At 54.5% G+C, this 115,343-nt stretch carries 102 protein-coding genes and 2 pseudogenes (2 of these 104 running past the window's edge); 69 read left to right on the top strand and 35 right to left on the bottom strand.

The window, feature by feature from the left end; genetic code table 11:
* On the bottom strand, window positions 1-605 hold the 5' portion of the coding sequence (locus tag H650_RS13015; RefSeq protein ID WP_044489752.1) for a LysR family transcriptional regulator. 298 nt of this gene lie to the left of the window's left edge; only the first 605 of its 903 coding nucleotides appear in the window; the start codon lies at window positions 603-605; the stop codon falls past the left edge of the window.
* Window positions 606-724: 119 nt separating this feature from the next.
* Here H650_RS13015 and H650_RS13010 point away from each other — a divergent pair, with 119 nt between their 5' ends.
* Window positions 725-1,483 carry an SDR family NAD(P)-dependent oxidoreductase gene (locus H650_RS13010; RefSeq protein WP_020455656.1) on the top strand — a complete coding sequence of 253 codons (759 nt, stop codon included), beginning with the start codon at window positions 725-727 and terminating at the stop codon, window positions 1,481-1,483.
* A gap of 73 nt (window positions 1,484-1,556) precedes the next feature.
* On the opposite strand, the gene H650_RS13005 is transcribed toward H650_RS13010, so the two are convergent.
* The gene (locus tag H650_RS13005; protein ID WP_020455655.1) at window positions 1,557-1,955 is read right to left on the bottom strand and encodes a YdeI family stress tolerance OB fold protein; all 399 of its coding nucleotides are present in this window, start codon (window positions 1,953-1,955) and stop codon (window positions 1,557-1,559) included.
* Window positions 1,956-2,023: 68 nt separating this feature from the next.
* On the bottom strand, window positions 2,024-2,554 hold the full coding sequence (locus H650_RS13000; RefSeq protein ID WP_370447823.1) for a GNAT family N-acetyltransferase: 531 nt from the start codon (window positions 2,552-2,554) through the stop codon (window positions 2,024-2,026).
* Window positions 2,555-2,717: 163 nt separating this feature from the next.
* On the opposite strand from H650_RS13000, the gene H650_RS12995 reads away from it, so the two are divergent.
* On the top strand, window positions 2,718-4,307 hold the full coding sequence (locus H650_RS12995; protein WP_020455653.1) for an STY4199 family HEPN domain-containing protein: 1,590 nt from the start codon (window positions 2,718-2,720) through the stop codon (window positions 4,305-4,307).
* 125 nt (window positions 4,308-4,432) lie between these two features.
* Here the strand turns inward: H650_RS12995 and H650_RS12990 are convergent, their stop codons facing one another.
* Window positions 4,433-6,082 (bottom strand): alpha,alpha-trehalase, encoded by a 1,650-nt coding sequence (locus H650_RS12990; RefSeq protein WP_020455652.1) that lies wholly within the window; start codon window positions 6,080-6,082, stop codon window positions 4,433-4,435.
* A 307-nt stretch (window positions 6,083-6,389) separates the two neighbouring features.
* Here H650_RS12990 and H650_RS12985 point away from each other — a divergent pair, with 307 nt between their 5' ends.
* Window positions 6,390-6,797 (top strand): GNAT family N-acetyltransferase, encoded by a 408-nt coding sequence (locus tag H650_RS12985; protein ID WP_020455651.1) that lies wholly within the window; start codon window positions 6,390-6,392, stop codon window positions 6,795-6,797.
* Window positions 6,798-6,828: 31 nt separating this feature from the next.
* On the opposite strand, the gene aguA is transcribed toward H650_RS12985, so the two are convergent.
* Window positions 6,829-7,911: an agmatine deiminase gene (gene aguA, locus H650_RS12980; protein WP_020455650.1), complete on the bottom strand. Its 1,083-nt coding sequence runs from the start codon at window positions 7,909-7,911 to the stop codon at window positions 6,829-6,831.
* Window positions 7,912-7,914: 3 nt separating this feature from the next.
* Window positions 7,915-8,799: an N-carbamoylputrescine amidase gene (gene aguB, locus H650_RS12975; protein ID WP_020455649.1), complete on the bottom strand. Its 885-nt coding sequence runs from the start codon at window positions 8,797-8,799 to the stop codon at window positions 7,915-7,917.
* A 133-nt stretch (window positions 8,800-8,932) separates the two neighbouring features.
* Between aguB and H650_RS12970 the strand changes: the two genes are divergently transcribed.
* The 4 genes from H650_RS12970 to H650_RS12955 all read left to right on the top strand — a co-directional run bounded on the left by H650_RS12970 (window position 8,933) and on the right by H650_RS12955 (window position 11,863).
* Entirely contained in the window at window positions 8,933-9,826 is an 894-nt protein-coding gene (locus tag H650_RS12970; protein ID WP_110093685.1) for a LysR family transcriptional regulator, read from the top strand.
* A gap of 280 nt (window positions 9,827-10,106) precedes the next feature.
* Complete coding sequence (locus H650_RS12965) at window positions 10,107-10,640, top strand: type VI secretion protein (protein WP_071925240.1); 534 nt, start codon at window positions 10,107-10,109, stop codon at window positions 10,638-10,640.
* 2 nt (window positions 10,641-10,642) lie between these two features.
* Window positions 10,643-11,077 (top strand): putative T6SS immunity periplasmic lipoprotein, encoded by a 435-nt coding sequence (locus H650_RS24175; RefSeq protein ID WP_048887062.1) that lies wholly within the window; start codon window positions 10,643-10,645, stop codon window positions 11,075-11,077.
* A gap of 177 nt (window positions 11,078-11,254) precedes the next feature.
* Window positions 11,255-11,863, top strand: coding sequence for a histidine phosphatase family protein (locus H650_RS12955; protein ID WP_020455645.1), 609 nt, complete (start codon window positions 11,255-11,257; stop codon window positions 11,861-11,863).
* A 16-nt stretch (window positions 11,864-11,879) separates the two neighbouring features.
* Here H650_RS12955 and H650_RS12950 read toward each other — a convergent pair whose 3' ends face one another.
* From H650_RS12950 to H650_RS12940, 3 genes are all read right to left on the bottom strand, one after another.
* A complete protein-coding gene (locus H650_RS12950; RefSeq protein ID WP_020455644.1) occupies window positions 11,880-12,260 on the bottom strand; it encodes a hypothetical protein in 381 nt (126 codons plus the stop codon).
* A gap of 134 nt (window positions 12,261-12,394) precedes the next feature.
* Window positions 12,395-13,747, bottom strand: a complete 1,353-nt coding sequence (gene gorA, locus H650_RS12945; protein ID WP_020455643.1) for a glutathione-disulfide reductase — start codon at window positions 13,745-13,747, stop codon at window positions 12,395-12,397.
* 82 nt (window positions 13,748-13,829) lie between these two features.
* The gene (locus H650_RS12940) at window positions 13,830-14,672 is read right to left on the bottom strand and encodes a 23S rRNA (adenine(2030)-N(6))-methyltransferase RlmJ (protein ID WP_020455642.1); all 843 of its coding nucleotides are present in this window, start codon (window positions 14,670-14,672) and stop codon (window positions 13,830-13,832) included.
* A 184-nt stretch (window positions 14,673-14,856) separates the two neighbouring features.
* Here H650_RS12940 and H650_RS12935 point away from each other — a divergent pair, with 184 nt between their 5' ends.
* The 3 genes from H650_RS12935 (at window position 14,857) to rsmJ (ending at window position 20,727) form a co-directional block, all read left to right on the top strand.
* The gene (locus tag H650_RS12935; RefSeq protein WP_020455641.1) at window positions 14,857-17,706 is read left to right on the top strand and encodes an RHS repeat domain-containing protein; all 2,850 of its coding nucleotides are present in this window, start codon (window positions 14,857-14,859) and stop codon (window positions 17,704-17,706) included.
* A gap of 221 nt (window positions 17,707-17,927) precedes the next feature.
* A complete protein-coding gene (gene prlC, locus H650_RS12930; RefSeq protein WP_020455640.1) occupies window positions 17,928-19,970 on the top strand; it encodes an oligopeptidase A in 2,043 nt (680 codons plus the stop codon).
* Between the two features lie 4 nt (window positions 19,971-19,974).
* Window positions 19,975-20,727 carry a 16S rRNA (guanine(1516)-N(2))-methyltransferase RsmJ gene (gene rsmJ, locus H650_RS12925; protein WP_020455639.1) on the top strand — a complete coding sequence of 251 codons (753 nt, stop codon included), beginning with the start codon at window positions 19,975-19,977 and terminating at the stop codon, window positions 20,725-20,727.
* Between the two features lie 189 nt (window positions 20,728-20,916).
* On the opposite strand, the gene uspA is transcribed toward rsmJ, so the two are convergent.
* Window positions 20,917-21,354, bottom strand: a complete 438-nt coding sequence (gene uspA, locus H650_RS12920) for a universal stress protein UspA (protein ID WP_007369617.1) — start codon at window positions 21,352-21,354, stop codon at window positions 20,917-20,919.
* Between the two features lie 26 nt (window positions 21,355-21,380).
* Between uspA and H650_RS12915 the strand changes: the two genes are divergently transcribed.
* Both H650_RS12915 and uspB read left to right on the top strand, forming a co-directional pair.
* Complete coding sequence (locus H650_RS12915; protein WP_020455638.1) at window positions 21,381-21,596, top strand: hypothetical protein; 216 nt, start codon at window positions 21,381-21,383, stop codon at window positions 21,594-21,596.
* Between the two features lie 207 nt (window positions 21,597-21,803).
* Window positions 21,804-22,142: a universal stress protein UspB gene (gene uspB / locus H650_RS12910; RefSeq protein ID WP_020455637.1), complete on the top strand. Its 339-nt coding sequence runs from the start codon at window positions 21,804-21,806 to the stop codon at window positions 22,140-22,142.
* A gap of 61 nt (window positions 22,143-22,203) precedes the next feature.
* Here uspB and pitA read toward each other — a convergent pair whose 3' ends face one another.
* The gene (pitA, locus tag H650_RS12905; protein WP_020455636.1) at window positions 22,204-23,700 is read right to left on the bottom strand and encodes an inorganic phosphate transporter PitA; all 1,497 of its coding nucleotides are present in this window, start codon (window positions 23,698-23,700) and stop codon (window positions 22,204-22,206) included.
* 229 nt (window positions 23,701-23,929) lie between these two features.
* On the opposite strand from pitA, the gene H650_RS12900 reads away from it, so the two are divergent.
* Window positions 23,930-25,132 (top strand): BaiN/RdsA family NAD(P)/FAD-dependent oxidoreductase, encoded by a 1,203-nt coding sequence (locus tag H650_RS12900; protein ID WP_020455635.1) that lies wholly within the window; start codon window positions 23,930-23,932, stop codon window positions 25,130-25,132.
* 73 nt (window positions 25,133-25,205) lie between these two features.
* On the opposite strand, the gene H650_RS12895 is transcribed toward H650_RS12900, so the two are convergent.
* Window positions 25,206-26,042 carry a DUF1796 family putative cysteine peptidase gene (locus tag H650_RS12895; RefSeq protein WP_020455634.1) on the bottom strand — a complete coding sequence of 279 codons (837 nt, stop codon included), beginning with the start codon at window positions 26,040-26,042 and terminating at the stop codon, window positions 25,206-25,208.
* A 673-nt stretch (window positions 26,043-26,715) separates the two neighbouring features.
* On the opposite strand from H650_RS12895, the gene H650_RS12890 reads away from it, so the two are divergent.
* Window positions 26,716-28,137: a hypothetical protein gene (locus H650_RS12890; RefSeq protein ID WP_020455633.1), complete on the top strand. Its 1,422-nt coding sequence runs from the start codon at window positions 26,716-26,718 to the stop codon at window positions 28,135-28,137.
* Window positions 28,138-28,287: 150 nt separating this feature from the next.
* On the opposite strand, the gene H650_RS12885 is transcribed toward H650_RS12890, so the two are convergent.
* On the bottom strand, window positions 28,288-28,992 hold the full coding sequence (locus H650_RS12885) for a GNAT family N-acetyltransferase (RefSeq protein WP_020455632.1): 705 nt from the start codon (window positions 28,990-28,992) through the stop codon (window positions 28,288-28,290).
* A 532-nt stretch (window positions 28,993-29,524) separates the two neighbouring features.
* On the opposite strand from H650_RS12885, the gene H650_RS12880 reads away from it, so the two are divergent.
* The 7 genes and pseudogenes from H650_RS12880 (at window position 29,525) to H650_RS12850 (ending at window position 38,860) form a co-directional block, all read left to right on the top strand.
* Entirely contained in the window at window positions 29,525-31,450 is a 1,926-nt protein-coding gene (locus H650_RS12880) for a type VI secretion system Vgr family protein (RefSeq protein WP_020455631.1), read from the top strand.
* Window positions 31,450-31,869, top strand: a complete 420-nt coding sequence (locus H650_RS12875; protein WP_017458296.1) for a DcrB-related protein — start codon at window positions 31,450-31,452, stop codon at window positions 31,867-31,869. Before H650_RS12880 ends, H650_RS12875 begins: the two co-directional genes overlap by 1 nt.
* A gap of 2 nt (window positions 31,870-31,871) precedes the next feature.
* On the top strand, window positions 31,872-36,356 hold the full coding sequence (locus H650_RS12870; protein ID WP_020455630.1) for an RHS repeat-associated core domain-containing protein: 4,485 nt from the start codon (window positions 31,872-31,874) through the stop codon (window positions 36,354-36,356).
* Window positions 36,357-36,377: 21 nt separating this feature from the next.
* Window positions 36,378-36,797: a hypothetical protein gene (locus H650_RS12865; RefSeq protein WP_020455629.1), complete on the top strand. Its 420-nt coding sequence runs from the start codon at window positions 36,378-36,380 to the stop codon at window positions 36,795-36,797.
* Window positions 36,798-37,080: 283 nt separating this feature from the next.
* Window positions 37,081-37,530: a hypothetical protein gene (locus tag H650_RS12860; RefSeq protein WP_189660064.1), complete on the top strand. Its 450-nt coding sequence runs from the start codon at window positions 37,081-37,083 to the stop codon at window positions 37,528-37,530.
* A gap of 55 nt (window positions 37,531-37,585) precedes the next feature.
* Window positions 37,586-37,996, top strand: a pseudogene (locus H650_RS26225) (RHS repeat-associated core domain-containing protein); the annotation flags it as partial.
* Between the two features lie 345 nt (window positions 37,997-38,341).
* Entirely contained in the window at window positions 38,342-38,860 is a 519-nt protein-coding gene (locus tag H650_RS12850) for a DUF4303 domain-containing protein (RefSeq protein WP_020455625.1), read from the top strand.
* A 291-nt stretch (window positions 38,861-39,151) separates the two neighbouring features.
* On the opposite strand, the gene H650_RS12845 is transcribed toward H650_RS12850, so the two are convergent.
* A complete protein-coding gene (locus H650_RS12845) occupies window positions 39,152-39,739 on the bottom strand; it encodes a DUF4291 domain-containing protein (protein ID WP_020455624.1) in 588 nt (195 codons plus the stop codon).
* Between the two features lie 611 nt (window positions 39,740-40,350).
* On the opposite strand from H650_RS12845, the gene H650_RS12840 reads away from it, so the two are divergent.
* Both H650_RS12840 and H650_RS12835 read left to right on the top strand, forming a co-directional pair.
* The gene (locus H650_RS12840; RefSeq protein ID WP_110093625.1) at window positions 40,351-40,824 is read left to right on the top strand and encodes a hypothetical protein; all 474 of its coding nucleotides are present in this window, start codon (window positions 40,351-40,353) and stop codon (window positions 40,822-40,824) included.
* Window positions 40,825-41,161: 337 nt separating this feature from the next.
* Window positions 41,162-42,139 carry an AEC family transporter gene (locus H650_RS12835; RefSeq protein WP_020455622.1) on the top strand — a complete coding sequence of 326 codons (978 nt, stop codon included), beginning with the start codon at window positions 41,162-41,164 and terminating at the stop codon, window positions 42,137-42,139.
* Window positions 42,140-42,156: 17 nt separating this feature from the next.
* On the opposite strand, the gene H650_RS12830 is transcribed toward H650_RS12835, so the two are convergent.
* The 8 genes from H650_RS12830 to H650_RS12795 form a co-directional block, all read right to left on the bottom strand.
* A complete protein-coding gene (locus tag H650_RS12830) occupies window positions 42,157-42,951 on the bottom strand; it encodes an SDR family NAD(P)-dependent oxidoreductase (protein WP_020455621.1) in 795 nt (264 codons plus the stop codon).
* A gap of 132 nt (window positions 42,952-43,083) precedes the next feature.
* Window positions 43,084-43,485 (bottom strand): nickel-responsive transcriptional regulator NikR, encoded by a 402-nt coding sequence (gene nikR / locus H650_RS12825; RefSeq protein ID WP_020455620.1) that lies wholly within the window; start codon window positions 43,483-43,485, stop codon window positions 43,084-43,086.
* Entirely contained in the window at window positions 43,473-44,258 is a 786-nt protein-coding gene (nikE, locus tag H650_RS12820; RefSeq protein WP_020455619.1) for a nickel import ATP-binding protein NikE, read from the bottom strand. The genes nikR and nikE overlap by 13 nt, the downstream gene beginning before the upstream one ends.
* Window positions 44,255-45,019: a nickel import ATP-binding protein NikD gene (gene nikD / locus H650_RS12815; protein ID WP_020455618.1), complete on the bottom strand. Its 765-nt coding sequence runs from the start codon at window positions 45,017-45,019 to the stop codon at window positions 44,255-44,257. Before nikD ends, nikE begins: the two co-directional genes overlap by 4 nt.
* A complete protein-coding gene (gene nikC, locus H650_RS12810; RefSeq protein WP_020455617.1) occupies window positions 45,019-45,852 on the bottom strand; it encodes a nickel ABC transporter permease subunit NikC in 834 nt (277 codons plus the stop codon). The genes nikD and nikC overlap by 1 nt, the downstream gene beginning before the upstream one ends.
* Window positions 45,852-46,793: a nickel ABC transporter permease subunit NikB gene (gene nikB / locus H650_RS12805; protein ID WP_020455616.1), complete on the bottom strand. Its 942-nt coding sequence runs from the start codon at window positions 46,791-46,793 to the stop codon at window positions 45,852-45,854. The genes nikC and nikB overlap by 1 nt, the downstream gene beginning before the upstream one ends.
* Window positions 46,790-48,361: a nickel ABC transporter substrate-binding protein gene (nikA, locus tag H650_RS12800; RefSeq protein WP_020455615.1), complete on the bottom strand. Its 1,572-nt coding sequence runs from the start codon at window positions 48,359-48,361 to the stop codon at window positions 46,790-46,792. Before nikA ends, nikB begins: the two co-directional genes overlap by 4 nt.
* A gap of 269 nt (window positions 48,362-48,630) precedes the next feature.
* Entirely contained in the window at window positions 48,631-49,488 is an 858-nt protein-coding gene (locus H650_RS12795) for a LysR family transcriptional regulator (RefSeq protein WP_020455614.1), read from the bottom strand.
* Between the two features lie 98 nt (window positions 49,489-49,586).
* Here H650_RS12795 and H650_RS12790 point away from each other — a divergent pair, with 98 nt between their 5' ends.
* The 8 genes from H650_RS12790 (at window position 49,587) to arnF (ending at window position 57,914) form a co-directional block, all read left to right on the top strand.
* A complete protein-coding gene (locus H650_RS12790) occupies window positions 49,587-50,093 on the top strand; it encodes a phenolic acid decarboxylase (protein WP_020455613.1) in 507 nt (168 codons plus the stop codon).
* 428 nt (window positions 50,094-50,521) lie between these two features.
* Window positions 50,522-51,658 (top strand): UDP-4-amino-4-deoxy-L-arabinose aminotransferase, encoded by a 1,137-nt coding sequence (gene arnB, locus H650_RS12785; RefSeq protein WP_020455612.1) that lies wholly within the window; start codon window positions 50,522-50,524, stop codon window positions 51,656-51,658.
* 1 nt (window position 51,659) lies between these two features.
* Complete coding sequence (gene arnC, locus H650_RS12780) at window positions 51,660-52,643, top strand: undecaprenyl-phosphate 4-deoxy-4-formamido-L-arabinose transferase (RefSeq protein WP_020455611.1); 984 nt, start codon at window positions 51,660-51,662, stop codon at window positions 52,641-52,643.
* Window positions 52,640-54,619 carry a bifunctional UDP-4-amino-4-deoxy-L-arabinose formyltransferase/UDP-glucuronic acid oxidase ArnA gene (gene arnA / locus H650_RS12775; RefSeq protein WP_020455610.1) on the top strand — a complete coding sequence of 660 codons (1,980 nt, stop codon included), beginning with the start codon at window positions 52,640-52,642 and terminating at the stop codon, window positions 54,617-54,619. The genes arnC and arnA overlap by 4 nt, the downstream gene beginning before the upstream one ends.
* 2 nt (window positions 54,620-54,621) lie before the next feature.
* Window positions 54,622-55,524 carry a 4-deoxy-4-formamido-L-arabinose-phosphoundecaprenol deformylase gene (arnD, locus tag H650_RS12770; RefSeq protein WP_020455609.1) on the top strand — a complete coding sequence of 301 codons (903 nt, stop codon included), beginning with the start codon at window positions 54,622-54,624 and terminating at the stop codon, window positions 55,522-55,524.
* Entirely contained in the window at window positions 55,521-57,179 is a 1,659-nt protein-coding gene (gene arnT / locus H650_RS12765) for a lipid IV(A) 4-amino-4-deoxy-L-arabinosyltransferase (RefSeq protein WP_020455608.1), read from the top strand. The genes arnD and arnT overlap by 4 nt, the downstream gene beginning before the upstream one ends.
* A gap of 13 nt (window positions 57,180-57,192) precedes the next feature.
* Window positions 57,193-57,531 (top strand): 4-amino-4-deoxy-L-arabinose-phosphoundecaprenol flippase subunit ArnE, encoded by a 339-nt coding sequence (gene arnE, locus H650_RS12760; protein WP_020455607.1) that lies wholly within the window; start codon window positions 57,193-57,195, stop codon window positions 57,529-57,531.
* Window positions 57,528-57,914, top strand: coding sequence for a 4-amino-4-deoxy-L-arabinose-phosphoundecaprenol flippase subunit ArnF (arnF, locus tag H650_RS12755; RefSeq protein ID WP_020455606.1), 387 nt, complete (start codon window positions 57,528-57,530; stop codon window positions 57,912-57,914). The genes arnE and arnF overlap by 4 nt, the downstream gene beginning before the upstream one ends.
* 3 nt (window positions 57,915-57,917) lie before the next feature.
* Here arnF and H650_RS12750 read toward each other — a convergent pair whose 3' ends face one another.
* A complete protein-coding gene (locus H650_RS12750; protein ID WP_020455605.1) occupies window positions 57,918-58,967 on the bottom strand; it encodes an AI-2E family transporter in 1,050 nt (349 codons plus the stop codon).
* Window positions 58,968-59,112: 145 nt separating this feature from the next.
* Here H650_RS12750 and H650_RS12745 point away from each other — a divergent pair, with 145 nt between their 5' ends.
* Window positions 59,113-60,312 carry an MFS transporter gene (locus H650_RS12745; protein ID WP_020455604.1) on the top strand — a complete coding sequence of 400 codons (1,200 nt, stop codon included), beginning with the start codon at window positions 59,113-59,115 and terminating at the stop codon, window positions 60,310-60,312.
* Between the two features lie 44 nt (window positions 60,313-60,356).
* On the opposite strand, the gene H650_RS12740 is transcribed toward H650_RS12745, so the two are convergent.
* The gene (locus H650_RS12740; protein ID WP_020455603.1) at window positions 60,357-60,914 is read right to left on the bottom strand and encodes a DcrB family lipoprotein; all 558 of its coding nucleotides are present in this window, start codon (window positions 60,912-60,914) and stop codon (window positions 60,357-60,359) included.
* Between the two features lie 72 nt (window positions 60,915-60,986).
* Entirely contained in the window at window positions 60,987-61,652 is a 666-nt protein-coding gene (locus tag H650_RS12735; RefSeq protein WP_020455602.1) for a 7-cyano-7-deazaguanine/7-aminomethyl-7-deazaguanine transporter, read from the bottom strand.
* Window positions 61,653-61,839: 187 nt separating this feature from the next.
* Here H650_RS12735 and tusA point away from each other — a divergent pair, with 187 nt between their 5' ends.
* Window positions 61,840-62,085, top strand: a complete 246-nt coding sequence (gene tusA, locus H650_RS12730) for a sulfurtransferase TusA (protein WP_025263810.1) — start codon at window positions 61,840-61,842, stop codon at window positions 62,083-62,085.
* On the opposite strand, the gene zntA is transcribed toward tusA, so the two are convergent.
* Both zntA and H650_RS12720 read right to left on the bottom strand, forming a co-directional pair.
* On the bottom strand, window positions 62,082-64,298 hold the full coding sequence (zntA, locus tag H650_RS12725) for a Zn(II)/Cd(II)/Pb(II) translocating P-type ATPase ZntA (protein ID WP_020455601.1): 2,217 nt from the start codon (window positions 64,296-64,298) through the stop codon (window positions 62,082-62,084). The genes tusA and zntA overlap by 4 nt on opposite strands.
* Window positions 64,299-64,373: 75 nt before the next feature.
* Window positions 64,374-65,000 (bottom strand): lysoplasmalogenase, encoded by a 627-nt coding sequence (locus H650_RS12720; RefSeq protein WP_020455600.1) that lies wholly within the window; start codon window positions 64,998-65,000, stop codon window positions 64,374-64,376.
* Window positions 65,001-65,129: 129 nt separating this feature from the next.
* Here H650_RS12720 and H650_RS12715 point away from each other — a divergent pair, with 129 nt between their 5' ends.
* A complete protein-coding gene (locus H650_RS12715; protein WP_020455599.1) occupies window positions 65,130-65,495 on the top strand; it encodes a DUF2500 domain-containing protein in 366 nt (121 codons plus the stop codon).
* Between the two features lie 24 nt (window positions 65,496-65,519).
* On the opposite strand, the gene H650_RS12710 is transcribed toward H650_RS12715, so the two are convergent.
* On the bottom strand, window positions 65,520-65,789 hold the full coding sequence (locus tag H650_RS12710) for a DUF1145 family protein (protein WP_025263811.1): 270 nt from the start codon (window positions 65,787-65,789) through the stop codon (window positions 65,520-65,522).
* A complete protein-coding gene (gene rsmD / locus H650_RS12705; protein ID WP_110093684.1) occupies window positions 65,779-66,381 on the bottom strand; it encodes a 16S rRNA (guanine(966)-N(2))-methyltransferase in 603 nt (200 codons plus the stop codon). Before rsmD ends, H650_RS12710 begins: the two co-directional genes overlap by 11 nt.
* A 189-nt stretch (window positions 66,382-66,570) precedes the next feature.
* Between rsmD and ftsY the strand changes: the two genes are divergently transcribed.
* The 6 genes from ftsY to H650_RS12675 all read left to right on the top strand — a co-directional run bounded on the left by ftsY (window position 66,571) and on the right by H650_RS12675 (window position 73,635).
* Entirely contained in the window at window positions 66,571-67,941 is a 1,371-nt protein-coding gene (gene ftsY / locus H650_RS12700) for a signal recognition particle-docking protein FtsY (protein ID WP_020455597.1), read from the top strand.
* Window positions 67,942-67,943: 2 nt separating this feature from the next.
* Window positions 67,944-68,612, top strand: coding sequence for a cell division ATP-binding protein FtsE (gene ftsE / locus H650_RS12695; RefSeq protein ID WP_017459577.1), 669 nt, complete (start codon window positions 67,944-67,946; stop codon window positions 68,610-68,612).
* Complete coding sequence (ftsX, locus tag H650_RS12690) at window positions 68,605-69,663, top strand: permease-like cell division protein FtsX (protein ID WP_020455596.1); 1,059 nt, start codon at window positions 68,605-68,607, stop codon at window positions 69,661-69,663. Before ftsE ends, ftsX begins: the two co-directional genes overlap by 8 nt.
* Before the next feature lie 267 nt (window positions 69,664-69,930).
* Window positions 69,931-70,788, top strand: a complete 858-nt coding sequence (rpoH, locus tag H650_RS12685; protein ID WP_020455595.1) for an RNA polymerase sigma factor RpoH — start codon at window positions 69,931-69,933, stop codon at window positions 70,786-70,788.
* A 236-nt stretch (window positions 70,789-71,024) separates the two neighbouring features.
* Window positions 71,025-72,290 carry a 4-aminobutyrate--2-oxoglutarate transaminase gene (locus tag H650_RS12680; protein ID WP_020455594.1) on the top strand — a complete coding sequence of 422 codons (1,266 nt, stop codon included), beginning with the start codon at window positions 71,025-71,027 and terminating at the stop codon, window positions 72,288-72,290.
* A gap of 241 nt (window positions 72,291-72,531) precedes the next feature.
* Window positions 72,532-73,635, top strand: coding sequence for a branched-chain amino acid ABC transporter substrate-binding protein (locus H650_RS12675; RefSeq protein ID WP_141402823.1), 1,104 nt, complete (start codon window positions 72,532-72,534; stop codon window positions 73,633-73,635).
* 231 nt (window positions 73,636-73,866) lie between these two features.
* On the opposite strand, the gene panM is transcribed toward H650_RS12675, so the two are convergent.
* Window positions 73,867-74,250 (bottom strand): aspartate 1-decarboxylase autocleavage activator PanM, encoded by a 384-nt coding sequence (gene panM, locus H650_RS12670; RefSeq protein ID WP_044489748.1) that lies wholly within the window; start codon window positions 74,248-74,250, stop codon window positions 73,867-73,869.
* A 487-nt stretch (window positions 74,251-74,737) separates the two neighbouring features.
* Between panM and livK the strand changes: the two genes are divergently transcribed.
* The 12 genes and pseudogenes from livK (at window position 74,738) to ugpQ (ending at window position 85,537) form a co-directional block, all read left to right on the top strand.
* A complete protein-coding gene (gene livK / locus H650_RS12665; RefSeq protein ID WP_044489516.1) occupies window positions 74,738-75,847 on the top strand; it encodes a high-affinity branched-chain amino acid ABC transporter substrate-binding protein LivK in 1,110 nt (369 codons plus the stop codon).
* 54 nt (window positions 75,848-75,901) lie between these two features.
* Entirely contained in the window at window positions 75,902-76,828 is a 927-nt protein-coding gene (gene livH, locus H650_RS12660) for a high-affinity branched-chain amino acid ABC transporter permease LivH (protein ID WP_020455590.1), read from the top strand.
* A complete protein-coding gene (locus H650_RS12655; RefSeq protein WP_020455589.1) occupies window positions 76,825-78,102 on the top strand; it encodes a high-affinity branched-chain amino acid ABC transporter permease LivM in 1,278 nt (425 codons plus the stop codon). The genes livH and H650_RS12655 overlap by 4 nt, the downstream gene beginning before the upstream one ends.
* Window positions 78,099-78,866, top strand: coding sequence for a high-affinity branched-chain amino acid ABC transporter ATP-binding protein LivG (gene livG / locus H650_RS12650; RefSeq protein ID WP_020455588.1), 768 nt, complete (start codon window positions 78,099-78,101; stop codon window positions 78,864-78,866). The genes H650_RS12655 and livG overlap by 4 nt, the downstream gene beginning before the upstream one ends.
* A 1-nt stretch (window position 78,867) precedes the next feature.
* On the top strand, window positions 78,868-79,581 hold the full coding sequence (gene livF / locus H650_RS12645) for a high-affinity branched-chain amino acid ABC transporter ATP-binding protein LivF (RefSeq protein ID WP_044489515.1): 714 nt from the start codon (window positions 78,868-78,870) through the stop codon (window positions 79,579-79,581).
* A 288-nt stretch (window positions 79,582-79,869) separates the two neighbouring features.
* A pseudogene (locus tag H650_RS25970) lies at window positions 79,870-79,938 on the top strand (DUF5431 family protein); the annotation flags it as partial.
* On the top strand, window positions 79,907-80,005 hold the full coding sequence (locus H650_RS25965) for a Hok/Gef family protein (RefSeq protein ID WP_231943034.1): 99 nt from the start codon (window positions 79,907-79,909) through the stop codon (window positions 80,003-80,005). The pseudogene H650_RS25970 and the gene H650_RS25965, both read left to right, overlap by 32 nt.
* A 306-nt stretch (window positions 80,006-80,311) precedes the next feature.
* Window positions 80,312-81,628 carry a sn-glycerol-3-phosphate ABC transporter substrate-binding protein UgpB gene (gene ugpB, locus H650_RS12635; protein ID WP_017459565.1) on the top strand — a complete coding sequence of 439 codons (1,317 nt, stop codon included), beginning with the start codon at window positions 80,312-80,314 and terminating at the stop codon, window positions 81,626-81,628.
* Between the two features lie 99 nt (window positions 81,629-81,727).
* Window positions 81,728-82,615, top strand: coding sequence for a sn-glycerol-3-phosphate ABC transporter permease UgpA (gene ugpA, locus H650_RS12630; RefSeq protein ID WP_020455584.1), 888 nt, complete (start codon window positions 81,728-81,730; stop codon window positions 82,613-82,615).
* Window positions 82,612-83,457 (top strand): sn-glycerol-3-phosphate ABC transporter permease UgpE, encoded by an 846-nt coding sequence (ugpE, locus tag H650_RS12625; protein WP_020455583.1) that lies wholly within the window; start codon window positions 82,612-82,614, stop codon window positions 83,455-83,457. The genes ugpA and ugpE overlap by 4 nt, the downstream gene beginning before the upstream one ends.
* 269 nt (window positions 83,458-83,726) lie before the next feature.
* Window positions 83,727-84,800, top strand: coding sequence for a sn-glycerol-3-phosphate import ATP-binding protein UgpC (locus H650_RS12620; protein ID WP_017459562.1), 1,074 nt, complete (start codon window positions 83,727-83,729; stop codon window positions 84,798-84,800).
* Window positions 84,797-85,537 (top strand): glycerophosphodiester phosphodiesterase, encoded by a 741-nt coding sequence (gene ugpQ, locus H650_RS12615; RefSeq protein WP_020455581.1) that lies wholly within the window; start codon window positions 84,797-84,799, stop codon window positions 85,535-85,537. The genes H650_RS12620 and ugpQ overlap by 4 nt, the downstream gene beginning before the upstream one ends.
* Before the next feature lie 38 nt (window positions 85,538-85,575).
* Here ugpQ and H650_RS12610 read toward each other — a convergent pair whose 3' ends face one another.
* The gene (locus H650_RS12610) at window positions 85,576-85,989 is read right to left on the bottom strand and encodes a DUF2756 family protein (protein WP_020455580.1); all 414 of its coding nucleotides are present in this window, start codon (window positions 85,987-85,989) and stop codon (window positions 85,576-85,578) included.
* A 120-nt stretch (window positions 85,990-86,109) separates the two neighbouring features.
* Between H650_RS12610 and ggt the strand changes: the two genes are divergently transcribed.
* Complete coding sequence (gene ggt / locus H650_RS12605) at window positions 86,110-87,870, top strand: gamma-glutamyltransferase (RefSeq protein WP_020455579.1); 1,761 nt, start codon at window positions 86,110-86,112, stop codon at window positions 87,868-87,870.
* A gap of 34 nt (window positions 87,871-87,904) precedes the next feature.
* Here the strand turns inward: ggt and yhhY are convergent, their stop codons facing one another.
* On the bottom strand, window positions 87,905-88,396 hold the full coding sequence (yhhY, locus tag H650_RS12600) for an N-acetyltransferase (RefSeq protein WP_020455578.1): 492 nt from the start codon (window positions 88,394-88,396) through the stop codon (window positions 87,905-87,907).
* 320 nt (window positions 88,397-88,716) lie between these two features.
* Here yhhY and H650_RS12595 point away from each other — a divergent pair, with 320 nt between their 5' ends.
* From H650_RS12595 to gntU, 5 genes are all read left to right on the top strand, one after another.
* Window positions 88,717-89,754, top strand: a complete 1,038-nt coding sequence (locus H650_RS12595; RefSeq protein ID WP_020455577.1) for an oxidoreductase — start codon at window positions 88,717-88,719, stop codon at window positions 89,752-89,754.
* A gap of 123 nt (window positions 89,755-89,877) precedes the next feature.
* The gene (locus H650_RS12590) at window positions 89,878-90,573 is read left to right on the top strand and encodes a pirin family protein (protein WP_020455576.1); all 696 of its coding nucleotides are present in this window, start codon (window positions 89,878-89,880) and stop codon (window positions 90,571-90,573) included.
* A 102-nt stretch (window positions 90,574-90,675) separates the two neighbouring features.
* Window positions 90,676-91,671, top strand: a complete 996-nt coding sequence (gene gntR / locus H650_RS12585; protein WP_020455575.1) for a gluconate operon transcriptional repressor GntR — start codon at window positions 90,676-90,678, stop codon at window positions 91,669-91,671.
* Window positions 91,672-91,807: 136 nt separating this feature from the next.
* Window positions 91,808-92,341, top strand: a complete 534-nt coding sequence (gene gntK / locus H650_RS12580) for a gluconokinase (RefSeq protein ID WP_044489513.1) — start codon at window positions 91,808-91,810, stop codon at window positions 92,339-92,341.
* A complete protein-coding gene (gene gntU / locus H650_RS12575; RefSeq protein ID WP_020455573.1) occupies window positions 92,338-93,678 on the top strand; it encodes a gluconate transporter in 1,341 nt (446 codons plus the stop codon). Before gntK ends, gntU begins: the two co-directional genes overlap by 4 nt.
* Before the next feature lie 36 nt (window positions 93,679-93,714).
* On the opposite strand, the gene H650_RS12570 is transcribed toward gntU, so the two are convergent.
* Entirely contained in the window at window positions 93,715-94,308 is a 594-nt protein-coding gene (locus H650_RS12570; protein ID WP_017459552.1) for a YhgN family NAAT transporter, read from the bottom strand.
* Between the two features lie 172 nt (window positions 94,309-94,480).
* Between H650_RS12570 and asd the strand changes: the two genes are divergently transcribed.
* The 6 genes from asd to glgP all read left to right on the top strand — a co-directional run bounded on the left by asd (window position 94,481) and on the right by glgP (window position 105,296).
* Window positions 94,481-95,587 (top strand): aspartate-semialdehyde dehydrogenase, encoded by a 1,107-nt coding sequence (gene asd / locus H650_RS12565; RefSeq protein ID WP_020455572.1) that lies wholly within the window; start codon window positions 94,481-94,483, stop codon window positions 95,585-95,587.
* A gap of 259 nt (window positions 95,588-95,846) precedes the next feature.
* Window positions 95,847-98,033, top strand: a complete 2,187-nt coding sequence (glgB, locus tag H650_RS12560; RefSeq protein WP_020455571.1) for a 1,4-alpha-glucan branching enzyme — start codon at window positions 95,847-95,849, stop codon at window positions 98,031-98,033.
* Window positions 98,030-100,006, top strand: coding sequence for a glycogen debranching protein GlgX (gene glgX, locus H650_RS12555; protein ID WP_020455570.1), 1,977 nt, complete (start codon window positions 98,030-98,032; stop codon window positions 100,004-100,006). Before glgB ends, glgX begins: the two co-directional genes overlap by 4 nt.
* 14 nt (window positions 100,007-100,020) lie before the next feature.
* Window positions 100,021-101,313: a glucose-1-phosphate adenylyltransferase gene (gene glgC / locus H650_RS12550; protein WP_020455569.1), complete on the top strand. Its 1,293-nt coding sequence runs from the start codon at window positions 100,021-100,023 to the stop codon at window positions 101,311-101,313.
* Between the two features lie 82 nt (window positions 101,314-101,395).
* Window positions 101,396-102,829: a glycogen synthase GlgA gene (gene glgA, locus H650_RS12545; protein ID WP_017459547.1), complete on the top strand. Its 1,434-nt coding sequence runs from the start codon at window positions 101,396-101,398 to the stop codon at window positions 102,827-102,829.
* A gap of 19 nt (window positions 102,830-102,848) precedes the next feature.
* Window positions 102,849-105,296 carry a glycogen phosphorylase gene (gene glgP, locus H650_RS12540; protein ID WP_020455568.1) on the top strand — a complete coding sequence of 816 codons (2,448 nt, stop codon included), beginning with the start codon at window positions 102,849-102,851 and terminating at the stop codon, window positions 105,294-105,296.
* 114 nt (window positions 105,297-105,410) lie between these two features.
* Here glgP and glpD read toward each other — a convergent pair whose 3' ends face one another.
* Window positions 105,411-106,916 carry a glycerol-3-phosphate dehydrogenase gene (gene glpD, locus H650_RS12535; protein ID WP_020455567.1) on the bottom strand — a complete coding sequence of 502 codons (1,506 nt, stop codon included), beginning with the start codon at window positions 106,914-106,916 and terminating at the stop codon, window positions 105,411-105,413.
* Between the two features lie 189 nt (window positions 106,917-107,105).
* On the opposite strand from glpD, the gene glpE reads away from it, so the two are divergent.
* From glpE to H650_RS12520, 3 genes are read left to right on the top strand one after another with little or no spacing between them, the layout of a single operon-like run.
* Window positions 107,106-107,435, top strand: coding sequence for a thiosulfate sulfurtransferase GlpE (gene glpE / locus H650_RS12530; RefSeq protein WP_020455566.1), 330 nt, complete (start codon window positions 107,106-107,108; stop codon window positions 107,433-107,435).
* A gap of 58 nt (window positions 107,436-107,493) precedes the next feature.
* Complete coding sequence (gene glpG / locus H650_RS12525) at window positions 107,494-108,324, top strand: rhomboid family intramembrane serine protease GlpG (RefSeq protein WP_020455565.1); 831 nt, start codon at window positions 107,494-107,496, stop codon at window positions 108,322-108,324.
* A gap of 17 nt (window positions 108,325-108,341) precedes the next feature.
* Window positions 108,342-109,100: a DeoR/GlpR family transcriptional regulator gene (locus tag H650_RS12520; protein WP_017459542.1), complete on the top strand. Its 759-nt coding sequence runs from the start codon at window positions 108,342-108,344 to the stop codon at window positions 109,098-109,100.
* Window positions 109,101-109,118: 18 nt separating this feature from the next.
* Here the strand turns inward: H650_RS12520 and malT are convergent, their stop codons facing one another.
* Window positions 109,119-111,824: an HTH-type transcriptional regulator MalT gene (malT, locus tag H650_RS12515; protein WP_020455564.1), complete on the bottom strand. Its 2,706-nt coding sequence runs from the start codon at window positions 111,822-111,824 to the stop codon at window positions 109,119-109,121.
* Window positions 111,825-112,429: 605 nt separating this feature from the next.
* Between malT and malP the strand changes: the two genes are divergently transcribed.
* Together malP and malQ are read left to right on the top strand one after the other, a co-directional pair.
* Window positions 112,430-114,823 (top strand): maltodextrin phosphorylase, encoded by a 2,394-nt coding sequence (gene malP, locus H650_RS12510; RefSeq protein WP_020455562.1) that lies wholly within the window; start codon window positions 112,430-112,432, stop codon window positions 114,821-114,823.
* A 9-nt stretch (window positions 114,824-114,832) separates the two neighbouring features.
* Window positions 114,833-115,343, top strand: the beginning of a protein-coding gene (malQ, locus tag H650_RS12505) for a 4-alpha-glucanotransferase (protein ID WP_020455561.1). It continues 1,580 nt past the right edge of the window; 511 of the gene's 2,091 nt are visible here — the first part of the coding sequence; the start codon lies at window positions 114,833-114,835; its stop codon lies off the right edge, out of view.

Here is a 115,343-nt window from a genome sequence, read left to right as displayed (position 1 = left end):
CCTGGCGGACGCGTTCCAAGGTTAACGGCGTAATGCACCAGCGCGTGGGAGGATAAATCGTCGAGCGTTTCCGGGTAGCCAAAACGCGCCAGATAATCGGGGCTGGCGCAGTTAATGACCGACAGCCGCCCGAGCTGGCGGGCGATCAGACCGGAATCTTTGAGCGTGCCAACGCGCACGACGCAGTCGAACCCTTCGCGAATAATATCCACCAACCTGTCGCTGCTGCTGAGCTCCAGTTCAATGCCGGGGTATTGTTGCAGGAAAGCGGGCAGGCGCGGGATCAGCAGATTTTTCGCCACCCCGACCGGCATATCGACGCGCAAACGCCCGCTGATGCTTGATGGATCATGCAGGAACATACCGTCGAGCTCATCCATATTTGCCAGCAGATCTTTCGCCCGCTCGTAGTAAACCATGCCGTCCTGCGTGAGCTGGACGCGGCGTGTGGTGCGGTGCAACAACTGGGTGCCGAGGTGCGTCTCCAGCGCCTGGATCTGGCGCGATACGCTACCCTTAGGAAGCCCCATCGAGTCCGCCGCGCGGGAAAAACTCTCCAGTTCCGCCACGCGGATAAACAGTTGCATTGCGTAAATTTTATCCATCATCACGCTCGATTGTTGCCTGTAATGAAACGGTGAAGCGTAATTTAGCACCTTTATTGTTTATTCGTCAGCTAATAAGCTCTTTTCACGGTCTCACATCAGCGAAAACGAGGTTTCTTATGACACAACATATTGCTTTAGTGACAGGTGGCAGCCGCGGTTTGGGTAAAAACGCGGCGCTGAAGCTGGCAGCGAAAGGAACGGGCATTATCCTGACCTACAACAATAACGCCGAAGAAGCGCAGAATGTGGTGCGTGAAATTGAGAAAAAAGGCGTGAAAGCGGTGGCATTGCAGCTTAACGTCGGTGATATCACCGGATTTGATGCTTTTGCGCGCAACGTGCAGGAACAATTGAAATCGGTATGGCAGCGCGAAACGTTTGATTATTTATTGAACAATGCTGGCATCGGTATCAGCGCAACTTTCGCCGAAACCAGCGTTGAGCAATTTGATCAACTGGTGAATATCCATTTCAAAGGCCCGTTCTTCCTGACGCAAAGCCTGCTGCCGCTGCTGAAAAATGGCGGGCGCATCCTTAATGTTTCCAGTGGCCTGGCGCGTTTTTGCCAGCCGGGCTATGCGGCGTATGCGTCAATGAAAGGGGCAATGGAAGTGCTGACCCGTTACCAGGCGAAGGAGCTTGGCGCGCGGGGCATTTCGGTGAATATCATTGCACCGGGGGCGATTGAAACCGATTTTGGCGGCGGGGTAGTGCGTGATAATGAGCAGGTTAATCAACACATTGCTGCGCAAACTGCGTTGGGTCGTGTCGGCCTGCCGGATGATATTGGCGATGCGATTGCCGCACTGCTGAGCGACGAGCTGGCATGGATGAATGCGCAACGCGTGGAAGTGTCGGGTGGGATGTTCCTGTAAGACCGTAAGACCGTAAGACCGTAAGACCGTAAGACCGTCACGCCCGGCAGGGTTCGCTGCCGGGCGTGCAGCTTTACTGTTTCTGAAAATGCGTTACCCGGATACGCACCGGTTGCTGTTTTTTATCCAGCGAGCCGCTGATGCCGACCAGTTCATCCGGCGACACGGATTTACCATCAAATATCGCCGCTGGAATATAGACCTGAACCTGATCGGTTTTGTCGCGGAACAGGTAAAGATCACCGCTCTCCTTCTCAACCAGGTTACCGCGCAGCGAGACGGACGCGCCATCATGCAGGGCTTTTGCCTGTTTGACGGTCATGGTGCGCGCATCTTCCATGCCGCGATAGCCGTCATCCATTTTATGCGGCGGTGGCGGCGCTTTGTCCGCTTTCAGACCGGGTGCATCTTCTGCGAATGCCGTCATGGAGAACAGCGCCACCAGACTGGCGGCAAGCACAATTTTCTTCATAACCTCTCCTGAATATTGCCGGAACACGTCCTTAAGCCTGGCAGAGCATAGCGAACTATGCTGACGAATTATCGTTTTTCGTCATATTCGTGGCGCAGTAAGCCAAACAGCCAGTCGTTATGCCAGCGTCCTGCCAGCCAGTAGGACTCGCGCAATTCGCCTTCGAGAATAAAGCCGGTTTTTTCCAGCAAGTGTCGGGACGCGTGGTTTCCCGCCGTTACGGTAGCGGTGAGCTTACGAATGCCGCCTTCGCTGAAGGCGTAATCACACAGCGCTTTTAGCGACTCCTGGCCATAGCCTTTGCCCTGTGCGGCAGACGCGAACAGAAAGCCGACTTCGGCGCAGTCATCCTCGCGGTGAATATAACCGGTGACGCCCAGCGGTTCGTTTGTCGCCGTGTCGCGTACCAGCAGGCAGAGCCAGTGTCGGCTGCCGGGGGACCAGGGGGCTAGCCGGGCGTCGAATGCTTCACGGATCTCATGTTCACTGCGAGCATCGGCAACGTAGCGCATTACCTGCGGATCTTGTTGCAGTGAAAGAAAGAATGGCCATGCTGCTTCTGTTATTGGCGAACAGGTCAGTCTTGGGGTAAAAAGCATTAACACAGTGAATATCTCCTGCTGTTTTTTTTTCGGCTTGAAACCACTATCACTGATAATAATCGTCAACTGAGCTATCTTTTACTTATTCATAAATAAAGAAAAAATTAAGCGCTCAGGTTGGCCAGTTAATTGTTTCTTCAGTTGTACTTAAAGGAAAATAATGACTCTTTCTGCCCCATTGAATACGGGTGAACAGTTTGAAAAATGCATTGCTATTATTCGCGAGGCGTCTGTTGAAATCTTATTGCTGCTGAATGTGCATTTTGATGAAGGTAAAGACCCTCGCTGGTTTTTGGAACAACTGGATGTTGCGCGCCTGAGTTTGGGGGGCTGGGGCGCGGTGGCTAAACGACTAAAACTCAACGATGCGGAATTAACACAGTTCACTTTACAGCTTCGTCACTTGCAGCAGCTCGTTCCGCGTTATGAGAACGGGCAGAATGTGACGGAAAATCAGCTTATTGCGGCGCTGCGATTTATCAGCGCGCTGGAAAACCTGCGTAATAAGCAGAAGTTGCTGAGCTACAACACCGCCTTGCCGTCGGATGATGCGCAGCAGCGGCAAGGGCTACAGCAGCTACGCGCCATGGAAACGATGATTAAATCGCTGGTGATGCAGGTGTGGCCGGATAGCGAAAAGCTGCGTAATCACCTGAAAACACAGTTTGGTGCCGATCGTGTGCGGCGCTGGCTACGGCTTGGCGATCACAACGATGTCCTGAGCGGCATGCGGTTTAGCGAGCTGGCGCTGTTGCTGATAGATAAAAAAGAGTTTAGCCAGCGTTATGCCCGGCTGTTTAATGACGCCTCGGAACTGAACCTGCTACTGGAACCGCGCAAAACGTTGCAAACCTTTCTGGATGACATTCGCCAGATGCGTGCAAGCGTGGTGTCAGGACAGCCGCTCACCTCTAATCAGCTGCTCTTATTGAACAGCTATTATCCGCAAATTACCGGACCGGTTCAGCGCGCGTTCGACGAGGGGCGCACGCAAACCAATCCCGCTGAAATACTGCGTGAGGCCGGCGGGGATTTAGACGCTTACTGGGAGCAGACGCGGAAAAAAGACCGCGCTGCCGGAGGTGATGCGATGCCGATGCGTGACAGTATTGATAAACCTGCAAAACGATCGGTGCGCAGCCGCGAAGAGCGCGACCAGATGCTCTCCGGCGTGCTGTGGAGTGCGGTCGGTGTGATGGTGTTGCTGATGGCGATTGGCGCCTTCTGGATGTTTACCAGCGGGATGTCTGGACCGGTGGCGCGTCAGGCCCGGGTTACCGTGCCGATTGCCGAGGATCGCGAACGCCCCTCACCGAAAGAGGAACTCAGCCGTCTGGGGCTGCCGCGCGACGAAAATAACTTCCGCGCGGCGATTGATCGCAACGATACGCGCGTGGTGTCGCTGTTTTTACGCACCGGGATGAACTGGAAGCTCTCCTGGACGGAAAACGCGGTGATAGCGGATTACAACGATGTGCTGGATCTGCTGCTGCGATATCGCCTGCAAATGGATGAAAACCGCCCTTGTCGCCGTTTTATCGCGACGCTGACCCATGAAATGGCGGTGAACAACAAAAAGCTGACCTCGATTACGCGCGACTATCTACGCGCGTTTTGTACCGTCAAGCCGGTGGTAGATCGCCAGCGGTATGAGATGGAGCAAGCGCAGTTACGTTTCGAAGCCGATCCGTCGGATGAAAACCGCAAGTGGTCGGATATTCAGACCTCGATTTATGAGGTAATTGATTAATTTTCGCAGGCGCATACTTTCGCGTTACGCACAGCACCTTGGCACACCCTGGCACTTACAAGCGTAAGCGACCAGGATGCGCCAGCATAGCCAATGACGTGATAGCGCGCCGCTGAAGCGGCAGCTTACGGTTCGCCGTACAAACCGATAAGGCGGCGCACCACACCGTTCGTCCAGCCGAAACCATCCTGCAACGGGTATTCACCCCCGCCACCTTCTCGCGGCGTACTGCTGGCGATGTGGTACTTCTCAATCAGCTTGTGGTGCTGCTGATAGTAGTGATTCACCGTCTGCAACCAGCTATGGGCGATCTCATTGCCCAGCGAGTCGTTACCGTACATTTTGAAGCCCTGAATCGCCATCCATTGCAGCGGTGCCCAGCCGTTGGGTTTATCCCACTGTTCGCTGGTTTCGTACTCTGTTGCCAGAATACCGCCAGGCGTCAGCAGGCGTGCTTTTACGGCGTCCGCCAGCCGCTCTGCCTGCTCATGGGTTGCCATGCCAACATACAGCGGGACAATACTGGCCGCAGAAAACAGCGCCATCTGCTCACGACGCCAGTCATAGTCGCGATAACAGCCATTCTCGTCATCCCACAGATAGCGGTTTACCGCCGCGCGGCGATCGCTCGCTTTCTGGCGGAACAGCGCTTCGCGTTCTCTGTCGCCTTTCAGCCCGGAAATATTGGCAATAGCGCTTTCCAGTTTGAACAGAAACGCGTTCAAATCAATCGGGATGAACTGCGTGGTGCGAATGCTCGCCAGCCGTTGCGCATCGCGCAGCCAGCGTGAGGAGTAGTCCCAGCCGGAAGCCGCACCCGCGCGCAAATCGCGATAGACTTCACTTGCCGGTCGCCCGGAATGACGCGCCGTTTCAACGTCCTCAAGCCAGGATTCATCACGCGGCGTGTCGCGGTCGTCCCAGTAACGGTTGAGCAACGAACCGTCCGGCATACGCACCGCGTGGCGGTACGCCTGGTTCAGTGCCAGCGATTCGGCGCCATCCATCCAGAACGCGTACTCCATTAACAGATGATCAAGGTAGCGTCGCGCACCGCGTACGCCGTCCTCTTCAAACAGCTCAACCATCAGCGCGAAAACGGGTGGCTGCGAGCGGCTCAGGTAATAGGTGCGGTTGCCGTTCGGAATATGACCGTAACGCTCAATCATCCACGCGAAGTTATCCGCCATACAGCGCAGCAAATCATCGCGCCCGCTCTCTGCAAGGCCAAGCATGGTGAAGTAGGAATCCCAGTAGTAGGTCTCGCGGAATCGCCCGCCGGGCACAATGTAAGCCTGCGGCAGCGGCAGCAGGGAAGACCACGGAATGTGATCCTGTGGCTCGCGGGTGAGGATCGGCCACAACTGGTCGATATGCTCTTTTAACGAGTTCTCCGGATTGGAGACGTACGCTTTGGAGTAGTCCTCCGGCATCCAGAAATGCGCTTTCACGAATTGGCGCAGATCGAACTCCGGTTTGCGTTTGATTTTGCGGTAACGAATCAGAATATCGAGCGGATCCATTTTCGGCGCGCAGTCGGGAAAGGTTTTGCTGTCGGCAAAAATACGCGACGACTGCACGTGTTCAAACAGTTCAAGATAACGATCGGCAGGGGTTAGCGCGTCGGACGCCGGTAACCCTTCGATCATTTCCGGCTCCGGCTCCGCCTCGATCATTTCATCCAGTTTTAACTCGCACGGATCGGTTTCGTAGACGATCTCTTCCTCAATCACGAACTCGACGGATTCTGCGCTTTGTAGTTTCTGGTTGAACATAAGGATTATGGCCTCCGGATGTCGTCGTAAAAAATTACGGGTGTTGCCCGGCTATCTATTAAGCGTAGACATTCGCTTCGATCCGTGAAGGACGAAGTGTGCGGTTGATCACATTTTAGCGTGGTAAGAAATAAACGCTAAAACCCACAACCTACTGATTAATAGTGTATAAAACGTACTGAAGCTCATTTAACGCCGCGGCGAAATTAGGAGCATTCGTTTTGCAACGATTTGTGAACAATCGCCCGCAGAACCTAATCATGGGGTGTAGCCGGTCCGTACCCCCGCAATGACTGAGGAAAAGCCTTTGCAGCTCGTCTCTATTACGTTAGAGCAATGTCTCGATATCCGCCATACGGTACTGTGGCCGCATCTTGCCCGCAATGCTTCACGCGTAGAAGGCGATGAAGACGCCTGGCATTTTGGTGTGGCTGAAGACGGGAAAATTGTCAGTTGTTTATCGGTTTTTATGCTTGATGAACGACGGTGTCAAATCCGTAAATTCGCCACCTTACAAGCGCATCAGCAGCAAGGTTATGGCCGTTTTCTGTTGCAGAGCGTGCTGGAAAAGTTAGTCCGGGCCGGCGCTGATTTTGTGCAACTGGATGCCAGAACGTCGGCGGCGGCATTTTACGCGCGCTTTGGCTTTATGCCGCAAGGGGAGCCGTTTTATAAACAAGAAGTGCAGTACATTCGTATGTCACGCACGTTGTAAAACCCGGCGACGAACGCCGCCGGGGTAAGGATTACCGCGGGATTTGCTGCGTAATGCAGTGGATGTTGCCACCGCCGAGCAAAATCTCACGCGCTGGAACGCCGGTGATGACGAAATCCGGGAACATCTCTTCGAACAGCGCCTGCGCTGCGCCATCGGTGGCCGGATCCAGCAGCGGGTAAATAATCTGCTGGTTACTGACCAGATAGTTAACGTAGGAACCCGCCAGGCGGTTGCCTTCGTGGCGCTCAATCGCCGTGCCTTTTTCGACATCACAGGTCTCTTCAGCACTGGCGAACAGCGGCAGCGGCGACGGCACTTTCCACACTTTCAGCGTGCGCCCTTGCGCATCTTTGGTGTTTTCCAGCACCTCAAGTGCGGCAACGGAGCGCGCGTACTGCGGGTCGTTCTGGTCATCTGTCCAGTGCAGGGCCACTTCGCCAGGACGGACGAAACAGCACATGTTGTCGATATGACCGTCGGTTTCGTCATTGAACACGCCTTCCGGCAACCAGATAATCTGCGTCACGCCCAAATAATCGCGCAGTTGCTGTTCGATCTGCGCTTTGCTCAGATGCGGGTTGCGGTTCGGGTTCAGCAAACACTCTGCGGTGGTCAACAATGTGCCTTCGCCATCGACATGAATGGAGCCGCCCTCCAGCACCAAATCGGTCTGATAGCACGGCATCTGGTGATAAGCCGCAACCTGCCCGGCCACCAACTGATCGCGATCCCAGCTTGCATACAAACCGCCATTCAGCCCGCCCCAGGCGTTAAATGTCCAGCTAATACCACGTTTTTCACCCGCGTTATTTATTACCACGGTTGGGCCGGTATCGCGCATCCAGGCGTCATCGCTTTCCATCTCCACCAGCGTCACGTCCGCAGGCATGGTGGCGCGCGCTTTGGCCATTTCGGCGGCAGGTACGCCCATGATCACCGGCGTGTTGCGTGAAATCGCTTTGGCGACAGCGGCAAACGCCTGCTGCGCCGGCGCGGCGTCAGCACGCCAGTTATCGGTGCGGTAAGGCCAAATCATCCATACCGCCTGATGCGGCGCCCACTCCGCCGGCATGGCGAATCCATCTTTTGTCGGCGTGGTTAGCTGTGACATCGCTTAGCTCCTTACGCTGCCATCGGAGGTGGCAATCGCGCTGTACATATTCGGGCGGCGATCGCGGAACAGCCCCCATGCGGCGCGCTGCGCGGCAATGGCGTCGAGATCGAAGGTATGCACCAGCACCGCTTCGTCGGTTTTGTTTGCCTGTTCAACCAGCGCACCGGTTTGATCGGCGATGAAGGAGGAGCCGTAGAAGGTCATTTCCAGGCCTTCGATGTATTTGCTGGTTTCGGTGCCAATACGGTTAGACGCAATCACCGGAATGACGTTCGCGGCGGCGTGGCCCTGCTGCACGCGCGTCCAGTGCGGCTGGCTGTCGATATCCGGGTAAGCGGGTTCAGAGCCGATCGCGGTCGGGTAGAAAATAATTTCCGCGCCCTGCAAGGCGAGAACGCGTGCGGTTTCCGGGAACCACTGATCCCAGCAGATGCCGACGCCGATTTTCGCATAGCGGGTGTTCCACACTTTGAAACCGGTGTCGCCAGGGATAAAGAACTGTTTTTCCTGGTACGCCGGGCCATTCGGAATATGGGTTTTACGGTAGGTGTCGAGCACGCTGCCGTCGGCGTCAATCATCACCAGCGAGTTGTAATAGGCGTTGTTGCACTTTTCAAACAGGCTCAGCGGCAGCACCACTTCCAGCTCTTTAGCCAATGCGGAGAAGTGCTTGATCAGGGGGCTATTCGCTACTTCCTGCGCCAGTGCGTAGTGTTCCGGGCTTTGATCGATACAGAAGTAAGGGGCGGCGAACAGCTCCTGAATCAGGATCACCTGCGCGCCTTTGCTGTGCGCTTCACGCACCAGACGTTCAGCGTTTTGAATGTTCTTATCCAGATCCCAGCTACACGCCATTTGCGTTGCGGCGACGGTTACATTTCTCATAAAAAACTCTCCCGTTGTTCTCGGTTCAGGCAGTGCAAATCGACAGCACTTATTTTGCTGCAAACTATAGCAACGAAATACGTTATGCATAAAATGTATTGTTATCATGAAAACATGAACAGGATGCATAGTGGTGATCGACCTGAATTTGCTGCGGCTGGTGCCGATTCTGGCGAAAGAGAAGAGCGTGACTCGTGCGGCGCTGAAAGCGAATCTGTCGCAATCCGCCTTTAGCCATGCCCTGAATCGCCTGCGTGAACAGCTCAACGATGAGATGTTTATCCGCACGCGCAACGGCATGGAACCGACGCCCTACGCCGCGATGATGATCCCGGTGATTGAGAGCGCGCTCAGCAAGCTGGATACTGCCACGCGCGGGCCAAGCCATTTCGACCCGCTGCGCGACGCACACACGTTTTATATTGGCGCGGTGGACTATTTCGAGTTCATGTTTATGCCGGTGCTGACCGCGCGCTTTAAAACCATTGCGCCGAATGTGCGGCTTTCGGTGGATATTCTTTCAGAAACCATCAAGGTTGAGCGGGTGGAGCAGGGGCAACTGGATGCGTTTATCGGCGTCGATAACGTACAACACATTCCCCATTATTTTAATAAACATAAACTTATATCCGACCACTTTGTCGCTATCGCCTCGGTCGAACGTACCGATTTGCCGGAACAGCTCACCATGAGACATCTGGTCAGTGAAGCGCAAATCCATTTACCGGCGGTCAGCTCCGGCGCGGATCATATTGACAGTTGGCTGCTCGAACAGCACCTCTACCGGCCGCTGGCGACGGTGGTGCAAAGTTACGCCGTTGGCGGGCGCGTGGCGGTGGCGACCGGCTATTTAATGTGTGTGCCGTTTCGCATTGCCAGGGAGCTGGCAACCATGTTGCCGCTGCGCATTATGCAGTTGCCGGAAGGCGCGCCATCGTATGATTTGCTGCTGCTGACACACCGGTTGTTCGACTACCAGCCCGCAGTGCAGTGGCTGATTAACGAACTGAAGGCGGCGAGGATTTAGCGGGAAAATGATTTTACATAAATCGTATTGCTTGAATGCTCCCCTAAAAAGAGCAGAAATGTGTTTTTATTGTCTGCGGTTGATCAGTTCATATTGATATTATTAGGTTTGCATATATTGAGTTCTTGGTTTTATTTGTCATAAGAATATTCTTAATGAATAGGTGGCGGCGATATTGATGCCAGTGAGTTGTTTCATTGGTGACTATAGAAAATGATAAGATGGTAGATGAAATATTTATTGGTTGATAATTATAGGGATTAAATCCAGGGAGGAAGATGTGGCAGATAATGAAGGTTCGATAAGGTTATTGACATTAGGTGAGTTGTGCCTTGCTAAATCAGTTTTCGGAAATTCAATTCCTTACCACACTGTTTGGATCCACCACGATAGCTATTTACCGTTGGGACTGCAAAAAAGAGAATTTGCGATGTCACCTAATGGTGAATTGTATTTTCGGGATTGGTTCAGAGATGATTTTTCACGAGAGAAAATAGATTTACAGCATCTTTTTATTCATGAAATGACACACGTTTGGCAGCGAGAACGTGGTATGCAGGTCAGACTCAGAGGTCTTTTCAGCTGGAATGCCGATTACGGCTATCGCTTAGATGGGCGAAGACTCGCACAATATCCGCTTGAACAGCAGGCACAGATAGTGGCTGATAATTTTGTTCTCGAAACATATGGATTAGGTAATTGGATAGAGCTTAAAACGTCAAAGACGGTCACCTCAAGAAATATAGTGCAGCATGAGGCTGATTTGAAAGCTCTTTATAAAGTCGCGTTACGTAATTTCCCAAATGGATTATGAAAATGAAAATATGCGCTAAATATATTCCTTTCTTGTTTCTACCTCTGCTTAGCGGTTGCCCAATGGGGGACCGGCTGGACCAGCGATATAAGCCAGCGGAGACCACCTCTGTTGAAATGAAGAGTGAGCAAATTTGTTTTAGGATCCTCTCTGCTGAAGATTATCAGCCAGTATTTATCAGCATTGCACCGCGCCACACTCCTCATAAAGAGCGTTGGTATCAGCAACATCCTCGCTTATCTGTTAATAACGGTGAAATGTGCATTCCGCCTGGTGTTTATAAATTTCCCGCTAAAGGGCAGTTTGTGGCGAGTTTCACGCTGGAATCGAAAGAAAAAGCAAAAACTACTGAATTTAATACCCGCCGTTTTGATACCGCTTTTGAGATAAAAGAGGGGCACGCAACAGTAATCGAGGTCGATAACAATGAGTTTTAAAAGAGACCGTTGCTTCGCTTTGGTACGGTATTTCACTGGCAGGCATAAAGCAGGATAAAAACTACTTCAGCAAAGTTGATTGTTCCGTGTGTAAAATGCGGCTTCATTACTTTTTTATAAGAGCCTCACTCGAATGGGTATGGTTCTCTTATAACTTTCGGATGGATATACCGGGATATGAAAGCGCTATTGATTCGCCATCCGCAAACTGAGTGGAACCAGGCGGGTATCATTCAAGGCCGGCTCGATAGCCCGCTAACACCGCGCGGTCGCGAAGAGGGCCACGCTTTGCTTCGCGGGCTGCGGGAGGCGGGGATTCACCCTGGCGCTGTTTTCTCATCGCCGCTCGGCAGGGCGCAGCAGATGGCTTTGCTGATTGCTGAGCAATATCAGTGTGATATCTGCCTCGACGAGGCGTTACAGGAGCGGGATTTCGGTGAGTTTGATGGTCGACTGCTGAGCGATATTCGCCGGGAATATCCCCGTTTCGGTGATGATGAGGCTTTTCAACCGCCACAGGGTGAATCGCTGGGGCAGGCCACGCAGCGGTTGCTCGACTTTTTATACCGCTTGCCGGATCTCTGCCCGCATGACACGGTAGCGCTGGTGTCGCACGGGCAAATTATGCAGGCGGCGATAGCGCAATTGCTGGAAAATTCCCTCGAAAATGTGGCGCGTTACCACCATCCCAATGCCAGTTATTCGTTGCTGGAGATCGACCACGACACCTGTCAGGTGGTGCGCTGGGGAGTGGCCAGCCATTTGCTGCGGCGAAAAAGTTTTTAACTTCAGCGCGCCATGCTCACTTCTTAAAAAAACGGATGATCTTTTGCCACAATGACGTTTTGGTTGCAGAGCGTGCCCACGAAGGGTTGAGCAAATCCCCCGGCAGCAGATAGGGGCGATCATCATCATCGCGCAGGTGCGCATTCAAGGCTGTGGCAATCTCCAGCATTTTCTCGTAGAGCGGCTGCGTGGGCGATTTGCTGTAGATTTCGCCATCACGCCACTCCAGCCAGCAGGTTTCTTGCCCTTTCCAGATGACGTGAAATTCGCCATTTCGCCGATCAAAGGCGAGTTCGTTATCGCGGCTAATCAGCGCTACCCACTCTTCGCTGCCGATCGGCTGCGTTTCGCTTTCCGCCCAACATTCCGCCCGGGTGATATGCATTTCCCAGCCCATTGAAGGTTCCTTTTTTGCTGCTGAATAATGTTGCTATTTTTTCAGAAAATCGCGCCGGTAAGACGGTAAAAAAGAGAAGCCCGCCGGGGGCTTCTCTTCGTGCTTAACACACCGTAAAAACGTGCAGCCGCTGCTTAACGCATGGTGACGAATTCTTCTGCGGCTGTCGGGTGGATTGCCACCGTATTGTCGAAGTCTTTTTTGGTTGCGCCCATTTTCAGCGCCACCGCGAAGCCTTGCAGCATTTCGTCCATGCCGGATCCGATACCGTGAATGCCGACAATTTTCTCCTCCGGACCAACGCACACCAGCTTCATACGGCACGGCTGGCGGTGAGTGGTGACGGCGGTATACATCGCGGTGAAGGATGATTTGTAGATTTTCACCTGGTCATCGCCGTACTGCTCGCGCGCCTGCGGTTCGGTCAGGCCAACGGTGCCAATCGGCGGATGGCTGAACACCACGGTCGGAATGTTGCTGTAGTCCAGATGCTCATCCGGCTTGTTGTTAAACAGGCGTTCAGAGAGACGACGACCGGCAGCCACGGCAACCGGTGTCAGTTCCACCGCGCCGGTGTTATCGCCGACCGCGTAAATGCCAGGTACGCTGGTGTTCTGGAATTTATCGACTTCGATATATCCTTTGTCGTTGGTTTTCACGCCAGTGACCGCCAGGTTGAAATTATCGGTTGCCGGTTCGCGGCCAATCGCCCAAATCAGGCTGTCCACGGTTTGTGAACGGCCATCTTCCAGCGTCAGCGTCAGGCTGCCGTCAGCGTTTTTCACCACTTCTTTCGGCACCGCGTGGGTGTGCAGCGTCGGGCCTTCTGCCGCCATCACTTCCACCAGCGTTTCGGTGATGAGCGGATCAAAGCTGCGCAGCGGCGCATGTTTACGCACAAACAGGTGCGTTTCGGCACCCAGGCCGTTGATCACACCCGCCAGTTCCACGGCGATATAACCTGCGCCAACCACCGCGACGCGTTTTGGCAGCGCGGGCAGGGCGAAGAAACCGTCAGAATCAATGCCGTATTCCACGCCCGGAATGTTCGGGTGGCTTGGACGACCACCGGTGGCGATCAGGATATGATCGGCAGTGATCGTTTCGCCGTTCACTTCCACGGTTTTGGCATCGACAAAGCGCGCGAAACCGCGGATCACATCGACATTGTTTTTACCGAGCACGTTATCGTACGAAGTATGAATGCGGTCGATGTAGGCGCTACGGCTGGCGACCAGTTTGCTCCAGTCGAAATGATTCACGGTGGTGTCGAAACCGTAATCCGGGCCGTACAGATGAATCGCTTCAGAAATCTGCGCCGCGTGCCACATCACTTTTTTCGGCACACAACCGACGTTCACGCAGGTGCCGCCAAGTTCTTTTGCTTCGATCAGCGCGCATTTTTGACCGTACATAGCCGCACGGTTAATCGATGCGATACCGCCGCTGCCGCCGCCAATAGCGATGTAGTCGTAATGTTTGCTCATGGTTGTTTCCTTAATCCTGAACGAAGTCGAAAATATTCGCGATTGTAGCGCGCAGCCGAAAAGGTTCCACCAATGGCTGCGATTACTCCGGCACCACCTGGTGAATCAGCGTATGCCCGGTGCCGGCTGGCACCAGTTTGCTGTGCAGCCACGGCAGCACATTGTTCATCTGCGCTTCGAGTTTCCACGGCGGGTTAATCACAATCATGCCGGAAGCGGTCATACCACGCTGGTCGCTGTCCGGGCGCACGGCCAGTTCGATTTGCAGAATGTTACGAATGCCGGTGGCTTCCAGATCGCGCAGCATGCGTTTGATTTGCTGGCGCATCACCACCGGATACCACAGCGCGTAAACACCGGTCGCAAAGCGTTTGTGACCTTCGCTGATGCCGCTGACTACAGCCTGGTAGTCGGTTTTCATTTCGTAGGGCGGGTCGATAAGGATCAGACCACGACGCGAAACCGGCGGCAGCTTGGCTTTTAACTGCAGAAAACCGTCGGCGCGATCAACGCGGGTACGGCTATCTTTCTGGAACTCCTGGCGCAGCAGCGGGTAGTCGCTCGGGTGTAGTTCAGTCAGTTGCAGGCTGTCCTGCTCACGCAGCAGTTCACGGGCGATCAGCGGTGAACCGGGGTAATAACGTAACTGCCCGCTCCGGTTGAAATGGCGCACCACGTTCATATACGGCTCCAGCTCAGCCGGTAAATCATCCTGCTGCCAGATACGGGCAATGCCTTCCAGATATTCGCCAGTGCGTTCTGCATGTTCACCGGAAAGCTGATAGCGCCCCGCACCCGCGTGGGTGTCGAGATAGAGAAACGGTTTCTCTTTTTCTTTCAGCGCTTCGATGATCAGGCTCTGAACGGTGTGTTTAAGGACATCGGCATGGTTGCCTGCGTGAAAGCTGTGGCGATAACTGAGCATGGATACTGAGATTCCGGAAAATAAACGAGATTTCGCACAGTTTACCGCAGATTAGCGCAGATTACTGTATGGACCCCTTACAACGAGGGATTAATGCGGCATGACGTTGATTCAATCTGACCGAACCCAATTCACTATACTGAGTGTGGTTATATCACCTAACGAAACGTAAAGAGAGGATAGTATGACGCTATTTACCGCTACGCCCTCAGTCGCGGTGTTTGGTAATCGTGGTCAGACGGTACGAAATATTACTTATTATCGTCACCCGGATGCACCGGATGCCACCGACGAACGCATCACCTTTCATCAGTATGATATGCACGGTTTTCTCGCCCAAAGCAGCGATCCGCGTCTGCATACGGCTGGTTTATCCAACATTAACTCTATTCATGATCTCAATGGCACCGCGTTGCGAACGCAAAGCGCAGATGCGGGCACAACTATCGCCCTGAACGATTCAGGCAATCGGCCTTTTTTAAATATTCTCAATGTAAATTCTGAAAATGATCGCAGTCAGGCCATCAAACGTACTTATCAGTATGAGGCGAATTCTCTGCCGGGGCGGCTGCTGTGCATCACTGAGCAGGGGAAAATCAGCGAACGGTTTGTCTGGGGCGGCGCTTCAGTGAATGAACAGAGCCACAATATTGCCGGTCAGCTTGTCAGCCACTACGACCCGGCAGGTTTGCTTTCCACGACCAGCGTTTCCCTGAACGGTGTACCGCTTGCCGTCACCCGCCAGCTGTTGCCGGACGATACCGACGCAGACTGGCAGGGTGCGGATGCTTCCGCGTGGAACGACCTGCTGGCGGGCGAAACCCACACCACAACCAGCACGGTGGACGCGGCCGGGAATGTCCTCACCACCACCGATGCCAGAGGTAATATGCAGCGCGTGGCCTATGACGTGGCGGGGCTGCTGAAAGGCAGCTGGCTGACAGTCAGTGGCGGTTCCGAGCAGGTAATTGTGAAATCCCTGACCTGGTCCGCTGCCGGGCAGAAGCTGCGCGAGGAGCACGGCAACGGCGTGGTGACCACATATTCGTATGAAGCGGAAACGCAGCGCCTTGTTGGCATTAAAACGGAACGTATGACACCGGCAAAAGTGCTGCAGGACCTGCGCTACGAGTACGACCCGGTGGGCAATGTGCTGGTGATTACTAATGATGCTGAGGAGACGCGTTTCTGGCGAAATCAGAAAGTGGTTCCCGAAAATCACTACGCCTACGACAGCCTGTACCAGCTGGTCAGCGCCAGCGGACGCGAAATGGCAAATGTGGTACAGCAGAACAGTAACCTGCCTGATGTCACCTCCTTCGATAACGCCACGTACACGAACTACTCCCGCACTTACAACTACGATAACGCCGGTAATCTGACGAAAATTCAGCACAGCGCGCCCGCATCCGGCAACAACTACACCACCAGCATCACCGTATCCGACCGCAGCAACCGGGCGGTGCTCAGCACGTTTACGGAAAACCCGGCGGATGTGGAGGCGCTGTTCACTGCCGGTGGCCAGCAGCAACAGCTTTTACCGGGGCAGAGCCTGCTGTGGACGGCGCGTCAGGAACTTCAGCAGGTCACGCCCGTCACCCGCAGTGGTGCCGCGGACGACAGCGAACGTTACCGTTACGACGCCAGCAGCCAGCGCATCGTGAAAATCACCTCGCAGCTGACCGGCAACAGCACGCAGACCAGACGGGTGGTTTATCTGCCGGGTCTGGAACTGCGCAGCAGCGCCACAGAGGCGTTACAGGTGATAACCGTCGGCGTGGCCGGACGCGCCCAGGTACGAGTGCTGCACTGGGAGAGCGGGCAGCCTGAAGGCATCAGCAATGACCAGACTCGCTACAGCTACGACAACCTCACCGGCAGCAGCAGCCTCGAAGTGGACGCCAGCGGCGAGCTTATCAGCCAGGAGGAGTATTACCCGTTTGGCGGTACGGCGCTGTTTGCCGCGCGCAGCCAGCTTGAGGCGGATTACAAAACGATTCGTTACTCCGGCAAGGAGCAGGACGCAACCGGGCTTTATTACTACGGCTACCGCTATTATCAGCCGTGGGCGGGAAGATGGCTCTCAGCGGATCCGGCAGGGACGGTGGACGGGCTGAATCTGTTCAGAATGGTTCGCAACAACCCGATATCGCTCATCGATTCAGACGGCAGAATTAGCTTACCCGCAGAAATCCTTATTGTTGATGTACTTAACCCGCTTTCAAAAGATCCGACCAATGCCTGGTTTGAAGAGCTGAAATGGAACCCAGAAACAAGCCGCTTAGAAACGACACCGGCAGTTTATACACGAGGAGGGAAAGTCCTGGAAGGTGAAACATCTCAATGGGAAAGCGCCACTGATTCACCCACGGCGTTCACGGTGTTTCAGGATCCATCAGGAGCTAATCGTCTTTTTGTGAGTACTTTCCAGCAACATATTGGCGTTAAACCCGGTATGGGTAACCCTTTGTATGCGGGGATATTGATGCCCAAAAGGGATCAACAAGGCAATTTGTTTTATCGAATAGATAATGAATCCGGACATTATCAACCTTCGGGAGATATCAACGCAGCCGAGCTATTCAGAACCATAGTGGGCGACGAAGGGTTAAGTCATTTCACCTTTTCCACATCAACGAAATCGTCAGCGCCCGCGAATACGCGGCTCGTACACTTAACCTCACCAGAGGAATATGGCGAGGCGGCCAGTCGGTTACGCCGGGAAGAGAACAAGCAGCAGAGCGTCATTGACTATCTTAATGAACATGGACTGTGGGAGCCGACAAAAAGCCAGCGTAGCCATATGCCGTGGGTCAATGAGTTAATGAGATGGGAAGCACAACAGAACCCAACTCCAGCCGTAGCACAGGCACCCGCGCCGGTGACAAACCGGAGGGCGACAGCACCTGAAACACCGCGTGTTTTTGCTGGGACGTCTCCCGGTAGATGGGCGCGCTTTAGAGGATGGATTTCAGGAATATTCAACCGTGCAAGGAACGTCTTCCGCTCCCGGGCGACTTCACTGGCTCATTAGTTCTGCTGTCGGAATGGCTGCAAAAAAAGCAGCCATTCCGTTTCGATAAAGTGCGACAGATTTCCGCGGCCCCTTCTCCGATAAAGTGTGCGTCTCTGGCATGAGCAACGCGTGTGCAAGCAGCAACCTCCGGGATTGAAATCTCCTACACTTAACCCCATGCTAGAAAACATTGCCAAGCGCCTAAGCGCTTTATTCACCTCATTCCAAGGACTGCGCATATGACCAACCCTTTATTGACGCCTTTCGTGCTACCGCCGTTTTCTCAAATCCTTCCTGAGCATGTTGTTCCCGCCGTGACCAAAGCGCTGGAAGATTGCCGGAACGCGGTGGAAAGCGTTGTCACGCAGGGCGGCCCGTATACCTGGGCGAATCTTTGCCAGCCGCTGGCGGAAGTGGATGACCGTCTTGGTCGCCTGTTTTCGCCGGTCAGCCATCTCAACTCGGTGAAAAACAGCCCGGAACTTCGCGAGGCTTACGAACAAACGCTGCCGCTGCTCTCTGAATACAGCACCTGGGTAGGGCAGAACGAAGGGTTATACAACGCCTACCGCGATCTGCGCGATGGGGAGCATTACGCTTCGCTGAGTGTGGCTGAGAAGAAATCGGTAGATAACGCACTGCGTGATTTCAAATTGTCGGGCATCGGCTTGCCGAAAGAGAAACAGAAACGTTACGGCGAAATCGCCGCGCGTCTCTCTGAGCTCGGCAACATCTACAGTAACAACGTGCTGGACGCCACCATGGGCTGGAGCAAGCTCATCACCGATGAAGCAGAGCTGGCCGGTATGCCGGAAAGCGCGCTGGCGGCGGCGAAAGCACAGGCGGAAGCCAAAGAGCAAGAAGGCTGGCTGCTGACGCTGGATATCCCGAGCTATCTGCCGGTGATGACTTACTGCGATAACCAGGCGCTGCGTGAAGAGATGTATCGCGCTTACAGTACCCGCGCCTCCGATCAGGGTCCGAACGCCGGGAAATGGGACAACAGCCCGGTGATGGCGGAAATCCTCGCGCTGCGTCACGAGCTGGCGCAACTGCTGGGCTTTGAAAGCTATGCCTTTAAATCACTGGCTACCAAAATGGCAGAAAACCCGTCGCAGGTGCTGGAGTTTTTAACCGATCTCGCCAAACGTGCGCGTCCGCAGGGCGAAAAAGAGCTGGCGCAGCTGCGCGCTTTCGCCAAAGCCGAGTTCGGCGTGGATGAGCTGCAACCGTGGGATATTGGCTACTACAGCGAAAAACAGAAACAGCATCTTTACAGCATCAGCGACGAACAGCTGCGCCCGTACTTCCCGGAAGAGCGCGCGGTAAACGGCCTGTTTGAAGTGGTAAAACGCATTTATGGCATCACCGCGAAAGAGCGTAAAGATATCGACGTCTGGCATCCTGATGTGCGCTTCTTCGAGCTGTATGACGAGAGCAACGAGCTGCGCGGCAGCTTCTACCTTGATCTCTATGCGCGTGAGAACAAACGCGGCGGCGCCTGGATGGACGACTGCGTGGGGCAGTTGCGCAGAGCCGATGGTTCGCTGCAAAAACCGGTGGCTTATCTCACCTGTAACTTTAACCGCCCGGTCAACGGCAAACCGGCGCTGTTTACCCATGATGAAGTAATTACCCTGTTCCATGAATTTGGGCATGGCTTGCACCATATGCTGACGCGTATTGAAACCGCCGGCGTGGCGGGTATCAGCGGTGTGCCGTGGGATGCGGTCGAGCTGCCGAGCCAGTTTATGGAAAACTGGTGCTGGGAGCCGGAAGCGCTGGCGTTTATCTCCGGTCATTATGAAACCGGCGAACCGCTGCCGCAGGAGCTGCTCGATAAAATGCTGGCAGCGAAGAACTACCAGGCGGCGATGTTTATTCTGCGCCAGCTGGAGTTCGGCCTGTTCGACTTCCGTCTGCATGCTGAGTTCAGCCCGGAACAAGGAGCGAAAATCCTCGAAACACTGGCAGAAATCAAACGCCAGGTCGCGGTAGTGCCGGGACCGTCGTGGGGGCGCTTCCCGCATGCGTTCAGCCATATTTTCGCTGGCGGTTACGCGGCAGGTTATTACAGCTACCTGTGGGCCGATGTGCTGGCGGCGGATGCGTTCTCCCGCTTCGAAGAAGAGGGGATTTTCAACCGCGAGACCGGGCAGTCGTTCCTCGATAACATCCTCACCCGTGGCGGTTCGGAAGAACCCATGGAGCTGTTCAAACGCTTCCGTGGCCGCGAGCCGCAGATTGACGCGATGCTTGAGCATTACGGTATCGAAGGCTAACGCATTGAAAATTTGTTTGCTGGATGAAACAGGCGCCGGAGACGGCGCCTTATCTGTTCTTGCGGCCCGCTTTGGGCTGGAGCAGGACAATGACAACCTGATGGCGCTGGTGCTCACACCGACGCATCTGGAGCTACGTAAGCGCGACGAACCGAAGCTCGGTGGGATTTTTGTCGACTTCGTGGCAGGCGGCATGGCGCACCGACGCAAGTTTGGCGGCGGGCGCGGTGAAGCGGTGGCGAAAGCGGTCGGCATCAAAGGCAGCTATCTGCCGGAAGTAGTGGATGCGACCGCCGGGCTGGGGCGCGATGCGTTTGTGCTGGCGTCGGTGGGCTGTCGGGTGCGGATGCTGGAGCGCAATCCGGTTGTCGCCGCGTTGCTGGAGGATGGTCTCAATCGCGGCTATGCCGATGCGGAGATTGGCCCGTGGCTGCGTGAACGGTTGCAGTTGATTCACGCCTCCAGTCTGACGGGGTTGGCGGATATTACGCCGCGCCCACAAGTGGTTTACCTCGACCCGATGTTCCCGCATAAGCAAAAAAGCGCGCTGGTGAAAAAGGAGATGCGGGTGTTTCAGTCGTTGGTTGGCCCGGATCTCGATGCCGATGGTTTACTGGAGCCCGCGCGCCAGCTCGCCATCAAACGCGTGGTGGTTAAACGTCCGGATTACGCGCCGCCGCTGGCGGGGATCGCGACCCAATCGGCGGTCGTCACGAAGAGCCATCGCTTCGATATCTACCCCGGTTCGGGAGAGTAAACAGACGGCGGCATGGATTGCGCTCTGTAAGGGTGTACCAAAAACCTGCCACATCTGTGGGCTTAACCCGACAACGCGGCGCCAACGCCTGTTGATAGGCACGTGGAGTTTGCCGTGAGCAATAAAAAGCCCGGCCGCATTGCGCGGGCCGGGCGGTATTTAGCCTAACGTTAAGCCGTTAGCGAAATATCAGTCTTCTTCTTCATCCCGCAGCGGGACAATCAGCATATCAACGTGCACGGTGTTAATAAGCTGGCGTGCGGAAGACATCAGTTTGCTCCAGAAGTCCTGATGGTGGCCGCACACCACCAGATCCATATCGTATTTTTTAATCGCATCCACCAGCACTTGCCCCAGATCGCCGCTGCCGCTCAGGGTTTCAGTGATCGGGTAACCCGCGTTGGTGGAAAGCTCTGTCAGCGCCTGATGCGTTTCGTCGGAGATACGTTTTTGCATATCGCCGAGGTTAACGTCGATAAGGCCTGTATAAAGATCGGAGTAGTTTACATCGACATGAATCAGGGAAATTTTCGCGTTGTACGGTCGCGCCATGGATACCGCTTTCTCAACCAGCAATTTGCTTTCGGGGGAGAGATCGACTGCGATAAGGATATGTTTATAAGCCATAGTGTTACTCCTTCCATAAGTTGTCGATGACCATCGGGGTTATACCCCCTGATGCTGTTGCACTGCGCCCGCATCCTGCGTTTCACGTGAGCGTAGCGCCCGGCCTTAAAGATCTCATTGTGAAGATATTTCTACCTTATAACGCTCTTTTAGCACCGTCAATCAACCTGGATCACGATTCACTTAAGCCAGATTTACAGCCAGATGCATTGATGATGGTGATGCTGGTGGCAAAAAAATAAACTGATCTCCTACACTATAAATAAACCGTACGGAAAACAGACGGTGTCCCTCAGTTGTCTGGCGCATGGAAGCGAAGTCAATTGCGGGACACCGCCTGTGTTGTCATCCCGTACGGCGATTAATACTCTTCGTTGTTTGGCTTGGTTGGGTATCCGGGAGCGAGGGTCCAGGAGCGAATCTCTGTGGGCGGTCGCCGGGGAGGGGATATGGTAATCAGCACTGTTGCGCTGTTTTGGGCTTTGTGTGTCGTATGTGTGATTAACATGGCGCGTTATTACTCATCGCTGCGCGCGCTGTTAGTAGTACTTCGCGGATGCGACCCTCTACTTTATCAATACGTGGACGGTGGCGGCTTTTTCACTTCCCACGGTCAACCGAGCAAACAGATGCGGCTGGTGTGGTACATCTACGCCCAGCGCTATCGCGATCATCATGACGATGAATTTATTCGCCGCTGCGAGCGTGTGCGCCGTCTGTTCATTTTAACCAGTTCACTCTGCGGTCTGGTGGTAGTGAGCCTGATTGCGTTGCTGATTTGGCACTAAATTGAAACCATAAAAAAACGGGCCAGCAAGCGGGCCCGTTTTTTATCGTGCGTGAAGCGCGTTAAATCAGATGCAGCGCCAGCCAGTACAGTACGCCGGACAGAATAATCGAGGCTGGCAGAGTGAAGACCCACGCCATCAGAATATTGGTCACGGTTTTACGCTGCAGGCCACCGCCGTCAACGATCATCGTCCCGGCAACGGAAGACGACAGCACGTGCGTAGTGGAAACCGGCATCCCGGTGTAACTCGCCAGACCGATAGAAACGGCGGCTGTCATCTGCGCGGACATGCCCTGCGCATACGTCATGCCTTTCTTACCGATCTTCTCACCGATGGTTGTCGCCACGCGACGCCAGCCGATCATCGTACCCAGGCCTAACGCCAGCGCGACGGCCATGATTATCCAGATTGGCGCGTACTCGATGGTGCTCAGCATATCGCCTTTCAGCTTTTTCAGCAGACGCTGGTCGTCAGCGCTGACTTCCGGCTGCTTCGCCACCTGGTCGGTGATATCAGACAGGCAGAGCATAATGCGACGCAGCTGGCTGCGTTGTTCCACCGGCAGTTTGTCGTAGCTTTCAACATTGGTCAGCATCGTTTTCGCGCGATCCAGCGCCATAATGGCGCGGCCCGGATGGCAGTGGAACTCACCCGGTTGGGTGGCCACTTCTTCCGGCGTTGGGATGAGCGGATCGATACCGGTCACTTTTTGCAGCAGCGCCGGATGTTGCTGGAAGTACGTTTCCACGTTGTTGACGGCATCACGCGTACGGGTGATGTCGTAACCAGAGGCATTCATATTGACCACGAAGCCCGCAGGCGCAACGCCAATCAGCACCAGCATAATCAAGCCGATACCTTTCTGACCGTCGTTCGCACCGTGCGAGAAACTCACGCCAATCGCGGAGAGGATCAGCGCGATACGCGTCCAGAACGGCGGCTTTTTCTTGCCGTCGATTTTCTCGCGTTCAGCGGGAGTCATATGGATGCGCGCACGTTTTTTCGTGTTGCTCCAGTAACGACGCAGGATAAACACCAAACCGCCAGCGAAGACCAGGCCCACGATCGGTGAAACGATCAGCGAAGCGAAGATATTCAGCACTTTCGGGATGTTTAACGCGTCCACCACCGAGGTGCCGGTCATCAACGCATTGGTTAAACCAATACCGATAATCGCGCCAATCAGGGTGTGGGAGCTGGAAGCAGGCAGGCCCAGATACCAGGTGCCAAGGTTCCAGATAATAGCGGCCAGCAGCATGGAAAAGACCATCGCCAGACCATGCGCAGAGCTGACATTCAGCAGCAGATCGGTGGGCAACATATGCACGATCGCATACGCGACGCTCAACCCACCCAGCAAGACGCCGAAGAAGTTAAACACCGCTGCCATCACGACCGCCAGCTGAGAACGCATAGCGCGTGTATAAATGACGGTTGCTACGGCGTTGGCTGTGTCATGGAAGCCGTTGATGGCTTCATAGAACAGAACAAAAACCAGAGCAAGCAAGAGTAACAGCCCGGTATGAAGATCCAGGCCGGCAAACAAATGTACCATAGGTCGTTAAGCCATTTTGAGGACATGAACGCGGCGCATTATCAGGGACATTGGCAGCGTCGGCAAAGTGAATTATGGATTTTTTTTGACATTATTTCTTAAATTAAACTGACATTTTAAAATTAATTTATATTTTTCAATGCCCTGTTATCATTCGCGCGTATTCACGCTGGTGCGACCAGCGTGAACTCTTTACAATCCGCCACGATTTATCAATGAGGGTGAAGTTGTGGAAAAGTTTGATGCCATTATTATCGGCGCCGGTGCGGCGGGCATGTTCTGCGCGGCGCTGGCCGGGCAGGCGGGTCGCCGGGTGTTATTGCTGGATAATGGCAAAAAACCCGGCCGCAAAATTTTGATGTCCGGCGGCGGACGCTGCAACTTTACTAACCTTTATGTCGAGCCTGCGGCATATTTGAGCCAAAACCCGCATTTTTGCAAATCTGCGCTGGCGCGCTACACCCAGTGGGACTTTATCGATCTGGTTGGTAAATACGGTATCGCCTGGCATGAAAAGACGCTGGGGCAGCTTTTTTGCGATGATTCAGCACAACAAATTGTCGATCTGCTGGTGGCCGAGTGCGAAAAAGGGAACGTCATCCTGCGTCTGCGCACGGAAGTGCTGAGCGTTGAGCGCAACGACGATGACTACACCTTGCAACTCAATGGCGAAAGCGTGCAGGCGAAAAATCTGGTCATTGCGTCCGGCGGTTTGTCGATGCCGGGGCTGGGCGCTTCGCCGTTTGGTTATAAAATCGCCGAGCAGTTCGGTTTAAAGGTGCTGCCAACGCGTGCCGGATTAGTGCCGTTTACCCTGCATAAACCGCTACTGGAGCAGATGCAGACGCTTTCCGGCGTCTCGGTGCCATCGGTAGTTACCGCCGAGGATGGCACGGTTTTTCGCGAAAACTTGCTGTTTACCCATCGGGGATTATCCGGCCCGGCCATTTTGCAAATTTCCAGCTACTGGCAGCCGGGTGAATTTGTCAGCATCAACTTGCTGCCCGATGTCGATCTGGACGGCTTCCTCACTCAGCAGCGCGATGCGCACCCGAATCAGAGCCTGAAAAATACGCTGGCGATGCAGTTGCCAAAACGGCTGGTGGAGTGTCTGCAACAGCTTGAGCAGATCCCGGATGTCACATTGAAGCAGCTCAATAGCCGCGAGCAGGAGAATCTGGTTGCGCTGCTGACGAACTGGCGTGTGCAGCCGAATGGCACCGAAGGGTATCGCACCGCAGAAGTGACGCTCGGCGGCGTCGATACCCATGAATTGTCGTCGCGCACCATGGAAGCCCGCAATGTGCCGGGCCTGTATTTCATTGGTGAAGTGATGGATGTCACCGGCTGGCTTGGCGGATACAACTTCCAGTGGGCGTGGTCGAGCGCCTGGGCCTGCGCACAAGCGTTAGCGGCAGAACCCTCGGCCTGAGCCCGCGTAACGCAGAAGAAAAAAGCCCAGCCCGGGCTTTTTTATCGCCGGTGAATCGCTAACGTTTCTTTTGTTACAGCGGCGCGCCTGAGCCGGTGGAGACAAGTGCGCTGTCGGGGAGCGTGTGGCGCTGACTGAGATTGTATTGGTCCACTATCCCGAACATTTCGGCGAAAAGCGCATCGTCTTTTTTCGCCCAGAATGTGTCTAAATCATCCCCGCCCCATATCTCATGGGTATGGCATACAAATTCAAGCAAACCGCTTTCATGCGGCGTGAAGTCGATACGTTTGGCGCTATTTGCCGCAATAATGTGTTGATAGAAAAGCACGATCTTACAGTCGCAACCTTGCGCGTTATACAACGACAGGAATTCATTGAGATGTTCCCGTAAAAGGCAGAGATCGGAATGCTCGGTGATACGGTGATGATAAAGAAACACAAAATCTTTTTTGCCCCGGTATTGTAGCTGGCGGGAAATACGGCGTTGAAAGGCGCGGCTGTCTTCTTTAATTCTTAGCGGGTCATGATGGGTGAATTCAAAACCCAGCATATGCCTTTCGCTGTATTGCCCTGTACATTTTTCGTAAAACGTTGAACGCACAACGGCATGCTCGCCATCCGGGAAATGTTGTAAATGCTCTTTTTCCAGCAAATGGCGATAGTCGTCTTTTTCCATTTGCAGAATATATTCAATATTTGAGCGCCCCGATGAAAAAACGGAACTGAAGGATTTTCGGTTATGTCGGCGAAGAATATCATCGGGAAGACAATTCTCACCCAATGAAATCCAAAGTACTTGCGAAGTGAAATTATTGCGATATTTCCATTTCTTATGCAGGTTACGCATCGTTCTTTTCAGCGATTTGAGGTTATCTCTTACGCGTTGTTTAATGGCTTCGCCTTTCATCAGGGGCACCTCATGTTGTTATTACACCATTCCAGATAAAGCGATGAGTGACCTTATCGCTGCTGATTTTATCTATTCCGCTGCCTCTGAATGTTTGTGCAGCGTTAAGGTAAGTTATTGTTATATTTATTTTTGTCTGACGCAGGGTTGCTATTCTGCGTAGGCGTTGTGAAATAAAGAAATTCGCTTTACTGACCGTGGTCAGTAAATAGCGGGCGAATGCATGACATCCGCTATTACTTCTCTTTGCGGATTTTAAAATAGGAAATTTTTGTTGATGGCCTGGTGGTGATTATTTCTTTGGCAGAAGAAATAAATTATGCCAGCCATAATAATAAAGTTAGGTCATATACATGATATATCCTGAGTAATGCGCTTCATTAAGAAATTCCTCACGGCACGTTTCATTAGCACCATGAACAGGAGATAAATTTGATATAAAGACTCACACGCCGTTACATATTTTACACTTTGTCTTGTCTTTACCCCTCATCAGGAAAATCTCAAAATAGTCCGCCGGGCTTGATGCAGGTCGCGGAATGAAAATAAAGCCGCGTCAATTTTTTGTGGAGCCGATTGTTTTTACGCCTTTAATGTTTGCCGCCATCTGCCGATAACGTCAGTACGCCCTCCGTTGCGCAATTAGTGAAAATACCTCTGACAAGGAATGAGAATGAAAACCGGCACGTTACTCCTGCCTGCACTGCTGGCTGTCGCTATTAGCGCACAAGCCACTGATTACCCTGAAATCCAGGGCAAAAAAATCGTCAGCAACACCGTAAACCCCTTACTGATGATGCGCGTGAATGACCGCATTTCCGCCCTGAACCAGCTGGTTTTCAGCGACGGGCAGCACATTAACCGCTGGGATGGTTTTGATTGCACCACCAACAAAGCGGTGAAGCTGTACTGGGAAATGCTTGACGATCAAGAGGCGGTGATTCGCCGCTTCTACGGCGACAGCTACGAGCGTTACGCGGAACCAAAACCCCAGAGCGCGCTGGATGATATTGCTAAAAATCTTTGCCAGGCTTCCCGGCTGAAAAACCCAAGCTGGGTTTATATCGAGAAAATGTCGAAATATGAGACGCCAATTCTGCTGGATACGGCTTCAGTGGTGCGGGTTAATGAGTTGGTGATCGCTAAAATTGGCTTTGAATACAGCGAGATCACTTTCGATCCGCCGTATGACGCGCCCTACGATTTGAAACTTGAAATCCATGGCTATAACTGTGAAACCCAGCATGACAATGTGATTGCCGGGCTGGATATCACGCCCGAAGGTTATGTCTCGGACAGCCTGACCGGTAAAGCGGCACAGCGTCGCGCGGACACGTTTGTCAACACACCGGCCACCACCGCTGCGTTCAAACAGCTTTGCGCCATGAGCACGCCTGCTGCGTTTAAAGGGGAAGGGGTGTATGTTCCGTCAACGAAGAAAAAAAGCGTCTCCACCCTCCTTGGCCCAAGTCTGCCAGACTTCACCAACAATTCACCGCAATGGATGACCCAGTTCCCGCTGCGCGCAGATATCGAAAAGCAGGCTCTGCAAATCGTTAATCCGTGGGCCACACCGCGCTTTAAAAAGCTGACATGGAACATGCAGTGGAGCGATAACGATGTCGTACCGATGCAACTCGATGTGCAACCCAACGGGCTCATGCTGCTGCTGGAAAACTACAAAATGTTCAAGGCGCAGCGCCTGACGATGGGCAACCTTGGACAGTTAAAAGGCGCCATCAGTCTGAGTTATTCACCAACGGTAACCAGTGAACTTCACACCAATCTGCGTTTTCCGCTGTACCAGGGGCAGAAATTTACCTTTGATACGGTTGCACCGAAAACGGGTAAAGGTGAGAAGAACACGGTGATTAATCGCCGGTGCGAAGTGAACGGCAGTGATGATGCGCGTCAGATCAACAGTGCGTTCAGCGGGCGTTACTGGAAAGTGGTCTGCGAGATTGAAAGCGATGGCGAAACGCATAAAGAGACGCTGGCCTGGCTGTCTGATTTGAATGTCTTTATGCCGTTAACCCAGTGGGAAAAAGGCAAAGAGACACCGGTGAAAGTGACCGATGTTGAGGTAACACGCTAGTTAAACGTAGACCTGAGCCGACCGGCTCAGGTTCCACCGTTAACCAGGCCACCAGGGCAGGTTTCACCTGCCGGTGCAGGCAATGCAGAGCGTGTAAACGCGTTATTCGCAAGTGCCATGCGTTGAGGTATGAATCAACGCATGGCGCTATCAGTAGCGGCGGAATGAAGAGAGTTTATGCAACTGGCGACCACGACCGTCAAAGTTATCCTCGTTCAGCCAGCCATTCATCATTGAGGAGAGACCCGACCATTCGCGCACGGTAATTGAAAACACCGTAATATCGCTCAGCCGTCCTTTACGGATTTTCTTTTCGCGCAAAATCCCTTCTTTCACAAAACCAATGCGTTCCGCCGAATGAATCGCATCCGCGTTATAACTGCCGGTGCGCCATTCACATCTGCGATACTTCAATTGATCGAAAAAGTAAGACAAAACAAGATAAAGACTTTCAGTACTCATACGGGTTCTTTTCATTAACGGCGTCCAGTTAACGTCGCCAATATCGAAAGAACCATTTTCCTGATCGAATTTCCCGGTATAGAAAATGCCTTTTATTTGCTTATCGGCTTTATCTTGTACCGCGAAATAGATTCTGTCAGGACGTGACGCGAGATTTCTGAGATAGGCATAACATGCGGTCATATCTTTCGGCCGGGGATCTTCAAGATAAGTCCAGTCCCGGTCATCATCAATGCTTTGCCATTCCGGGAAGAGATCTTCCGCGTGATCCACGACAAGCGGTACAACGTCGCAGTAACGGCCTTTAAGCGAAATTTTTTCTGGCAGCGGGCGTTTTGTCCAGTCCTGGATTTCCTGACCAATGCGCTGTCCATACTGATTAAAAAATTCCATTATCCCCTCCTGATTATTACGAATTTAATCCTGCTTAACTTTTATTTAATGGGTGTTAAATGGTAATGATGTATAGAGCTATATTTTATCGGCATATAATTATGAGACTTTATATAATCACGGAAATAATATAACGGCGGGTGTTTTAAAAACTTATACTGCTTTTCATCTGGCGTGTCTGCGCTTTCGCGTGAAAGTGGGATAATAATCGCGAAACAGGTATTGCATAATTTAACTTAGCATTTTTGAATAACACGGCTGCAACAGCGCAATAGCAATTTAGCGGCATGAGATTTGGCCTAAGCGTCATTTTTTAGCGATTATTCAGCGCCTGCTTGTAAAAAAATGACTCTTTTTTTTAGTAGGTTAATCGCGGATTAGGATAATTCCTGGCATTTCTTGCCGCGAAAAACCAGACAATATTGATCTTTTTGTTTACAGCAATCGTGCGGTAGCTTTTTCTCAAACCCGTAACGTTAAACTTCTGGACAGCACCCGGAATCGTGCATGTCCCTATGTCAGGATCCGATTTATGAGCAATCGAATTACTGTTCAGTTACCCGTCGATGGACTGCTTTTCTGGAAAATCTCCGGACGGGAAGCGCTGTCCGAAGCCTTCACCTTTAACCTGCAGTTGCTGGGCACCGACGCGCGAATGGACCGCAGCACGCTGCTGGGTAAATCGGTGACTGTCGCAATACCAACACAAACGCTGACCGGCGCGCCGCGCTACCTTAACGGCAAAATCACCCGCGTGGCGGTGAGCGCCGTTGAGCTTTCCGGCACCCGTTATGCGGTGTATCAACTCACCGTCGAGCCGGATCTCTGGCCGATGAAACGCGACCGCAACCTGCGTATCTTCCAGGGCCAGACAGTACCGCAAATCGTCAAAACCCTGCTCGGCGAATACCAGGTCAACATTGAAGACAAACTGACCGGCAGCTATCGCACCTGGGACTACTGCGTGCAGTACCAGGAGAGCAGCTTTGATTTCATCAGCCGCCTGATGGAGCTGGAAGGCATTGCTTACCACTTCCGCCACGAAGCGGACAAACACACGCTGGTGCTGACGGATGCGGCGACTCAGCATGATCCCTTCAGTGGTTACGAAACCATCCCTTATCACCAGACTCCTTCCGGTGGCAGCACCGATGAAGAAGGCATCAGCCAGTGGGCGCTGGAAGATAGCGTAACGCCGGGGCTTTACAGCCTTGATGACTACGATTTCCGCAAACCCAACGCGTGGCTGTTTCAGGCGCGGCAAAACCCGAGTTCACCCACGCCGGGCACCATCGATGTTTATGACTGGCCAGGGCGCTTTGTCGAACACGGTCACGGCGAGTTTTATGCCCGCATCCGCCAGGAACGCTGGCAGGTGGAGCATCAGCAAATTGAAGGCACGGCGACAGCGATTGGTATTGTGCCGGGCAGTACGTTCCAGTTGACCAATGCGGCGTTCTTTAACGATAACGGCGAGTATCTGGTGACGGCGGCAAACTACTTTTTTGAAGAGAACCGCTACGCCAGCGGCGCTGACAGCGAAACCATTCACCGCATTGATTTCAGCGTTATCCCCTCATCGGTGGTGTTCCGCCCGGCGCAGCAAACCGCGTGGCCGCGCACGTACGGCCCGCAAACTGCGCGTGTTGTTGGCCCGCAGGGTGAAAGCATCTGGACGGATAAATATGGCCGCGTGAAGGTGAAATTCCACTGGGACCGGCTGGCGAAAGGCGATGACACCAGCTCCTGCTGGGTGCGTGTCTCCAGCGCATGGGCCGGACAGGGCTTCGGCGGCGTACAGATCCCGCGCGTGGGCGACGAAGTGGTGATCGACTTTATCAACGGCGACCCGGACCGGCCAATTATCACCGGACGTGTCTATAACGAAGCGAGTATGCCGCCGTGGGCGCTGCCCGCTGCCGCCACGCAAATGGGCTTCCTTAGCCGCTCAAAAGACGGTTCGGTAGACAACGCCAACGCCCTGCGCTTTGAAGATAAAGCAGGCGAAGAACAGGTGTGGATCCAGGCCGAACGTAACATGGATACGCACGTCAAAAACGACGAGACGCATACCGTCGGCGGTTCACAAAGCGTGAGCGTCACGCGGGATTACACCGGTTCAGTAGCGGGCAAACACACCCAGGCAACGCAGCTTTCGCACGAGCAACTGGTTGGCGGCGGCTTTACACAGATGGTGCAAGGGCCGCTGGTGCAGGCTTCTGACAACAGCATTCAACTGGTGGCGGGTCAATCGGTGCTAACACTGGGCGCGAACGGCACCGTCACGCTGAAATGCGTGGATTTTCAGATCGATGCTATCGGTTCGGGGGCTATCAACACCGCAGGCCTGCTGGATTTAAACCTGACAAAACCGACAAAAGGTGAAGATGCGCAGCCCACCATTGCGCAGATCCAGGCGGCGGTAAAAGCGGCATTTAATCAAGGGACAGATAAATAATGGCGACGGCGCAATTTGTACTTTCCGAAGGCGAACTCACGCTGCCGGATGCTTACCAGGATCGCAGCATTAACGTGCTGAAGTTTAAAGAAAATAATGCCACGCTGGTGATCACCCGCGCCTGGGATATCAAACCCGGCGACGAAGAGAGTTTCCTGAACCAGCAACTGGCGAAAGTGAAACGCAGCATGCGCAAAGTGGTGACGGGTGAAACGCAGGACAGCACGGTTGCCGGGCAGCCGGCCCGCGAAGTGTCGCTGCGTTTCGAAAACCAGGGGGCGGTGATATATGAAAAACTCGCCGTGACCCGCATTGACGATCACCTGCTGGTGCTGACGCTCAGCCGTACCATGCCCTTTGATACGGACGCAGATGCGTTCTGGACATCAATCCGTACAGGTTTACAGCTGAGGGCGTAAGGATGACGGATTACATCGCGGCCCGCATTGAAGATCCGCTGGTTCATAGCTCTGCGCTGGCGGATATGGTCAGTGGGCTGGTAGAAGGGGCGATTGTCCTGGGGATCATGTTCGTCGCCGGAACGGGCATTGGCGCCGTGGTGGGCGCGGTGGCGATTGGCGCACTGATGGTCAGCGGCACGCTGGGCAAAATTGGCGATGCGGCCGGGAAAATGGTGGATGCGCTCATCGACCCCGGACCGCCGGATGCGCATATCGTATCCGGCTCGGACGATGTCTTTATCATGAAGAAAAATGCCGCGCGCGCCGCCGCGACGGTAGACAGGGACTATTTACAAAACCTTGCCGCCGCGCCTGCCGATGAGAGCATCGACTGGGCAGCCATCGGCATGTTAGCCCTTGCTGGCGCCGCGGCGGTGATGAAAACCGCCCTGAACCCCAGTGCGGCGCTGCTGGCGGTTGCCGAACGCGCCAGCCACCTTACGCTCGACGACATGAAAAAGTGGGGCTCCAACCTCTGGGAAGATTTGACGCAGCCGATGGTGGAGAGCGCCGATCCGCATGCCATCCCGATGCCGAAAGATAATGTCGACTGCAAAAAAGGGCACATGGTTACCAGCAGTAACTTTGTCGCCCAGGGCTCCAGAACTGTTTTAATCAACAACCAGCCTGCCGCGCGCAACGGTGAGAAAAGTACCTGCGAAGCCGAAATCAAAGTCAAAGAAGATCCGCGCGTGCGCATCGGCGGTGAAACCATTACCGTGCGCGATATCCGCAGCGGCAAAAACCAGCTGGCTTACCTGATTGGTAACCTGCTGGGGAGCCTGGGTATTGGCGCGCTGTCGCGCCTGATCAAAATGGCCTGTGAGCGCCAGCTTATTCGCGGCCTGCTCAAAGAGATCATCTGCCCGCTCGGCGGAATGGCCATTTCACAGGTTCTTACCGCCGCAGCCATCAGCGCGGTGAATACCGCCTTCCCGGTGAACATTCCTACCGGCGCAAAAGTCCTCGCCAAAGAAGAGGATCTCGATTTTGTGCTGCCAGACCGTATGCCGCTTTACTGGCAGCGTATCTATCACAGCCGCAACCGCGCCACCGGCATGCTCGGCATCGGCTGGATGCTGCCGTTTGAAACACGATTGCTGCGCCTGGCCGATAACCAGTTGATCTTCCGCGATATGAGCGGGCGCGAGCTGGGGCTGGGCGAAGTGCTCAGCGGCGATATGATCTCCTACCCGGAAGACGGCCTGAAGCTGTTTTGCAGCCCGAACGGCGCAATGGTTATTCAAACCGGCGACGGCGAGCAGCAGATTTATGAGCCGGATCCAACACGGCCCGGCGAGTGGCGTATGCACCGTCTGTATGACCGCCACGAAAACGCCCACTATTTTAGCTGGAACGAACAAGGCCAACTGGTGCGTATCTCCAGCGATAACGAAGCGCTGGACGTGGAGCTGGAGTACGAAGCAACGTTCGGACGACTGCGTGCGGTTTACCAGGTTTATGGCGGCGCGCGCCATCTGCTGGTGTCCTATCGCTATAACGAACAAGGACAACTGATTGCCGTTACCGACGCTGATGATATCGTTACCCGCCAGTTTGGCTGGGATCGCGCCAGCGATATGCTGGCCTGGCACGGCTTTTCGACCGGCTTAACCGTCCATTACCAGTGGCGACCCGCAGCCGATTCCAGCCACTGGCGCGTGAGCGCCTATCAGGTGCATGACGAGCAAGGCGCGGTGCTGGAAAACTGGCGTATCGACGCCGATGAAACCAAACGCTATGCCCGCGTCAGCAACGATGAAGGCGTGGTGAGTGAGCACCACTGGGATGCACTGTACCGCATCACGGACTACACCGATGTGCACGGCGGCAACTGGCAATTTAGCTGGTCGGGGAAATCCGAGCAGCCGCTTGCGGTAATTCAGCCGGACGGCGGTCGCTGGGAATATGCGTGGGACGATCGCGGCAACATGACGCTGGAGCGCGATCCGCTCGATCGCGCGACGCTGAAAACCTGGCACCCGCTGTACGACTTCCCGCTGACCGAGGTGTTACCGGACGGCGCAAGCTGGCGCTATGAGTACAACCTGGCGGGCGATGTGGTGTCGTTGACCGACCCGGAAGGCGGCGTGACCCGCTTTGAGTGGAACGACCAGGGCGATTTGCTCCGCCGTATCGATGCGCTGGAAAACAGCCACCGCTTCTGGTGGGATGCGCTGGGGCAGTTGATCCGCGAAGAGGATTGCTCCGGCAACCTGAGCCGCCGCCAGTATGACGATGCCGGTCGGCTTGTGCTGACCACCGATCCGATGGGCAACACCGAACGCTATATCTGGAGCCCGGCAGGCCGCCTCAAAACGTTCATCCGCGCCGATGGCCGCGAAACCCTGTTCAGGTACAACAAAGCCGGTCTGTTATGCGGCCAGAGCGTAGATGGCGTCAGCGAGCGGAAAGTGACGCTTAACGCGCGCGGGCAAGTGACAGAAGCTGTCGATCCCGCCGGGCATGTTACCCGTTTCCGCTTTAACCGCGCGGGTCGCCTGGTGATGCTAACCAACGCCAACAACCAGCAATGGCGCTTTGATTACACCGCCACCGGCTTGCTGACGCGCCAGTATGATTATGCCGGTCGGCAAACCGAGTATCAGTACAACGCTCTGCAACAAGTGGCCACGCTGGTGCGCCACCCGGTTAGCGGCAGCAACCTGCCGCCGCAGGTGATGAACTACGAATATGACGCGCTTGGGCGCATGATCGCGCGGGAAACCGAGCAGCACCGCACCGAGTACCGCTATAGCGAACTGGCAACGGAAGTGCGCCGCTATGTCTACAGCGAGTGGCGTCAGGCGGCGATTGATATGCGCGAACCGGAAAACGCAGAAGTGATTGTTTTCCGGCGCAATAAACTTGGCGACCTGATGAGCGAGGAGAACCACGCTGGCAAATTCGAACACCAGTACGACGCATTAAGTAACCTCAGCGCCACCACGTTCCCGGACGGGCGGCAGATGCAGTACCTGCGCTATGGCACCGGGCATCTGCTGGAGATGCAGCTCGTCTTTGGCGGCAAAACGCTGCCCATCACCGGCTACCAGCGCGACAAACTGCACCGCGAAACCCATCGCACGCTGGGCGCGCTGGAGCTGGAGACGCAGTACGATATCGCCGGGCGCATTACGCAGCGCCGCTGCATGGACAATGTGCGCGACCGGCTGGTCTTCGAACGCCGCTACCAGTGGGATCGCGCCGACCAGATTATCCGCCAGATGTATACCGACGGCGCGCCGCCAACCCCTGCGGAGAAATACCGTCAGTCGCTGTGGGGCTACGACGCGGCTGGTCGCATGACGCAGAGTATTCAGCCAACCGGCGAGGAGCGTTTCTGGTATGACGCGGCGGACAACCGCACCACGCCGGATTTACCGCCGGTATGGGACAACCTGCTGAAACGGCTGGAGGGCGTGCGCTGGGAATATGACGGTTTCGGGCGCATGACTGAACGCCACGACAGCCATCGCGGCACGGTGCAGCGCTTCAGTTATGACGATGAACATCGCATCAGCCAGGTGATAATTGAGGGCGACGCAGAGTTCACCCGGGCCGAATACCGCTATGACGCGCTTGGGCGCCGCACGGAAAAACAGGTGTGGCGACGCCACACCCGCAACGCGGAACGCACGCAGTACGTGTGGTCGGGACTGCAGATGGTCGGCGAGTGCAGCGACAGCTATCCGGACGCGGCCGTGCAGTATATCTACACGGAAAACAGCTACGAACCGCTGGCCCGCGTCGACAGCCGTGGCGGGCACGCGGAGGTTTACTGGTATCACACGGAGCTGAACGGTCTGCCGGAAAAAGTGACCGACAGCAGCGGCGACGTTGTCTGGCAGGGCGTTTCCACCACCTGGGGACGCAGCGAGAGGGAAAGCAGCAACGCGGACTGGGATGTGCCGCAGAACCTGCGCTTCCAGGGCCAGTACCTCGACCGCGAAACTGGATTGCACTACAACACCTTCCGCTACTACGACCCCTGCGGCGGACGCTACACCCAGATGGACCCGATAGGGCTACTGGGTGGGCTGAATACGTATACGTATGTGGTGGATCCGCTGGGGTGGGTGGATCCGCTGGGGCTTTCTTGTCGTAATAATTACTTGGGGCGTACTCCTGGTAAGAAAAGTCGAACAGGCCGCGAAGTTATAGAACGTATGCGCAATGAAGGAAAAATCCAGGATGTTGCTGGGGAAACTTATTTCCAGGCCTCGGATTCCAATTGGTATCCACTACGTGAAGCGGATATGTCCCATACAGTTGACGCTGTGACGTGGTGGAATGAGACGGGAAGATACTTAGGACCAAAATCTAAACCGGTTCGATCATGGATGTTAGATTCGAACAACTACTATTTAGATCATTATTCTATAAACCGATCGCAAGGTGCTATGCTTGGACAAGTGTACCTACCTCCGATCATATCGCCATAGTAAACTTAAGGAGTGACATTTATGCCTGGGCTGAATCCCTTGATCATTGCTAAGATTAATGATGCAAATAATGCTTATAAAGATGGTGATATTGACGGGGCTGTAAAAAAATTAACTACTATTTTAAATGAATTAGACGAGTCGCCTGAGGGGCGATATCAAAGTACTGAGGCACGATTAATTGTCATGAGTTTATATAAAATCTTTTTTGTCAGAAAAGATTTTAAACAAGCGAAAATATGGGCTGAAGAAGTGTTCAAATTCGAGATTCCTGAAAAAGCAACCTCGGAATTAATTAACCTCGGAGCTGTTCATTTCAAACTAGGCGAGCTTGATGAAGCATATAGTTGTTTCTTAAAGGCGTATGAAAAAGGGAAGTATCGTGCTTTTAAAGAAGAGGATAATGAGTACTGGGAGTTTTTTAAATCCAGAAATAGCTAGTTGTTAAGCCGGAGAGATAATTATATCTTTCCGGCGGTTATACTAATAAGTATCTCACCTGGTATCTATGATCCCATCAGCGTTCAGCGTTGCTTGGGAACATTATTCCCGCAGTTTGTGCTTTTTGTTAGTGCCAGTAATAAAAGACAAAAACTTATTAAAATCGTACAGATATTACATCAACCATGACGATGTATACCGCATCAGCCAGGTGATAATTGAGGGCGACGCGGAGTTCACCCGGGCCGAATTGGTCAGTTTTATCCTAACCAGGAGTTTTCAAATGATTGAAGTTGCAAGCTACATTAAACATAAAAAGAAATTTATCAACATTTTTGATTTCGATGGCGTTATGGACGATCTAAATTATATTGAGGGTGGGCTGATATTAAATGTTAACGGGGTTGAGCTTATCAATCTTGAAATGTGGGATTATATCGATCAGTTATGGGCGTATATTTCAGCAGGGCTCAAGCTTGCCGCAGAAAATAAAGACTTCGAAAGTAACTTTCCTGATCAACCAATTAAAATGAAATTCAAACCCATCAGGCAAGAACTGTTATTAAGCGTTAATTGTCATACTAACACAAAAGTTATTGTGGAGAAAAATACGTTTGTTAATGATATGTCTAAATATGCTCTAACATTCTTCGAGAGGCTATCTAATTTAAAAGGTGTTGATAAAAATAACTATGATTATGAAATAAAACTATTAAAGGATTTAATTAATTAAATCCTTCATAGGATATTTTTGATGTCGATAAGTTTTATGTACTCTAACCTGTAACGAACCGCTGGCCCGCGTCGACAGCCGCGGCGGGCACGCGGAGGTTTACTGGTATCACACGGAGCTGAACGGTCTGCCGGAAAAAGTGACCGACAGCAGCGGCGACGTTGTCTGGCAGGGCATTTCCACCACCTAGGGACGCAGCGAGCGGGAAAGCAGCAACGCGGACTGGGATGTGCCGCAGAACCTGCGCTTCCTGGGGCAGTACCTCGACCGCGAAACCGGACTGCACTACAACACCTTCCGCTACTACGACCCCTGCGGCGGACGTTACACCCAGTTGGACCCGATAGGGTTACTGGGTGGGCTGAATACCTATACGTATGTGGTGGATCCATTGATTTGGATTGATCCGCTAGGATTAGCTTCTACATGTCTCGACAGAGATTGGGGAACTTATTTTGCTAAAAGGTCAGGAACCACCCCTCCCGCCTCAATGGTTAATCTTCATGCTCACCATATTGTATTTAAAGGTGATTTCTCTAGATCTCCACCTATGCAGGAAGCGTTAAAAAGGAGTGGGAATATTCTGAAAATATACGAGATTAACCCAGTAGAAGACGTTTCTGCACTTATGTGGGCAGAAAACAGGGGCCATACTGTTGCAAATGCAAAACTTGTTGCAAATAAGCTTGAAGCTGCACATGAAGCCATAAGTAGTCGAGGATTAAATGCCGTTGACGCTACAAATGAAATGAAAGCAGCACTTCAGAGAATTGGGATGGAAGTGTTCGGAAGCTGAACCTAGAGGTGATATATGAACTGGGATGAATTGGAAGATAAATGTTTCCAGGCTACGTTTGAGGCTATTAAGAAACTTCTCACTGAAAAACCTGATGAGAATTTTTATGCGTTCTCGCTTTATACAGACAGTAGCGCTATGACAGTATCATTGAGCGCAAACTCTGAAGAACGCTTGCATTCGATTCTTAATGTTGAAGAAGATAAAAGTAAGGAAACTCAAAGTTATTATAAATGGGCTACATCAGAATGGGCATATGAGGGATTTTATGGAGAAAATTTTTCTAATATTAGTAAGTCTCTAAGAGAATCTTCTGATAGGGGAAATTTTGTGCAATTTAAGAACAAGCTTATTCAAATGCTTATAAATGTACTAAAAAAAATAAAACTAAGTGAACTAGCTCCAGAGTTAAGCACTTCAGCGTTGTTCGTATCTATCACTGATGATGATGAAGCAGAAAACATTGAGAACATATCTGCTGATTTAATTAATGATGAGCCTATCAAATCCTATTTTCTTTCGAGATATGACTGAGGTTATTTATATTATTCAGTAAATTAATTACTCTAAATGTTATGAGTGAAATAAATGCTGGGACGCATGGGATGGTGCCAGCAAGGTAATAAGTTGAAGATGTATTTTCTTAAAATAATTGATTAATTCAGTTGTGCCGAGGGATTGCTTAATTTTCAAATTAATCTCTTAAAATTTCGGATGACTTTAATTTCAATATCAAATATATAAAATAACGTATGTTAAAAACTGCTCATCTGAAGTTTTCATTATATTACATACCATCCTTCTACTTTATATCTAACTTCTCAATCAAATATCATAAACCCTCTCTTCCGGTAACAACGCAAGTGCTTCATTAATGCGCTCACTCTCTACCAATTCATGAATTTTCGCGGCAAGTTCTGTAACATCGGTAATGTTTACAATCCATTTCTGACAGTAATCGGCGACCGCCTGATTGCGTAATCCTATCTGTATCGTGCGGTGATCCAGTTTGTTCAAACGGATATCACGCTCCGGATCCCACTGGATCACCACATCTGACGCCTTTATTTGGCTTTGCCATTCAGCTTCTTCTGCGCCTGAGTACCGGTGATGGCTCAAAATTCCCTGATTAAGGATTTGCTTAAACCCGCCATGGGTAAGATCAATCGCCAGAATCCGGTGCTGATTTGGATCTTTCTTTCCCCAGCCGGAGCGGTACATCATCCACAGAAAAGAGGGCTTAATCCACGTCATGCGGGTCATACTGAAAGGCGGCGAGACGAAGGTGCCATGCGCAAGCGCGCTGTCTGCAATGGTGTCGGAATAAGCCTGGTAAACGCGGATAAAATCGTTGTTGTAGAATGCTCTTAATTGCTTTTCGGCAGTTAATTCATCTGCCTGGTTTTTTTTCATTATTCGTGTACTCATCCTAAGTGAACATATTGCCTAGTCATTCTAGCACAGCGTTTAACGTCGAGGATAAGCACCATACCGAAGCATAAGAATTATTAGTGTTCGAATAATCTCAGTCATAAGCCAGCCGCATTTCCAATCTACTGATGTAACAAATTACATTCACCATAAAAAATATTAATCGACAATCTCTGGCAACGGGAAATGTTGTCGCTCTTAATTATGCCGCTAACTGTTTTTCATTCGATGTGATTGATAGCATAAGCAATGCATACGCCTTTCGGAAATTCCTTATCAGACTTGAAACGCATACCAGTGATAAAATGTGTTCGAAACATGACGGGTAGACCTACCAATAACCGTAGTTTTTATAATGAAAATATAACGTATACGATTTGTCGTACATTATTTTATGGACATAACAGCCGTTATTCGATGAAAAAATATTTATAAAAGAAAAGCTAATGCATGCGCTACACTGCATAGAAAAGCGCATCCTTTCAAGGAAATGATAAAAGAAATTACTCGCATCTAGTATTGGTTTATCCTGGGTTTACTTAATTTTATATATCGTGCATCAGAGATGGGTTAATGGTTACGGAAGGATGTTTATGGTTGACTTTAACGCGGATATTGTGAGCTTTATATCATTAGGTAATGTTCTTCTTGGCGATTCCATTGACCTTTACCTGGAAGACATTTTTAATAATTATACTGTAGAAATTAAAGAGTATTCTCTGCCTGCACCGTCCAGTGAAATCCGGTATGCTTATTCGATACAAAATGGCACGCTAATAATAATAACCACCACGGATGATATTATTGTTTCAGTCGGCTGCAATGAAAAATATGCCGGAAAATATAAAAATAGATTGTATGCCGGTATAACCATGCAAGAACTTTCTCAGCGTAGTAAAGACCTGCGAATCCTGAATGGTGCGCTGATTGTTGACCAGGACTACGGTCTCTCATTTACGTTGCCGCCACCATATGATGAGATTGCCGATTCCCTTGGGCAAATCCCACATGATTTATCGCTTAATGAAATTTATGTGTGCGATCATTCCGGCTGGGTAAACAGATAATAAGCCTCTTTTCGAAAACTCTGTTGATAATGATGTCTGAGGCAATATTTTTGTGCTAAAGGCAAACTCAACAGAGTTTTTATATCGATATTAACAACGCCATCGTACCCAGCTAATACACAATACTATCGACCATTAATCGCAGCTGCTTGACCAGGCGACAATCCCCTGCAGGCGCATGGAGGCAGCAGGCGTTAACGCCAGTGCTGTGAGCCGACATGCTTTTTTCAGCTAAAACCTCAAAGCGGGCGTCAGGCACGCTGACGGCGGTGATACCTTCCCCTATACTGCGAAAAACAAAAGAAAATAACCGCTCGCTACATTTACAGGGTAAAGAATGGATACGGCTGAATTCTTCGCGCAGCTCGCGCAACAACTGCTGCTCTCTGCACCGCTTTTTTTATTGATTGCGCTGGGATATTGCCTCGGGCGCTTCGCCGGTTGGCCTGAATCGGTTAACGAAGGGCTCAACCGCTTCTGTTTTAACGTAGCCATTCCATGCATGCTGTTCAAAGTGATGAGCAAGTTCTTCGAAAGCCCGCCGGTGGATATGCGGCTGCTGATTGCCTACTTCGGCACCTGTTTTGTTATCTATGTGATTGGGCGCATCGCAGCGAAAAGCCTGTTCCGTATGGACGCGGTATCGGCCTCGGTGTTCGGCCTGGCGGGCATTTTTTCCAATAACGTGATGCTGGGCATTCCCGTTGCCATTATTTTACTTGGCGCATCGAGCCTCTCGTCGGTGGCGCTGGTGCTGGTGTTTAACAGCCTGATTTTATGGACCCTGGTGACCGTGTCGGTGGAGTGGGCGCAAAACGGCAGCTTCTCGGTGCGGGGGATTGGCAAAACGCTGGTGAGCGTGCTGCGCAACCCGATTATCATCGGTATCTTCAGCGGGTTCGCCTGGAGTTTTTTGATTCATCGCCCTCTGCCGCCGTTCCTCGATAGCCCGGTGAGCATGGTGGCGCAGGTCGCCGCGCCATTAACGCTCATCACCCTCGGCATGAGCTTGTCGCGCTACCAGATCCGCAAAGGATTAGCGGAAAGTTTGACCATCTGCTTGCTGAAACTGATGTTGATGCCTGCTTTGATTTGGTTGATTGCCTGGTTGCTGCATCTGCCGCGCGAAGAGAGCCAGGTGGTGGTGTTGCTGGGGTCGATGGCGGTGGGGATTAACGTCTATCTGATGGCGCAAAAATTCCAGGTACTACAGGGCGCGACGGCGACCAGCATGCTGCTTTCCACTCTGCTGTCGACCGTGACCACGCCGCTGTTTATGATCCTGATGACGCATTTCTATCCGAACTGGCCCTGAGGCCAGCCGGAAAGCCGTCAAACGATATCATCCACCACGCCGCCGTCCACGCGCAGCGCTGCGCCGGAGGTGGCGGAAGCCTGTTTCGAACAGACATAGACCACCATATTCGCCACCTCTTCCACGGTGGCGGCGCGCTGGATAACTGAACTCGGGCGATTGGCCATCACAAACTCTTTCGCCAGCGTTTCCAGCGATTTCCCGGTCTTTTCCATCTCTTCTTTCATCATGCCGGCAAAACCGTCTGACATGGTTGGTCCGGGCAGTACGCTGTTAACAGTGACGCCGCTGCCGGCGACAAATTTCGCCAGCCCGCGTGCCAGCGAAAGCTGCGCGGTTTTCGTCACGCCGTAATGGATCATATCCGCCGGGATATTCAGCGCCGATTCAGAAGAGATAAACACCACGCGCCCCCAGCCTTTTTTCACCATTGCGGGCAGCAGCGAACGCGAGAGGCGCACGCCAGACATCACATTGGTTTGCCAGTAATTTTCCCAGGTCGCATCGTCGGTGGCGTAAAAATCCTGCGGGCCGTAAATCCCGGCGTTATTCACCAGAATATCGACCTCGCCGCTCGCTTTCAGCAGCGTTTCCACGCCCTGCGCTGTGCCGAGATCGGCAACGGCGGTACGCAGCTTCGCACCCGGCACCTGTTTTTCCAGCGCCGCTTTTGCCTCATTCACCGAACCTTCGCTGCGCCCGTTAAGGATCACTTCCGCGCCGCTTTCTGCCAGCCCTTTAGCAATGGCAAAACCAATACCGCCCGTTGAAGCGCTGACCAGCGCGACTTTACCGTCGAGTGAGATTTTCATTGTCTGCCCCTTATCCAGTGGATTTCACAAATGTATTAAGGCTAGCAGTTGGGACACAGCGCGCGTTGCCAATTGTTGCTCATAAAATGTGTGTGTCGGGTTAATACCCGCCACGGTATGACGGCGGCAACGTTACTCTTCGGCGGCGAGACACTGTAAATGGCCATGACGCACGCCGCGCTGGGCGATAACGTCATCGGCGAAGTGCTGCACATCGCCCATTTTGCCTTTCAGCACGGCGATTTCGAGGCAGTCGTCGTGGCTGATATGCACGTGCAGCGTGGCGACAGATAAGTCGTGATGATGGTGTTGCGTGGCGACAATGCGGCTCGCCAGGTCGCGCTTCTCATGTTCATACACATACGACAGCACCGCGTAACCCTGCTGTTCATTGTTTTGCTCGGACTCCTGTGCCAGCGCGCCGCGCAAAATATCCCGCAGCGCTTCCGAACGGTTGTTGTAACCGCGCCGTGCGCTAAGGTTGTCCAGCGTATCGAGCAGGTCATCATCCAGTGTTATGGTCACGCGTTGCATGGTTGTGTCCTTTGTAATGAGAGGGGGAAGGCGGGCAGCACCGCCTGCTGCAGCGCCTGGCCTGCCGGTGAACGCAAGCGCAGCGGTGAAGTGACGTCGAGCGTTTCCACCAGCGCGCCGCTCTCCATCACCAGCACGCGCTGGCAAAAGCGCTCCACCAGCCGCAAATCATGGGTGATAAACAGACAAGCCACGCCGGAACGCTGTTGTAACCGCTGTAAGAGTCGGATAACGCCCGCTTGCAGCACTAAATCCAGGCTGGAAACCGCTTCATCCAGAATCAATAGCGTGGGTTCCACCGCCAGCGCGCGCGCCAGGCAAACGCGCTGCAACTGCCCACCGCTCAATTGCGGAGGGCGTTTATCGAGCAGAGAGGTATCCAGCTCGACATCTTCCAGCAATTGTTGGATACGTGCCTGCTGCTCGCTGTTGGGCAGTGATAACAGATGGCGCAGCGGTTCACGCAGAATATCGCGCACGGTTTTACGCGGGTTCACCGCGCTGACCGGATCCTGAAACACCATCTGGATATCGCGGCGAAACGCCTGGCGGGCGCGGGCGTTAAGCTGCTTCAACGGCGTACCCTGCCAGCGCACTTCGCCTTCGTCTGGCGATTCCAGCCCTACCAGCAGCCGCGCCAGCGTGCTTTTCCCGCAGCCGCTGCGCCCGAGCAGCGCCACGGTTTCCCCGCTTTTTAACTGAAAAGAGATATTGTCCAGCACCGGTCGCTGGTGGTAGGTGTGCGACACACCGCGCACATCAAGAAGGTTCATTGCGCCAGCTCCAGTCCATACAGCGCCAGGTGGGCCGCGACTAATTCGCGGGTCACTGCCTGTTGTGGGGTACTGAACAGGGTTTCCACCGCGCCCTGTTCGATAATGCGCCCGTTGTCCATTACCGCGACATCATCCGCCAGCCGCGCTACCACGCCCATATCGTGCGTAACCAGCAGCATGCCGGGCTGACGTTCGCGCATAATCTGCGCCAGCAAATCGAGAATGCGTGCCTGCGCCACCACGTCGAGATCGGTCGTCGGTTCATCGGCGACGATAAACGGCGCATTGCTCAGCAGCGCCATGGCGATCATCATGCGTTGCAACATGCCGCCGCTCATCTCGAACGGGTAAAGCGTGAGCACACGTTCGGCGTCCTCCAGCCCGACATCCTGCAATGCCGCGATCAGTGTGGCGTTATCGGCGGGTTTACCGAGAGCCAGGCAGGTTTCCCGTGCATGAGCGGTCATGGTGCGCAGCGGGTTAAACGCGCTGCGCGGGTTTTGCATAATGGTGGCAACCGTCGAACCACGCAGTGCTTGCGGTGTGATGGGCTGATTATCGGCCAGCAGCCGACCGGCCGTTTGCCGTACGCCAGCAGGCAGCACGCCGAGCGCCGCCGCACAGGTTAATGATTTGCCACTGCCGCTACCGCCTACCAGCGCCAGCACGCGCCCGCGTTGCAGGGTTAACGACACCTCCTGTACCAGCGGGCGTTCCGCGTGCAGGGTGATATTTTGCAGGCTCAGTTGTGCAGGCATCAGTGGGCGTGCTCCGTTTCCAGGTGGGGATCGAGATGGTCGCGCAGCGCGTCGCCCACCAGATTAAACGCCATCACGCTGATAAACAGCGCCAGCCCCGGCCAGACCATCTGCAGTGGCTGCGTCCAGATATATTGCCGGGCGTCGTTAATCATCACGCCCCATTCCGGTGTTGGCGCGGTGACGCCAAGCCCGAGGAACGACATCCCGGCGACGTGCAGCATCATATGGCCGATATCCAGCGTCGCCAGTACCAGCAGCGAAGGCACTACCGCTCCCGCCAGATGATCGCGAAACACATGCAGATAACTCGCGCCACTTAAACGCGCCGCCAGCACGTACTCGCGGCTACGCAAGGAGATCACCAGGCTGCGCACCATGCGCGCATACCAGGCCCAGTGTGAAAGCGCGATGGCAATAATCACGTTAGTCAGCCCTGTCCCAAGCACGCCGACCATAAAAAACGACAGGATCGAGGTGGGAAAGGTCATAAAGATATCCGCCACGCGCATGATGGCCTGATCGACGCGCCCGCCGAGCAGCCCGGCGCAGCCGCCTGCGCTTAAACCAAGCGCCAGCACCAGCAGCAGACACATCATCACCGACCCCAGCGACACCCGTGTGGCGGCCATTAAGCGTGAGAAAATATCCCGTCCCAGATGGTCGGTGCCGAGCCAGTGCTGGCTGCCCGGCGGCAACAGGCGCGCGGGTAAATCGATGGCTTGCGGATCGTACGGCGTCCACCACTGGCAGGTCAGGGCAATCACCAGCAGTAACAGCAGGATCAGCAGCGCGAAACGCACTGGCCAGCGGGCCGTTTTTATAAAGTGCATCAGTGCGCTCCTTCATGGTGGCGAATGCGCGGATCGAGCGCTGCGCTCAGCAGATCGACTGCCAGATTGCACAGCACAAAAACCAGCACCATCACCAGCGTAAAGCACTGGATCACCGGGTAGTCGCGATTGAAGATTGCCGATACGGCATAGCGGCCAATACCGGGCCAGGCGAAGATGCTTTCGATGATCATCGTACCGCCAATCAGCTCGCCGATATGCATCCCCAGCGCGGTGATCACCGGCAGAGACGCGTTACGCAGAATATGCCGCCGCTCGGTCTGCTTATCGCTTAACCCGCGCAGCCGCGCCCACGTCACGTGGCGTTGCCCGGCGGCTTCCAGCATGCTGGCGCGCAGCAGACGGGCGTTGATGGCCAGCGACATAAAGGCAATCGACACCGCAGGCAGGATCAGGTGCTGCCAGCCGCCGTAGCCCATTGCAGGCAGCCACTGCAAATGCACAGAAAAAAACATCACCAGCAGAAAAGCCAGCCAGAAGTTCGGCATCGACACGCCAAGAAACGCCACCGCGCGTACCAGAAAATCCGGCAGACCATCGCGGTGACGCGCCGCCCAGATACCAAGCGGTACGGAAGTGAGCAGGATCAGCGCCAGCGCCGCGCCTGCGAGTTGCAATGTCGCGGGCAGAAAATGCAACACATCGTCGAGCACCGGGCGCTGCGTGGCATACGAAATGCCGAAATCAAGATGCAGTGCGCGCCACAGCCAGTGCAGATATTGGCTGGCGAGCGGCTGATCCAGCCCCAGCTGAATGCGGGTAGCGGCAATCATTTCCGGTGTTGGCGGCAGATTCGACAGGCGCAGATAATCCATCGCCGGATCCCCGGCGCCAAGGCGCAGCAGCAGGAAAATCACCACCGAGGCGGCTACGATCATCGGGATCAACAGCAGCAGACGGTGCAGTAAAAAGCGGCTCATGGCGCGGCGTCCGGGGTTATCTGATCAAACGGGATCTCCGAGGCGATCGGGGCAAACGGAATCGTGCCGAGCTGCGGTTTTGCCACCACCATCATCGAGATGTAACTGATGGGCAGATAAACCGCGTCGTTGTGCAAACGGGTGAGAATATCCCGGTACAGCGCCTGACGCGCGCTGTCATCGCTGGTAGTGAGCACCTCGCCAATCTCTTTGTCGATAATCGCTTTGTCCGGCAGGCCTAACTGTGCCTGGTAATCGGCATGCGACGGCACGCGCATTGAACTCATAAACGCATGCGGATCGTACGGTGCGCCCCAGGTGCGGTTGAAAATCATGCCGAAACGGCCATCGCGCTGACGGGCATAAATACTGCTCTCTTCCTCGCCGATCAGGGCGACATCTACGCCAATCTGGCGGAAGTTGGCCTGAATGATTTCGGCCATCGACTTACTCAGCGCATCGGTGCCGATATAGGCCAGCTCAATATGCAGTGGCTGGCCTGCTTTTTCGCGGATGGTTTTTCCGGCGGGCAGCAGCCAGCCCGCTTTATCCAGCAGCGCGCGCGCCTGCGCCGGATCGTACTGGCGCGGTTTCAGGCCGATATTGGCATACGGCACGGAAGGGGCGAACAGCGTGTCGGCAACCTGCTGCGTGCCATACAGTGCGCCATCGACCAGCGTTTTCTTATCCACCGCGTAGTTCAGCGCTTCGCGCACGGCTAACTCATTGGTTGGCGCATGCGTGGAGTTCAGCGCCAGCATCACTGTCTCCATTGGTGCAGAGAGCTGGGTGCGCCAGGCGGGGTTCTGGCTGAAACGGGCAAACGTATCCAGCGGCAGTAAACCTTCGTTGCCGTAAAGCAGATCGATATCGCCGGTTTCAAATGCCACCGCGCGGCTGGTCGGGTCTGGGATCACTTTGACGATAATTTTGCCAGCTGCCGGTTTCGCGCCCCAGTAGTGTTCATTCCGTACCAGCACGTCGTACTGGTTCAGCTTTGATTCCTGTAACACCCACGGGCCGGTGCCGATGGGCGCTTTAATCCCGTTCAGTGTTTCATGGTCTTTAAACTGCGACGGGGCGATAAAGCGGAACGGGCGGGGCAGGGCGAGTTCTTGCAGGAAAGGGTAGTAGGCGCTTTTCAGAGTGATTTGTAACTGCTTGGGGCTTAGGGCTTTGACGTCGGTGATTTGGTTGGCAAGCTCAAGCCAGGCGTGGCGCTGGCGGTTATCCAGCACGGCGCGGAAGTTCTCCGCGGCGGCGGCGGCGTCAAACGGTTCGCCGTTGGAAAACGTCACCCCGTCGCGCAGGGTGAAGACCCAGGTTTTGCCATCCTCCGAGTGTGTCCAGCTTGTCGCCAGCCAGGGTTTCACGCTGCCGTCGGCCTGGTATTTCACCAGCGGTTCATACACCATGCTTTGCGCGAAAATCTGGTTTGGCGTGTAAAGATGCGGGTTGAGTGGGCCAACATTCACCGGCCAGGCGGTGGTTAGGGTGTTTTGTGCCGCGAAAACGGCAAAGGATGCGCAGAGCAGAAGCAGAGCGCCAGCCTGACGATAGAAAGACACGTTCGGTTTCCTGATGAAAAGTCGGTGGCGAGAAAAGTATGACGATTTTAGTAATTCATCATACGAATAGTATGTTCTGGATCAAAAGCCCTGTTTTTAACAGGGATTTATCGCATTTAGCGTGAGGTGTATTGCTTACTGGCGAAACGAACACCCGGAATGCGCAAGGTGACTTATTCGTCGGGGTTATCGCTTTGCTGGCGTAAGCATTGAGCGAGACACATCAAGTGACGTTGAAAAGCCGCTTGCAGACATTCAGGATGAGAGCGCTATCCCTTAAACAGTTGCAGCAGCATTTCTACCTGCTCATCAAGCGGCGCGAGGTCTTTTTTCACAATCAGGTGCAGCGGTGTGGCGCGGCGCGTACCGTGGCTGAGCGGCAGCGTTTTGAGTACGCCACTGTCAAGTAAGGGCTGGATACGCTCCTCCGGCAGCCAGCCGTAACCCACCTGATACAGCACAGCTTCCACCGCCGCATCGATGGTGGAAAATGTCCACGACTCCTGCGCCACCGGGCTTTGGCGATGGTCGCTTTCGGCAATGCGGATCAGCGGCCAGCTGGCGAGCATCTCTTCGCTTACCTGTTCCGCCGCGCACAGCGGGTGATCGCGGTGCGCCACGGCGACAAAATCAATGTTCATCAGCCATTCGCCGCGCCCGGTCATATCCTGGCGGCGAGTCAGTATCATCACATCCGCTTGCGCATGCACCGGCAACTCGCTGGAGGCGGTCTCCAGCACTTCGGTCAGCCGCACCTGCGTTTGCGGATAACGCTGCTGAAACTGGCGCAAAATGGCAAACAGCCGCGCGCGGGGGAAAATGCTGTCGACCACTAAATCAAGCCGCGTGCGCATGCCATTGCGCAGCGTGGCGGCGCGGGTTTCTACCCAATCGAATGCCTTGAGCAACGGTTTTACCTGGTTGAGCAGCAACTCACCCGCCGGGGTAAGCACCGCGCGCCGCCCTTCCTGTACCAGCAGGGCAACGCCGAGCCGCTCCTGCAACAGCGCCAGGTTGTAACTGACCGATGACTGGCTGCGATGCGTCTCTTCCGCCGCTTTCGCAAAGCTCCCCAGCTCCACCACCTTTTGCAGCAGCGTCCATTGTTCCAGCGTCGTCTTGTGCATAACTCATCTAAAAAATGAATGAATTTGATGCAAATATAGCGTTATTCATTCGTTTTTTGCAGGCGTAGGATCATTTCAAACACCAGAGGAGAGTAAAAATGAGCACCTTTGATAAACATGATTTGAGCGGTTTCGTCGGCAAACATCTGGTTTATACCTACGATAATGGCTGGAACTACGAGATTTATGTGAAAAACGCCACGACGCTCGATTACCGGATCCACAGCGGTATCGTGGCGAACCGTTGGGTGAAAAATCAGCAGGCCTACATTGTTCGCGTTGGCGAAAGTATCTATAAAATTTCCTGGACCGAACCGACCGGCACCGATGTCAGCCTGATTGTGAACCTTGGGGATCGCTTGTTCCACGGCACCATTTTCTTCCCGCGCTGGGTTATCAATAATCCGGAAAAAACCGTCTGCTTCCAGAACGATCACATTCCGTTGATGGAGTGTTATCGTGCGGCTGGTCCGGCTTACCCTACTGAAGTGATCGATGAGTTCGCGACCATTACGTTTGTGCGTGATTGCGGCGAAAATAATGACAGCGTGATTAACTGCGCTGCCAGTGAATTACCGGCCAACTTCCCGCAGAATTTGTCATAAAAATTTCACGCTATTTAATATATTTTGCTGATAACGAATGAAATAATTCATTGCATAATGATATTAATTTTCGTGCATTCGTTGATGCGCCGTTTAAATAACTACGCTTACGCCTTTGTATGCATTACAAGGGCGTTAAATATTTCAGTTTTTTGACATTCATCACGTTAGGATTTTGCTGTTTTCATTTGTAACCTATTGTTTGGAAAAAATTATTTTATATTTGTTAAGTTTATCATTTCCCCCTTTTCTTAATCTTGTCCTAATATTCAATTGGTAGCATTCTCCGACTAACCGTAACGAATAATAAATGCAGGAAACGCGCATTCATTATATTTTGGTTTAACTTTCATCCGCCATTTTACTCACTAGCCGCAACGTGTCTTTGTGGCGGTTCGTTAACGCGTCAGTGACGCCAAGGAAAAACGATGAGTGATTTTTTACCGTTCTCACGCCCGTCAATGGGGGATGAAGAGTTCGCAGCCATTCAGCAAGTGCTGGCATCCGGCTGGATCACGACCGGCCCCAAAAATCAGGCGCTTGAAGAGGCTTTTTGTACACTGACGGGCAACCGCCACGCCATTGCCGTTAGCTCGGCGACGGGTGGCATGCACGTCACCCTGATGGCACTCGGTATTGGCGCCGGGGATGAAGTGATTACCCCGTCGCTGACCTGGGTTTCCACCCTCAATATGATTGTGCTGCTCGGTGCGACGCCGGTGATGATCGATGTCGATAAAGAGACATTGATGGTCACGCCGGAAGCTATCGAAGCGGCTATCACGCCGCGTACCAAAGCGATTATCCCGGTGCATTACGCCGGTGCACCGGCGGATATCGACGCCATTCGCGCGCTTGGCGAGAAGCACGGCATTCCGGTGATTGAAGATGCTGCTCACGCCGCCGGAACGTACTACAAAGGCCAGCATGTTGGCTCACGCGGCACCGCTATTTTCTCCTTCCACGCCATTAAAAATATGACCTGCGCGGAAGGTGGGCTGGTGGTGACGGATGACGAACAACTGGCGAACCGCATTCGCAGCCTGAAGTTCCACGGCCTGGGCGTCGATGCTTACGACCGTCAGACTCACGGCCGCGCCCCGCAGGCCGAAGTGATCTCCCCAGGGTTTAAATACAATCTTGCAGATATCAACGCGGCGATTGCGCTGGTGCAACTTGGCAAACTGCCCGCCGCTAATGCCCGCCGCCAGGAGATCGCCCAGCGTTATTTGCAGGAACTGGCGGATACGCCGTTTCAGCCGCTGGCCTTGCCGTCATGGTCGCACCAGCACGCCTGGCACCTGTTTATTATTCGCGTCGATGAGCAACGTTGCGGTATCTCCCGCGACGCATTGATGGAAACCCTGAAAGCGCAAGGCATTGGCACCGGCCTGCATTTTCGCGCGGCCCATACGCAGAAGTATTACCGCGAACGCTTCCCCCTCTCTTTACCCAATACGGAGTGGAACAGTGCGCGTATCTGTTCGCTACCGCTTTTCCCGGATATGACCCATGACGACACAACCCGCGTCATTCACGCGCTCCGCAACATTGCAGGGCGCTGATATGTTTAATTTACCGCCTGTAGAAAAAGTTTCTGTGGTGATCCCGGTCTACAACGAGCAAGAGAGCTTGCCGGAGTTGATTCGCCGCACCACCGAAAGCTGCGATGTACTGGGCATCGATTACGAAATTTTGCTGGTGGATGACGGCAGTAGCGATAACTCTGCGCTGATGTTAAGTGAAGCGGCAGAACAACCCGGCAGCCACGTTGTCGCGGTGCTGCTGAACCGCAACTACGGTCAGCACTCGGCGATTATGGCCGGATTCAGCCATGTCACCGGTGATTTGATCATCACGCTGGATGCCGATTTGCAAAACCCGCCGGAGGAGATCCCGCGTCTGGTGGCGAAAGCCAATGAGGGGTATGACGTGGTGGGCACGGTGCGGCAAAACCGCCAGGACAGCCTGTTTCGTAAAATGGCCTCGCGCACCATCAACCGTCTGATCCAGCGCACCACCGGTAAAGCGATGGGCGATTACGGCTGCATGTTGCGTGCGTACCGCCGCCATATTGTTGATGCCATGCTGCACTGCCATGAGCGCAGCACTTTTATCCCGATCCTCGCCAATACCTTTGCCCGTCGCGCGGTGGAGATCCCCGTGCAACACGCGGAACGCGAGTTTGGCGATTCCAAATACAGCTTTATGCGCCTGATTAACCTGATGTACGACCTGGTGACCTGCCTGACCACCACGCCGCTGCGCTTGCTGAGCGTGTTTGGCAGCGTGATCGCCGTGTTGGGCTTTTCGCTCGCCGTGCTGCTGGTGGTGCTGCGTCTGGCGTTTGGCCCGCAGTGGGCGGGAGAAGGGGTGTTTATGCTCTTCGCCATCCTCTTCACCTTTATTGGCGCGCAGTTTATCGGCATGGGGCTACTTGGGGAGTATATCGGGCGCATCTATAACGATGTTCGCGCGCGTCCCCGCTACTTTATTCAACGTGTTGTTCGTCAGGAAAATGACGTTTCGCAAGAGGAAAAAAATCAATGAAAGCCGTTGTCTTTGCTTACCACGATATGGGATGTGTCGGTACACAAGCGTTACTGGATGCAGGTTTCGAGATTGCGGCGATTTTTACCCATCCCGACAGTGCCAATGAAAACCACTTTTTCGGTTCGGTGGCGCGTATTGCCGCTGAACGTGGCATCCCGGTTTATGCCCCGGACGATGTCAACCACTCGCTGTGGGTCGATCGTATTCGCGATCTGAACCCGGATGTGATTTTCTCTTTCTATTACCGCAATTTACTGTGCGACAACATTCTCAATACCGCACGGATCGGCGCATTTAACCTCCACGGCTCACTGTTGCCTGCTTACCGTGGTCGCGCACCGCTGAACTGGGTGCTGGTCAATGGCGAAAGCGAAACTGGCGTCACGCTGCACCGCATGGTTTCCCGCGCGGATGCGGGCGCGATTATCGCGCAACAGCGCGTAGCCATTGCCGAGAACGATGAAGCGCTGTCGCTGCACCGCAAATTAGCGGAAGCCGCAAAAGGTATGCTGGCCAGCGTGCTGCCGACGATTAAAACGCAAACCTTCAGCGAAACGGCGCAGGACGACAGCAAAGCCAGCTACTATGGCCGCCGTACGCCGGAAGATGGCCGTCTGGACTGGGAAAAACCCGCCCAAACGCTGCAAAACCTGGTGCGCGCGGTTTCTGACCCGTGGCCGGGCGCGTACAGCTATGCCGGTACGCATAAATTTATCGTCTGGAAATCCCGCGTACGCACCGACGTAGCTCCGGCTCGCGCGGGCACTGTGCTCTCTGTTTCGCCGCTGCTGGTCGCCTGTGGCGATGGCGCGCTGGAGATCCTCACCGGCCAGATGGACAACGGCGTGTATATGCAGGGCGCCCAGCTGGCGCAGTCGCTCGGCCTGGTGGCTGGCGCGCTGCTGACCAGCAAACCGGTAGTGGCGGTAAAACGCCGCACCCGCGTGTTGATCCTGGGCGTGAACGGTTTTATCGGTAACCATTTGACCGAACGTCTGCTGCGTGACGATAACTACGAGATTTTCGGTCTTGATATTGGATCGGATGCGATCAGCCGTTTCCTCGACAATCCGCGTTTCCACTTTGTGGAAGGCGATATCAGCATTCACTCCGAATGGATCGAATACCACATTAAAAAATGCGACGTGGTGCTGCCGCTGGTGGCTATCGCGACGCCTATCGAATACACCCGTAACCCGCTGCGCGTGTTCGAGCTGGATTTCGAAGAGAACCTGAAAATCATCCGTGACTGCGTGAAGTACAACAAACGCATCATTTTCCCGTCGACGTCGGAAGTGTACGGCATGTGCACCGACAACAACTTCGATGAAGACAACTCGAATCTGGTTGTTGGGCCTATCAACAAACAGCGCTGGATTTACTCGGTATCGAAACAGTTGCTCGACCGCGTGATCTGGGCATATGGCGACAAGCACGGTCTGAAATTCACCCTGTTCCGTCCGTTTAACTGGATGGGGCCGCGCCTGGATAACCTCAACGCTGCACGTATCGGTAGCTCGCGTGCCATCACCCAGTTGATCCTCAACCTGGTAGAGGGTTCGCCGATCAAGCTGATCGAAGGTGGTAAACAGAAACGCTGCTTTACCGATATCAGCGATGGTATCGAAGCCCTGTTCCGCATTATCGAAAACAAAGATGGGCGCTGCGACGGGCAGATCATCAACATTGGTAACCCGGACAACGAAGCGAGCATTAAAGAGCTGGCCGAGATGCTGCTGGCAAGTTTTGAAAAACACCCGCTGCGCGATCGCTTCCCGCCGTTCGCGGGTTTCCGCGAAGTGGAGAGCAGCAGCTACTACGGCAAAGGCTACCAGGATGTGGAACACCGCAAACCGAGTATCCGTAACGCCAAACGTTGCCTGCACTGGGAACCGACTGTGGATATGCGCCAGACCATTGACGAAACGCTGGATTTCTTCCTGCGTACCGTTGAACTGACGGATGAGAAATAAGCATGAAATACGTCGGCTTACGTATTGATGTCGATACCTTTCGCGGCACGCGTGACGGCGTTCCGCGCCTGCTGGAGCTATTGAAAAAACACAATATCCAGGCGAGCTTTTTCTTTAGCGTCGGGCCGGACAACATGGGGCGCCACATCTGGCGCCTGCTTAAGCCGAAATTTCTGTGGAAGATGCTGCGCTCGCGCGCGGCATCGCTCTACGGCTGGGATATTTTACTGGCGGGCACCGCGTGGCCCGGCAGACTTATCGGTGAAGGCAACGCGGACGTTATCCGCAAAACCGCGCAGGCGCACGAAGTGGGGCTGCATGCGTGGGATCACCATGGCTGGCAGCGCTGGAGTGGTGTGTGGGATCAGGCCCATCTCGAAGCGGAAATTGAGCGCGGATTACTGGCGCTGGAGCTGATAATTGGCCGGTCTGTGAGCTGTTCCGCCGTGGCGGGTTGGCGCGCCGATCAGCGAGTGGTGAAAGCCAAATCGAATTTTAATTTCCGCTATAACAGCGACTGTCGTGGCACGCAGCCGTTTCGCCCGCTCATCGCCGAGAATACCTATGCAGCTCCGCAAATCCCGGTCACGCTACCCACCTGGGATGAGGCCGTTGGCATTTCGGTGGCGGCGGAGCACTACAACCGCTTCATTCTTGACGCGATGAAGCAGGATAGCGGCACGCCGGTTTATACCATCCACGCCGAGGTGGAAGGCATTATCGGCGCGGAAGGTTTCGATGAACTGCTGAGCATGGCGGCGCGCGAAGGCATCGCTTTTTGCCCGTTAAGCCAGCTGTTGCCGGAATCGTTAGAGACGCTACCAGCAGGCAAAGTGGTACGCGGAGAAGTGGCTGGCCGGGAAGGCTGGCTGGGTTGCCAACAACTGTTGAGTCCTGGGTTATGAAATCCATTCACTATGGTCTGGCGCTGGTTGCGCTGATCGCCCTCTACTATGTTGTTCCCCTGGAATATCGTCTGCTCTGGCAGCCGGATGAGACCCGCTATGCGGAGATCAGCCGTGAAATGCTCACCAGCGGCGACTGGATTGTGCCGCATTTCCTTGGCCTGCGTTATTTTGAAAAACCCATCGCCGGTTACTGGATCAATAGCATTGCGCAGTGGCTGTTTGGCCATAATAACGTCTCCGTGCGCCTTGGCTCCGTTTTCTCCATCATCGTATCGGCGCTGCTCGTGGGCGCGCTGGCGTGGAAAATGTGGCGCGACAAACGCACTGCCGTGCTCTCGGCAGTGATCTTCCTGACCGCGTTTCTGGTGTATGGCATTGGCACTTATGCGGTGCTCGACCCGATGATCACGCTGTGGATGACGCTGGCGATGCTCAGCTTCTGGCTGGCTGCGCAGGCGAACACGTTACGCAGTAAGTTTGGCGGCTATGTCCTGCTTGGCGTGGCGTGCGGCATGGGCGTGATGACCAAAGGTTTTCTTGCGCTGGCAGTGCCGGTGATTGGCGTGCTGCCGTGGGTGATTGTGCACAAACGCTGGAAAGAGGTTCTGCTCTGGGGCTGGCTGGCCGTGATCTGCTGCGTGCTGACGGTGCTGCCATGGGGGCTGGCGATTGCCTCGCGCGAGCCTGATTTCTGGCGCTACTTCTTCTGGGTGGAACATATCCAACGTTTTGCGCAGCAGGACGCACAACACAAAGCGCCGTTCTGGTATTACATACCGTTCCTGATTTTAGGTTCGTTGCCGTGGCTGGCGCTGCTGCCCGGTGCGCTGAAAACGGGCTGGCTGGCGCGTAAAGAGGGCGTGCGGGAAGCGTTTTATCTGCTGGGCTGGGTGGTGATGCCGCTGCTGTTTTTCAGCATCGCTAAAGGGAAGCTGCCGACTTACATTCTGCCCTGTTTCGCGCCGCTGGCGATACTGATGGCGCGTTATGCCATGCAGATGGCGCAAACCAACGGGCGCGCGCTGCGTGTCAATGCGTGGAGCAATATCGGTTTTGGCCTGGTTGGCGTGATTGCCGCGCTGGTGGTGTCGCCTTTGGGCTTCCTGAAACATCCGGTATGGACGCAAATTGAGGTCTACAAAGCGGCGCTGGCGGCGTTTGCTTTTCTGGCGTGGGCGCTGGTTGGGCTGTTTACCTTGCGAGCCAGCGCAGAGCGTTGGTCATATGCGGCGCTGTGCCCGCTGGCGATTGCGCTGCTGGTGGGGATCGTTATCCCGGATAAGGTGATGGATTCCAAGCAGCCGCAATTTTTGATCAACTTTGTTAACGAGCCGCTGACGCCGAGCCGCTATGTGCTGGCCGATAACGTCGGGGTTGCCGCAGGTCTGGCCTGGGAGCTGAAACGCTCAGACATCATGCTGTTTGGCACGCGCGGTGAGTTAACGTACGGTATGTCGTACCCTGATGGCGAAGGGCGGTTTGTACGCGAAGACGATTTCACCGACTGGCTGTCACAACATCGTCAGGAAGGGGTTATTTCACTGGTGCTGCACCAGTCGAAAAAGGATGACTTTACCCGCATGCCGATACCGAAACCGGACAACGTTTATGTACAGGGGCGTATGGTCTTTATTCAGTACTTTCCGCAATGATGAGTAAGCCGCAATGACCAGCTGGCTCTGGCTCGCGCTGGCAAGCCTGCTCAGTTGCGCAGGCCAACTGTGCCAGAAGCAGGCGACACGCCCGGTGCCGATGGATAAGCGTAACAAGCATCTTGGCCTGTGGCTGGGGCTCGCACTGATGGCACTCGGCGCGGGCATGGCGCTGTGGCTGCTGGTTTTGCAGCGCATTCCTGTTGGCGTGGCATACCCGATGTTGAGCCTTAATTTTGTCTGGGTGACGCTGGCGGCGCGTTTTCTCTGGCGTGAGCCGGTAAGCGTTCGCCATGCGTTCGGCGTGGCGCTGATTATCACTGGCATTGTGTTGCTGGGGAGCTCGCTATGAAGGGGCTGCATTGGGCGTTACTCAGTGTGTTGCTGGTAAGCGGCGCACAACTGATGTTGCGCTATGCCATGGTGTCGCTGCCACCGGTGACATTTTCCTGGTCTTTTGTCTCGGCGTTGCTGCAACCGCAAAAAGGGACGCTGGCGCTGATGTTTGGGCTGTTTGGGTATCTGGCATCAATGGGCTGCTGGTACTTTGCTCTGCACCGTTTGCCGCTCAGTAAGGCTTATGCTTTGCTGAGCCTGAGCTACATCCTGGTGTGGGCGGCGGCCATCTGGCTTCCCGGATGGCACGAACCGTTTTCCCTGCGCGGAGCGTTGGGTGTGCTGGTGATTGTGGCGGGCGTACTGGTTATCTTTTTGCCCGACCGCCCCAAAAAATAACGATTACCCGGGCAGGCGGCTTTTCGGTCTGCCTGGTCCCAGTAAAATCGCCAGCTTGCTGCCGCCGGTGGTGGTTTCCATCCAGATTTTACACACGCTGGTTAGCGGTACTGACAACAGCATTCCCACCGGGCCAAGCAGCCATCCCCAAATCAATAACGATAAAAACACCACCAGCGTCGACATCCCGAGGCGGTGGCCCATCATGCGGGGTTCCAGGATGTTGCCAAGCAACATATGCACCACAAGGAACAGGCCGCCCACCAGCAAACATTCGTACGTGCCGTTAAACAGCAGCGCCTGGATCATTGGCGGGATAGCGGAGATCACCGAGCCGATATTGGGTACGTAATTGAGCAGGAACGCCAGCACCCCCCACATCAGCGCAAATTGCACATCCAGAAATACCAGCCCGACCCAGACAATCAGGCCTGTCCACACGCTCAACAGTGTTTTCAGTGCCAGGTAGTGGGAAACGCCTTTCAGCGCGCGGTGCAGTCCGGCGATATGAATTTGCGGGTTATGCAGCGCAAAGCGCAGCTTATAAGGTACGTGGCGCACTTCAAACAGCATAAACACCACGGTCATCACCAGCAGGACAATGCTGGCCATCGCGTTCGAGAGCTGAGTCGCCATGGTGGTGGCAAAGCCCATCACTCGCTCCGAGTCCATCCGCTGCAGCATACGTTCTGGTGACATGTGCAAGCGAAGAAACGGCATCGCATCCTGCAACTGCATAAATTTCTTAGTGAATTCGCGGTTGTACTTTGGCAGCAGCGTCATAAAGTCGTTGACCGACGCGGCAAGCACGCCGAACAGCGCGGTGAGAAAAACCAGCATCACCAGCACCACAATACCGATCGCCACCGGGCGCGAAATGCCGCGCCGGAGAAACCAGGTAACCAGCGGATTGAGAACAATCGCGAAAAACAGTGCCAGAAGAAGCTGCACAATAATGTCGGCCGCAGCATGAATGCCGGCCAAAATGATCACCAGCGAAGCCAGCTTTAACAGAATATGTAAACCCGCCCGATCGGGTTGAGGATGTGTCATGGTTAATTCCTTTTGTCATCGGCCCGTTAAGTGTAGTGCCCCGCCACACCTTCGCCCGCCAGAGATATTCTTAAAGTGAATGCTGCTTTCTGTTTCATCACGTGGTAATAGTGAAACACTGTTGTGAAAAGCTGAGTAAAACTCCATGCCTGAAAACGCCGCCGAACCGGCGCTAAGCGGATTGCGCCTCAATCTGCGGATTTTGTCCGTCGTTATGTTTAACTTCGCCAGTTACCTCACTATTGGCCTGCCGCTGGCGGTGCTCCCTGGCTATGTTCATGATGTGATGGGCTATAGCGCGTTTTGGGCCGGTCTGGTGATCAGCCTGCAATACTTCGCAACGCTACTGAGCCGACCGCATGCCGGACGCTATGCCGACCTGCTGGGGCCAAAAAAAGTGGTGATCTTTGGTTTATGCGGCGCGTTTCTGAGCGGCCTGAGCTATTTGCTGGCGGGTGTTGACGGCAGTGTTGGTGTGTTAGGCCTGATATTGCTTTGTCTGGGGCGCGTCATTTTAGGCATTGGTCAGAGTTTCGCCGGAACCGGCGCGACGCTCTGGGGCGTGGGTGTGGTCGGGTCGATACATATCGGGCGGGTGATTTCGTGGAATGGTATTGCCACCTATGGCGCGATGGCCATCGGCGCACCGCTCGGAGTGGTCTGTTATCAGTACGGCGGGCTGCATGGACTCTCGCTGACCATTATGGGCGTGGCGCTGCTGGCAATATTACTGGCGCTGCCGCGTGCGGCGGTGAAAGCCAGCAAAGGCAAGCCGCTGCCGTTTCGCGCCGTGCTGGGACGCGTCTGGCTGTACGGGGTGGCGCTGGCGCTGGGTACAACCGGTTTTGGCGTCATCGCCACCTTTATTACCCTCTATTACGATGCGAAAGGCTGGGAAGATGCGGCGTTTGCCCTCACTCTTTTTAGCTGTGCCTTTGTTGGCGCGCGTCTGCTGTTTCCGAATGGGATTAATCGCTTCGGCGGTTTAAATGTGGCGATGCTCTGTTTTGTGGTCGAAACTCTTGGGCTGGTGCTGGTTGGCCTGGCGGTGGATCCGTGGATGGCTAAACTCGGTGTGTTCCTTGCCGGGGCCGGTTTCTCGCTGGTTTTTCCGGCGCTGGGCGTCGTGGCAGTCAACGCGGTTCCGCAGCATAACCAGGGCTCAGCACTGGCGACATACACCGTGTTTATGGATTTATCGCTGGGGATAACCGGGCCGCTGGCGGGGTTACTGATGGCGCAGGCGGGTGTCTCGGCTATCTATTTCGCCGCCGCAGGACTGGTGGCAATAGCCTTACTGCTGGCCTGGCGGCTGCGGCATAAGCCGGTGGCGGTTGCCGGGTAGAAAAAAGGGAACCGTCAGGTTCCCTTTTTCATGTTCAGAGCGGCTTATTTCACTACGATGGTGTTAATAATGTTTTCCGCCGTGGTTTGCGCCTGCTGCTGGTTATCCGCCGGCAGCGTCACCTGGATGGTCAGCAGTTTGTCATCAACTTTACCCAGCACCACTGAAGACCATGCCGTCTGGCCTTTCGCGGAGATAATGCTGTCGAGCTGTTGCAGTTTCTGGCCTTTCAGTTCGATGGATTTGTTGGTGACCACCTGCAACTGCGGGTCGCGGCTACGCTGCTGCTCTTCCAGTCGTTTTGTCAGCGCGCTTAACTCTTCTGTCGTGTTGTCGCCGACAATTACAATTACCGCTTTCTGACCGGTGGCATCGGAATACACATGCATATTATTGGACTGCGTGCCCAGTTTACCGCTCTGATCGGTCATATCCGCAGGCAGCGAGAAGCTGAGTTTGCCGTCGAGCAGGGTTACCGGTTGACCGTTGGCGTTGCTTTCGGCGGCAGCACCATGAACAGGTTTTTTGCTGTCGCTGTTATCACAGGCAGCCAGCCCAACAACCAGCAGGCCGATACCGACATATTTCACCAGATTGCGCATTGACTTCTTCCTTTCAATAAACAGCCATAACGGCTCATCGGCGCATCTTATCACATCTGATAAGCCGTACCTTTAACTCGCCTGCAACGCGCTAATTTCAGATTTGTCTGCCAGTCTTTTCAGCAACATATTCAACAACACACCATACATCGGCAGGAAGAACGCGATGCTGATAAGCACTTTGAAGCTGTAATCCACCAGCGCGATTTCCGTCCAGTGCTGCGCCATAAACGCATCCGGGCTGCGCCAGAAAGCGATAAAGAAAAAGGCGATGGTGTCGCTGGCGTTACCAAAAACCGTCGACGCGGTTGGCGCGAGCCACCAATGGCGGCTCTGGCGCAGGCGGTTAAAGACATGCACATCGAGAATTTGCCCCAGCGCGTAAGCCATAAAGCTGGCGGTGGCGATACGGGCGACAAACAAATTGAAATGCGCCAGCGCGCCGAAACCCTGCCAGCTGCCCATGTAGAACAGCGAGGAGATAACGTAAGAGGCAAGCAGCGCGGGCACCATCACCGCGAAGATAATTCGCCGGGCTAACGGCGCGCCGAAAATGCGCACGGTTAAATCTGTCGCCAGGAAGATAAACGGGAAGCTAAATGCGCCCCAGGTGGTATGGAAACCAAAGATAGAAACCGGCAACTGCACCAGATAGTTACTGGAGATGATCACCAGCAGGTGAAAAAGCGAAAGCCAGACCAGCGCCTTCATGCGCTGTGCGTTTGAAAAGTGCGTCATATTGTGACCTTTTTGGTAAATGGGGTGAGGGAACCCAGTACTTTTTATGCTCTGACGAGCAGAGCCGCCGCATGATACTGCAAACGCAGTGGGATGCAATGGTTAATTTTAGCGCAATCGTTAACCTCGCTTGCGTCACAAAAAAGGCGGCGTAAACTAATGCGGTTTTTTCCCTTGCGAGATGAAGATGACCGATCCGTTTTCCACCGCCGACCATACGCTGGATGCTCAGGGCTTACGCTGCCCGGAGCCGGTGATGATGGTGCGCAAAACCGTGCGCAATATGCAAATCGGCGAAACATTGCTGATTATCGCCGACGATCCGGCAACCACCCGCGATATTCCCGGCTTTTGCCGTTTTATGGAACACGAGCTGGTCGCCGGGCAAACCGAGTCTTTGCCGTACCGCTATGTAGTGCGTAAAAACCACTAATCTTTTGTGCGCAACAGGCGCAGCGCGTTGGCGGTTACTAGCACTGTGGCGCCTGTATCGGCAAGCACCGCCAGCCACAGACCGGTCACGCCGAGCAGCGTTGTCACCAGAAAAATCGCTTTTAAGCCGAGCGCCATGGCGATGTTCTGACGAATATTGCTGTGCGTGGCGCGCGCCAGGCGGATCATCTGCCCCAGGCCAGTCAGCCGGTTATGCGTGAGCGCGGCGTCGGCGGTTTCCAGCGCGACATCCGTTCCGCTCCCCATCGAGATACCGATGGTTGCAGCTTTCATCGCGGGCGCATCGTTAATGCCATCGCCAACCATCGCCAGCGGCGCTTGCTGGTTGAGCTTGTGTACCGCATCGACTTTATCTTCCGGCAGCAAGCCAGCGCGGAAATCCAGCCCCAACTGACCAGCAATGGCCGCAGCGGCGCGCGGGTTGTCGCCGGTGAGGATCACGCCCTGTACACCGAGCGCATGCAGGGCGGCAACGGCTTCTCTGGCGTCATCGCGCAGCGTATCTTGCAAGCCGATCGTACCGATAACCTCGCCGCCGCGCTGTACCACCACCACGGTTTGCCCATGGCTTTCCTGCTGCACAATCTGCGCCAGTACGGTGTCATGAAGCGCACCTTGCGGCAATTTGTCCGGCGCGCTGATCAGCACCTGCTGCCCGTTAATCGTCGCCTCGATGCCTTTGCCCGCCAGCGCGCGCTGCCCCAGAGCCTCCGGAATCGCCAGCGCACGTCGCTGCGCTTCCTGCACAATGGCCAGCGCCAGCGGGTGGGTGGAACCCTGTTCAACCGCGGCGCTCAGCGCCAGTAATTCGGCCTCTTCAGTACCGGAAAACGGCGTGATACTGGCGACTTTTGGTTTGCCGATGGTCAGCGTGCCGGTTTTATCAAACGCCACCTGACGAATGCTGCCGAGCTGCTCCAGTGCCGCACCGCCTTTAATCAGCGCACCGCGACGTGCCGCCGCCGCAAGGCCCGAGGTGATCGCCGCTGGTGTGGAGATCACCAGCGCGCACGGACAGCCAATCAGCAGCAGCGCCAGCCCTTTGTAGATCCACGCAAGCCAGGGCTGCGCAAACAAAAGCGGTGGAACGATGGCGACCAGCAGTGCCACGGCCATGATAGCCGGGGTGTAAATACGGCTGAAACGGTCGATAAAACGCTCAATCGGCGCGCGGCGCTCTTCTGCTTCTTCAATCAGTTTCAGAATGCGGTCAATCGCGCTTTCACCCGGTTTAGAAACCACTTCAAGCTGCACCAGACGGTCAACGCTGGTGGCACCTGCCGGAACGCTTTCACCTTCTGCGCGCTCGACCGGCACCGATTCGCCCGTTAACGCGCTTTCGTCAAAGCTGGCAAACGGCGAGACCAGCCGACCATCCGCAGGCAAACGCCCGCCCGCCGGGACTTCAATCACATCACCCGGTTGCAGATCGCTTGCCGCGACACGCTGGCGCTCACCGTTGCGCAGACGTGTTGCGGTATCCGGTTTTAACGCCATTAACGCGCTGACACCGCGCCGCGCACGGCTGGCGGCCCAGCCTTCAAGCCGCTCGCCAATCAAAAACAGCAGCAACACCATCGCCGCTTCCGCCGTCGCGCCAATAAACAGCGCGCCGATGGCCGCCACGCTCATTAACGTTTCGATGGCGAACCAACTGCCGCTTTTCATTAAGCGCAGCGCCTGGCGGGCAATCGGCCACAGCCCGACCAGCGTGGTGGCGATAAACGCCATCTGGCCGAAAGGATGGTTGACCTGTTCCAGCCCCCAACTGAGCGCCATCATTGCAATTAAAAGGAGAAGCGGCAGGTTTTCGCGCAGCCGTGAAGTTTCTGGCGCCGGTGCGTTTTCGCTGCGCAGTTGATATCCGGCCTGTTGTACGGCGCGTTCTACGCGCTCACGCACATCATCTTGCGCAACGACGATAAGTTTTTCGGTGGCAAAGGCGACCTGAACCTGGCCGACGCCTTCGATCTGGCGCACCGCGTTTTCCACTTTGCGGGCGCAGGCGGCGCAATCCATACCGTCAACCTGCCAGCTATAACGTTCGCCTTCGGCGGTCATTTCTGGCGTTTCGCGTTCTTCGCAGTGGCCGTCGGTGCAGCAGGATGTCGTTTTTTCTTCTATCGGCCGCAGCTTAACCGCCGCGAATTGCGGCGCTTTTTTCAATTCAGGCGATGAGGTGGGGGCAGGCATGGCATCCTCCGGTGAATGATAATTTTCTCATTAACCGGAGTATGCACTCTGGAGTCGACTCCAGAGTCAAGCCTTTTAAATATACAGCGAGCGAACAATCAAAAAGTGCCCGGCAAAATAGCAGGCGGAAGCGATAGCGTTATCGGCGCTAAAGCGTTTGCGATAGTGGCTGCCAAGCCAGACCACGTTACTGAGCAGCAGTAGCGATGCGCCAACGAAAGCCGATAGTGCCGGGCTGGTCGGGCGGAAAAACCACAGCTCGCCTGCCAGCCACACCATCACCAGCGTCATGGCGATAAAGGTACAGACCGCCATGCGCAGTTCTTCGAGGCGCGACCAGATCACCGCTACCAGCAGCGCGCCGATAATCAACAGCACCACCGGCAGCGGCCAGAAGAACGAAAGCGTCATCTGGCTGGCGAAATAGATGGTATAGAGCAAATGCGCGAGGAAAAACGCGCCGATGGCATAGAGCAGCTTTTGCCGCGGCAACAGCGTGAGCGCATCACCGATCAGCGAGGCACACAGACCCGCCAGCACCAGGTAGCTAATGGCATCGAACATGGGCGCTTGCCAGGCCAGTAACAGCAGGAGTAAGAGCGTAACGGGTTTGAAAACCCAGCGCTGCCAGACCGGGCCACGATACGAAGCGTCGACATATAGCCAGGCGGAAAGGCAGACAGCAATAAATGACCACAGCATAATTAAGTCCCTGTATCTGTTATTGTTGCGTAAATCTCTCTTACTCAGTGTAGTGGCGGGAAAAGGAGGATGACAACGCTATTTCCGCCGCGATAAGCTCAATTCCGCTTTTTCCGACAGGTATTCGCCATGAGTAAACCACCGCTTTTTTTCGTTATCGCCATTGGATTGATTGTGGTTTTTGCCTCTTTCCGCTTTGTACAGCAACGGCGCGAAAAAGCCGAAAACGATAGTGCGCCGCAGCAGCAAAAAAGTGTGGTGGTGAGCAACAAACGGGAAAAACCGCTTAACCCGCGCCGTTCTCGCCAGCAACAGGTTACGCCCGCAGGAACCGCCATACGTTATGAAGTGAGTTTTAAACCGCAAGCCGGCGGGGCGGAGATGCGTTTTCGTCTGGATGAGCAGCAATATAATGCGCTGACGGTGGGCGACAGAGGCGTGCTGCGGTACCAGGGCTCGCGCTTTGTGGACTTTACGCCGGAAGCAGCCCGGTAAGCAGAATGCTACCGGGCGATGGGACTACTTCTTCTCTTTTAATTTCTTCTGCCAGATAAGCAGCTCAAACACGCCGAAGAGAAAAACACGAATTTGCTCCGCTTTGCTCATTTGCGGGCCGTCTTTCGGCAGCGCCGTTTTCAGCATGGTGGCTTGCAGCGCATGCATAAAGACGGTGAAGACAAGCGCGACGTTGACGAAAATGTTCAGCGGACGCGGAAAGGGCTTAATCAGGTTCAGAATCAGAAATGCCCAGATGCAGAGCATCAACAGACGCCCGAGGTTAATCAACAGCGGCATGCTTCTCTCCTTGTGCTTCGCGGTGGTACAAACGATACGCTACCTGCCCGGCGACTTTTTCCCGATGCAGTTGCCAGTGAGCGGGTACGGGCGGTATTCCATTTTCGACTTCGCTTTCGATATAAATCAGCGCGTCGTCGGCGAGCCAGCCGTTGTTTTCCAGCAGGCGCACGGTCTCTTCCAGCATCCCTTTACGAAACGGTGGATCGATAAACGCAATATTGTGCGGCGTGCCGGGATTGGCTAAAAACGTCAGCGTGTTGGTGTTGACTACTTTCGCGTTGGCGGCTTTCAACGTGGCCAGGTTTTGCTGCAACTGCTGGGCGACACTGCGCTCCATTTCCAGCAGGGTTGCGCTGGCGGCATAGCGCGAGAGCGCTTCCAGCCCCAGCGCACCACTGCCGGCGAAGCAATCGAGACAGTGGGCGTCTACCATTGACGGTGCCAGCCAGTTGAATAAAGTTTCACGCACGCGATCGGTGGTCGGGCGCAGGCCGGGGCTATCCGGAACCGGTAATTTACGGCCCCGCCACTGGCCGCCAATAATGCGGATCTGGCCGGTGGCGGCGCGGGTAGGTTTCTTCATGGTTATCGCTTTGCTCATCATTTCGACCTGCTATTCTAGCGGTCTGTCGAATGACGTTAAACCCTAATCCTCAGGCCGTGATGCAAGTTGAGGAAAGTGGTAGACTATCCGACTAATTAACAAATGTTTTCAGTCCCGGCCGTGCAGACGGGCTGCGCCATGAAACAATAGCGAGGAGTGTGGTCGCCAATGGCAAATGAGAAGAAACGTGGCTTTTTTTCCTGGCTTGGCCTTGGGCAGAAAGAGAAGGCTGAAGAGGCGCAAACCGAACAGCAACCGGTAGCTGAGCAGCCGGTTGAAGAAACCCCGGTTGCCGGGCCTGCTGCCGACAGCGAAAAATTCGCCGAAGAGGTTGTTGAGGTTAGCGAGCAACTGGTACACGAAGAGGCGCCGGCGGAAGCTGAGAGAGACGAAAGCCCGGCGGTTATCGAACATGAAGAACTGCCGCTGCCGGAAGAGGTGGCTGAGCAGGAGATCGGTGCTGAAGAGTGGCAGGCGGAAGCTGAACCGCTGGAAGAAGACGATGTTCCGCTAAGCGATGAAGAGCTGGACGCGCAAGCGCTGGCCGCTGAAGCGGCGGAAGAAGCGGTGGTTGTCGTGCCGGTTGAAGAATCCGTGCAGGAGCAGGAAAAACCGACCAAAGAAGGGTTCTTCGCGCGCCTGAAACGCAGCCTGCTTAAAACCAAAGAAAACCTCGGTTCCGGATTTATCAGTCTGTTCCGCGGGAAAAAGATCGACGATGATCTGTTCGAAGAGCTGGAAGAGCAGTTGCTGATTGCCGATGTCGGGGTGGAAACCACGCGCAAAATCATCACCAATTTGACGGAAGGCGCGAGCCGCAAGCAGTTGCGCGATGCGGAAGCACTTTACGGGTTGCTGAAAGATGAGATGAGCGAGATCCTCGCCAAAGTGGATGAGCCGCTTAACATCGAAGGCAAAACCCCGTTTGTGATTTTGATGGTTGGTGTCAACGGTGTAGGTAAAACGACCACCATCGGTAAGCTGGCGCGCCAGTTTGAGCAGCAGGGTAAATCGGTGATGCTGGCGGCGGGGGATACTTTCCGTGCCGCCGCAGTTGAGCAGCTTCAGGTGTGGGGCCAGCGCAACGATATCCCGGTGATTGCCCAGCATACCGGTGCGGATTCCGCTTCGGTGATTTTCGATGCTATCCAGGCGGCGAAAGCGCGCCATATCGATGTGCTGATTGCCGATACTGCAGGCCGCTTGCAGAACAAAGCGCACCTGATGGAAGAGTTGAAGAAAATTGTCCGCGTGATGAAGAAGCTGGACGAAGACGCGCCGCATGAAGTGATGCTGACGATTGATGCCAGCACCGGGCAAAATGCTATTAGCCAGGCCAAACTGTTCCACGAGGCTGTCGGTTTAACCGGTATTACGCTGACCAAACTTGATGGCACCGCCAAGGGCGGCGTTATTTTCTCGGTGGCGGATCAGTTTGGCATTCCTATCCGCTACATCGGCGTCGGCGAACGTATTGAAGATTTACGTCCGTTTAATGCGGGCGATTTTATAGAGGCACTTTTTGCCCGAGAGGATTAACAATGATTCGCTTTGAACACGTCAGCAAAGCCTATCTCGGTGGGAGACAAGCGCTGCAGGGGGTGACATTTCACCTGCAGCAGGGCGAGATGGCCTTTCTGACCGGGCATTCCGGTGCGGGGAAAAGCACCCTGCTGAAGCTGATTTGTGGGATTGAGCGGCCAAGCGCCGGGAAAATCCTCTTTGGTGGTCACGATATTACCCGTTTGAAAAACCGGGAAGTGCCGTTTTTGCGTCGTCAAATCGGGATGATTTTCCAGGATCACCACCTGCTGATGGACAGAACCGTGTTCGATAACGTGGCGATCCCGCTGATTATCGCGGGTGCCAGCGGCGATGATATTCGCCGTCGCGTCTCGGCGGCGCTGGATAAAGTCGGGCTGCTCGACAAAGCGAAAAGCTTCCCGATCCAACTCTCCGGCGGTGAACAACAGCGCGTGGGTATTGCCCGCGCGGTGGTGAATAAACCCGCCGTGCTGCTGGCGGATGAACCGACTGGTAACCTGGATGAAGCGCTGTCTGAAGGGATTTTACGTCTGTTTGAAGAATTTAACCGCGTAGGGGTAACAGTGCTGATGGCAACGCACGATATCGGGCTGATTTCCCGTCGTTCGTACCGCATGCTGAGCCTGAGCGACGGTCATTTGCATGGAGGCCTGGCGGGTGAATAAGCGCGATGCACTAAACCACATTCGGCAGTTTGGCAGCAAATTAGACCGTTTTCGTAAATCGTCCACGTCCTCCAGCGAGGGCAACCGTAATGCGCCGCGTCGCGGCAAAGCGCCAGTTAAAGCGCCTTCGCGTAAGAGTAACGTCTTTAACGAGCAGGTACGCTACGCATGGCACGGTGCGTTGCAGGATCTGAAAAGCAAACCGCTGGCGACGTTCCTGACGGTGATGGTCATTGCCATCTCTCTGACACTGCCCAGCGTCTGTTACATGGTCTACAAAAACGTTAATCAGGCTGCGTCGCAGTACTATCCGTCGCCGCAGATCACCGTCTATTTCGATAAAGCGCTGGATGACAACGCGGCGCAGCAGGTGGTGGGACAACTCCAGTCCGAGCAGGGCGTGGAAAAGGTCAATTACCTGTCACGCGAAGATGCGCTGGGCGAGTTCCGTAACTGGTCCGGGTTTGGTGGCGCGCTGGATATGCTAGAGGAGAACCCGCTGCCCGCCGTGGCGGTAGTGGTACCGAAACTGGATTTTCAGAGTACGGATTCGCTGAACACGTTGCGTGACCGCATTTCCCGCATTCAGGGTATTGATGAAGTGCGCATGGATGACAGCTGGTTTGCACGGCTGGCGTCGCTGACTGGCCTGGTCGGGCGCGTGGCAGCCATGATTGGTGTACTGATGGTTGCGGCCGTGTTCCTGGTGATCGGCAATAGCGTGCGGCTGAGCATTTTCGCCCGCCGCGATACCATCAACGTGCAGAAACTGATTGGTGCGACGGACGGTTTTATCCTGCGCCCGTTCTTGTATGGCGGCGCGTTGCTCGGTTTCTCCGGCGCGTTTTTATCGCTGATCCTGTCGGAAATCCTGGTGATGCGCTTGTCGTCAGCGGTCACGGAAGTGGCGAAAGTGTTCGGCACGCAGTTTGAGCTGAGTGGGCTGTCGTTTGACGAGTGCTTGCTGCTGTTGCTGGTGTGTTCGATGATTGGCTGGGTTGCCGCCTGGCTGGCAACGGTTCAACATTTACGTCACTTTACTCCGGACTAAAGAATCTCTGGTATACTCCTTCCCTGCACGTGAAGTATTCCCGTAGCAGGGAAGCGTAATATCCCTTCTGAGGTTCCTTGCTCCGGTTTATCATCCTGATGTCACATTTTGTGCGTAATTTATTCACAGACCTACAAGGAACTTGTGGATAAAATCACTGTCTGATAAAAATGTGAATGCTATTCTCGTTGCTCAAAAGCGCTGGCATGTTTGTTGCCTGATGGGGACAGACCGCCGCCAGCTGATAAGTGAATTGAGAGGATTTGAATGACCAAAGAAATGCAAACTTTAGCTTTAGCCCCTGTTGGTAACCTGGAATCTTATGTCCGGGCTGCGAACGCATGGCCGATGTTGACGGCTGATGAAGAGCGGGCACTGGCTGAAAAGCTGCATTACCAGGGCGATCTGGAAGCAGCGAAAAAGCTGATTCTGTCTCACCTGCGCTTTGTTGTTCATATTGCTCGTAACTATTCGGGCTATGGTCTGCCGCAGGCGGATCTCATCCAGGAAGGTAACATTGGCCTGATGAAAGCCGTGCGTCGCTTTAACCCGGAAGTGGGTGTGCGCCTGGTCTCTTTCGCCGTGCACTGGATCAAAGCTGAGATCCACGAATATGTGCTGCGCAACTGGCGTATCGTGAAAGTCGCGACCACCAAAGCTCAGCGTAAGCTGTTCTTTAATCTGCGCAAAGCCAAACAGCGTCTTGGCTGGTTTAACCAGGACGAAGTGGACATGGTAGCCCGTGAACTGGGCGTGACCAGCAAAGACGTGCGTGAAATGGAATCGCGTATGGCGGCGCAGGACATGACGTTTGATATGTCTTCCGATGACGACGCGAACGATAGTCAGCCGATGGCACCAGTGCTCTATCTGCAGGATAAATCATCTAACTTTGCCGATGGCATTGAAGATGATAACTGGGAAGAGCAGGCGGCCAACAAGCTGACCGATGCGATGCAGGGGCTCGACGAACGCAGCCAGCAGATCATCCGTGCCCGTTGGCTGGACGAAGATAACAAGACCACCTTGCAGGAGCTGGCCGATCGCTACGGCGTATCCGCCGAGCGTGTGCGTCAGCTTGAAAAGAACGCAATGAAAAAACTGCGCGCCGCGATCGAAGCGTAAGCGTATTGCAGTGAATAAGCCGGGTCGGCGCAAGCCTCACCCGGCTTTTTATTATCTGAATTATCCCGCCACCACTATCTTCACATCATCACGCGTTCATTCGTCTTCTGTCACAACGCGGCAGGAAAGCTGTCCTGTCGGTGTCCCTGCGCTTGCGCGAGACTGAGTAAAACATCGCTTTATCAAAGGCGCTATATACTTGGTAAGCGGGCATACACAGACAGGGGGCAATCAAGGTGAAGAACAATGAATTGAATCAGCGCCGTTTACAGGCGACGCCGCGTGGCATCGGGGTCATGTGCGGTTTTTACGCCGCAAAAGCGGAAAACGCGACGCTGTGGGATGTGGAAGGGAACGAAGTGATCGACTTTGCCGCCGGGATTGCGGTGCTTAACACCGGGCATCGCCATCCAAAAGTGATGGCGGCGGTGGAAAAACAGTTACAGGCATTTACGCATACCGCTTACCAGATTGTTCCTTACGAAAGCTATGTCTCGCTGGCAGAACGTATTAACGAACGCGTGCCGGTTGCTGGCCCGGCGAAAACGGCGTTTTTCTCGACTGGCGCCGAAGCGGTGGAAAACGCGGTTAAAATTGCCCGCGCCTATACCAAACGCCCCGGAATTATTACCTTTGGCGGCGGTTTCCACGGTCGCACTTTCATGACCATGGCACTCACTGGCAAAGTCGCGCCGTATAAAATTGGCTTCGGCCCATTCCCCGGTTCGATTTACCACGCCCAGTATCCCAACGCGCTGCACGGTGTGAGCACTGACGAGGCGCTGAAAAGCCTGGAACGTATTTTTAAAGCGGATATCGCGCCGGATCAGGTGGCCGCCATTCTGCTGGAACCCGTACAAGGCGAGGGCGGTTTTAACGTCGCACCGAATGATTTTATGCAGGCGCTGCGCAAGTTGTGCGATAGCCACGGTATTCTGCTGATCGTTGACGAAGTGCAGAGCGGTTTTGCCCGCACTGGCAAGCTCTTTGCCAGCGAATATTACGATGTGAAACCCGATTTAATCACCATGGCGAAAAGTCTGGCCGGTGGCTTGCCGCTTTCGGCGGTGGCCGGGCGTGCTGAGGTGATGGATGCACCTGCGCCGGGTGGTTTGGGCGGCACTTATGCGGGCAATCCGCTCGCTATCGCGGCGGCACATGCGGTGCTGGACGTGATTGAAGAAGAAAATCTTTGCGAACGGGCGAACCATCTGGGTCAGCATCTGGTGGAAGTACTGAACCGCGCAAAAGCGCAATGCCCCTATATCGCTGATATCCGTGCACAGGGCTCGATGGTCGCGGTGGAATTTAACGATCCGCAAACCGGCGCGCCATCGGCTGAATTTACTAAACAGGTGCAGGAAAAAGCGCTGGCGGACGGGCTGTTGCTACTGAGCTGCGGGGTTTACGGTAACGTTATTCGCTTCCTCTACCCGTTAACCATTCCGGAAGTTCAGTTCCGCAAGGCGCTGGATATTCTCTCCCAGTCGCTGACGGATTAATTATTCAGCCGCCTGATGGGCGGCTTTCTCATTTTCTGTCATCAGTCTGTCGTACAACCTTCAAAATTGTTATTCCATATTCCGAAAAATGGGGTATGTTTTAGCAGAGTATGCTGCTCAGGCACGGGCGGAACGGCTAAAAACTACTATCATATTCTTTGCTTATGATAATAAGCGAAATAATGTGCCACACAACAACATCACAACAAATGCAATAACCATAACAATGGGGAAACTCAGGATGAAAATGAAGGGCAAAGCGTTACTGGCAGGATGTATTGCGTTAGCAATGAGCAACGTGGCATTCGCCAAAGATATCAAAGTTGCCGTTGTCGGGGCGATGTCCGGTCCGGTTGCGCAGTACGGTGACCAGGAGTTTACCGGCGCTGAACAAGCGATCGCCGACATTAATGCCAAAGGTGGGATCAAAGGCGACAAACTGGTTGCAGTAAAATATGACGATGCCTGTGACCCGAAACAAGCGGTGGCGGTCGCCAACAAAGTGGTCAATGACGGCATTAAATACGTTATCGGCCACCTCTGCTCCTCTTCTACCCAGCCGGCGTCTGATATCTACGAAGACGAAGGCATTCTGATGATCACGCCTGCGGCGACAGCGCCTGAGCTGACCGCGCGTGGTTACAAACTGACGCTGCGCACCACCGGCCTGGATTCTGACCAGGGCCCGACCGCGGCGAAATACATTCTGGAGAAAGTGAAGCCGCAGCGCATCGCCGTTATCCATGACAAACAGCAATACGGTGAAGGTCTGGCGCGTGCAGTTCAGGACGGGCTGAAAAAAGGCGGCGCTAACGTGGTGTTCTTCGACGGTATCACTGCCGGTGAGAAAGACTTCTCTACGCTGGTTGCGCGCCTGAAAAAAGAGAACATCGACTTTGTTTACTACGGCGGTTACCACCCGGAAATGGGGCAGATCCTGCGTCAGTCTCGTGCCGCTGGCCTGAAAACCCAGTTTATGGGACCGGAAGGTGTGGCGAACGTTTCCCTGTCTAACATCGCCGGTGAATCCGCAGAAGGTATGCTGGTCACCAAACCGAAAAACTATGACCAGGTTCCGGCGAACAAACCGATTGTGGATGCGATCAAAGCGAAGAAACAGGATCCAAGTGGTGCGTTTGTATGGACCACTTACGCTGCGCTGCAATCACTGGCTGCAGGCTTGGGGCAGTCTGCCGATCCGGCGGCTATCGCAACCTGGCTGAAAGGCCATTCAGTGGATACCGTCATGGGGCCGCTCTCCTGGGATGAGAAGGGCGATCTGAAAGGTTTTGAATTCGGTGTCTTCACCTGGCATGCGAACGGTACAGCAACTGACGCTAAGTGATTTCCTGGGCTGAGCGTCGTCTTTCGCGCCTCAGTGGCGTTGGCTGCACGCACTCACCCCGGTCACTGACTTCAGTAAACTTCCGGGGATGAGCGAACTTGCTGCCTTCCTGCGATGCGAAAGTCCAGGTCAGAACTAATTGAAAAAGCCGGGAGAATCCCGGCTTTTTTTCTATTTTTGAACGCAGGTCTGTTAAGCATCGCGCCACCAGGCACATCCACAGCGCGGGCTTTATCGTTTTTCCCAGCCATTTTCCTGTGCGGTAAATCCCAGTCTCTGGGTGAAAGCAGCCATTACGGCCCGGTCTTCGACGCCGATATCGGCTATCCACCAACTGGTGATCGACGGGTTATCACGCATCACTTCTTCCACCAGATATTGTCCCACGCCGCGACGACGAGTGATATCGCGCACGCGCAGGGAATCCAGCGCCCCTTCGACGCCGAGTAGCGTCACGCGAACGGCAGCCAGCAGACGGTCATTAAAACGCGCCGCGTAGATACGGTGAGTGTCATCTACTTCAAGAGATGCAGAGGAGTATTCCGGCCAGACTTTCGCTAAATCAATATGATCCTGTTCGGTGAAGGTCACCAGTCGGACGATAGTCAATTTCATGTACAGCTTGTCCAAAACGCAAAACATTGTGTGAGTGTAATCAATTTCGCATGGCAGGGTTTGATCGTTTTTTATTTTTCATTCGACAGGCGAATAATTTTGCCGCAGCGGTTGGCGTAGTGTTAAACATTGGAGATCGAAAAACAGGCAGGATTTTAACCTAATTGGTAGCGTTTTATTCCGCTTTATGTGCCGTTATTTTATGCTGATGTCGGGGCTTTTTTTGTTTATCTCGGAAGAAATACAGAATATTATCTCTGCTTAATAGCCTGAAAAATAGAGGATTTAGTCTGGTTTTTGCTAAAAAACTGCGCTAAACCATTAAAGGCACTGGTAAAAATAGCGTTGTGCATTAAAAGTACAGAATGCTTTTTAACCATAATAAAACAAAATTATTACACGAATAATTCAGGCAACAGCAAGCCAACGTTCCGGCTGCCTGAGGCAGGAAGTGTAAACACGACATCACGAATGGGGATTTACAACAATGAAAAGGAACGCGAAGACATTAATCGCGGGGATAGTAGCACTTGCGATGTCTCACGCGGCCTTGGCGAAGGATATTAAGGTAGCGGTTGTCGGTGCGATGTCCGGTCCGGTTGCCCAGTGGGGCGATATGGAGTTCAACGGTGCGCGCCAGGCTATCCACGATATCAACGCTAAGGGCGGGATCAGGGGCGATAAACTGGTCGCCGAGGAATATGACGACGCCTGTGACCCAAAACAAGCCGTTGCCGTGGCGAACAAAATCGTCAATGACGGTGTGAAATATGTAATTGGCCATCTTTGCTCATCATCAACACAGCCCGCATCGGACATCTACGAAGACGAAGGTATCCTGATGATCACGCCTGGTGCGACCAACCCGGAGCTGACGCAGCGCGGCTATCAACACATTATGCGTACCGCCGGGCTGGACTCCTCGCAGGGGCCGACCGCCGCGAAGTACATCCTGAACACCCTGAAACCGCAGCGTATTGCCATCATTCACGATAAGCAGCAGTACGGCGAAGGCCTTGCTCGCTCCGTGCAGGAAGGGCTGAAAGCGGGCGGTGCGAATGTGGTGTTCTTCGATGGCATCACCGCCGGTGAGAAGGATTTTTCTGCGCTGGTGTCGCGTTTGCAAAAAGAAAATATCGACTTTGTCTACTACGGTGGTTACTACCCGGAGATGGGACAAATCCTGCGCCAGGCGCGCGCCAGCGGTCTGAAAACCCAGTTTATGGGACCGGAAGGCGTGGGCAACGCCTCGCTGTCGAATATCGCGGGGGCTGCGGCAGAAGGCATGCTGGTGACGATGCCGAAGCGTTATGACCAGGATCCGGCGAACCAGAGTATTGTCGATGCGCTGAAAGCCGAGAAGAAAGATCCGAGCGGCCCGTATGTGTGGATCACCTACGCCGCCGTGCAATCGCTGGCCACCGCGCTGGAGCGTACCGGCAGCAGTGAGCCGCTGGCGCTGATTAAAGATTTAAAAGCCAACGGGGCTAAAACCGTGATTGGGCCGCTGAACTGGGATGAAAAAGGCGATCTGAAAGGATTTGAATTCGGTGTCTTCCAATGGCACGCCGATGGTTCGTCGTCCGTGGCGAAATAACTGTCATCCCTCTCCCGGGGCGCAATGTTCCGGGAGATTTTAGAAGGTTACGTTATGTCCGAGCAGTTTCTCTATTTCTTGCAGCAGATGTTTAACGGCGTCACGCTGGGAAGCACCTACGCATTGATCGCCATTGGTTACACCATGGTTTACGGCATTATCGGCATGATCAACTTCGCCCATGGCGAGGTTTATATGATCGGCAGTTATGTCTCCTTTATGATCATCGCCGCGCTGATGATGATGGGCATCGACTCCAGCTGGCTGCTGGTCGCGGCCGGTTTCGTCGGTGCCATTATCATTGCCAGCGCTTACGGCTGGAGTATCGAGCGAGTGGCCTATCGGCCGGTGCGCAACTCCAAACGCCTGATTGCGCTGATTTCCGCCATCGGCATGTCTATTTTCCTGCAAAACTACGTCAGCCTGACCGAAGGTTCCCGCGATGTGGCGCTACCAAGCCTGTTTAACGGGCAGTGGGTTGTCGGCAGCAGCGAAAACTTCTCTGCGGCGATCACCACTATGCAACTGGTTATCTGGATTGTGACCTTCGTTGCCATGCTGGCGCTGACGCTGTTCATCCGCTATTCCCGTATGGGGCGCGCCTGTCGCGCCTGTGCGGAAGACCTGAAAATGGCAAGTCTGTTGGGTATCAACACTGATCGTGTTATCGCGCTGACTTTTGTGATCGGCGCGGCTATGGCGGCGGTGGCGGGCGTGCTGCTTGGCCAGTTCTATGGCGTTATCAACCCGTATATCGGTTTTATGGCCGGGATGAAAGCATTTACCGCCGCGGTGCTGGGCGGTATCGGTAGCATTCCGGGCGCGATGATCGGCGGCCTGATCCTGGGTGTCGCAGAATCCCTCTCTTCGGCGTATCTGAGCACCGAATACAAAGATGTGGTGTCGTTCGCGCTGTTGATTGTGGTGCTGCTGGTGATGCCGACCGGCATCCTCGGTCGCCCGGAGGTTGAAAAAGTATGAAACCGATGCATTTTGCGATGGCGCTGCTCTCAGCGGCGATGTTTTTCATCCTGGCGAGCGTCTTTATGGGCGTGCAACTGGAGCTGAACGGCACCAAACTGGTGGTCGATACCGCGGCGGATATCCGCTGGCAGTGGATCTTTATCGGCACGGCGGTGGTGTTTTTCTTCCAGTTGCTGCGGCCTGTATTCCAGAAAAGCCTGAAGGGTGTTTCCGGTCCGAAATTCGTGCTGCCGGCAATTGATGGCTCTACGCTCAAACAGAAGTTGTTCCTGTTGGCGCTGCTGGTGATTGCGGTGGCGTGGCCGTTTGTTGTTTCGCGCGGCACGGTAGATATCGCCACCATGACGATGATCTATATCATCCTTGGCCTCGGCCTGAACGTGGTGGTCGGGCTTTCCGGTTTGCTGGTGCTGGGTTACGGCGGTTTCTACGCCATCGGCGCATATACCTTCGCGCTGCTCAACCATTATTACGGTCTGGGGTTCTGGACGTGCCTGCCGCTGGCGGGGCTGGTTTCTGCTGCCGCCGGTTTCCTGCTCGGTTTCCCGGTGCTGCGTCTGCGCGGCGATTACCTGGCGATTGTGACGCTGGGCTTCGGCGAAATCGTCCGTATCCTGTTGTTGAATAACACCGAAATCACCGGCGGCCCGAACGGCATTAGCCAGATCCCCAAACCGACCCTGTTCGGTCTGGAGTTCAGCCGTACTGCCCGTGAAGGTGGCTGGGACACGTTCAGCAACTTCTTCCATGTGGAATACGATCCCAGTGACCGCGTGGTGTTCCTCTACCTGGTTGCGTTGCTGCTGGTGGTGCTGACGCTGTTTGTGATTAACCGTCTGTTACGCATGCCGCTGGGGCGCGCGTGGGAAGCGCTGCGTGAAGACGAAATCGCCTGTCGCTCGCTCGGCCTGAACCCGACACGCATTAAGCTGACGGCTTTTACCATCAGCGCCGCGTTCGCCGGTTTTGCCGGTACGCTTTTTGCCGCGCGCCAGGGCTTTGTCAGCCCGGAATCGTTCACTTTCGCCGAATCGGCGTTTGTGCTGGCGATTGTGGTATTGGGCGGTATGGGCTCGCAGTTTGCGGTGATCCTCGCGGCTATCCTGCTGGTGGTATCCCGTGAGTTGATGCGTGATTTCAATGAATACAGCATGTTGATGCTGGGTGGTTTGATGGTACTGATGATGATCTGGCGTCCGCAAGGCTTGCTACCGATGACCCGTCCGCAGTTGAAATTGAAAAACGGGCAAGCGAAAGGAGAGCAGGCATGAGTCAGCCACTGTTATCCGTAAACGGTTTGATGATGCGCTTTGGCGGTCTGCTGGCTGTCAACAATGTGTCGTTAGAGCTGCGCCCGCAGGAGATCGTTTCGCTGATTGGCCCGAACGGCGCGGGCAAAACCACCGTGTTTAACTGCCTGACCGGTTTCTATAAACCGACGGGCGGCACCATTATGCTGCGTGACCAGCACCTGGAAGGGTTGCCGGGGCAGCAAATCGCCCGTATGGGCGTGGTGCGGACTTTCCAGCACGTGCGTCTGTTTCGCGAAATGACGGTGATTGAAAATCTGCTGGTGGGGCAACATCAGCAGCTCAAAACCGGGGTTTTCTCTGGCCTGCTGAAAACGCCGGCGTTTCGTCGCGCGCAGAGTGAAGCGCTGGACCGCGCCGCAACTTGGCTGGAACGTATTGGTTTGTTAGCGCACGCTAACCGCCAGGCCAGCAACCTTGCTTACGGCGATCAGCGCCGTCTGGAGATTGTGCGCTGCATGGTGACGCAGCCGGAAATCCTGATGCTTGATGAACCGGCAGCCGGTCTGAACCCGAAAGAGACCAAAGAGCTGGACGAGCTGATTGTCGAGCTGCGTAACCATCACAACACCACCATCCTGCTGATCGAGCATGATATGAAGCTGGTGATGGGGATTTCCGACCGGATTTATGTAGTGAACCAGGGCACGCCGCTGGCGAACGGGACGCCGGAAGAGATTCGTAATAACCCGGACGTGATCCGCGCATACCTTGGTGAGGCATAAGATGGAAAAGGCGATGTTATCTTTTGACAAAGTTAGCGCTCACTACGGCAAAATCCAGGCGCTGCATGATGTCAGCCTGCATATTAACCAGGGCGAAATCGTGACGCTGATTGGTGCCAACGGCGCGGGGAAAACCACGTTGCTTGGCACGCTGTGCGGCGATCCGCGCGCCAGCAGCGGGCGCATTGTATTTGATGGCAAAGATATTACCGACTGGCAGACCGCGAAGATCATGCGCGAAGCCGTGGCAATTGTGCCGGAAGGTCGCCGTGTCTTTTCGCGGATGACCGTGGAAGAGAACCTGGCGATGGGCGGTTTTTTCGCCGATCGTGAGCAGTATCAGTCGCGTATTCAAAGGGTTTATGAACTGTTTCCGCGCCTGCATGAGCGCCGCATCCAGCGGGCTGGCACCATGTCCGGCGGTGAGCAGCAGATGCTGGCGATTGGGCGCGCGCTGATGAGTCAGCCGCGTTTGTTACTGCTGGATGAACCCTCGCTGGGTCTTGCGCCGATCATTATTCAGCAAATTTTCGACACCATTGAGCAACTGCGAAAAGAGGGCATGACCATCTTCCTGGTGGAGCAGAACGCTAACCAGGCGCTGAAGCTCGCCGATCGCGGGTATGTACTGGAAAACGGCCATGTAGTGCTGGAAGATACCGGCGACGCGTTACTGGCGAACGAAGCGGTGCGCAGCGCTTACCTGGGCGGGTAACTTGTTGATGTAATAGCATTTAAACCGGTCTCGTAAGGGCCGGTTTTTTTGTCTTAAAAACGTTTTCCTGCGATGCGACAAGACGGCTTGATGGGATATGATGCGGGTGGCGCTTGAGGCTTTTTGCCTCATGACGGTAAAAAGTTGTGCGGCAGAAAGAAGAAAGCCCCGAAGGTAATTTTTCAATTAACCAACGAGGCCTGTCTATATGCTCGACACATGTAGAGTAGCCTCTTACCCGCCGAAAGGCAAGGAGCCGCAGGTTATGAAGCTACCGCAAGGAACCCTTATCTGGTGCGTGTTTATCGTGTGTTTCACACTGCTGATATTCACTTATCTGACACGGAAATCGCTGTGCGAAATTCGTTACAAAGATGGGTTCCGCGAGGTCGCGGCTTTCATGGCTTACGAATCCGGTAAGTAGCAACCTGGAGGCAGGGAGAAATCCCTGCCTTTTCAGGGAAACGGTAATGTGCATACCTCTAAGCGCCTTTATAAAGGGCTTCTCTGTTTAACAGGGAAGCCCTTTTTCCTTTCTAAAGCGCGATGGCCGCCCCATTAACCGCCATTTTTCCTTCACCGTACCATCATCCTGGCGACATTTTGCTGACGCCTGTCTGTCATCTATTTGTAATTAAATGGTTATTTTTCTGTAATTCGCGCATGTCATGTTACCTCGCGAGCATAAAAACGCGTGAAATCGCGCATCCGCATAACAAGAGAGAGCACAATGACAACGTTACGACATACAGCTTTGGGTCTGGCGATGGGGTTAGTCTTTGCAGGTAACGCCATGGCGGTAACCACCATTCCGTTCTGGCATTCGATGGAAGGGGAGTTAGGTAAAGAAGTTGACTCCCTGGCGCAACGTTTCAATGACACCCACCCGGATTACAAAATCGTACCGATCTATAAAGGCAACTACGAGCAGAGCCTGAGCGCGGGTATCGCTGCCTTCCGTACCGGTAACGCACCGGCGATTTTGCAGGTTTACGAAGTCGGTACCGCCACCATGATGGCATCTAAAGCGATCAAACCGGTCTACCAGGTGTTTAAAGACGCGGGCATCAACTTTGATGAAAGCCAGTTTGTGCCGACCGTTGCGGGTTACTACACCGATTCTAAAACGGGTCATTTGCTCTCTCAGCCGTTCAACAGCTCTACACCCGTGCTGTATTACAACAAAGACGCCTTTAAAAAAGCGGGTCTGAATCCGGATCAGCCGCCGAAAACCTGGCAGGATCTGGCCGAATACACCGCCAAGCTGAAAGCGGCCGGGATGAAATGCGGCTACGCCAGCGGCTGGCAGGGCTGGATCCAGATTGAGAACTTCAGCGCCTGGCATGGTCTGCCGGTTGCGACCAAAAACAACGGCTTTGACGGTACTGACGCGGTACTGGAGTTCAATAAGCCGGAGCAGGTGAAACACATCGCCATGCTGGAAGAACTGAACAAAAAAGGCGATTTCAGCTACTTCGGGCGTAAAGATGAGTCCACTGAGAAGTTCTATAACGGCGACTGCGCCATTACTACTGCCTCTTCTGGTTCGCTGGCAGATATTCGCCATTACGCCAAATTCAATTATGGCGTTGGCATGATGCCGTATGACGCCACCGTGAAAGGTGCGCCGCAGAACGCCATTATCGGCGGCGCAAGCCTGTGGGTGATGCAGGGTAAAGACAATGCCACTTACAAAGGCGTTGCCCAGTTCCTCGACTTCCTGGCAAAACCGGAAAACGCAGCGGAGTGGCACCAGAAAACTGGTTACCTGCCGATCACTACCGCAGCGTACGATCTGACGCGTAAAGAGGGCTTCTATGACAAGAACCCGGGCGCAGATATCGCTACGCGTCAGATGCTGAACAAGCCGCCGTTGGCGTTCACCAAAGGTCTGCGTCTGGGCAACATGCCGCAGATCCGTACCATTGTTGATGAAGAGCTGGAAAGCGTATGGACCGGTAAGAAAACCCCGCAACAGGCGCTCGATTCCGCCGTTGAGCGTGGTAACCAGCTGCTGCGCCGCTTCGAGCAGTCCACCAAGTCTTGATGTAGTGTTTTGCCGGGAGAAAAGTACTTATCCGGCAGACAAAGACGGCCTACTTTACGGTAGGCCGTTGCTATCCGGCCTATCTGAAAAGAGTTGCTTATGTCCTCATCCCGTCCGGTGTTTCGTTCGCGCTGGCTCCCATACGTGTTAGTGGCGCCGCAGCTGGCTATCACCATTATTTTCTTTATCTGGCCTGCGGCTGAAGCGCTGTGGTATTCGGTACAAAGTGTCGATCCGTTCGGCCTCTCCAGCCAGTTTGTCGGGCTGGATAATTTCGTCGCGCTGTTTCACGACAGCTATTATCTGGACTCTTTCTGGACCACCATGCGCTTTAGCGCGTGGGTGACGTTCAGCGGCCTGCTGGTTTCCCTGTTTTTTGCCGCGCTGGTGGATAACGTGGTGCGCGGCAGTCGCATTTATCAAACGCTGATGCTGCTGCCCTACGCCGTTGCGCCAGCGGTTGCCGCTGTGCTGTGGATTTTTCTCTTTAACCCCGGTCGCGGCTTGCTTACCCATTTTCTGGCGCAGTTTGGCTATGACTGGAACCATGCGCAAAACAGCGGCCAGGCCATGTTCCTCGTGGTTTTTGCTTCGGTATGGAAGCAGATCAGCTACAACTTCCTGTTCTTCTTTGCCGCTTTGCAGTCAATTCCGCGCTCACTGGTTGAAGCCGCCGCCATTGACGGTGCCGGGCCGATCCGTCGCTTCTTCAAATTGTCACTGCCGCTCATTGCGCCGGTGAGTTTTTTCCTGCTGGTGGTTAACCTGGTGTACGCCTTTTTCGACACGTTCCCGGTGATCGACGCCGCGACAGCCGGTGGCCCGGTTCAGGCGACGACGACGCTGATTTATAAAATTTACCGCGAAGGTTTCGCCGGGTTGGATCTCTCCACGTCTGCGGCACAGTCGGTGGTGCTGATGTTTTTGGTGATAGTGCTGACGGTGGTCCAGTTCCGTTATGTTGAAAGTAAGGTGCGCTACCAATGATTGAGAATCGCCCCGGGCTGACGTTATTCAGCCATATCATGCTTATTCTCGGGATTGCGGTGGTGCTGTTCCCACTGTATGTCGCCTTCGTAACGGCGACGCTGGATATCAACGCCGTGTACGACACGCCCATGACGCTGATCCCCGGCACCCATTTGTGGGAGAACCTGCGCAACATCTGGGTCAACGGTATTGGCGCGAATAGCGCGCCGTTCTGGTTGATGCTGACCAACAGCTTCATCATGGCGTTTGTCATCACCGTCGGCAAAATCGCCGTATCGATGCTCTCTGCCTTCGCCATTGTCTGGTTCCGCTTTCCGCTGCGTAACCTCTTCTTCTGGATGATCTTCTGCACGCTGATGCTGCCGGTTGAGGTGCGTATTTTCCCAACGGTGGAAGTGATTGCAAACCTGAAAATGCTCGACAGCTACACCGGTTTGACGCTGCCGCTGATGGCCTCCGCAACAGCAACGTTTTTGTTCCGCCAGTTCTTTATGACCTTGCCGGACGAGTTGATGGAAGCCGCGCGAATTGATGGCGCATCGCCAATGCGTTTTTTCCGCGACATCGTGTTGCCGCTGTCAAAAACCAACCTCGCGGCGCTGTTCGTCATCACCTTTATCTACGGCTGGAACCAGTATTTGTGGCCGCTGCTGATCATCAGCGACGTCAATCTTGGCACCGCCGTGGCGGGGGTAAAAAGCATGATTGCCAGCGGTGAAAGCACCACGCAATGGAACCAGGTCATGGCAGCGATGTTGCTGACGTTGATCCCCCCGGTCGTTATCGTTTTAGCCATGCAGCGCGCCTTTGTGCGTGGCCTGGTCGACAGTGAGAAGTAGGTTGTATCCCTTGATTGTGCGTGACGTCGACGCTGAGCCGAAACCGCGTAATCAAGGCGGAGGATGATGGACATAGTGGGCCTATGTCCAAATCCGACAACGCAGAGTACGCGGTTTCGGCACGCGTCCCGAAGGGCTGGGGCCATTTTTGCCCAAAGCTTCGTTACTCGCGTTTTATTTGGGCCCACCAAACTTCGCCGCTCGCGCCTTGCCTTGGGCAAAAATGGCCGCCAGCGACGTTCACGAACAATCAAGAGATGCAACCTTATATGGCAGGATTAAAATTACAAGCGGTCACCAAGAGTTGGGACAGCGGCAAAACCCAGGTGATCCAGCCGCTGACGCTGGATGTCGCAGACGGTGAGTTTATTGTGATGGTTGGCCCGTCGGGCTGTGGTAAATCAACACTGTTGCGCATGGTCGCAGGCCTGGAGCGCGTAACCAGCGGGGATATCTGGATTGATACCCAGCGCGTCACCGAAATGGAACCCAAAGATCGCGGTATCGCGATGGTGTTCCAGAACTATGCGCTCTACCCGCACATGAGTGTGGAAGAGAATATGGCGTGGGGGCTGAAAATTCGCGGCATGGGCAAAGAGCATATCGCCGGGCGTGTCGCGGAAGCGGCGCGTATTCTTGAATTAGAGGGCCTGTTAAAACGCCGCCCGCGCGAACTCTCTGGCGGCCAGCGCCAGCGTGTGGCGATGGGCCGCGCGATTGTCCGCGATCCAGCGGTGTTTCTCTTCGATGAACCGCTTTCCAACCTTGACGCCAAGCTGCGTGTGCAAATGCGCCTTGAGCTGCAACAACTGCATCGTCGTCTGAACACTACTTCACTGTACGTTACCCACGATCAGGTGGAAGCAATGACGCTGGCGCAGCGCGTGCTGGTGATGAATAAAGGCGTGGCGGAGCAAATCGGTACGCCGGTTGAGGTGTATGAAAAACCCGCCAGCCGCTTTGTGGCGAGCTTTATCGGTAGCCCGGCGATGAACCTGCTTGATGGCCGTATCAGCAGCGCCGGTACGCACTTTGAACTGGAGAGCGGCATGGCGCTGCCGATCAACTGGTACTATCGCGGGTATGCTGGCCGCAAGATGACGCTGGGTATCCGCCCGGAACATATTGCGCTAAGCTCACAGGCCGCAGGCGGTGTACCGCTGGTGATGGACACGCTGGAGATCCTCGGCGCGGATAACTTAGCGCATGGTCGCTGGGGCGAGCAGAAACTGGTGGTGCGTTTGTCGCATCAGGATCGCCCGACGGCGGGCAGCACGTTATGGCTCCATCTGCCGGAAAATCACCTGCACTTATTTGATGGTGAAACAGGACAACGAGTATGAGCAACTGGCCATATCCCCACATTGTCGCCCATCGCGGCGGCGGTAAACTGGCACCGGAAAACACACTGGCTGCCATTGATGTTGGCGCGCGTTACGGGCACACGATGATTGAGTTCGATGCCAAGCTGTCGAAAGATGGGCAGATTTTCCTGCTGCATGACGACAATCTGGAGCGTACCAGTAACGGTTGGGGCGTCGCGGGCGAACTGGCGTGGAACGATCTGCTGAAAGTGGATGCAGGTGGCTGGTTCAGCGGTGAATTCAAAGGCGAACCGCTGCCGCTGCTCTCCCAGGTGGCCGAGCGCTGTCGCCAGCACGGCATGATGGCGAATATCGAAATTAAACCGACCACCGGCAGCGGGGCGCTCACCGGTAAAGTGGTTGCGCTGGCCGCGCGCGATCTGTGGGCCGGAATGACACCGCCGCTGCTTTCATCGTTTGAAATTGATGCGCTGGAAGCGGCGCAGCAAGCCGCGCCGGAACTGCCGCGCGGCCTGCTGCTCGATGAGTGGCGTGATGACTGGCAGGTGCTCACCGAACGGCTGGGCTGCGTATCGATCCATCTGAACCATAAACTGCTGGATGAAGCCCGCGTACGCATGTTGCGCGATGCGGGCTTGCGCATCCTGGTCTATACCGTCAACCAGCCCGCACGGGCGGCGGAACTGCTGCGCTGGGGTGTTGATAGCATCTGCACCGATAAAATTGACGATATCGGGCCGCACTTCCAGTACTAAGGTGTTGTCGACCAGTACTAAGGTGTTGTCGACCAGTACTAAGGTGTTGTCGACGGCGATGTGCTTTGCAGCATGTCGCCGTTTTGCGTTTGCGGCAGCATATGTTGCTGCGTCATACCGCTGCTAGTTGTTCCCCCGCTGAGCATCCCGGGGCTGTTGTTGGGGAGCACTTGCTGGCCGCCGGGATTGAGCTCCCCCGGCTGCGCCTGCCTTACCCGTTGGGAATTGTTATTCATCTGCATCTGCAATTGTTGCTGTTGTAGCTGGGTTTGCGTCTGCATCTGCTGTTTCAGCATTCCTTGATGCTGTTGCTGCTGGTTGAGCATCTGCGTCTGCATTCGCTGCTGGCTTGGGATCACATACCCCGGCTGGTGCGGATCATTGGTGGTGTTTAATGGCTGTGCAAAGGCGCTAAAGGGCAGCAGCGCCGCCAGAATCAGTAATCGTTTCATCGTCCTGTCCTCCATTGAGGTTTCCTATCAGTTTACTCGCTTTCATTCGTGACAATGCATTTTTAAGAGTTGTGAACCAGGCTTAAGCGGGGACTGTAGCCCTTACTCGGGAGAACGACGATGATGAAACAGAAGTTTGCGCGTTGGCTGGCGATTGCCGCGCTGATGGCGGGAGGATGTTTTGGCGTTGCGGCGGCGCCGCCAGAAGGGCAGGCGACCGCGCCGCCTCCGGTATCTTACGGGGTTGAAGCCGATGTCTTTCATCCTGTTGTAGCGAAACAGGGCATGGTTGCCTCGGTGGATGAAACTGCCACGCGCGTCGGTGTCGATATTCTCAAGCAGGGCGGTAACGCGGTGGATGCAGCGGTGGCGGTTGGTTACGCACTGGCAGTCACGCATCCGCAGGCCGGTAACCTCGGCGGTGGCGGTTTCATGCTGATTCGTAGCAAAGAAGGGAACGTCACGGCGATTGATTTCCGTGAAATGGCCCCCGCTGGCGCGACACGCGATATGTTTCTCGACGATCAGGGCAACCCGGACAGTAAAAAATCCCTGACTTCTCATCTGGCGTCCGGCACGCCCGGCACCGTTGCAGGTTTCTCGCTGGCGCTGGAAAAGTACGGCACGCTGCCGCTGAACAAAGTGGTGCAACCGGCCATCAAGCTGGCGAAACAGGGCTTTGTGGTGAACGATGCGCTGGCGGGCGATTTGAAAACCTATGGCAGTGAAGTGTTGCCCAACCACGAAACCAGCAAAGCCATTTTCTGGAAAGATGGCGAGCCGCTGAAAAAGGGCGACAAGCTGGTGCAAAGCAATCTCGGCAAAAGTCTGGAGATGATTGCTGAGAAAGGTCCGGACGCCTTCTACAAAGGCGCGATTGCTGAGCAAATCGCCCAGCAGATGAGCAAAAACGGTGGGCTTATCACCAAAGAGGATTTAGCCAACTACAAAGCCGTGGAGCGCACGCCGATAAGCGGCAGCTATCGCGGTTACGAGATTTACTCCATGCCACCGCCCTCATCAGGCGGGATTCATATCGTGGAAATCCTCAATATCCTGGAAAACTTCGATCTGGCGAAGTACGGCTTTGGCAGTGCGGATGCGATGCAGGTGATGACCGAGGCGGAGAAATATGCCTATGCCGACCGTTCGGAATATCTGGGCGATCCGGACTTTGTCAAAGTGCCGTGGCAGGCGTTAACCAACAAAGAGTACGCCAAATCGATCGCCGCGCAGATTGATGTCAACAAAGCGCGCCCCTCCAGCCAGATCCGCCCCGGCAAGCTGGCACCTTACGAAAGTAACCAAACCACGCACTTCTCGGTGGTGGATAAAGATGGCAATGCAGTTGCGGTCACTTATACGCTGAATACGGTATTCGGCACCGGGATTGTTGCTGGCAATACCGGCATTCTGCTGAATAACGAAATGGATGATTTCTCTGCCAAACCGGGCGTGCCGAATGTCTACGGGCTGGTGGGCGGCGATGCGAATGCGATTGGGCCGGGCAAACGCCCACTCTCTTCAATGTCGCCAACCATTGTGCTGAAAGATGGCAAAACCTGGCTGGTCACCGGCAGCCCCGGCGGTAGCCGTATTATCACAACAGTGTTGCAAATGGTGGTGAATAGCATCGATTTTGGTATGAATGTCGCCGAGGCTACCAACGCGCCGCGTTTTCATCATCAATGGCTGCCGGATGAACTGCGCGTCGAGAAAGGCTTTAGCCCGGACACGTTAAAACTGCTTGAACAGAAAGGGCAAAAAGTAGCCGTTAAGGAAGCGATGGGCAGTACGCAGAGCATTATGGTCGGGCCGGACGGTACATTGTATGGCGCGTCGGATCCGCGCTCGGTGGATGATTTAACCGCCGGATACTGAACAATTCCTCTCCCCGTTTGGGGAGAGGAATTTCTTAGCCTTTCATTCGTGCCATATAGTACGAATCAACATACTCGCCGTTACGCAACGCATAACGCTTGCCTGTACCCTCAATCTCGAAACCAAATTTACGGTACACGGCGAGCGCGGGGGCGTTATCAGCAAACACCGTTAACTCAATGCGTTCGATGCGCAACCAGTTATCGCACAGGTTAATCATTTCACGCATCAGCGCACTGGCGACGCCCCGGTTCTGGAACGCCGATGATACCGCCATGCCAAAAAAGGCGACATGGCTACGGCGCGGGTTTTGTTCCACCATTAACGTCAGGTTCCCGACGACTTGCTCGTCAATGCAGGCAACCAACTGGCGGCGGCCGGGTTGCGGCTTCAGGCGATCTTCCCACAGTTCTGCAGGGGGATGAGGTAGCTGTAGCAGGTTATGATACACCTCGGGTTGCGCATAAAACTGACGTAAAGATTCTGCATCGCGCGCTTCGGCATGGCGTACCACTATCTTGCTCATCCTGCTTCTCCTGTTGATGGGGTAGAAAGCTACCTTCCTGGCTTTCTGGCGAAGCGTCAACTGCCATTTTTTGCAAAAAAAAGTGGACAAGTGCGAATGATAATGATTATTATTGCCATGCGTTCAGGGAAACCGTTGCGGTAATCCTGAAAGCACGACATTGCTCACATTGCTTCCAGTATTTCTTAGCCAGCCGCGTGCTGGCTTTTTTTTGCCTGCGATTTGCCTTCCCGTTTGCCGCCCTTTTGGGAAAAGGGTCAGGGACACGTCCTTTGCAGATGCGCTATGGTTGTGAGAGTCAACTTGATAAGGACTGGATTATGACGCTACATTGCGCCTTTATCGGCTTTGGTAAAAGCACCACCCGTTATCACCTCCCGTATGTTCTGCACCGCAAAGACAGCTGGCATGTGGCGCATATTTTTCGCCGCCACCCGAAGCCGGAAGAGCAGCATCCGCAGTATCAACACATTCACTTCACCAGCGATATTGACGACATCTTTAATGATCCGCAGGTCAAACTGGTGATCGTTTGTACCCATGCCGACAGCCATTTCGACTACGCTAAGCGTGCGCTGGAAGCGGGTAAAAATGTGCTGGTGGAAAAACCATTCACCCCGACAATGGCGGAAGCGGTAACGCTGTTTGAGCTGGCAAAACGCAAAGGCCTGACGGTAACGCCGTACCAGAATCGCCGTTTTGACTCCTGCTTCCTCACCACGAAAAAGGCGATTGAAAGCGGCAAACTCGGCAACATCGTGGAAATCGAAAGCCATTTTGATTACTACCGCCCGGTAGCGGAAACCAAACCTGGTTTGCCGCAGGACGGCTCATTTTATGGCCTTGGCGTGCATACGATGGATCAAATCATTTCGCTGTTTGGCCGCCCGGATCATGCCGCATATGACATCCGCAGCCTGCGTAATAAAGCCAACCCGGATGATACTTTCGAAGCCCAGCTGTTTTACGGCGATTTAAAAGCCATCGTCAAAACCAGCCATCTGGTGAAGATTGATTACCCGAAATTTATCGTCCACGGCACCAAAGGGTCGTTTATTAAATACGGTATCGACCAGCAGGAAACCAGCCTGAAAGCCAATATCATGCCGGGCGAACCCGGTTTTGCCGCTGACGACAGCAAGGGCGTTCTGGAATATGTGAATGCGGCGGGTGAAACGGTGCGGGAAGAGGTCGCTCCGGAAACGGGTGACTATGGCCGCGTCTACGATGCGCTGTACGAAACGCTTTCAAACGGTGCGCCAAATTACGTCAAGGAATCTGAAGTTCTCACCAACCTTGAACTGCTGGAGCGCGCCTTTGAGCAGGCTTCTCCTGCCACGATAACCCTCGCGAAATAACTGAAAAAGACTCCTCGCAACTTGTTCACTTTTTTTGAACAGAGGAGTCAATTTTCACCCTCTATGATCGTTGGTCAATTGCGTCCACACTTACTCCATCGAAAACATACGGGGGTAAACAAGATGATCTTCTTACGCAAAGCAAATGACCGTGGCCATGCAAATCATGGTTGGCTGGATTCCTGGCACACTTTCTCGTTTGCCAACTATTACGACCCAAATTTTATGGGCTTCTCGGCACTGCGTGTGATTAACGATGACGTTATCGATGCAGGCCAGGGCTTTGGCACTCACCCGCACAAAGACATGGAAATCCTGACGTATGTACTGGAAGGGGCGGTTGAACACCAGGACAGCATGGGCAACAAAGAACAGGTTCCTGCGGGCGAGTTCCAGATTATGAGCGCCGGTACTGGGGTGCGTCACTCGGAATACAACCCGAGCAAAACCGACCGTCTGCGCCTGTATCAAATCTGGATCATTCCAGAAACTAACGGCATCACGCCGCGCTATGAACAGCGTCGCTTTGATGCGGTGCAGGGCAAACAACTGGTGCTATCGCCGGATGCGCGTGATGGTTCGCTGAAAGTGCATCAGGATATGGAGCTTTACCGCTGGGCGCTGCTGAAAGATGAGCAGTCTGTACACCAGATTGCCGCTGAACGCCGCGTGTGGATCCAGGTGGTGAAAGGCGAAGTCACTATCAACGGGACAAAAGCCACCACCAGCGATGGTCTGGCCATTTGGGATGAGCAGGCTATCTCGGTGCATGCCGATAGCGACAGTGAAATCCTGCTGTTCGATCTGCCGCCGGTATGATGTTGGTTAAATAAATGACGCAACCTCCTGGTTTTGGCCGGAAGGTTGCGCGTTGTCCGTGATAAACTGAGGAAATCTCTTACTCAGAAAAATGTCAGGACGATGAAAAAGAAAAGACCCGTACTTCAGGATGTGGCCGATCGCGTTGGCGTGACCAAAATGACCGTTAGCCGTTTTTTGCGTAACCCGGAGCAAGTTTCCGTCGCGTTACGGGGCAAAATAGCTGCTGCGCTTGATGAACTGGGTTACATTCCAAATCGGGCTCCCGATATTCTCTCTAACGCCACCAGCCGGGCGATTGGTGTGCTTCTCCCTTCCCTGACCAACCAGGTTTTCGCCGAAGTGTTACGCGGCATTGAAAGCGTGACCGACGCGCACGGGTATCAAACTATGCTGGCGCACTACGGTTACAAAGCCGAAATGGAAGAAGAGCGCCTGGAATCGATGCTCTCATGGAACATTGACGGCCTGATCCTTACCGAACGTACCCATACCCAGCGCACGCTGAAAATGATTGAAGTTGCTGGTATTCCGGTGGTGGAGCTAATGGACAGCCGCTCGCCTTGCCTCGATATCGCTGTTGGCTTTGATAACTTCGAAGCGGCGCGGCAGATAACGACCGCCATCATTGAGCGCGGCCACCGTCGGGTTGCTTATCTCGGCGCACGCCTGGACGAACGTACTATCATCAAACAGAAGGGTTACGAGCAGGCGATGCTGGAGGCAGGTTTAACGCCGTACAGCGTGATGGTGGAGCAATCTTCCTCTTATACCGCCGGTATCGAACTGATGCGCCAGGCGCGCCGCGAGTACCCTCAGCTTGACGGAATTTTTTGTACGAACGATGACCTTGCCGTTGGCGCGGCGTTTGAGTGCCAGCGTCTGGGGCTGAAAATTCCGCAGGATATGGCAATCGCCGGGTTCCACGGTCACGACATTGGCCAGGTAATGGAGCCGCGTCTGGCAAGCGTGCTCACGCCGCGTGAACGCATGGGGCGAATTGGCGCTGAACGCTTACTGGCGCGCATTCGTGGTGAGTCAGTTACGCCGAAAATGTTAGATTTAGGTTTCACTTTGTCACCGGGCGGATCTATTTAGTCTGACAAATTTGAGCTAGCTCACACTTATTTATCTCTGGCACGAATGGATATTGCTTCTCCGTTACCCCAGCAGGACAATGTTACCGATAACAGTTACCCGTAACAATTCACTCTTGCACCAGTGGGGGCTACCCTTGAGCACGACTAACCTTGATCACCACGTTTATGTTCTGATGGGCGTTTCAGGCAGCGGTAAATCCGCTGTCGCCAGCGAAGTGGCGCATCAGTTACATGCCGCGTTTCTCGACGGCGACTTCCTCCATCCGCGCAGCAACATCACCAAAATGGCGTCCGGTGAACCGCTGAACGACGATGACCGCAAACCGTGGCTGCAGGCGCTGAACGACGCCGCTTTCGCCATGCAGCGCACCAACAAAGTGTCGCTGATTGTTTGCTCGGCGCTGAAAAAACACTATCGCGACCAGCTGCGCGACGGTAACCCAAACCTCTCTTTCATCTACCTGAAAGGCGACTTCGACGTGATTGAAGGCCGTCTGAAAGCGCGTAAAGGGCACTTCTTCAAAACGCAAATGTTGGTAACGCAGTTTGAAGCGCTGCAAGAACCGGGCGCGGATGAGCCGGATGTTCTGGTTGTGGATATTGACCAGCCGCTGGAGGGTGTTGTTGCCAGCACCATTGAAGTCATTACTAAAGGCAGTGCTAAGTGAGTACATTAACGCTTGTTTTAACAGCAGTAGGCTCGGTTTTGCTGCTGCTGTTTTTAGTGATGAAAGCGCGTATGCACGCTTTTGTTGCTTTGATGGTGGTTTCCATTGGCGCAGGGCTTTTTTCCGGGATGCCGTTGATTAAAATCGCGCAGACCATGGAAAAAGGGATGGGCGGTACGCTCGGCTTTCTGGCGATTGTGGTCGCGCTCGGCGCGATGTTCGGCAAAATCCTTCACGAGACCGGCTCGGTGGACCAAATCGCCGTCAAAATGTTGCGATCCTTTGGTCACAGTCGCGCGCATTACGCGATTGGCCTCGCCGGTCTGATTTGCGCGCTGCCGCTGTTTTTTGAAGTGGCGATTGTGCTGTTGATTAGCGTGGCGTTCTCTATGGCGCGCCATACCGGCACCAACCTGGTGAAACTGGTTATTCCGCTGTTCGCAGGGGTTGCGGCAGCCGCGGCGTTCCTGCTGCCGGGGCCTGCACCGATGCTGCTGGCATCGCAGATGCACGCGGATTTCGGCTGGATGATCCTGATTGGCCTGTGCGCGGCAATTCCGGGCATGTTGATTGCTGGTCCGCTATGGGGCAACTTTATCAGCCGCCATGTGGAGCTGCACATTCCTGATGATATTAGCGAGCCGCATCTGGGCGAAGGCAAAATGCCCTCGTTTGGTTTCAGCCTGTCGCTGATTTTGCTCCCGCTGGTGCTGGTGGGGATGAAAACCATCGCCGCGCGTTTCGTTACCGAAGGCAGCAATTTGTACGACTGGCTGGAGTTTATCGGTCACCCGTTCACCGCGATCCTCGTTGCGTGCCTGGTGGCGATTTATGGCCTAGCGATGAGACAGGGAATGCCGAAAGATCGTGTGATGGAAATCTGCGGTCAGGCGCTGCAACCGGCGGGCATTATTCTGCTGGTGATTGGTGCGGGCGGCGTGTTCAAGCAAGTGCTGGTGGATTCCGGCGTTGGCCCGGCACTGGGCGAAGCGCTGACCGGAATGGGCTTGCCTATCGCGATCACCTGTTTTGTGCTGGCTGCCGCGGTGCGCATTATTCAGGGTTCCGCCACGGTTGCTTGTCTGACGGCTGTCGGCCTGGTAATGCCGGTTATTGAACAGTTGCATTTCAACGGCGCGCAGATGGCAGCACTCTCTATCTGCATCGCGGGCGGTTCGATTGTGGTAAGCCACGTGAACGACGCCGGTTTCTGGTTGTATGGCCGCTTTACCGGCGCAACCGAAGCGCAAACGCTGAAAACCTGGACCATGATGGAAACCATCCTTGGCACCACCGGTGCGATTATCGGGATGATTGCGTTTTCACTGTTGAGCTAAGTTTGCCAACCCTCTCCCGTCGGGAGAGGGTTCGTTTTACCCCTTCATCCACACCCGAATCCCATCCAGGAACATCTGGGTGGCGAGCATCACCAGGATCAGACCCATCAGCCTTTCCAGTGCGTTAACCCCTTTCTCGCCGAGCAGGCGCAAAAACAGTGACGATTGCAACAAGATAGCCACCGTGCCGCCCCAGGCAATCAGCAGCGCAATCACCAGGTGGCTCATTTGATTCGGATATTGATGGGAAAGCAGCATTAACGTTGCCAGCAGCGTTGGACCTGCCACCAGCGGGATTGCCAGCGGGACGATAAACGGCTCTTCGCCAGCGGGCAGGCCAGAGCTGCTGCCGGATTCGCTGGGGAAAATCATCTTAATGGCAATCAGGAACAGAATAATGCCGCCGGAGATAGAAACCGTCTCCGCGCGTAAATTGAGTAGCGCGAGGATTTTTTCCCCGGCGAAGAGGAAGATAAACATCACCAGCAGCGCAATGAGCAGCTCGCGGATCATGATCGCCCGTCGGCGCTTCGGCTCGGTGTGTTTCAGTACCGACATAAAGATGGGCAGGTTGCCCAGGGGATCCATAATCAGGATCAACAACACGGTGGCGGAGATGATATCAGTCATTCACTCTTATCCCTGACGCAGTCGGCAAAATTACAGTAATTAGCTGCATTTCTGATACGTTCGCGATCATTGATTAATTTCACTTGCGACTTTGGCTGCATTTTGTAATGTGGCTATTCCCAGTGGGATACTGGTTCGTATACACAGCACACACCTTCGCAGGAACTTCGCTATGAAAAATGTTGGTTTTATCGGTTGGCGCGGAATGGTCGGCTCCGTTCTCATGCAGCGCATGATTGAAGAGCGCGATTTCGACGCCATTCGCCCTGTCTTCTTTTCCACTTCCCAGTTTGGGCAGGCTGCACCCGCGTTTGGCGGAAGTACAGCAGGCACGCTTCAGGACGCGTTCAATCTGGAAGCGCTGAAGGCACTCGACATCATTGTCACCTGCCAGGGCGGCGATTATACCAACGAAATCTATCCAAAGCTTCGTGAAAGCGGCTGGCAGGGTTACTGGATCGACGCGGCTTCCTCTTTACGCATGAAAGATGACGCCATCATTATCCTCGACCCGGTTAACCAGGCGGTGATCAATGACGGCCTGAACAACGGCGTGAAAACCTTTGTCGGCGGTAACTGCACCGTCAGCCTGATGCTGATGTCGCTCGGCGGGCTGTTTGCCAACGATCTGGTGGAGTGGGTATCAGTTGCCACTTACCAGGCCGCATCCGGCGGCGGCGCGCGCCATATGCGTGAACTGCTGACGCAAATGGGCCAGTTGCACAGCCATGTTGCCGCCGAGCTTGCCGATCCGGCGTCAGCGATTCTGGATATCGAACGTAAAGTGACCGCGCTGACCCGTAGCGGCGAGCTGCCGGTCGATAACTTTGGCGTACCACTGGCGGGCAGCCTGATCCCGTGGATCGACAAACAGCTTGATAACGGCCAGAGCCGCGAAGAGTGGAAAGGTCAGGCTGAAACCAACAAAATTCTCAACACCGCGAATGTGATCCCGGTCGATGGCCTTTGCGTGCGCATCGGCGCGCTGCGCTGCCACAGCCAGGCGTTCACCATCAAGCTGAAAAAAGATGTGTCGATTCCGACTATCGAAGAGCTGCTGGCGGCGCATAACCCGTGGGCGAAAGTGGTGCCAAACGATCGCGAGATCAGCATGCGCGAACTGACGCCAGCCGCCGTCACCGGCACGCTGACCACGCCGGTTGGTCGTCTGCGTAAACTGAACATGGGGCCGGAGTTCCTCTCAGCCTTTACCGTTGGTGACCAGCTGTTATGGGGCGCGGCCGAACCGCTGCGTCGTATGTTGCGCCAACTGGCGTAACAGAGTTCACCACCACAAGGGGCGCTACGGCGCCCCTTTTTTTGTGCTTTTTTGCCAGAAAGAAGCACAGATGTGTTTATTTTCTCAAGTGTTGAAAAGTGTTGGCTATGCTTTAGACAAGGTGTCGGAACATCTTGCCTGAAGATGGGACGGAGCAGAGAGGATGCACATTTGGTGCTGCGCCGTTCAGGTCAAAAAAGTGTCGCAACCGGACTTACTACGGTGGAAGGTGCGATGCCACAACAACAGGATGAGAACCATGTCCGTTCGTGTTGATAAAGACGTCATTAACGCGCTTATTGCGGGTCATTTTGCTGATCCTTTTTCGGTGCTGGGGATGCACCAGACTGAAGCGGGTCTGGAAGTACGTGCGCTGCTGCCTGATGCCACCGAAGTGTGGGTTATCGAGCCGAAAACCGGGCGCAAAGTGGGAAAACTGGAGTGCCTGGATTCCAGGGGATTCTTTAGCGGCGTGATGCAACGCCGTAAAAATCCTTTTTATTATCAGTTCGCCGTTATCTGGCACGGCCAACAAAATCTGATTGATGATCCTTACCGTTTTGGCCCGTTAATCCAGGATATGGATGCCTGGCTGCTGAGCGAAGGCACGCATATGCGGCCTTACGAAACGCTGGGAGCGCATGCCGATACGGTCGATGGCGTGGTGGGTACCCGTTTCTCCGTCTGGGCGCCAAATGCGCAGCGCGTCTCCGTGGTAGGGCAGTTTAACTACTGGGATGGCCGCCGCCACCCGATGCGCCTGCGTCGGGAAAGCGGTATCTGGGAGCTTTTCATCCCCGGTGCGCTCAATGGGCAGCTCTACAAATTCGAGATGATTGATGCGCAAGGTAAGCTGCGTATCAAAGCTGATCCTTATGCGTTTGAGGCGCAAATGCGGCCCGACAGCGCGTCGCTGATTTGCGGCTTGCCGGGCAAGAAAACGCAGAGCGAAGAGCGCAAACGCGCCAATGAATTCGATGCGCCAATCAGTATCTATGAAGTTCATCTTGGCTCCTGGCGTCGTCATACCGACAACAACTTTTGGCTCAGCTACCGCGAGCTGGCGGACCAGCTCGTGCCTTACGCGAAATGGATGGGCTTCACCCATCTTGAGTTGATGCCCGTGAATGAGCATCCGTTCGATGGCAGTTGGGGGTATCAACCTACCGGTTTGTACGCGCCAACCCGCCGTTTCGGTACGCGCGACGATTTCCTGCACTTTATTCACACCGCGCACGCGGCTGGTTTAGGGGTGATCCTCGATTGGGTGCCAGGCCATTTCCCGTCCGATGATTTTGGTCTGGCGGATTTCGACGGCACCAAACTCTACGAGCACAGCGATCCGCGTGAAGGCTATCACCAGGACTGGAACACGCTGATTTACAACTATGGTCGCCGGGAAGTGAGCAACTATCTGGTCGGTAACGCGCTGTACTGGATTGAACGCTTCGGTATTGACGCCCTGCGCGTGGATGCGGTGGCGTCGATGATCTACCGCGACTACAGCCGCAAAGAGGGGGAATGGATCCCCAATGAATTCGGCGGTCGTGAGAACCTGGAAGCGATTGAGTTTTTGCGCAATACCAACCGCATTATCGGTGAGCAAGCGCCCGGCGCCGTCAGCATGGCGGAAGAGTCTACCGATTTCGCTGGCGTGTCGCGCCCGCCGTCGCTGGGCGGGCTGGGCTTCTGGTACAAATGGAACCTCGGCTGGATGCATGACACGCTGGATTACATGAAGCTTGATCCGGTGTACCGCAAGTACCACCACGACAAGATGACCTTCGGTATTCTCTATAACTACACTGAGAACTTTATCCTGCCGCTTTCCCATGACGAAGTGGTGCACGGCAAGAAATCCATTCTTGATCGTATGCCCGGCGATGCCTGGCAAAAGTTCGCCAATCTGCGCGCCTATTACGCCTGGATGTGGGCGTTCCCCGGTAAAAAGCTGCTGTTTATGGGCAACGAATTTGCGCAGGGGCGCGAGTGGAACCACGATGCCAGCCTCGACTGGCACCTGCTGGAGGGCGGTGATAACTGGCATCACGGCGTGCAGCGTCTGGTGCGAGATTTGAACCAGGTTTATCGCCATCACAAAGCGCTGCACGAGCTGGACTTTGACCCCTACGGGTTTGAATGGCTGGTGGTGGACGATCATGAAGCCTCGGTGTTTGCCTTTGTCCGTCGGGATAAGCAGGGCAATGAAATTATCGTGGTCAGCAACTTTACCCCTGTCCCGCGCCCCGGTTATCGCATTGGTATCAATCAGCCGGGTCGCTGGCGCGAAGAGCTGAACAGCGACTCAATGCATTACCACGGTAGCAACACCGGCAATGGCGGCGTGGTACACAGCGACGCGATCGCTAATCGCGGGCGTGAACACTCTCTGCTGTTGACCATACCGCCGCTGGCGACTATCTGGCTGGTGCGGGAGGGCGAATGAGCAAGCTGACGGCCGGAAAAGCGACACCTCACGGCGCACATGTGCAAAGAGACGGCGTGAACTTTACGCTGTTTTCCGCCCATGCAGAGCGCGTGGAGCTGTGCCTGTTCGATGATGAAGGTAATGAACAGCACGTCGACTTACCTGGCCGCACTGGCAATATCTGGCACGGTTTTCTGGCAGGGGCGAAGCCTGGCTTGCATTATGGCTACCGTGTTCACGGCCCGTGGGAGCCCGCTCGCGGGCACCGTTTTAACCCGGCCAAATTACTGCTCGACCCTTGTGCGCGGCGTGTTGAAGGCGAAACGCTCGACAACCCGTTGTTTCACGGCGGTTATGACGCGCCGGATCCCCACGATAACGCCGCGCTCGGCTTACGCAGCGTAGTGGTGCATGACAATTACGACTGGGAAGAGGATGCGCCGCCGCGCATCCCCTGGGGTAACACCGTTATTTACGAAGCACATGTCAAAGGGCTGACGTGGTTGCACCCGGCGCTGCCGCAGGAAATCCGCGGCACCTACAAGGCGCTGGGCCACCCGGTGATGATCAACTGGTTTAAACAACTGGGGATCACTGCGCTGGAATTATTGCCTGTTGCGCATTTCGCCAGCGAGCCGCGCCTGCAGCGGCTGGGGCTGTCTAATTACTGGGGTTATAACCCGCTGGCGCTGTTTGCGCTGGAACCCCGCTACGCCAGTAACCCGGCGCAGGCAATTAATGAGTTTCGTGATGCGGTAAAAGCGCTGCATCAGGCGGGCATCGAAGTGATCCTCGATATTGTCCTCAACCATAGCGCCGAAAGCGATCTCGACGGACCGACTTTTTCCCTGCGCGGTATCGACAACCGAAGTTATTACTGGACTCGTGAGGATGGCGATTACCACAACTGGACCGGCTGCGGTAACACGCTGAATTTGAATAACGGCGATGTGGTGGATTACGCACATGCCTGTCTGCGTTACTGGGTCGAAACCTTTCATGTGGATGGTTTCCGCTTTGATCTGGCCTCGGTGATGGGACGCACCCCGGAATTCAGCCAGCAGGCACCGCTGTTTAACGCCATTAAAAACGACCCGCTGTTGCGCGCTCTGAAGCTGATTGCCGAGCCGTGGGATATCGGTCCCGGTGGTTATCAGGTGGGGAACTATCCGCCGCCTTTTGCCGAGTGGAACGACCATTTCCGCGATGCGACGCGCCGTTTCTGGCTCGAACAATCCCTCTCATTAGGGGAGTTCGCCGGGCGCTTTGCCGCTTCCAGCGATGTGTTCAAACGCGATGGTCGTCTGCCATCGGCCTCGGTCAATCTGATCACCGCGCATGACGGTTTTACGCTGCGGGATTGTGTCTCTTTTGATAATAAACACAACGAAGCCAATGGCGAAGACAACCGCGACGGCACCAACAGTAATCACAGTTTTAACCATGGAACAGAAGGACTCGGTGGCAGCCTTGATGTGATTGAAAGACGGCGTGCGAGCATGCACGCGCTATTAACCACGTTACTGCTTTCGCAAGGCACGCCGATGTTGCTGGCGGGCGACGAAATGGGGCATAGCCAGCACGGCAATAACAATGCTTATTGCCAGGATAACGCATTAACCTGGCTTGACTGGAGCCAGGTGGATAGCGGGCTGGTGACTTTTACCGCCGCGCTTATCCATTTGCGCCAGCGTATTCCTGCGCTCACGCGTGACGCGTGGTGGGAAGAGGGTGACGGCAACGTCGCCTGGTTGAATGACGAAGGGCAACAGCTAACGCCGCAGGCGTGGCAAAACGGGGTGCACCGCTTACAGATCCTGTTATCTGACAGCGTGTTAATCACCCTTAATGCCACCGCAGAAGTTGCAGAAATGGCTTTACCCGCAGGTGAATGGTGCGCCATTCCGCCTTTTGCCGGAGAGGACAATCCGGTCATCGTCTCTGTCTGGCACGGGCCCGCGCATGGAGTGTGCGTATTTCAGCGGTCATAAAAAAGGAGTTAGTCATGGTGAGATTAGATAAGAACGACCCAACAATGCTGGCGCGCCAGTTGCCGCTAAAATCCGTTGCCCTGATCCTGGCGGGCGGCCGGGGGACGCGTCTGAAAGATTTAACCAAGAAACGCGCCAAACCGGCGGTGCACTTCGGTGGCAAGTTCCGCATCATCGACTTCGCGCTTTCCAACTGCATTAACTCCGGCATTCGGCGAATTGGCGTCATCACGCAGTACCAGTCGCATACGCTGATTCAACATATTCAGCGCGGCTGGTCGTTTTTTAATAACGAGATGAATGAGTTTGTCGATCTGCTGCCCGCTCAGCAGCGTGTGCATGGTGAAAACTGGTATCGCGGCACGGCGGATGCCGTCACGCAGAATCTCGACATCATTCGTCGTTATCGTGCGGAGTACATCGTCATCCTGGCGGGCGATCACATCTACAAGCAGGACTACTCGCGCATGCTGATTGACCATGTGGAAAAAGAGGCGCGCTGCACCGTTGCCTGCCTGCCGGTGCCCGTACATGAAGCCACCGCTTTTGGCGTAATGGCCGTTGATGAGAACGACAAAATAATCGACTTCGTAGAGAAACCCGCGTCGCCGCCCTGTATGCCAGGTGACGACAGCAAGGCGCTGGCCAGCATGGGGATCTATATTTTTGATGCGGAGTATCTGTACGACCTGCTGGAGCAGGACGATGAGAATGAAAATTCCAGCCATGATTTTGGTAAGGACATCATTCCGCAGATAGTGAAGTCTGGCATGGCGTATGCGCACCCTTTCCCGTTGTCCTGCGTGCAGTCCGATCCTGATGCTGGGCCATACTGGCGGGATGTCGGCACGCTCGAAGCCTACTGGAAAACGAACCTGGATTTAGCCTCGGTGATGCCGGAACTGGACATGTACGATCAAAATTGGCCTATCCGTACCTATAATCAATCTTTACCCCCGGCGAAATTCGTCCAGGACAGGTCGGGCAGCCACGGCATGACGTTGAACTCGCTGGTTTCCGGCGGTTGCGTTATTTCAGGATCGGTTGTTGTGCAGTCGGTGTTGTTCTACCGCGTGCGTGTCAACTCATTCTGCAATATCGACTCTTCGGTCTTGCTGCCGGAAGTGTGGGTGGGGCGCTCCTGTCGCCTCCATCGCTGCATTATCGACAGAGGCTGTGTGATACCGGAAGGCACGGTGATTGGTGAAAATGCGGAAGAAGATGCGCGTCGCTTTTACCGTTCCGAAGAAGGCATTGTGTTGGTCACACGAGAAATGTTGCGCAAATTAAAAGCTGAAAGCATCTGATTATAACCTTGCGCGGAAGGGGTCCGCGCGCTGTTTCCCCCTTTCTGGCGTCAAGGCCAACGGGTTTTGAACAGGAGCGATAATGCAGGTTTTACATGTATGTTCTGAGATGTTTCCGTTGCTGAAGACCGGGGGTCTGGCAGACGTGATTGGCGCGTTGCCTGCGGCACAAATTGCCGGTGGTGTTGATACTCGCGTTCTGTTACCTGCGTTCCCTGATATTCGTCGTGGCGTGAGCGATGCGAAAGTGGTGTCCCGGCGTGAGACGTTTGCCGGCCACATTTCGCTGTTATTCGGTCACTTCAACGGGGTGGGGATTTACATGATCGATGCGCCGCATCTGTACGATCGGCCCGGGAGTCCCTATCACGACACGAATTTGTTCGCCTATACCGACAACGTACTACGTTTTGCGTTACTCGGTTGGGTCGGCAGCGAAATGGCCAGCGGACTTGATCCATTCTGGCGCCCGGATGTGGTGCACGCGCACGACTGGCATGCAGGGTTGGCACCGGCGTACCTCGCGGCGAAGGGGCATCCGGCCAAGTCGGTGTTTACGGTGCATAACCTAGCCTATCAGGGCATGTTTTATGCACAGCATATGAATGACATCGAACTGCCATTGTCGTTCTTTAATATGCACGGGCTGGAGTTCAACGGACAGATTTCGTTTCTCAAGGCGGGGTTGTATTACGCGGACCATATTACCGCCGTCAGCCCGACGTACGCGCGTGAGATCACCGAACCGCAGTTCGCCTATGGCATGGAAGGATTGTTGCGCCAGCGCCAGCAGGAAGGTCGCCTGAGCGGCATCCTCAATGGCGTGGATGAAAAAATTTGGGATCCGGCCACCGATTTGCTGCTCGGTGCGCGCTACACGCGCGATACGCTGGAAGAAAAAGCGGAAAACAAACGCCAGCTGCAAGTGGCGATGGGGCTGAAAGTGAACGACAAAGTCCCGTTGTTTGCGGTGGTGAGCCGCCTGACCAGCCAGAAAGGGCTGGATCTGGTGCTCGAAGCCTTGCCTGGGCTGCTGGAGCAGGGTGGTCAACTGGCGCTACTCGGCGCGGGCGATCCGGTGTTGCAGGAAGGGTTCCTCGCCGCCGCCGCGGAACACTCCGGGCAGGTGGGGGTGCAGATTGGTTACCACGAAGCGTTCTCGCACCGCATTATGGGCGGGGCGGATGTGATTCTGGTGCCGAGCCGCTTTGAACCCTGCGGCCTGACGCAATTGTATGGCCTCAAGTACGGCACGCTGCCATTAGTGCGCCGCACGGGCGGGCTGGCGGATACGGTTTCCGACAGTTCGCTGGAAAACCTGGCGGATGGCGTCGCCAGCGGTTTTGTGTTTGAAGATAGTAATGCCTGGTCGCTGCTTAGGGCCATCAGGCGTGCTTTCGTGTTGTGGTCCCGTCCATCGCTTTGGCGTTTTGTGCAACGTCAGGCGATGGCGATGGATTTTAGCTGGCAGGTCGCCGCGCAGTCATACCGCGATCTTTACTTTCGGTTGAAATAGTTTTCCAGGAATCACTTATATGAATGCACCTTTTACTTATGCTTCACCTACGTTAAGTATTGAGGCGTTAAAACATTCGATTGCCTACAAACTGATGTTCACCATCGGTAAAGATCCGGCTGTCGCCAATCGCCACGAATGGCTGAACGCCACGCTGTTTGCCGTGCGCGATCGGCTGGTGGAGCGCTGGCTGCGTTCCACCCGTGCGCAGCTCTCTCAGGAAGTGCGCCAGGTTTACTACTTGTCGATGGAGTTTCTGATTGGTCGTACCCTTTCTAACGCCTTGCTCTCACTCGGTATCTATGACGATGTGAAAAATGCGCTGGATGAAATGGGGTTCGATCTTGAAGAGCTGATTGATGAAGAGAACGACCCCGGCCTTGGTAACGGCGGGCTGGGTCGACTGGCGGCCTGCTTCCTGGATTCGCTGGCGACGCTGGGATTGCCCGGTCGCGGCTATGGCATTCGTTACGACTACGGGATGTTCAAGCAGAACATCGTCGACGGGCGGCAGAAAGAGTCGCCGGATTACTGGCTGGAATACGGCAACCCGTGGGAGTTTAAACGCCACAACACGCGCTACAAAGTGCGGTTTGGTGGGCGCATTCAGCAGGAAGGCAGAAAGAGCCGCTGGGTTGAAACCGAAGAGATCCTGGCGGTTGCCTACGATCAGATTATCCCCGGCTACGATACCGATGCGACTAACACGCTGCGTTTGTGGAACGCGCAGGCGAGTAGTGAAATCAACCTCGGCAAATTCAACCAGGGTGACTACTTTGCCGCCGTGGAAGATAAAAACCACTCGGAAAACGTCTCCCGCGTCCTCTACCCGGATGATTCAACCTACTCCGGTCGTGAGTTGCGTCTGCGTCAGGAGTACTTCCTGGTCTCCGCGACGGTGCAGGATATCCTCAGCCGCCACTATCAGCTGCACCAGACTTTTAGCAATCTGGCAGATAAAATCGCCATTCATCTCAACGACACCCACCCGGTGCTGTCGATTCCTGAGCTGATGCGTCTGCTCATTGACGAACATAAATTCGAATGGGATGACGCCTTTGAGGTGACCTGTCAGGTCTTCTCTTACACCAACCACACGCTGATGAGTGAGGCGCTGGAGACCTGGCCGGTGGATATGCTGGGTAAAATTTTGCCGCGCCATCTGCAAATCATCTTTGAAATTAATGATTATTTCCTCAAAACCTTGCAGGAGCAGCATCCGAATAACACCGATTTGTTGAGCCGCACATCGATTATTGACGAAGCCAGCGGACGCCGGGTGCGTATGGCCTGGCTGGCGGTGGTGGTGAGCCATAAAGTGAATGGCGTTTCCGAGCTGCACTCCAATTTAATGGTGCAGTCGCTGTTTGCCGATTTCGCAGAAATCTTCCCGATGCGTTTTCTCAACGTCACTAACGGCGTGACGCCGCGGCGCTGGCTGGCGCTGGCGAACCCGTCGCTTTCGCATGTGCTGGATGAAAATATTGGCCGCACATGGCGTACCGATCTCAGTCAGTTGAGCGAGCTGGAGCAGCATATTGATTACCCGACGGTGAACCAGGCGGTGCGCCAGGCGAAGCTGGAGAATAAAAAGCGGCTGGCGGTCGTTATCGCCCAGCAACTTAATGTGGTAGTGAACCCGAAAGCGCTGTTCGATGTGCAGATCAAACGCATTCATGAATATAAGCGCCAGCTAATGAACGTGTTGCACGTTATTGTTCGCTATAACCGCATCAAGGCCGATCCCACGGCGCAATGGGTGCCGCGCGTCAATATCTTCGCCGGCAAGGCCGCGTCTGCTTACTACATGGCGAAACATATTATCCATCTGATCAACGATGTCGCGCAGGTGATCAACAACGATCCGCAGATTGGTGACAAACTGAAAGTGGTCTTTATCCCCAATTACAGCGTCAGTCTCGCGCAGGTTATTATTCCGGCAGCGGATCTTTCCGAGCAGATTTCACTGGCGGGCACGGAAGCATCCGGCACCAGTAATATGAAGTTTGCCCTCAACGGCGCGCTGACGATTGGCACGCTGGATGGCGCAAATGTTGAGATGCAAGAGCACGTTGGCGAAGAGAATATCTTTATCTTCGGTAACACGGCGGATGAAGTCGAAGCGCTGCGGCGCAAGGGCTATAAGCCGCGTGAATACTACGAGAAAGATGAAGAGTTGCATCAGGTGCTGACGCAAATCGCCACTGGCTTATTCAGCCCGCAGGAACCCGGGCGCTACCGCGATCTCGTCGATTCCTTGATCAACTTTGGCGACCATTATCAGGTACTGGCAGATTTCCGTAGCTATATCGACTGCCAGGAAAAAGTGGATGAGCTTTATCGCCACCCGGAAGAGTGGACCAATAAAGCGATGCGCAACATCGCCAATATGGGGTACTTTTCATCGGATCGCACCATTCAGGAATATGCCGACTATATCTGGCATATCAAACCGGTTCGGCTGTAATAAAAAACCTCTCCCGGTTGGGAGAGGTTTCTTCTCTTGCGATGCCACTCTCCCGATTGGGAGAGGTTTCTTCTCTTGCGATGCCGCTCTCCCGGTTGGGAGAAGCGGATTCTGTTATGACGCCAGCGACAGTTCCGTTTTATGATGACGGGTTAACCATTGCGCCACACGCGACTGCTCTTCCGCATTCAGCCACATGCCGAGTTTGGTGCGACGCCAGATCGCGTCGTCCAGGCGTCTGACCCATTCGTGTTCGACAAGGTAACGCAGTTCGGCTTCATACAACTCGTGGCCGAAATGCTCGCCTAACGCTTCCAGGCTGGTGGCATTTGCCAGTATCAGCTCGCTGTTGCTGCCGTAAGTGCGGGCATAGTGGCGCGCCAGCGATTCGCTGATAAACGGATAACGGCGGCGCAATTTGGCGGCGTAATCATCGCGATCGCCCGCAATATCCCCGCCTGGTAACACACAGCTTTTCGTCCATGCCGGACCAATACCTTTGTAGTACGGCGTCAGTTTTTCCAGCGCGTGTTCGGCCAGCTTGCGGTAAGTGGTCAACTTGCCGCCAAACACGGAGAGCAGCGGTGCTTTGCCGTTTTCGTCGTGGATATCCAGCGTGTAGTCACGCGTGATAGCCTGCGGCGAATCGGATTCGTCATCGCACAGCGGGCGTACGCCGGAGTAAGTCCAGACAATATCCTCGCGGCTTAGCTGTTTCTTGAAGTGACCGTTATAGACTTTCAGCAGGTAATTGATCTCGTTTTCGTCGATCTCCACATGCTTCGGATCGCCTTTATACTCCACGTCCGTGGTGCCGATAATTGAAAACTCATCCATCCACGGAATCACAAAGACAATACGCTTATCTTCGTTTTGCAGGATATACGCCTGTTTTTGCGCGTGTGCTCGCGGCACCACAATATGGCTGCCTTTGATCAGACGGATGCCGTAGGGGGATGGCAGATGCATACCGTCATCAAAGAACTCTTTCACCCACGGGCCGGTGGCGTTAACCAGACCGCGCGCCTGCCAGCTAAATTTTTCTCCGGTGTCGATATCTTCCGCTTCAACAATCCACATGCCATTTTCACGGCGTGCGCTGGTGGCGCGGGTGCGGGTCATCACTTTACCGCCTTTTTGTTCCACCATCTGCGCATTGGCGAGTACCAGACGCGCATCGTCCACCCAACAGTCAGAATATTCGAAACCGCGCACGATTTCCGGTTTCAGCACCGATTCTGCGCCAAAACGCAAACCGCGCGATGCAGGCAAACTGGTGCGTTTACCCAGATGATCGTACATAAACAGACCAATACGAATCATCCACGCCGGGCGCAGGTGCGGGCGGTGCGGCAGACGAAAACGCATCGGGAAAGCGATGTGTGGTGCCATTTTAAGCAGCACTTCGCGTTCGGCCAGCGCTTCGCTCACCAGGCGGAATTCGTAGTGTTCAAGGTAGCGCAGGCCGCCGTGAATCAATTTGGAGCTGTTGCTGGATGTCGCGCAGGCGAGATCCTGTGCTTCCAGCATCAGCACGGACAAACCACGCCCTGCGGCGTCAACCGCGATACCGGCACCATTAATGCCCCCGCCTATCACAATCAGATCTTTGGTTTCCATGCTGTCCTCATGCACTTTCGTTATAGCTCAAAAATGTTCGATATCGCTCATAATAGCAAAGGAACGCGCTTTTGGTAACATCAAAAAAACAATTTAGAGTGATATGCATAACATAATGGCGCTAACCCGCTGTCACGACGTACACTTGACGGCAGGATAGCCATTAACTGTGTCAATTAAGAGAACGTCATGGATCACTTTGAGTGTATTAACGTAGAAGAAGCCCACCAAAAATTGCACCAGCAGCAGGCCGTGCTGGTGGATATTCGCGACCCGCAGAGCTTTGCGATGGGGCATACGCCAGGCGCGTTTCATCTCACCAACGACACGCTGGGCGCGTTTATGCGTGATAACGACTTCGAAACGCCGGTGATGGTGATGTGCTATCACGGCAACAGCAGTAAAGGCGCTGCGCAATATTTATTGCACCAGGGCTACGATCAGGTCTACAGCGTGGACGGCGGTTTCGACGCTTGGCATCGCCACTTTCCGTCTGAAGTGATGCACGGCGCGCTGTAGGCATTGCGCTCGTCTTCGGTATACTGTCTTTTTTTGTAGGGACTAAACGACGCCTGCCATGTTGATGATTACCTCTTTTTCCAACCCTCGCGTCGCCCAGGCGTTTGTTGACTATATGCAGACCCAGGGTGTGATCCTCACCCTTCAACACCATCAGCAAAGCGATGTCTGGCTGGCAGATGAAAGCCAGGCGGAGCGCGTGCGCAGCGAACTGGCGCGTTTTATGGAAAACCCCGGCGACCCGCGTTATCTGGCGGCGAGCTGGCAATCCGGGCAAATCGATAGCGGCTTACACTATCGCCGCTTTCCGCTGCGGGCGGCGCTGCGTGAGCGCGGCGGGCCATTAACGTTGCTGATGTCGGCGCTGTGCATCGTGGTGTTTGTGATGATGAGCATCATCGGCGATCAAACGGTGATGATGTGGCTTGCCTGGCCGTGGGACGCAAGCGTGCAGTTTGAAGTCTGGCGCTACTTTACCCATGCGGTAATGCACTTTTCGCTGGTGCATATCATCTTCAACCTTTTCTGGTGGTGGTATCTTGGCGGCGTGGTTGAAAAACGTCTGGGCACCGGAAAACTGGTGGTCATCACCCTCATTAGCGCTTTATTGAGCGGTTTTGTGCAGCACCAGCTTACTGGTCCGTGGTTTGGCGGCTTATCCGGCGTGGTTTATGCGCTGATTGGCTATGTCTGGCTGCGCGGTTTACGTGACCCGGAATCGCAGATTGCGTTACCTAACGGATTGTTTATCTTCACCGTTGTGCTGATGGTGGCGGAGTGGTTTGGTTTGACCGGTTTCGCGATTGCTAACGGCGCGCACACGGCGGGGATGGTGATTGGGCTGGCGATGGCGCTGGTCGACACGAAAAATGTGCGAAAACGAACATAATTATCCAGGGACAATTCATGAAACAAACACAGCGTCATGACGCAATTATTGAACTGGTTAAACAGCAGGGATACGTCAGTACCGAAGAGTTAGTCGAGCAATTTTCCGTTAGTCCACAAACGATTCGCCGCGATCTGAACGATCTGGCGGATCAAAATAAAATTTTGCGTCATCACGGCGGCGCGGCGCTGCCATCGAGCTCGGAAAACACCTCCTGGCACGATCGCAAAGCGACACAAACGGCGGAAAAAGAGCGTATCGCCCGCAAAGTGGCGGAACAGATTCCCAACGGCGCCACGCTGTTTATTGATATCGGCACCACGCCGGAAGCGGTCGCCCATGCGCTGCTCAACCACAGTGATTTACGCATCGTCACCAACAACCTGAACGTCGCCAATACATTAATGAAAAAAGACGATTTCCGGGTAATTCTGGCGGGCGGTGAGTTACGCAGCCGGGACGGCGGGATTGTGGGCGAGGCGACGCTCGATTTTATCTCTCAATTCCGCCTCGATTTCGGCATCCTCGGCATTAGCGGCATTGATGCCGATGGCTCATTGCTGGAGTTTGATTACCATGAAGTGCGCACCAAACGGGCGATTATTGAAAACTCGCGCCATGTGATGCTGGTGGTGGATCACTCGAAGTTTGGCCGCAACGCGATGGTCAATATGGGCAGTATTAGCATGGTGGACGCGGTTTACACCGATACCATGCCACCCGCCAGCGTGGTGCAGGTGATTACCAGCAACAACGTGCAACTGGAGCTGTGCTAAACCGCCTTGCGGCGGTTTTTACACTCCGTAGCCCATGATCTTCAGCAACTGCTGCGCATGCTGAACCGCATCCTGGCGATGGGCGACGCCGAGTTTCTGATAGAGATTGCGGATATGGGTTTTAATGGTCGTCGCCGCGACAGCCAGTTCGCCCGCAATCTGTTCATTACTGTAGCCTGAATAAATCAGCCCCAGCACCTGCCATTCGCGCTGGGTCAGCGGGCTGGTGCGGATCAATTCCGGTACTTCCGGGTGAGTTAGCAGCCGTTCGACAAAGTTCTCGTCAAAATGCGCGAATTTATGCCGATGATGCTGATTAATGTCGCGCAGAATGCGCTGGGCGCGGTGCTGATCCAGCTCCGGCAGCGTGTTGAGCTGAATTAACTGACGCAACTGCTGCGCCATCGCTTCACCTTCAATCACGAAGTGGCTGATAAATCCGGTGCGGTTAGCCAGTTGTAAGGCCTCCAGCAACACCCGCTGCGCATCATTTTTACGTCCCGCCTGCCAGTAAAGCTGGTTCAACAGCAACAGGTTGCGGTTGATATCACTCATCAGACGCAGACTGCGCGCATTTTCGTTTAGCTCTTCAAGCACCATCTCAGCCGGGTCGAAATCACCAAGCAGGATCTGCGCGCGGGCAATATTACGCCACTGGCTTTGCAGGAAGTGGTTATTGGCAAATTCTGGTTTAGGCGTCTGGCGCAGCCACTGAGCCGCCGCTTTTTTATCGCCGGTCATTTGCCAGTAGATCACCCGCACTTTGTCGGCGTTCGACACCCAGTCGCTATGGTACTGACCATTGCCGAGCAAGTTTTCCAGCCGGTGCAGGTGACTACGGGCATTATCGAGATCGCCACGCGCCAGCGAGTTTTGCACCAGCAACGCCAGACACTGCAACTGCTGCTGCGGTTGCAGGGCGGAAAGCACCTCCATACCCTGGCGTGCCGCCGCTTCGGACTCGTCCAGCCGCGCCCACGCCCACAACAGTTGCGCGCGGATGCGCAGTAAAAATTCATGCATCGGCAGTTGTTCAAGATGCTGCTCACGGATAAGCGTGAAAGCCTTCTCTTGCATCTCCCAGGCCGCTTGCAGGAAGCCCTGGGCGAACAGAATTTCGCTTTGCTGAATAAGGCTCCACAACGCGTAGTGCCAGACATCGTGGCGACGCGCCATCTGCTCGGTTTGCTGCATAACCGACAGCGAATTAGTTAACTCGCCTTTGCAGTGCAGCACTTCGCCGTGAACCGAGGTGGCCACAATGCGGCTGTAGTAATTTGCCAGCGGCAACTCTTCGAGCGCCACCATCGCCAGCCGTTCGGCTTCCACCGGATCACCATCGTTGATGGCGACTTGCGCGCGCAACGCGTTGAAATCGCCATGCAGCGAGGCGTCCATTTGCGTGGTCATCTCCTGTTCGGCGCGCGCCAGCAGGGTGTTCACTTCGCTGTAGCGGTGCTGGCTTTGCATCAGCCAGGCTTGTAACAGCACCAGGCGAGGGTTTTCCAGCAGGCTTTCCCACGGCAGCGCTTTCAGCGACTCTTCCAGCACACTCAGCTCGCTGTGGTTGAATAGCCCCCAGGCGTGATGCAGCAGAATATCGCGCAGCATAATGCCATCGCCCGCCGCCAGCGCATGGTGAATAGCTTCGCTCGGGAAGCCTTGCGCCATCCAGCTTTCCGCCGCCGCGCGGTGAATATCCGGTAACTCTGTCGCCAGTTCCCACTGGCAGCGCTGGCGCAGGAAGTTGCCAAACAGCGGATGGTAGCTAAACCATTCGCCGGAATCGTCCATCCGTTGCAGGAACAGGCCCTGGCGCTCAATCTCTTCCAGCCGCATCTGCCCGTTCTCTTCGCCGGTCACGCGCACAATCAGCGCATCGTTCATCGAACGCAGCAGCGCGCTTTTCAGCAGGAAATGACGGGTATCAACATCGACATTATCCAGCACTTCATCAACCAGATAATCCGAAAGATGGCTGGCGTTAATGCCCGCCAGACGGCGCGCAGACTGGTGCGGTGCGCTGTGATTTTGCCGGGCGGAAAGCGCGATAAGCTGGAGCGCCGTTGCCCAACCGGCCACGTCGTCGCACAGGCGGCTGCTCTCTGCCGCTTCAATAGGGGAGGTCAGGCGACAGTCAAAGAACTGTTTGGCTTCCTGGTGGGTAAAGGCAAGCTGGTGGCTGCCAATTTCCAGCAACTGCTCGCGCACACGAAGATTCGCGATGCCTAACTGCGGCAAGTTGCGTGACAGCACAATCAGCGTCAGGTTTTCTGGCTGATGGCGTAAGAAAAAGCGCATCGCATCGTGAATGACCGGGTTGGTGACGAGGTGGTAATCATCAATCACCAGATACAACGGGCGCTGCCATTCGGTCAGCTCAATAAACAGCTGTGAAAAGAGTGACGGCAGGCTGGCGTACTGGCGCTTTTGCGCCATCACTTCACTGCTGACGCAGTGCCCGCCCGTCGCCTGCTGGACGGCGGCGATAAAATAACTGGCAAAGCGTTCTTGCTGGTTGTCTCCTTCATCCAGCGAATACCAGCCAACGTCGTTCTTACCTGCCGCCCACTGCGAAATGAGCGTGGTTTTGCCGTAACCCGCAGGGCTGGTTACCAGCGCAAGCCGATAATTGTTGGCGCCGGAAAGTTTAGCCAGCAGCCGTTCCCGCACCACCGTGTGGTCGAGACGAACCGGGCGACTTAATTTGGACGGAATCAACATAGTTATCACTTCACTGTGCGAAAAACGGAGGGGACGATTTTTTTTGCGCTTCGTAATTAATAGTAATAAGGTCGGCCAGATGAAGAAATATTGCAAGTTATGTCCGAATCTGGCGATTGTGAATTTGCACCATGTCACATTTCTATTTATGTCGTGAATAAAGAAAGCACAATAATGGCAAAAGAGGGGGAGCCAGGACTGGCGGGCGATGCAGACCGGGTTATTAAATACTATTGGCAACTATAAGGTCTTTATTAGAAATATTAAGACATTGGCTGACATAAACGCACAAATAGCAAAAAACGAACAATTCCGCTCAGCGAAATATTATTTCGCTAAATTTTCACCGGTCAGCAATAGTTATTCTCTCCGAAACGACATTTCATTTTTCCTGCCCGCATGCGGAATTTCTCATCTTCTGTTGCTGCTTTTTTGATTGAGTAATGTTCAAAAAAGACGCTACCTTTAGGTGGCGGCGATCACACTTTTCGCTCATCCCCGCTACTCCTCCCCGGCTAATCCCTGGCAGGATGAGGAAGTCACCTGTTGAGCCAGGCACACTAGCGCAAACGTCGATTTACTTCATTACAGGACCCGGATTCTTTATGTCAAAGCCAACGTTTAATAAAGCGGAATTTGAAACGGCTCTTACGCGCCAGTGGCAGCGTTTTGGGGTTCAGGCCGCGAGCGACATGACAACTCGTCAGTGGTGGCAAGCGGTCAGCGGTGCGCTGGCAGAATTGCTGGCGGCGCAGCCCGCGCCGAAAACGGCGAAAAATCAGCGCCACGTTAACTATATCTCCATGGAGTTTTTGATTGGTCGCCTGACCGGCAACAACTTGTTGAATCTGGGCTGGTATCAGGACGTTGGCGAGGTGCTGCAACACCACAACATCAACCTCACCGACCTGCTGGAAGAGGAGATCGATCCAGCGCTCGGCAACGGTGGTTTAGGGCGCCTGGCGGCCTGTTTCCTCGATTCGATGGCCACCGTTGGTCAGTCGGCCACTGGTTACGGTCTGAACTATCAATACGGCTTGTTCCGCCAGTCTTTTGTTGACGGGCAACAACACGAAGCGCCGGACGACTGGCATCGCCGTAGCTATCCGTGGTTTAGCCATAACGAGCAATTAGATGTGCAGGTGGGCATTGGCGGGAAAGTCAGCAAAGAAGGCCACTGGCAACCGGCTTTCACGATTGTAGGCGAAGCCTGGGATCTGCCGGTTATCGGTTATCGCAATGGTGTCACTCAGCCGCTGCGTCTGTGGCAGGCGACCCACGCGCATCCGTTTAATCTCACTAAGTTTAACGATGGTGATTTCCTGCGTGCCGAACAAACGGGTATTGATGCGGAAAAACTTACCAAAGTGCTCTACCCGAATGACAACCATCAGGCAGGCAAAAAGCTGCGTCTGATGCAGCAATATTTCCAGTGTGCCTGCTCGGTGGCCGATATTTTGCGCCGCCATCACCTGGCCGGACGCAAGCTGGCGCAACTGCCGGACTATGAAGTCATTCAACTCAACGATACGCACCCGACCATCGCCATACCGGAGCTGCTGCGTGTGCTGATCGATGAACATCAGCTGAGCTGGGATGATGCGTGGGCGATCACCAGCCGCACTTTCGCCTATACCAACCATACGTTGATGCCGGAAGCGCTGGAGCGCTGGGACGAAACGCTGGTGAAAGCGCTGCTGCCGCGCCATATGCAAATCATCAAGCAGATCAACGACAAATTTAAAGTGCTGGTCGAGAAAACCTGGCCGGGCGACAAAGCGGTGTGGGAAAAACTTGCGGTAGTGCATCACAAGCAAGTCCGCATGGCGAACCTCTGCGTGGTTGGCGGTTTCGCGGTCAACGGCGTTGCGGCGCTGCACTCGGATCTGGTGGTAAAAGATCTGTTCCCGGAATACCACCAGTTGTGGCCGGGCAAATTCCATAACGTCACCAATGGCATCACTCCGCGCCGCTGGATTAAACAGTGCAACCCGCAGTTGGCCGCGTTGCTTGATAAGACGCTGAAAAAAGAGTGGGCCAACGATCTCGACCAGTTGATTAACCTGGAGAAATACGCCGACGACGCGGCGTTCCGTAAACAGTACCGCGAGATAAAACAGCACAACAAACAACAACTGGCGGCGTTTGTGAAAGCGCGTACCGGCATCGAAATCAATCCGCACGCGCTGTTTGATATCCAAATCAAGCGCTTGCATGAGTACAAACGCCAGCATCTTGGTTTGCTGCATATTATCGCGCTGTATAAAGAGATCCGCGAAAACCCGCAAGCTGACCGCGTACCGCGCGTGTTCCTGTTTGGTGCGAAGGCCGCGCCGGGTTACTACCTGGCGAAAAACATTATCTATGCCATTAATAAAGTGGCGGAAGTGATTAATAACGACGCCAGCATTGGCGACAAGCTGAAGGTCGTTTTCCTGCCGGATTATTGTGTATCGGCGGCGGAAAAATTGATTCCGGCGGCGGATGTTTCCGAGCAGATCTCCACGGCCGGTAAAGAAGCCTCCGGCACCGGCAACATGAAGCTGGCGCTGAATGGCGCGTTAACCGTCGGTACGCTGGACGGTGCCAACGTCGAGATTGCCGAACAGGTGGGCGAAGAGAATATCTTTATCTTCGGTAACACCGTTGAGCAGGTGAAAGCGCTGAAAGCGAAAGGTTACGACCCGCTGAAGTGGCGCAAAAAAGACAAGCAACTTGATGCGGTACTGAAAGAGCTGGAAAGCGGTAAATACAGCGATGGCGATAAACACGCCTTCGACCAGATGTTGCACAGTCTCGGCAAGCAGGGCGGCGACCCGTATCTGGTGCTGGCGGATTTCGCCGATTACGTAGCCGCGCAAAAACGTGTCGATGTGCTCTACCGTGACCAGGAAGCCTGGACGCGTGCCGCGATCCTGAACACCGCGCGCTGCGGTATGTTCAGCTCCGACCGTTCGATTCGCGATTATCAAACCCGTATCTGGCAGGCGAAACGCTAAGGAAGGGTGATGGAGAGTAAACGTCTGGAACAGGCCGCGCTGGCGGCGGGGATCAGCCCGAACTACATCAATGCGCACGGTAAACCGCAATCCATTACCGTGAAAACCAAGCAGCGTTTGCTGGATGCGATGCATCCGGCGCCTGCGGTGGCGACCAGTGCGCCGCCGGTGCCCGTGGTACAGGTGTTTATCCATGGCAAGAAAAAGGTGCTGCCGGTTGTTGGTCAAGGTGATTTCCAGTGGCAACTCACCACGGAAACGGGCAAGCAGTACCAGGGCGAGGTGCGCGGTGGGGCGAATTTGCCGCTGCCTGCTGGCCTGGCACTGGGTTATCACACGCTGAGCGTGACGCAGAAAAATCAACACTGGCAGTGCCGGGTGATCATCGCGCCAGCGCGGTGTTATGAACCTCAGGCGCTGCTCGACGGTAAGAAACTGTGGGGTGCCTGTGTGCAGCTTTACACCCTGCGTTCTGAGAGTAACTGGGGGATTGGCGATTTCGGCGATCTGAAAAAGATGC

Origin of the sequence: Enterobacter sp. R4-368, assembly GCF_000410515.1 — a bacterium.
Lineage (GTDB): Bacteria > Pseudomonadota > Gammaproteobacteria > Enterobacterales > Enterobacteriaceae > Kosakonia.
Note: the sequence above shows the minus strand (reverse complement) of the source record. Positions and strands in the feature narration are given on the sequence as shown.

Bases quoted from the DNA above. Each gene is read 5' to 3' on its own strand.
- H650_RS12865 (WP_020455629.1), top strand. From the start codon at position 36,378: ATGCCTGGGCTGAATCCCTTGATCATTGCTAAGATTAATGATGCAAAT.
- ugpA (WP_020455584.1), top strand. From the start codon at position 81,728: ATGTCCTCATCCCGTCCGGTGTTTCGTTCGCGCTGGCTCCCATACGTG.
- nikR (WP_020455620.1), bottom strand. From the start codon at position 43,485: ATGCAACGCGTGACCATAACACTGGATGATGACCTGCTCGATACGCTG.
- zntA (WP_020455601.1), bottom strand. From the start codon at position 64,298: ATGCCTGCCCCCACCTCATCGCCTGAATTGAAAAAAGCGCCGCAATTC.
- tusA (WP_025263810.1), top strand. From the start codon at position 61,840: ATGACCGATCCGTTTTCCACCGCCGACCATACGCTGGATGCTCAGGGC.
- H650_RS12955 (WP_020455645.1), top strand. From the start codon at position 11,255: ATGAAAGCGCTATTGATTCGCCATCCGCAAACTGAGTGGAACCAGGCG.
- ggt (WP_020455579.1), top strand. From the start codon at position 86,110: ATGATGAAACAGAAGTTTGCGCGTTGGCTGGCGATTGCCGCGCTGATG.
- livH (WP_020455590.1), top strand. From the start codon at position 75,902: ATGTCCGAGCAGTTTCTCTATTTCTTGCAGCAGATGTTTAACGGCGTC.
- arnT (WP_020455608.1), top strand. From the start codon at position 55,521: ATGAAATCCATTCACTATGGTCTGGCGCTGGTTGCGCTGATCGCCCTC.
- arnE (WP_020455607.1), top strand. From the start codon at position 57,193: ATGACCAGCTGGCTCTGGCTCGCGCTGGCAAGCCTGCTCAGTTGCGCA.
- H650_RS12840 (WP_110093625.1), top strand. From the start codon at position 40,351: ATGGTTGACTTTAACGCGGATATTGTGAGCTTTATATCATTAGGTAAT.
- H650_RS12620 (WP_017459562.1), top strand. From the start codon at position 83,727: ATGGCAGGATTAAAATTACAAGCGGTCACCAAGAGTTGGGACAGCGGC.
- ftsE (WP_017459577.1), top strand. From the start codon at position 67,944: ATGATTCGCTTTGAACACGTCAGCAAAGCCTATCTCGGTGGGAGACAA.
- H650_RS12830 (WP_020455621.1), bottom strand. From the start codon at position 42,951: ATGAAAATCTCACTCGACGGTAAAGTCGCGCTGGTCAGCGCTTCAACG.
- H650_RS12850 (WP_020455625.1), top strand. From the start codon at position 38,342: ATGAACTGGGATGAATTGGAAGATAAATGTTTCCAGGCTACGTTTGAG.
- panM (WP_044489748.1), bottom strand. From the start codon at position 74,250: ATGAAATTGACTATCGTCCGACTGGTGACCTTCACCGAACAGGATCAT.
- livF (WP_044489515.1), top strand. From the start codon at position 78,868: ATGGAAAAGGCGATGTTATCTTTTGACAAAGTTAGCGCTCACTACGGC.
- ugpQ (WP_020455581.1), top strand. From the start codon at position 84,797: ATGAGCAACTGGCCATATCCCCACATTGTCGCCCATCGCGGCGGCGGT.
- H650_RS12935 (WP_020455641.1), top strand. From the start codon at position 14,857: ATGACGCTATTTACCGCTACGCCCTCAGTCGCGGTGTTTGGTAATCGT.
- yhhY (WP_020455578.1), bottom strand. From the start codon at position 88,396: ATGAGCAAGATAGTGGTACGCCATGCCGAAGCGCGCGATGCAGAATCT.
- glgC (WP_020455569.1), top strand. From the start codon at position 100,021: ATGGTGAGATTAGATAAGAACGACCCAACAATGCTGGCGCGCCAGTTG.
- H650_RS12595 (WP_020455577.1), top strand. From the start codon at position 88,717: ATGACGCTACATTGCGCCTTTATCGGCTTTGGTAAAAGCACCACCCGT.
- H650_RS12740 (WP_020455603.1), bottom strand. From the start codon at position 60,914: ATGCGCAATCTGGTGAAATATGTCGGTATCGGCCTGCTGGTTGTTGGG.
- aguA (WP_020455650.1), bottom strand. From the start codon at position 7,911: ATGTCACAGCTAACCACGCCGACAAAAGATGGATTCGCCATGCCGGCG.
- malT (WP_020455564.1), bottom strand. From the start codon at position 111,824: ATGTTGATTCCGTCCAAATTAAGTCGCCCGGTTCGTCTCGACCACACG.
- arnC (WP_020455611.1), top strand. From the start codon at position 51,660: ATGTTTAATTTACCGCCTGTAGAAAAAGTTTCTGTGGTGATCCCGGTC.
- H650_RS12570 (WP_017459552.1), bottom strand. From the start codon at position 94,308: ATGACTGATATCATCTCCGCCACCGTGTTGTTGATCCTGATTATGGAT.
- H650_RS12870 (WP_020455630.1), top strand. From the start codon at position 31,872: ATGACGGATTACATCGCGGCCCGCATTGAAGATCCGCTGGTTCATAGC.
- H650_RS12990 (WP_020455652.1), bottom strand. From the start codon at position 6,082: ATGTTCAACCAGAAACTACAAAGCGCAGAATCCGTCGAGTTCGTGATT.
- H650_RS12675 (WP_141402823.1), top strand. From the start codon at position 72,532: ATGAAAATGAAGGGCAAAGCGTTACTGGCAGGATGTATTGCGTTAGCA.
- H650_RS12885 (WP_020455632.1), bottom strand. From the start codon at position 28,992: ATGGAATTTTTTAATCAGTATGGACAGCGCATTGGTCAGGAAATCCAG.
- uspA (WP_007369617.1), bottom strand. From the start codon at position 21,354: ATGGCTTATAAACATATCCTTATCGCAGTCGATCTCTCCCCCGAAAGC.
- glpE (WP_020455566.1), top strand. From the start codon at position 107,106: ATGGATCACTTTGAGTGTATTAACGTAGAAGAAGCCCACCAAAAATTG.
- H650_RS12860 (WP_189660064.1), top strand. From the start codon at position 37,081: ATGATTGAAGTTGCAAGCTACATTAAACATAAAAAGAAATTTATCAAC.
- rpoH (WP_020455595.1), top strand. From the start codon at position 69,931: ATGACCAAAGAAATGCAAACTTTAGCTTTAGCCCCTGTTGGTAACCTG.
- H650_RS13005 (WP_020455655.1), bottom strand. From the start codon at position 1,955: ATGAAGAAAATTGTGCTTGCCGCCAGTCTGGTGGCGCTGTTCTCCATG.
- H650_RS12940 (WP_020455642.1), bottom strand. From the start codon at position 14,672: ATGCTCAGTTATCGCCACAGCTTTCACGCAGGCAACCATGCCGATGTC.
- H650_RS12520 (WP_017459542.1), top strand. From the start codon at position 108,342: ATGAAACAAACACAGCGTCATGACGCAATTATTGAACTGGTTAAACAG.
- nikB (WP_020455616.1), bottom strand. From the start codon at position 46,793: ATGAGCCGCTTTTTACTGCACCGTCTGCTGCTGTTGATCCCGATGATC.
- glgB (WP_020455571.1), top strand. From the start codon at position 95,847: ATGTCCGTTCGTGTTGATAAAGACGTCATTAACGCGCTTATTGCGGGT.
- H650_RS12655 (WP_020455589.1), top strand. From the start codon at position 76,825: ATGAAACCGATGCATTTTGCGATGGCGCTGCTCTCAGCGGCGATGTTT.
- H650_RS12995 (WP_020455653.1), top strand. From the start codon at position 2,718: ATGACTCTTTCTGCCCCATTGAATACGGGTGAACAGTTTGAAAAATGC.
- H650_RS12895 (WP_020455634.1), bottom strand. From the start codon at position 26,042: ATGAAAGGCGAAGCCATTAAACAACGCGTAAGAGATAACCTCAAATCG.
- nikD (WP_020455618.1), bottom strand. From the start codon at position 45,019: ATGCCTGCACAACTGAGCCTGCAAAATATCACCCTGCACGCGGAACGC.
- ugpB (WP_017459565.1), top strand. From the start codon at position 80,312: ATGACAACGTTACGACATACAGCTTTGGGTCTGGCGATGGGGTTAGTC.
- H650_RS12950 (WP_020455644.1), bottom strand. From the start codon at position 12,260: ATGGGCTGGGAAATGCATATCACCCGGGCGGAATGTTGGGCGGAAAGC.
- gorA (WP_020455643.1), bottom strand. From the start codon at position 13,747: ATGAGCAAACATTACGACTACATCGCTATTGGCGGCGGCAGCGGCGGT.
- H650_RS12735 (WP_020455602.1), bottom strand. From the start codon at position 61,652: ATGACGCACTTTTCAAACGCACAGCGCATGAAGGCGCTGGTCTGGCTT.
- H650_RS12750 (WP_020455605.1), bottom strand. From the start codon at position 58,967: ATGACACATCCTCAACCCGATCGGGCGGGTTTACATATTCTGTTAAAG.
- H650_RS12835 (WP_020455622.1), top strand. From the start codon at position 41,162: ATGGATACGGCTGAATTCTTCGCGCAGCTCGCGCAACAACTGCTGCTC.
- prlC (WP_020455640.1), top strand. From the start codon at position 17,928: ATGACCAACCCTTTATTGACGCCTTTCGTGCTACCGCCGTTTTCTCAA.
- glgP (WP_020455568.1), top strand. From the start codon at position 102,849: ATGAATGCACCTTTTACTTATGCTTCACCTACGTTAAGTATTGAGGCG.
- pitA (WP_020455636.1), bottom strand. From the start codon at position 23,700: ATGGTACATTTGTTTGCCGGCCTGGATCTTCATACCGGGCTGTTACTC.
- arnB (WP_020455612.1), top strand. From the start codon at position 50,522: ATGAGTGATTTTTTACCGTTCTCACGCCCGTCAATGGGGGATGAAGAG.
- livK (WP_044489516.1), top strand. From the start codon at position 74,738: ATGAAAAGGAACGCGAAGACATTAATCGCGGGGATAGTAGCACTTGCG.
- uspB (WP_020455637.1), top strand. From the start codon at position 21,804: ATGGTAATCAGCACTGTTGCGCTGTTTTGGGCTTTGTGTGTCGTATGT.
- H650_RS12745 (WP_020455604.1), top strand. From the start codon at position 59,113: ATGCCTGAAAACGCCGCCGAACCGGCGCTAAGCGGATTGCGCCTCAAT.
- H650_RS12875 (WP_017458296.1), top strand. From the start codon at position 31,450: ATGGCGACGGCGCAATTTGTACTTTCCGAAGGCGAACTCACGCTGCCG.
- glpD (WP_020455567.1), bottom strand. From the start codon at position 106,916: ATGGAAACCAAAGATCTGATTGTGATAGGCGGGGGCATTAATGGTGCC.
- H650_RS12915 (WP_020455638.1), top strand. From the start codon at position 21,381: ATGACCATCGGGGTTATACCCCCTGATGCTGTTGCACTGCGCCCGCAT.
- asd (WP_020455572.1), top strand. From the start codon at position 94,481: ATGAAAAATGTTGGTTTTATCGGTTGGCGCGGAATGGTCGGCTCCGTT.
- livG (WP_020455588.1), top strand. From the start codon at position 78,099: ATGAGTCAGCCACTGTTATCCGTAAACGGTTTGATGATGCGCTTTGGC.
- H650_RS12590 (WP_020455576.1), top strand. From the start codon at position 89,878: ATGATCTTCTTACGCAAAGCAAATGACCGTGGCCATGCAAATCATGGT.
- H650_RS12845 (WP_020455624.1), bottom strand. From the start codon at position 39,739: ATGAAAAAAAACCAGGCAGATGAATTAACTGCCGAAAAGCAATTAAGA.
- arnD (WP_020455609.1), top strand. From the start codon at position 54,622: ATGAAATACGTCGGCTTACGTATTGATGTCGATACCTTTCGCGGCACG.
- H650_RS12880 (WP_020455631.1), top strand. From the start codon at position 29,525: ATGAGCAATCGAATTACTGTTCAGTTACCCGTCGATGGACTGCTTTTC.
- malP (WP_020455562.1), top strand. From the start codon at position 112,430: ATGTCAAAGCCAACGTTTAATAAAGCGGAATTTGAAACGGCTCTTACG.
- H650_RS12715 (WP_020455599.1), top strand. From the start codon at position 65,130: ATGAGTAAACCACCGCTTTTTTTCGTTATCGCCATTGGATTGATTGTG.
- H650_RS12790 (WP_020455613.1), top strand. From the start codon at position 49,587: ATGAGCACCTTTGATAAACATGATTTGAGCGGTTTCGTCGGCAAACAT.
- H650_RS12795 (WP_020455614.1), bottom strand. From the start codon at position 49,488: ATGCACAAGACGACGCTGGAACAATGGACGCTGCTGCAAAAGGTGGTG.
- ftsY (WP_020455597.1), top strand. From the start codon at position 66,571: ATGGCAAATGAGAAGAAACGTGGCTTTTTTTCCTGGCTTGGCCTTGGG.
- ugpE (WP_020455583.1), top strand. From the start codon at position 82,612: ATGATTGAGAATCGCCCCGGGCTGACGTTATTCAGCCATATCATGCTT.
- H650_RS24175 (WP_048887062.1), top strand. From the start codon at position 10,643: ATGAAAATATGCGCTAAATATATTCCTTTCTTGTTTCTACCTCTGCTT.
- nikE (WP_020455619.1), bottom strand. From the start codon at position 44,258: ATGAACCTTCTTGATGTGCGCGGTGTGTCGCACACCTACCACCAGCGA.
- H650_RS13010 (WP_020455656.1), top strand. From the start codon at position 725: ATGACACAACATATTGCTTTAGTGACAGGTGGCAGCCGCGGTTTGGGT.
- glpG (WP_020455565.1), top strand. From the start codon at position 107,494: ATGTTGATGATTACCTCTTTTTCCAACCCTCGCGTCGCCCAGGCGTTT.
- H650_RS13000 (WP_370447823.1), bottom strand. From the start codon at position 2,554: ATGCTTTTTACCCCAAGACTGACCTGTTCGCCAATAACAGAAGCAGCA.
- glgX (WP_020455570.1), top strand. From the start codon at position 98,030: ATGAGCAAGCTGACGGCCGGAAAAGCGACACCTCACGGCGCACATGTG.
- H650_RS12720 (WP_020455600.1), bottom strand. From the start codon at position 65,000: ATGCTGTGGTCATTTATTGCTGTCTGCCTTTCCGCCTGGCTATATGTC.
- gntR (WP_020455575.1), top strand. From the start codon at position 90,676: ATGAAAAAGAAAAGACCCGTACTTCAGGATGTGGCCGATCGCGTTGGC.
- arnA (WP_020455610.1), top strand. From the start codon at position 52,640: ATGAAAGCCGTTGTCTTTGCTTACCACGATATGGGATGTGTCGGTACA.
- rsmD (WP_110093684.1), bottom strand. From the start codon at position 66,381: ATGAAGAAACCTACCCGCGCCGCCACCGGCCAGATCCGCATTATTGGC.
- H650_RS12610 (WP_020455580.1), bottom strand. From the start codon at position 85,989: ATGAAACGATTACTGATTCTGGCGGCGCTGCTGCCCTTTAGCGCCTTT.
- aguB (WP_020455649.1), bottom strand. From the start codon at position 8,799: ATGAGAAATGTAACCGTCGCCGCAACGCAAATGGCGTGTAGCTGGGAT.
- nikC (WP_020455617.1), bottom strand. From the start codon at position 45,852: ATGCACTTTATAAAAACGGCCCGCTGGCCAGTGCGTTTCGCGCTGCTG.
- glgA (WP_017459547.1), top strand. From the start codon at position 101,396: ATGCAGGTTTTACATGTATGTTCTGAGATGTTTCCGTTGCTGAAGACC.
- arnF (WP_020455606.1), top strand. From the start codon at position 57,528: ATGAAGGGGCTGCATTGGGCGTTACTCAGTGTGTTGCTGGTAAGCGGC.
- H650_RS12890 (WP_020455633.1), top strand. From the start codon at position 26,716: ATGAAAACCGGCACGTTACTCCTGCCTGCACTGCTGGCTGTCGCTATT.